Here is a 115,343-nt window from a genome sequence, read left to right on the forward strand (position 1 = left end):
TATGGCGAAATCGCACCAGCCGGACCGGCATCACCAGGAGAACTTCATAATCAAACCATGACTATAACTATCCTTTCTGAGCAGTAAATTATGGAAGAAAGTAAGTTACATAAAACACTGGCACGCCAAATTCACCGGCATTTGACAGAAGAGAGTTTGCAGGACAAGAACTTACAACAGTTTATACAGGCAGTCAATGAGTCTTACCAGAGTTTTGATCGTGACAAAGAATTGCTGGAACATTCAGCTTTAGTGAACGATCGGGAGTACACAGAAATAAATCAGAAGCTTAAGGAAGAAGTTAGTCAGCGACGTCAATCTGTCGAAAAACTGATCGGCGCAATTGAGTTAATTGAAGTGCCGGAAGGGGATGCCATTGCTGATTTTGACCCTAATAATCTAGTCGGTTTGGTTAATTTTCTGCAGCGTCAGATTGAGTACCGAAAAACAATTGAAGCCGAATTGCGGCAAGCTAAAGAAGTAGCTGAAAATGCTACGCAGGCTAAGTCGGATTTTCTGTCGATGATGAGCCACGAAATCCGAACACCGCTGAACGGAATTGTGGGTATGACGTACCTGATGTTGCAGGAAGAAGTGCCTCCGTCAATGACAGAAAATCTGAAAACGCTCCAGTTTTCAATCGAACATCTTCAGGCTTTAATCAACGATATTCTGGATTTTAGCAAGATAGAAGCCGGCAAAGTTGAATTGGAAGAGATTACGTTTGACTTCCGGCAACTTGTATCAAACATTAAACGGGCTCAGCAGGCAAAAGCACAGGAGAAAGGGAATCGGATTCGGTTAATGATTGACGATGACATACCGAATGCCCTAGTTGGTGACTCACTTCGAATTGGTCAGGTACTCACAAATCTGGTATCGAACGCCATTAAATTTACCCAGCAGGGAACCATTTCTATTGAACTGGCGCTTGAGCATCGAACAGACGATAAAGCTTCTATTTATGTGTCTGTACAGGATACAGGGATTGGTATTGCACCAGACAAACAGGAGGCTATCTTCACTATGTTTACGCAGGCCAATTCAGCAACGACCCGTAAGTTTGGTGGAACAGGACTAGGCCTTGTTATTACTAAAAAACTGCTGGAGCTGTATGGAAGCGCCATTCAGGTAGAAAGCCAGGAAGGTAAAGGAGCCACATTCTCGTTTACGCTGAATTTGCCAATTAGTACAACCGCGGCTCCAATTGTATCTGTAACGGATGCTGTTGATGATAAAACCCTGAAAGGATTACGGGTATTATTGGTAGAAGATTACCCCGTTAATGTGAAAGTGGCTTTAAAGTTTTTAAATAAGTGGGGGATTGAAGTGGATACCGCAGAAAATGGGCTTGTAGGGGTCAACAAATGCAGGGACACACAATTTGATTTGGTATTAATGGATTTGCAGATGCCCGTCATGGATGGGTATACAGCCGCGGCAGAGATCAGAAAAATGAATGCAACAATTCCAATTATTGCACTGACCGCATCCGCTACATTTAGTAACAGAGATCGAGCAGTTCTTGTGGGTATGGATGATTACGTTACAAAGCCGTTTAACCCAAAGGATTTATTTAATAAGATCGCTAAATACAGCCAACGCCAGGTTAATATTTAGTGACTTATATACGCTGGCTTAAACGATTCTGTGGATTTTGTAGCTGCTTTTGGGCCCTATAGAATCCACAGAATCGTTTAAGTCAGAAAAGTTGAAATTATTTAGTTCATAGTTAACCAGAGTAGTTGATTAGTATGGCAGATTCTGATTCGGTTGTTTCTCATGTTATTGATTACCAACGCCTTAATGAATTATACGATGGAGACACTGAGCAGATTGCCAGCCTATTTGAACTTTTTCTAGACGAAACGTTCCCGGATTTCCAGGATATTGACACTAAAATAGATCAACATAGTTGGCCTGAAGTTGCCAGCCAAGCTCACAAACTATTGCCCTGGGTGGGTATGGTTGGCTTAACTACATTAGAAACCAACCTAAGGAGTATAGAAGCACAAGTGGCAGATGGCGCTGGTAAAGAAGAGATTCTGGCTACCTGGAATCAATTTAAAACCGGTCTTAATCAGGCTATACCCCTAATTCGCCAGGAGTTAGTTAAATTGACTAGCTAATTCCCTGCCATGGCTGGCTATGACTGTTTAGCCACTTGACTTTCTATACTTGACTTATCTGGCGTTTCTGTGTGTGGTGTATGTAAGAATTTTTTGCCAGCCTGTTTAATTTTAAATAAACTGCGCATCATACTAAAGATCAGAGCAGGTAATACAAAGAAGTCGCGTATGGAAATTTTGCGCCACAAATAAAGAGGTATGGATACGGCTAAGCTAAATGACAGCAGACCAATCAGTCCCGCAGATACCCCTATAAATGTGGGATTGGCAACGACCAGGTTGATAAGGAACAGCAAAAATACCGAAACGAGCAGGAGGGTTCTGGGTAATAATAATGATTTAACCAGAGCATTAAAGGCATGTTTATTGCCAAGTGCCAACTGCCGCATGCCTACCCCAAAATATTCTTTAATAAAATAGACCTGAGCGGCTGTCCAGCGCGTACGCTGCCGCTCAAACACGGCAATATTCTGGACCTTTTCATCAAATATAAAGGCTTTGTGTAAATAGCCTATTTTGATGCCAGCGACCAGAAGAAGCATCTCCAATTCTTTATCGTAGCCACTAACGGTCTGTATCTGATTCATGGCTCGCTTCATAATCGCGGGCTCGAAACCCATGCCTGAGCCAATAAGGGTAGCCGATAGACCGAGTGCCCGCTGACCTGCCCGAAATAAGTTATTGTTTACCTCTTCATTCATGGCATCGAAAATAGCCACACTCGTGTTGGTATTTTTGGCCACCCTGTGGCCCTGTATGGCCCGCCAGCCTTCCGAAAAAGCCTGATTTATGCGCTGTAAAAAATCAGGCGCCATGTGATTATCCGCATCAGAAATAACAATGATATCATAAAGCCCTTCCGGAAGCGAATTTAGCGCATACGTAATAGATTTCTGGACCGTCGATTGCTCAAACTGCACGGGTATTACTTTAATTGGATAGGTAGCCAATTGCTCCAGGGTCTCAGGGCGAAAGGAATCCGCAATTACGATTAGATCATACCAATCTGTAGGGTAGGATTGTTTTAAATTGGCAACTACTGATCCTAAAATGACACTGTCTTCTTTGTAGGCTGGAATAAGTACAGCAATACGACGTAGTGGATTACCCTCGGTGACCATCGAGTCATCTGCATGGCCCAAACGGCCCGCAACTGCTGAAATGAAGATGTATAAAACGTTGAATAACAGATAACTAGTAATGATAAGTAAAATGAAATTAATCATAGTATATCTTTTTCCGCGTGTCTGGTAATTTTTTACTATTTAAAGACAATTTAAGATACAAAATTACAATAAACTAATCTTAGTTTATCTTTTTTTAGTTGAGTAAATAAAAAGTTACTCGAATGGACTTATGTAATAATGAAGTTAAGTTGTAAATTACGAGGATTTTACACAAGCAGTTGATTGAAAGGGCACTGACTGCAAATCAGCAGCTTAGGTTCGTTCTAGACGTTGTCTCCGGCAATAAAAGTGCCAGAAAATCAAGATGTAATTCATACCATCCAGTTCAACAAAACACCATAAAAATGAAAAAACTTCTATTTTTCATTAGCCTATTCTTTGTAACAGCAACCTTTACAGTTCTGTCCCGGTCGTCCGGGCGGATGTGGACCTTAGTTCCAAACAAACTAGCAGAGATGCTTGGGCTGGTTGAACGCGGTAACCAGTTTATTGTTAGTTCGTTACCGGGCCATGTGGAGGCAGAGAGTTACGACTCTATGCAGGGACTTCAACTTGAAACAACCTCGGATGTAGGCGGGGGGCAGAACATCAGTAGTATAGACGATGGCGATTGGCTGGATTACTCGGTTAGTGTCCCTCAGGATGGCGTTTACTCCTTTAAGTTTCGGGTAGCCAATGGCTGGGGCGATGGTGCCAAGCTCGAACTGCGTAAAGCAGATGGTACGGTACTTACGTTCCTTGACATTCCCCGCACAGGCGGTTTGCAAAGCTGGCAGACCTTTGGAGCAACGGCTCACCTGACGGCCGGTAGCCAGATGCTGCGGCTGTACGTGGTAAAAGGCAACTGGAACCTGAACTGGTTCGAGGTATCGGCAAGCCAGAGTTTACCTGGTAAAATCGAAGCTGAGTCGTTTGATGTGGCCAGTGATGTGCGGCCAGAAACCACCTCGGATGACGGGGGCGGGCAGAATCTGGGCTACATTGATGATGGCGACTGGATGGATTATAACGTCAGTGTGGCTTCGGCGGGAGAGTATGTTTTCCAGTTCCGGGTTGCCAACAGTTACGGCAATGGGGTCATTTATATAAAAGCCGAGGATGGTACCACATTGGGCAGCGTGAGTGTACCCCGCACCTATGGTTGGCAAAACTGGACTACCATCAGCACCACGGCGACCTTACCCGCGGGCAGCCAGGTGTTGCGTATCTACACCAATCCAGGTACCTGGAACTTCAACTGGTTCAGCGTTACGCAAAACGGGTCCGCGCTACCCGGTCATGTAGAAGCTGAGGATTACACCGCCATGCAAGGAATGCAGCAAGAAACCACGTCGGACGTAGGTGGTGGACAGAATATAAATAGCATTGACGATGGCGATTGGCTGGATTATAACGTAGCGGTAGCGTCGTCAGGCATTTATTCCTTTAAATTTCGTGTCGCCAATGGGTGGGGCGATGGTGCCAAGTTCGAGCTGCGCAAAACCGATGGTACAGTCTTAACATCTGTCGATGTGCCCCGTACGGGCGGTTTACAGAACTGGCAAACTCTTGGAGCCACGGCTCACCTAACGGCCGGGAGTCAGAAATTGCGGCTGTATGTGGTAAAAGGTAACTGGAATCTGAACTGGTTCGAGGCCGCAACTAGCCGGAGTTTACCGGGTAAAATTGAAGCCGAGTCGTTTGATATGGCCAGCGATGTTCGGCCAGAAACCACCTCCGATGACGGGGGCGGGCAGAATCTGGCCTATATCGATGATGGCGACTGGATGGATTATAACGTCAGTGTGGCATCGGCCGGGGTATATACCTTCCAGTTCCGGGTGGCCAATAGCTATGGCAATGGGATCATTTATATCAAATCAGAAGATGGCAACACGCTGGGTAGTGTAAGCGTACCTCGTACCTATGGCTGGCAGAACTGGACTACCGTTAGTACCACAGCTACCTTACCCGCAGGTGGTCAGGTTTTGCGCATCTACACCAATCCAGGGGCCTTTAATTTCAACTGGTTTACGGTTACGCAAGGGGGCGCTGTGCTAAGTCCTGCGGTTATAACGTTTGGAGCACTGCCCAATAAAACAGTTGGCGATGCGGATTTCAATCTGGTGGCAACAACGAACAACACCGAAGTGCCAGTCACCTTTACGTCGTCTAATCCATCTGTTATTGCCGTTTCCAATACTAGTGGTGCCTGGAAAGCCTCGGTTGTGGGTGCCGGATCGTCGGTCATTACAGCGTCGCAGGCGGCTTCGGCCTCCTATCTGGCGGCTACCAATGTTGCCCAAACGCAAACGGTTACCTCTTCAACCGTAACTTCTTCTACGGTTGTAACAGCTAACCAGAAAATTCCGATTGATGCCAAACGTTGGTATCAGCTCAATAACGTCAGCAACGGGTTGGATGGCTTGTTCGATGGGATTACGGACGTGAACGTTGAAACCGGTTGGGGAAAGGTATTACCCAGGTACGATGCGTATTACCCCTTGCTGGAGGGCGAGTCGATGACGATTGCCAGTCTTAAATTCTACGACTTTACAGGCGACTTTACGAGTAACCCAATGACCTTGTCGATCATTACCGATCAATGGGAGCGGATTCAGATTGCCACCTTCACCGGCGATCAGTATGGCGGCTGGGTTGGCCCTTATCCGGATCGGTCAACAAGTGGAGACGCCAGGTTTAAACTGGATCAACCCATTACGAATGCGCGTTATCTGGTTATCAATACCTACGGGGCTTTCCCAACAGAAATGGAATTGTATGGTTCCTACACCCCTTCTGGGCAAACCTTTACACCAGCTTTGGCAAAATCGGTGAAGCTAAAGGATATGTTAGGGGTCAATGCCTACGAGTGGAACTTTGAGGATGGCAATACGCCCTGGCAGATCAATGAATCGAAAATGAATGTTGTGAAAAGCTTCTCGGGCATCAGGCATTATATGGATTGGAACAAGCTGGAAGCCAACGAAGGCGACTATTCCTACAATCCAACCCTAAGCGGTGGCTGGAATTTTGATGCCATTTACGAACGCTGTAAGGCCGAAGGTATCGAAGTCTTGGCCTGTCTGAAAACGATTCCGGACTGGATGGCGAATACCTATCCGCAGGATCAGCGGGATGGCGAAAATGTTCCGTTGCGCTATGGGAAGGATTTTTCCGATCCTTTGTCCTATCTGGAACAGGCCAAGGCGGGCTTTCAGTACATGGCTAGGTATGGCAGTAATACCAACGTAAACCCGGCTCTGGTGAGTGTGAACACAACACCACGCTGGACGGGTGATAACCCCAATACCGTTAAAATAGGGCTGGGCCTGATCAAGTACATCGAATGCGATAATGAACGCGATAAGTGGTGGAAGGGTAGAAAGGCGTATCAGACCGCCCGTGAATATGCCGCTAACCTGTCTGCTTTTTACGATGGTCATAAAAACACAATGGGACCTGGTGTGGGTGTGAAAAATGCCGACCCGAGTGTGAAAGTGGTCATTGGCGGATTGGCGTCAGCATCCAGCGGCTCTGACTATGTGAAGGGAATGATCGACTGGTGCAAACAGTATCGGGGCTATAAGCCAGATGGCACCGTTAACTTATGCTGGGATATCATTAACTACCACATGTATTCCGATAATACATCGTCGTCACAGAGCGGAACATCGACTCGGGGAGCTGCACCCGAGGTGACACCGATTGATCGCATAGCCGATGACTTCCGGCAAACGGCCCATCGGCAATCGTACGATATGCCCGTCTGGATTACGGAGGCTGGTTATGATGTCAACCAGGGAAGCCCAATACGTGCTATTCCAATTGGTGCTAAATCCGCTCTCGAAACCCAGGGCGACTGGATTCTACGGACGGCTTTACTCTACGCCAGGAAGGGAATCGAGAAGTTATTCTTCTATCAACTCTACGATGACAACGGAACGGGTGGCATGTTTGGAACCTCCGGCCTGGCCAATGGGGATGATGTAAGCCGCCGGCCAGCCGCCGATTATCTGTATCAAACCAAGAAACTTTTCGGCGAATACAGCTACAAAGAAACTACCCACAGCAATCCAATTGTCGACCGGTACGAGAAGGATGGCAAATCGGCCTATGTGCTGGTCGTTCCGGATGAAATTGGCCGTACAGCCCTGTATACACTGGATTTGGGTACTGCTACACAGGCACAAATTTACAGGCCTAAAGTAGGTAGCAATGACATGGAGCTGCAAACGGTCAGTACAGATCAGGGTAAACTACTCCTTACAGTGACTGAAACGCCGATGTTTGTTGTGGCCGGAACGGTAGCACCGAATGCCAGAATTGCGGCTACAACACCAACCGAGGGGAAAAGCCTGGCTGAGTCCGTTCGGGTCTTCCCGAACCCAACGGCCAGTTATGTGAGCATTCAGGCCGAACGGGTAAGTGATACGCCTTTGGAAGTTACCCTGTTCGATGCGGGCCTGGGGCGCTTACATCAGACAACCAAAATTTCTAAAACCGGAAATGCCTTCTCTGAAAAGATCGATTTGTCGCAACTGGCGGGTGGCGTCTATATCCTGGAAATTAAACAAGACGGCGAGCGGGTATTACAGAAAGTGCTGAAGGTTAATTGACGTAACAGGGTAAAAATTTTAACCACAGAGGCACAGAGAACACAGAGTTTAAGAGATAAAAAGCAATCTTTTAAAACTCTGTGTTCTCTGTGCCTCTGTGGTTAAAAAAATAAAACTCACTTCGCTTTGTTCGAGTCGAGCCGCATGAAGTGAATATCGTAATTGAATTTCAAATGGCGGTATAGGTAACGATAGGTTGCTATAAACGGATTTTTACTAAAGGTCCATCGCTTTCGATGGATGGTGCTGGGCTCTTCCTGACTATTTTTCTGGTGAAATAGTTGCTTGAAGTTGTTGTAAAATAACCCTTTCCCTTTTTTCTGAATAAAGGAAATACTCATTCGGTATTCGGTCTGGTCAGGATGGATATCTTCCACATACCGGCCGAATTTGGCAAAGAAAGAGCTTCTGCGCAGGTGCGGGTGGTCGCTGTAAAAGTAGAGTTTCTTGTAATTGATTGCCCAGGGCGGAATGAACATCTCCGAAAACGAAGCGTCATACTGTTTCATATATGGGTAGCGCATGTAGGCGTAAAACCGGATAATATCAAAGCCAGGTTGTTGGGTCATAATGGCCAGTGCGTCGACCAGCTTGTCCGGGAATTCGGGCATAGGCTCAAAATCTTCCTGGATATACAGCGTGTACGGGGTCTTAACGGCGTCTTGCCCTTTGTTTATGTTATTGCCTAATCCTCGGTTTACGGGCGTTGTAATGAGTTGAAAACCAAAGGTTTTTTGAAGCTGGGTTAGGTGCGTTACGTGCGGTTCTTTACTACCATCATCCGACACAACGATATCGCCAAAGCAACAGTTGAGCCTTTTGAAAGAAGTTAATAGGTTTTCCAATGAGTGGCTACGATTGTAATGGGTAATCAGCAGCGTGACATTGGGGAAGTCGTAGGTCTGTGTCATTGGTAAGTTAGGTAGGCCGCTATCTGAAATAGATATCGTAATTGTACTTGACCTGTCGATAAATGTGCCGAACAAAAACGAGTAGTGAGTTTTTACTAACGGACCACTGTTCCTGCTTGTACGTACTGGGCTCTGACTGGCTATTTTTCTGGTGAAATAGTTGTTTGAAGTCGTTATAAAATAGCCCCTTCCCTTTTTTCTGAACAAAGGAAATACACGTCCAGTATTCTGTCTTATCGGGCCGAAGCCCTTCTGCATAGCGGCCAAATTTCTCTAAAAATGAACTGTGTCGCAGATGAGGATGATCACTGTAGGCGTATATTTTGGTGTACCTGGTTGCCCAGGGAGGGATAACCATCTCCGAAAAACCTTGGTTGTAAGGCTTTAAATATGGATAGCGCACATAGGCATAAAAGCGAATAATGTCGAACTCGGGATGCTCTTTAATAATAGTCAGCGACTCCACCAGCCGATCAGGAAATTCGGCGGTAGGTTCAAAATCCTCCTGAACATAGAGGGTATACGGCGTTTTTACGGCATCCTGGCCTTTGTTGATGTTATTACCTAAACCCCGATTTTTGGGTGTAGTAATGAGCTGGAAGCCAAAATCATGCTGCAATTGAGTCAAGTGCGCTAAATGGACTTCTTTACTGCCATCGTCCGACACCACTATACTACCAAAATGACAGTTCAGTCGCTGAAAAGTTAGTAGCGAATTTTCCAGCGAATGGCTTCGATTATAATGGGTGATCAACAGTGTGACGTCCGGAAAGTGATAACTCTGTAGCATAGCCGTTGAAAAGAAAGACGTGCGGATCGTTTTGATGGTAAGGGCTGGAACAATATTGATGGGATAGGTCTATCGATTCTACCCTAATTCTGCCTCATTGCTTAAAGGCGATTCTAGCTGTTGCAGATGTTGCTGTAAGCCTTTTTGACAACCGGTTAGTTTTTGGTGGAGTGTATGCATGGCTCGGGCTCGATTTATATCTTCCTGACCACGTGAGGCCGTTGGGTGGTATAGATGATACTGAATAGCACCAAGCCGGATAAAACGTAGGTTAATTCCCCGATTGATCAACCGCAGGGCGAGTTCGGTATCTTCCCAACCCCAGCCTAAAAATTGTTCGTCATAGCCATTTACCCGAACCAGATCCTGTCGCCAGAATCCCATATTACAGCCCAGCACGTATTTATAGTGCGTGCCCCAATGATAAAATCGGGCTATGAATTTTTGGAGTGTCAATACGCGTAGACTACTCCAATGCCAATGAGATTGACGTAACAAAGCGTTAAGGGATAAGGATGGTTCTGTTAATAGTTGTTGGGTACTATCGGCAGATAACTTGAACTGATTTCCTGAAAAGAAGTAACTGGGTTGAGCATGATACAGGTGATCCTGCACAAAAAGAGGATGTAAGATCACATCACCATCCAGTTGAATAATATAAGCGCCTTTAGCCATCGCAAAGCCCAGATTACGGATCCGGGCAAGCCGAAACCCCTCATCGGGCTGCCATACATGCAGCAGGGGAACAGGACTTAACTGCTTCAGTCGTTCAATGAGTTGTCCCGTCTGTATGGAAGACCCATCGTCGCAGACAATGATTTCAGTTGGTAACTGACGCTGCTCAAACAGGCTCACTAAACACAGTTCCAGTGCAGCTGGGCGATTATAGGTAGCTACTAATACACTACAGGAAATGGCATTCATGGCAACCGTGTTTAGAAATTTGGGATATAAGCAGACAACTACACCTACTTAACGAACCAGCATAACCCGACCACTTCGGGTGAAATACCGCTCCTGATTTACTAAATTTAGAATACTATACTGAATGGTCCAGGCATAAATGCCTGAGATACAGGCTTGGTTATGAAATGTTCCATCCCAGGAGTAATCAGCATCTCTACTCACAAAAATCAAACTTCCCCATCGGTCATAGACCCGAAACAGATAGGAAGTAAACCGGCCTGCGTGCCGAACAACTAACTGATCGTTTAGTAAATCGCCGTTTGGTGAAAAGGCATCCGGAATATAAATATCTTCCAGGTGGCAGTTCTGGGCCGTCACCGAAACCGTATCCCGATAGGTACAACCCGCCAGATTCGTTTCGAGCCAGTAAGCTCCAGTTGAATTGACCGTTACTTGCCGGTTAGTGCTTTGGTTTGACCAGACAAAGGTGGTACCGTTGGGTAAGGCATCCGGAATCGTTAACGTCAGCGAAGTTCCCTCACAAAGGGTCAAATCATCTCCCAGATTAAATGGCGCATCCGGCCTCCCATCAACAATCAATACGTTTGATTCCGCCGAACACTGCGCCCGCCCCACAGCCGACTCATTGATCTGCTGCGTGTTACGAAGCCGATAATAGGTTCGCCCCGCCAGAACCGGATTAATGGTATAGGTAGTCTGACCAGAACCCGGCGCGGCTGTCCAGTTGCTATTATCCCGACTTTGCTGCCATAAATAAACTGGATTCGGGTAACCGGTAGCCGTACCTACAGTTAAGGTTAGGCGTGTATCAGCGCATACGGTGGTTTGAGTAGCCGTTGTCGTTGGAAGTTGAATTGTCAGGTCTGGATGAACCGGGCGAAATCCAATATCGTCAATTGCCAGATCATTGCCACATCCGCCGAGACCATTGTTGATCAGTTTGACAACAATAGCATCCGTATTTGTCTGAATCGCGAATTGCATAGTTAGTTGAACCCAGGTAGCTGTTGTTGTGCGAGGAACAGCTGGCTGGGTAACTTCTTTAATAAGTGTTCCGTCTGTCTGTTCAATCCGCATAACAATAATTGGATTACGAAGACTGTATCCATCACAGTCGCCTGCTTCCATAATCTTATTCAAATTCAAGGCCCAAAGTGAAAACTCGTATGTAACGCCCGGACAAAGACCCGCCACCTGCTGGCTATAAAATGCGCTGGGCTGATAGGACGCATTGACGACAAACATATTACCCCGAACATCATTTGCTGTGTGATCTTCTCTCACCTGATGCCAGGCATCACCATGGCAACCGCCAGATACCGTGTCCATTAGGTTGTATTCGCCATCGCCTGGGCACGTAATCGGTCTATACGTAAAGTTTGTTTGTCCTGCTGGTAAGGCACCGCGTACACCCGTGCCAAACGTTTCGCAAATAATCGACCCAACACTGCATTGTGCCTGACATACTGCGCTGCTGGTTAGCAGAATCAATACGAAGGAAATCCAGTAAAGAGCTGATTCATGCCCGGACATAATCTGTGTTGGTGTTAGCTATTTATTGACTAACCGACTATCAATGACAATACCTGACAACGAATCACTATGAATGGCCATATATGACAATTTAGTAAACCTACGGATTCGTTGATGTCTTGGTATCGTGGGGGCGCTGCGAGACGAACAGGCTGCCGAAACGCCGTAATTCGATCCCGATTTTCAGCCAAACCGTTCGTGAAAAACTGCCATCTTTTTCAAGGGTTCGGGTGCCTGTCCACACACGGGATTTATCCGATTTTACCTGTTTGATACTGCCATACTTCATCAGATCGAAGCACATACGGCCGTCTTCGCCCCGAATTTTATGCATCACATACCCTATTTTCAGGGCAGGTTCGCGTAAATACCCCAGGCTCATTCCATAGGCATTCAAATGGGGACGCTTTAAATGCCGAATTTCCGCAATGCCATCTTTCATTGTTTCCAGAAGTGAGAGTTTCCAGCGTGGAAATCCAGGAGATGGAATAAATGAATAACGGCCATACACGCAAACAACCCCAGGCTGCTGCAAGACGGCCATGATCTCATCGACCCAGTCGGGTGGGTACAGGCAGTCCGAGTCGGCAGTGAGTATATACTTACCCTTGGCGTGCTCCAGACCCATTTGCCGGGCTGGTCCCCAACCCTGAATGGGCTGAAAGACGGTGCGAACCCGAAGACGGTCCAGCGTTTTCTGCGTCTGATCGGTCGAGTTGTTGTTAACTACCAGAATTTCAAGGGGTATCGTTGTCTTTAATTTTGCCAGAGACGCAATACTCTTGAGAACATTCACTTCCTCATTCCAGGATGGAATGACAATGCTAACGAGTGGATCTGGATGCTGAAGCGTTTCCAGATCACGGTTTATTTTGTCAAATACCGAATCCGGAATTGCATCGTACGAGGCATAGGGGAAATTAAATTGACTTATCCAGGCGGGTATACTTACGATATTCATAGAGGAAGTTAGTTATGAGTTGTATTAAAAAGCCGTTGCTTCGGCGGCTGACTTTACCGATCGTTTGGATGAAGGCGTCTGGAGGATTAGTTCAACATGCCGGTAGGTAAAGACCGACAGCAGATGAACACAGGCCAGACAAACAAGGATATACACTGATTCGCCAATGGCTGTTGCAGGCAGCTTAATTATCTTGAAGAGGAGCAGATCCATGACATTCAGTACGATCAGGTGATTGAGGTAATAGGAGTACGAGAGTTTACCCAAAAACTCAAAGCGATCCTGAGCCAGTACCTTCGCAATGGCTCCGGTTTCCCGGGAAAAAACCAGGATAACCAGCGCAAACAAAAAAGGCATTAGCCAACTCTGCGAATGGGTAAACTCATTCACAAAGTACATGGTCAGCCCAAGTAACAGCGCTTCTGATACAGTAGCGGGCCAATAGTTACCCACAGAAGGCAACCGCCGACTCAGTCGGTACGTGAGCATACCAATGAGAAAACTGTACAAGCATCGAACAAGACCATAGTCGTAGTTGTAGATGATGTTGCCGTGGTGGCTTACAATAAACCAGGCAATCAAACCGAAGCTGAGGCTACAAATAATTAGTAAATTCTTGCGGAAAATCACCAGGCAGCATGCCCAGACCAGATAGGTGTAAAATTCAACACTAATGCTCCAGCTAGGTCCGTTCCAGGTAATACGGTCAAACAAATTCAGCGACTGGGTTAGGGTAAGATTAGCCAGGAATGAAGCGAACGTCTTGTCCGCATAAAAAATCGGATTCGAGAGCTTAACTACATAGCGATCAACCCCATAGCGAAAAAGTTCAAAGGCAAGAACTAACAGCAGCGTAAACAGATGGAGCGGATACAAACGCTTGAATCGTTTGATGGCAAACGGTTTGATACTGGCCATATCCGTAATCTTATCGTAATTACTATAGGTGATTACGAAACCCGATAACACGAAAAAGAAATCGACAAAGATGTCGCTTTTCATAATGAAAGCGATGCCCGATAAGACTGTCAGGTGCTGCAAATGGAACAGGATAACCATAATGGCAGCCAGTCCTCTAAATGTATCAACCGCTCGGAATCTCATATCATAACGCGTTTTCGGGTTCCAGTTCAGGCTAAAGACCTATATACGTCCAGTGTTTTATCGATCGACTTTTTCAATGGAAAGCTTTTCAGTCGCTGCGAACCTAGCTCAACTAGCTTTGCACGTAAGGCACTATCTGCCAATGTGCTGGAAAGCTTGCTGGTCAGATCGTTCAGGTCTGTCGATTTAAAATAAACGGCGGCATCAGCGGCTACTTCACGGAAACAGTCCGTATCGCTTAGCAGGATAGGGCACTTTGCTTTAAAGGCTTCCAGGATTGGTAAACCAAAGCCTTCGTACAGCGATGGATAGACAAACAGTTGCGTATTCTGATACAGATAATTGAGTTGTTCGTCGGTGGCGTTGATGTGCCGTACCCGATCCGTAAGGCCGAGCCGCATCAGGAATTCCTGATCTGCTACTTCTACTTTCCCTCCGCCAGTCAGTACTACATTCAAATCGGGCATATCCAGCATCAGCGGCTGGATGGCGTTCATAAATAAATAAAAGTTCTTGTAGCCGCTTCGGTCGCCAACAAACAACACATAGCGTTCAGGCAGATGAGGTACCGGCTGGAATTGAAGAGGTGTATCCAGCTCAATACCGTGATAGATTGTAAATACTTTGGCTGGATCGACATTAAAAAAATGGAGCAGATCTTTCCGGGTTGTGTTTGAGATGGCGATGATGGCATCTGCCCGCTCAATATTGAGTCGCTTTTGCTGGGTGAGTGGGTCCTGCGCCCAGAAATACTCAGGCAAGCGCTCATAGGTCAGGTCATGAATGGTAATGACCAGCGGTTTTTTCAGTAGGTTGAGGAAGTATGGGTCATAATAGGTGGGATGAAACACATCGAACTCATTTTTTTTAAGGATTCGCTCGCAGTAAAACTTGTTGGCCAGAATGTCTAATTTCTCGTGTTTATTCATGATCTGGTCGCTAAGTGCACCTTTCATGGCCAATGGTTCATTCTGGAGATAATGATTTTTGGCGTGCAGAACCCCTAGCTGATACGTGATGTCCTCAGTGTGCTTGATACCTTCAATGATGTTGGCAAAGTAGCGGCTGATACCGCCGTACTTTTGGGTGCTAAATTTCTGGTGATCGATGAATACCTTCGTCATAGTCGTGTGGTTGTAAAACAGTCGGCTTGATTAGAGCGATAACCAGGTTGCGGGTAGCAAATCTTTCGTATCCCAGTCGGGTTTGTCTTTATACCAGTTGCTGGGCGTGATCACCAGTTTATCGGGGTTAGGATTTAGCCAGGCCCCCCACCAGCTGAATGAGCTATTGGCAATAATGTGGTGCTTACAGTGGCTCATTAACACCAGATCGGCCACATCGCCGGTTGGGCCGGTGTTCTGAACAAATGTGCTATCACCCGGTAAAGGCAAATTCTCCCGAACCCATTCTTTATCGTCGCTGAAGACGAAAAAGTGAGGATTTTTAATTTCCTTCGTGATGTGCCGAATGGCCTTCTTGTAATAGTCGAGCCCAATAAAGCCGAACGTTTTACTGAACTCAGGGTGGTTTACGTAATCACCCCGACGAACGTGAATGGAAACCGGAGCTGGGGTAGCCCGAATCTGCTGCAGGTACTGATCAAATTCAGGGCTGGGGGTGGTGCTCAACTGTAAATCGCGCCGAATGATATCGGCACTGCCTTTAAAATAGGCTTCTGATTGCCAGAATCCTTCCAGAATAAGACAACCCGCATGAGACCGGAGTACCTGTTCGTCGAAGTGGAATTGTTTCTCCTTCAGAAATAAAAAAAAAGGTTTCAGGCTGCGGTTTGGCAAGAGTTTTGTAGCCTTAGACATATACTCGACCGGCGACTCCTGGAGGATTCGGTAGGGGGCCGAAAAGTTGCCAAGCTTAAACGAACGCGAGGTGTCATCACTGTACTGATGTAAATAATAACTTAAGTCTGCGTATAAAGGAGTCTTGTTTTTCAGGGAGAGGTGACGACCCACCGCATACTGAAAAAGTTGATTCCCCAAGCCACTTGTTATCCTGCTGATAATCATTGCAATTGTTAGTTTATGGATGCTCTGTACGGGTGGGTGGTCTCAGAAATGGGTACTTAAAAAAGTAAAAATCTCCTCCCGTTTTCGGGCATGCAGAATCGTTGCCCCCGACAGTTTCGGGAAAAGTGTTTCGTATTCATTGAACGCGTGTTCGAACCCCCAATTCGGGTCTGACAGGATGATGTTTGTTCCCCCAAAACAACTGGCCAACGCTGCCGTACCGCCATGCATGGAAATGAAATGGTTGCAGTTGGCGTAGACCATCAGTTGCAGATGATTGTAATTCCTGACTACGGAGGGATGATACTTTGCGTACAAATCGTCCATCAGAATTACCTCCGGGTACGTTTCCCGAAGCCAGCTGTGTTCATGGAGAGACATCGTTTCACTGTTGTCCTCTACAATTTGGCTGGGCAATGGTCGGTTATAAATGAGTTGATAGCGCGAGCCGTAGGTGCGAATAATACGTTCAAGTGAAGGGATATCCAGGAAGTTAATGGGCGGCTGATCCCACTCGATGTTGTACTTATTGGCAATAACCAGCAGGGGCTTATCAAACACAAAAACATCATTCTGGTAATGGGCCTTGTACGGAACCTGCGCCCAGTTTCGGAAACTATAGGTGTAGCTGTGGGTCATATTCGGCACATCATAGTGCGTATACGACTCGGTCCAGATTCGTTTCTGGAATCGCTCTTCGTGCTCCGGGCTGAAAAAATAAAAGTCTGCTGTACCCTTGGCCGAAATAGTCTTTTTTAGCGTACCATTTAAATAATGCCAGTAAGCAAATGGTAATACATACCGGACTTCCTGATCAAATTCTCCCTGATAACTGATGACTTTATATTTTTCTTTCAGGACGTAATCGCGCAACAGGAAACGGCCCTGAACCAGCTTGCAGTAGTAATTGTCCCGGATGAAATACCGCAAATCCTTACGGATCTTTGGATACTTCAGGAGAGCGACTACGTAAAGTGATTTTAAAATAAGCCGTTGCATAGATTAGTTAGAAGTTTGTAGTTCGCGGTTTGACGTTTATACTTGCGTAAGTATCTGATTTTTAGTAATTTATTTTGATGTTGAGCATGGCTGTATCGTTTTCCTGAGATAGTCTATTACCTCAATGAGTAACTAACTTCAAACCACGAACTCCAAACTTCAAACTGTACTCATACCGTTTTTCCCAATGCTTTCAGGTCTGCCAGCGGGAATTTATACCGGAGTGTCAGGCCAATGTAGATCACTCCTCCCAGCACAATCTGCACAATCGTATGCACTACGCTGACCGAATTCGTGAACGATTTGTAGATGGCAATGGCACCGACCATGAGCAGACAGAACAGGACGGGCTTAGCAATGGATTGTGCGAATTCGCTGAGGAACGAGCCAATCAGCGTATGTACAATTCGGAAATTCAGGATCAGATTGGCTAGTGTTGCCAGCATAAACGCCACCGCGATGCCGACCACACCCCCGTACTGCGCAAGCACATAAACAAGCGGTATTTTAATGAACAGTGTAACAACATTGAGCATAAACAGCAGTTTGGGTTTGCCCTTTGAAAAAGCCAGGGTAAACAACGGATTGCTGAGGAACGTAAAAATGCTTACGAACACAAAAATTCGGATGAGCTGAATCGTAGGCTCCCAACCTGGGCCATAAAACAGCGGTACTACGCTATCGGCAGTGATAAATAAACCAGCCAGTAAAGGCAGGTTGACGTAGCTAAGTAAATCCAGAATAGACAGATACGATTTTTTGAGTTCGTCGGTATCGCCTTTCAGGCGGGCCAGAATCGGGTAGGCTACTTGTAGTACAATCGGGCTGAGTTTGGAAATTGGGAAGACTGCCAACTGCGAAGCCAGGGTGTAATAGCCTAACTGTTTCACACCCAGCATGCCACCAACCAGAATATTATCGGAGTTCGCTTGAATAAACCCAACAATTCCATCGCCTACATTGTAGAGACCGAATCGTAAATGATCTTTAATAAGTGCCAGATCGAATTTTAAAACGGGCGAAAATAAATGCCCACCATAGATAAGTTGAAGGCCCGATTTCAGTGTCTGTTGCGCCAATTGGCCATAAATCAGAGCCAATTCGGCGAAACCCAGATAAGCCAGCAGGATAGTTGTAAAGGTACCCACGAGCGTACCCGCCATGTCGATGGTGGCTACTGCCCTGAACTGTAGCTCTTTCTGTAACAGAAACAGGTAGATCTGTCCGACGTAAACAATGACGAAATACAGGGACGATAATTTAATGACTGGCTCCAGGCGGGGTTCTTTATAATAGGCAACAACAAGTGGCCAGCTAAAGAAAACCAGCACGCCCACCACTAAACCCAGTGCCAGGTTCAGTAAGTAAATAGTGGAGAGAACCTGTTGGTCCTCTTCCTGTTTGTAAATGATGGAATTGGAAAAGCCCAGGTTCGCGAAAATACTGAAGAAGGCAATCAGAAGTGTGCTTACGCTAACAATACCAAACACCGACGGCTCAAGCAGGCGGGCCAGTACCGCTACCTGCCCAAACTGCAACAGGGTAGATAGAGCCGTTGATAGGCTCATCCACTTGCCACCACTAATTGCCTGTTGCTTTTGACTCATGTCAACTATCAATTAAGTACTTATTCTTGTCTGGTCAGAGAGTGTCATTGGGTTGTCTTTAATAGTCATTGGGTTGTCATTAATTGACGAAAAACCAGTTACCTTTTAATGACTACTAATGACAACCCAATGACTATCAAATGACAACCTATTTTAGGGCTTTCTCTTTTTTGGTGGTACGGGATGCTGCAGTTGGGGCATTGTACGGCTGGGTACGGGTAAGGCCCTGTTCCATATCGTTGAGGCTTGGCGCGTCGGCGTTACTCTCTTCAACCTTATTCAGCGTAACCAGCACCGGCTGTTTGGCCGCCTTCAGGTATTGTGCATACAGTTGTTTATCCCGACGCCCCCACAGGGTATGCATCGACAGAATCAGTAACGAAACCGCACTGCGGCTAACCAGATGCAGTGGGATAGGGCTACTAACGAGCGGGGGCAGCTCCAGAATAATTTTATTGAACACCGTGGCAGGCAACTGATCTTCGGCCGAAAGCAAATCTTCCGGCTCTCGCACGTTCATAAAACCAGGGTTTACCTCATAGGGGTAGAAATAAATGCCCTCCTGCTCAAAGTGCTTATCGGAAGCCTCCAGGCGAGGGTAATAATACGCAACCTGTTCCCCCGATTCTGCATATAATCGGGCGAGGCCGTGTGCCAGCCAGGTTTTCCCCTGTTTACCCCGTGTGCTAAACAGCGTGATAACGGGCGGATACGATGGCGTACTTCGTTGCCCTACTGTAATGTTGATCGAGTTGGCTAACTGCTCGAACATACTGGTAGCCGCCCGACTGGCCTTCACATTAACCGCAAACTTCTTGACGGTTGGGAAAGAAGCTGAAACGGGGTTGCCCAGCCGTTGTTCAGCCTGTTCCAGGGTATTGATGCGCTTGTCGGCCAGGGTTCGGATAGCCGCTAGAATCAAAGCAATGACTAACCCCGCACCCGCACCGATAGCCATAAAGAGCCAGCGTTTGGCACCCTGGGGCGTCATGGGAAAAACGGGTGGGTCAAGAACTGATAATGTACCATCAATGGAAATATCCTGCCGGTGGGTAGTGGCCTGATTCAGTGATTGAACCAGCGCCATGTACTCTTTCTCGGCAACGTCCATGTCGCGGGTTAACTGCCGTTGTTCCGATTCCAATGGAGGAAAAGCGGACGATTCGGCCTGGTAGTCATCCATGCGTTTCTTCACAATATCCATTCGGGCCGACGATTCTTCATAGGCAAGTACCTTATCCAGCCAGCCATTGATTAAGGTTAGTTTCGGAATCGATTCGGCAGAGTTGTCGGCAGCAAAATAATTCTGGGCAATCTGTTTCAGTTCTGAGGATACCTGATTGATTTTGGCCTGGTGCTGGTCGAGAACCGACTGGGGCTGGTTATTGGCCCGGGCATTGATCAACTGCGATTCGGCAGCGGTCAATTCGGCTTGTTTGTCGGTTAACTGTGTATTGATTTTGAGCAAGGTGCCGCCCTGCGTCATGCGTTGGCCCAGAGCATCCCGTGCCGCTTTAGCCGCTTTGTTCCGCATCACTTCCTCATTGTATTCAGCTACCAGTGCATCGCGCGTAGTGGAACGGGTTTTTAATTCATCTTCAAAGTTGAGTACATTGTGCTGCACGTTGAACGCCTTCAGTTTGGCTTCTGCCTGATCCAGACGCTTCTTGGCTTCCTTGGCATTATTTTCATAATAGGTAACAACGGGGTTCGTTTCGGCCCGTTTCAGGGAGGAATACCGCTCGTTGAGCTCGATAATGGCCAAATTCAGGGTTTGCTGGGCAATGGCCGGGTCTTCGGCTTCGTAATCCAGATCCAGCATATCACTGCCCCCGCGTCGGGATGATTTCAGCTTTTTGCCAATGACGTCTGCCGAATAATCCGAACCTGATCCGAAGAGCAAGTGCCGGATGGGGTTATCGGTCTGACTTTGGGCCAGGCGGTTAATCTGACTACGGGTAGAGTCGGGGATACCCGAGCTAATCAGGGTCTGTTTTAAGCTGGCCGGAATAGCCTGCTGAAGTTTCTGGAAGCTGGCTGCCGAGAGCTGGCGATCCGTTGGCTTGGTCAGGTACAGATGCTCAGTCAACAATCGAACCCCAACCTCATACAAGGTTTGGTTGGAGTTGAGGGTGGTCAGTACGTTATCAAACGCATTACTAACCCCAGAATAATCGACATGGAAGTTCTCCTCCGCCGAGCGCAATGAGTAACCTGAGGTAAACCCAGTGTAGAGGGTTGCTTTGGTCTTGTACGTTCTGGCCTCATTGCGCATGAAGTAATAAATGGCCCCAGCACCCAGGCAAGGGAACAAAATAAACCAGATGAGATGCCGCTTCAGGAGCCGACCAAATTCATGGAAAGTCATATGGCTATTGGCGTTTCAGTTGACGGATGGGCACTCCAACCGCAAGTTCGAGTGCATAAATATTTTTGATGAACTGGGTCTTGGCCTGTTCAACCGTGGTTCGGCTTTCAGCGTATCGACTGCTATTGTTCGCAGCCGCTTCGGGCGTGATTTTCCCCTTCTGCATCTCGACCTCGGCAATCCGGTAAGCCGCCAGCGAGGATTGATCATCGCGCAAACGTATCTGCAGCACCCGCTGCGACAAGAGTAAGTCCTGGTAGAGGTTGAAGAGGTCGCGCTTGAGTTGAATTTCAGCGGTTCGACTGCGCTCCTTATTGGCTTCGTAGGTAGCCTTTGCCAGGCGAATCTCTTGAGGACGGGCAATTATGTTGTGAATGCTAAAGGATAAATTCACCCCATATCGGTAGCCGTTGGAAATTTGTCCCAGCTGATCTGAGGTATTAGTGCCGGTTGATAGAATGGCTTGATTACCAGATGAATAATTGGCAAATCCGCCAATATTTTGGAAGAGTTGCAGTTTGGAAAGCTGGTAAGCTGCCTGTTGGGCCGTTGCCAGCGCACTCTCAAATCTAACGGCTGGCGAATAAGCCAGGGCTATTTTGAACATCTCATCAAACGGGATGAGCTGGACAGAAATATCCTGATTGAAATCAAAGGTCAGGGAGTCGACGGGGCTTGCGGCTACTGAAGTGGCAAGTGGCTGGGTAGTAGCTGGTTTTGGCGGCACAGCTCCCTGTCCATAACTAACGCCATAGCCTACTGCCCATAAAGTCAGTACCCACGCGAACGGTAGGATAAGGTGACTAAATCGATTGGCTATGGTCGTCTTCATGCTGTCTGGATGCCTTAGTACTTTCATGGTTGATTGGATAAAAACGCACTTGGTTAGTAAGCTGGCTGCTCCTGTCGCCAGGCTTTAGGAACCTGCTTTATAACCGCTTCAAACTCATGGGCGCGTTCGGTCCAGGAGTTGCGGTGGGCCATATCGACCCGCTGTTGAACACGCTTAGGGTCCTTGTCAGCTAACGCGCGTCGGAGAGCCTGAGCGAACTTTTCCGGCGTATCGGCCAGTTCAATAACGCCATCAAAATCGTCCAGGATTGAGAATGGAGTCGATACAACAGCGAGCCCGGCTGCCAGATACTCGTTGATTTTCAGCGGGTAAATTGTATAGGTATGCTTATTACACACAAACGGAATGACACCCACACTCCACTTGGCCAGCAGCGGTGGTAACTCAGCGGGTTGATGAGGGGGGATAAATGTTACATTCGGGAAATTGCTTAACCGCTGCGGTAACAGGGGTTCGTGCACCTCGCCGATGAACTGAAAGTCAACATCCGGCATGGTTCGGGCGCAGTGCTCCATCAGATCAATATTGACCCGATTATCCGCTGAGCCGAGATAGCCTACAATGGGTTTTTCGGGCGGATGCTCCTGGGCGAGTTGACGTGTCTTGTTAAAGAGGTCAAAATTTGCACCGTTCTTTACGCAGTAGGTCTGCGGCTGTACTGCGGATTTGTCATGCCGTAACGTTTCAGAGGTTGTTACAACTGCATCGACCCGCCGGAGATAGGCATCTTCGTACCGTTGTCCATGCCGACTCATCCAGTCACCCGCCGTGGTAATCTCATCGAAGCAGTAGTAGAGGGTAGCGCATTCATTCAGTTTCCCGAGCATAGGCAATCCAACCACCGGATTAAACGCATTGATCACCAGCGGACGGTGCATATTCAGCCGCTTCATGACTGAGCGCAGCCGACCTAACAGCCGATTGGTATTTAACTGAAGCAACTGATCATGTGGTTTGGCTGATAACCAGTTGATAGGTAGCATGAGGGGAGGAGCCCAAACATAGAGATCTTCGCCACCCCCGTTGTCTATTTTGGTCAACGGGTTTCCAAACAGGATTTCCCCCGCTGGCATATCGTTTCGGCTCGTCACAAAATCTTTTACCGTGTACAGGTAATCGACAAAGAGCACCCGGTGCCGGGCGGATAGCTCGGTCATAAGTTGTACGACTGCCTTCTGGAAATCGCCGTTCCAGGACGTTTGAGCTATGCAGATGATGCTGTCGAATTGTTTCATAGTTCAGCAACGGGATGTGAATAGAGGGTTACGTCTGAAGACTCCGTTTTTGGTTGACTATCCCATCGATAGCAGGTAACAATCAGCATTGTACTGATGAAAATGATCGTATCAGTTGGGAATTGTCCTAATACGGGATTGGAATAACCCATGAGCGCAATGCCGACAAACTCCGCCAGAAACGCATACATCACTTTAATCATCCAGGGGTCTTTTAATCGCCAGACCTGATAAACACCCAGGCCTGCCAGCCCCAGAAGCATAAGAATATAGAGCGTAACCCCAACCCGGCCCGTTTCAATCCAGAGTTCCACATACCAGCTATCGGGTGGTGTTTGTGCGGCCCAGTGCCAGGGTGAGAAGCGAGCGCCCATATCCGTTGATGTACCAATACCGGCTCCAAATGGATAGTGTTCCAGATAACCCTTCAGTTTCTGCTGATTTTGCAGTCGCAGCAGGAAGGAGGGATCGTTCATAGGGGTTAATGCCGAACGCATTCGCTGCACCTGGTAGTTGGAGCTTCCTGCATTGGTGTACATAAGAATTAATACCAGTGGAACGGCCATAACCACACCGATCACGAGCTTAAGGAAATCGCGTTTAAGCAGGAGGTAGAATGGAAATCCGGCCAGCATGACAAACAGGGCACTGCGCGTTCCAGAAACGGCGTAGCCCCAGAAGAAAACCAGCGCCAGCGCCATATAGGCTACTTTATAAAGCATCTTTTTCTCTTCAAAAACGCGGATGACGGCTACTACCGTAACGCCCGCCATTTCGGCCCCGAACTGCGCGGCATCGGAGTAAAATGAAAAGCTCCGCAATTGACCGAACAGAATGTGGGTTACACCATTGTTTCCTTCGCTCAACCATTGTACTTCGGCGGGGGCGAGTCCAATGTACTGTTGCTTAAATGCCCAGAGCGCCCCCAGAAACGACCACCCCAGCCAGGAAACGACCAGAATGCCAATATCTTTTCGGGTAATAGGGATAACCAGCACCAGGATAGCGACAATGAACCAGTGCATCGAAAAAGGCCGTACGTGGAAAAACCAGGCGGGTCGGTAAGGGGCTTCTGGATTCAGTAATTCAATGAGGGTATAAGCAAACCAGATGGCAACCAGCGCAAAAGCGGGGCTTTTCAGCCGACGCCATTCCATGCGCTGCCCGTTCAAAAAGGTACTTAACAGGGTTATCGCCAATACGCCATCGACCAGGAGGCCAAGCGGAATAGGTAGTGAAATAAACCGGGAGAAGCCAATCAGGAAACTCAAGTGTACATACAGGAACAGGCCAAAGCGAGGCTCCATCAGCAAGGCAATCAGAATACCTATAACGATCGGTAACACAATCGCTATCCCGGCCCCGGCTGGCCCCATTGTACTGACCAGATAGCCCGCACCAATCGTGTATAAGCCTCCAAGGAGACTATACAGCCAAAATTGGCCTGAGGAACCTGTCAATGAAAAGGCTGATTGTGCCATAACGATTGAGTAACAACAACGTTAATTACGTAAGAGAATTGACCGCATTGGCCCGGCGGACTTTTTCCCATGTGCCTGATTGGTTACCCCGCAAATAGCGAACCAAACCTGCGAGCGCACACACATTCATGAACGTAAAATAAAATGGGACGAAAACGGCCTTCCAGCGGAGCTGTCGTTTTTCCAGCACATACCCCAGCCAGGATGCCCCGTAGAATAGGATCTGAGCCAATAAAAGCAAGCCCCAGGCTGAGTTCCAGCCATCGCGGAAAACCAGACCGGCATTAAGCAGCAAAATCAGCGGTAAGCAGATGGGCGTTACCGCCCAGCGCATGACCCGATGCGATACGTATTCGAAGGTGAGTACGCCATAGCGAAATGGATTCAGTAGGTGTTTAAGCCAGACGATCGATTGAAAGCCACCCGCTGCAATCCGGATTTTCCGCTTCTGCTCATCGATAATGGAAAAAGAAGGACGTTCCAGCGCATATGCATCGGGCTCATACGCAACCCGGTACCCATGACCGGCTATCAGTAGCGAAATCATGAAATCGTCCAGGATGGTGTTCGGCGACACCGGCTCGTAGAGTTCGGTGCGAACGGCAAACAGCTCGCCTGCTGCGCCTACAATCGTGTGCAGTTCGGCATCCCAGCGCTTTAGTTGCGATTCATATTTCCAGTAAAGACCTTCCCCAGAGCCCGCAGCTGATTCACTATCGGCCGTTTGAATTCGTTTTTCACCAGCAACTGCACCCACTTCCGGGTCTCGAAAGTGTTTGACAATGTTCCGAACCGCTTCCAGATTCAACTGGGTATTTGCATCGGTAAAGATGACGATTGGGGTCTTGATCTGCTGCATCGCCATATTCATGGCTGCTACTTTACCTCGCCGTTCGGTGCCGCCCAGAATCTCGATTGAATCGCCGTAGCTCGTCCGTAGCCAGGTGTCAGAACCATCCGTTGAGCCTTCGGTAACGAACAGAAACCGAATCCGATCACGCGGGTATACTTGTCCAAGTGAGTTGGCCACTTTAGCCGGTAAACAATCGAGTTCGTTGTAGGCAGGTACAATTAACGTTACCTCGGGCGTATAATCTGCCGACAGATCCGGCACCGCAGGTCGTTTGGGACGCAGCTTAATTAATGCCCATACAACCACACCGTAGCCGAGGTAGGTATAGACCACAAGTCCTATACAAATCAGGAGCAATACTTCCATTTGTTTCGTGTTAGTTACCCGCTACGGCTACTGGCATAGGTACGGATGCCAATGGCTTGGTGGTATGTGTCAAATTCCAGGCAATAGCATCTTTTACCGCTTTGAGGTAAGTGGGTTGCCAGGGTAAGCTGTACTGAATCAGGGCTTTAGGGAGGGCTAGGAAGAAATAATACAGGTAAAAAATCAGTAGTGGCAGGCCCGAAACATTCCGGCGCATGAACCACAAACGGTTGCGGGTGTGGTAATATACCTTCATGGCATTCGCCTTCCCCACACTCATGGATTCACGATGATAAATGAGTGCATCGGGCTGATAATAAATCTGAAAGCCAGCTCGCCGGATCCGCGCCGACCAGTCCAGTTCTTCGTAATACAAAAAAAAGCTATCGTCAAGTGACCCAGCCCGTTTCAGTACCTCCCGGCTTACCAGCATGGCAGCCCCGTGGGCAAACCAGGTTGGTCCGGGTTGATTGTATTGGCCCTTATCGGGCTCCATTAGGCCAATAGCCCAGGTTCGTCCGGTGTACTGACTCAGCGGATGATAGCCTGCATATTGAATAATAGTGGGTTCATCGTGAAAGCGAATTTTTGGACAGACAACGCCTACGTCTGGGTATTTCGAAAATGGAATGAGTAGTTGTTCGAGCAAATTCGGAGTGACAATAGTATCGTTGTTAAGCAGGAAAAAATAGTCGCCGTTGGCATGCTGGATCCCCAGGTTATTCCCCCCTGAAAATCCCAAATTCTCGGTACTCTCAACCAGCGTGACATGGGGGTAGTTACCTTGCTGAATCCGTTCGGCAAGATCATCGTTCGATCCATTGTTGACGACGATAATTTCGAAACGGGGATACGTCAGGGATCGGGTCGATTCCAGCATATCGCAGGTTACCACCGCCTGTTTGTAGTTGATGGTAATCAATGAAATCAGGGGCGTCGTATCTATACGTTTTCCTTCTGCCATACTGCTTTTACGGTTCTCAAAAGAATTAGCATATCCGTACGCAAGGAGAACCGTTTGGCATACAGTACATCAAGATGAATGCGCTCCTGATCGGATACCTTCGTTTTTCCTCGCTTCGTTACCTGCCAGAGTCCAGTCAGTCCGGCTGGGGCCGCAAATCGGCGGGCGTAGCCGATGTTTGTCAGCTTTTCTGCTTCATACAACGGCAATGGCCGATTGCCTACAAAGGACATATCGCCCCGTAGAATATTGAAAAGCTGAGGCAATTCATCGATGCTGGTATTCCGCAGGATTTTTCCCAGACGAGTTACCCGGGGATCTTCTTTAAACTTGCTGAACATCGCTTTCGCCTTTTGTTCACGCTGATAAATGATTTCGCAAACCTGTTTTTGATCCAGATAGAGTGGTCGCTGGCAGGGTATGTTGGCTAACTTACACTCATCGCACTGCTCTTCTTCCTCGGTTTTTTCTGCAACCTTATTGTACATATTCTGCGAGGCCATGGTTGCCAATAGCTTATCGGCTCCGGTACTCATGGTGCGGAATTTGTACATATCGAATATCTTAAACCCCATGCCAACCCGCTTGGAGCTATAAAAAACCGGCCCCTTCGAATCGAGTTTGACAAGAATCGCAACCACTAACAGGAGGGGCGATATCATCAGAAGGATCATGAACGAAAGGCCAATATCGAAGACCCGTTTCCCAACAGGAATGCGGACCGTTACCGGCTTATGCAGTGTATGCCCATCTCGTTGGTAATCACGTTTCTGAATCAGGTAATTCAACCGAATCTGAAACGCAGTTTCCGAATAATTGAAGGGGAACGCATCAATAACATAGCCATGATAGGGGTCCGCTGTTAAATCAACCCGCTCCTTATCCGTTAACAGAATAATGGGTATTTTGGTCCGGCTTTGTTTTGCCTTAAAGGCATTCATAAAGCCGCGGGTATTTAGGTTGTCATTAAACAGAATCAGATCAACGGGCTCATTAGTATCCAGATACGAAATAGCAGACCAGCTATCTGGTACGTTAATTACAGCGACCTGTGAATAAAATGCACGCTCAAATGATTTGATTCGTCGCTCATCGTTATCAACGAAGAGTACCCGAAAGGGTTGATTCGTCTCGCTCACTGCCGTCATGATTAATTGGATAGTCGAGGTCTAGGTCAATCAGGGTTAGTTTGGCCAACATTGCTTGTTTCAGTCCGACGTAATACCGTTGCAATCTTGGTTTTTACCTCCATCGGGTTGAACGGCTTGATGATGTAATCATCGGCACCCATGTTTAGGCAGGCAATCCGCGTATCGCTGTCGGCAAAGGTCGATAACATGATAATGGGTAACTTTTTGAAAACCGGACTGGCCCGTAGCATAGCAATCAGGTTTTTACCATCCATATGGGGCATTTGAATGTCCGATAGAACAATATCGACAGGGTTTCCCTCTTCTAACCAGGCCATACCTTCCATGCCATTTTCTTTGGTGGTTACCTCAAAATCATCCTTTAGGGTCTGGCGGAGAACTTTACGGATAAATGAATCATCTTCAATCACCAGAACATTATACAGTTTTTTCATATAGGGAGTGAGTTTGCTTAGTAAAAGTAACAAATAATCATTTGTTACTTTTTGAAAATTAACTTTATGGTTATGTTATTTTAATAAGGTAAACAAATTTCAGGAACTGGTCTCTGTTTTCTCTCAGAAGCTATCATAAATTAATTAAACGGCAGATAATTGCTGTAAACAACGCAGAAAGTGGCAAAGTAGAAAAATAAACCTACTTATATGTACCTATTGCTTACTTGCTCCAGTCAAAATAAAAGGTGCTTCCTTGGCCAGGGGTTGAGTTGACCCATACACGGCCACCTTGTTCTTCAACCAGTAATTTCAGTATGGATAACCCAACGCCGGTACTACTTTCAACGGTTGTGGTGTTCGCTGTTTTTTGGAATAAATTAAAAATGACGTCTTGCTCATCTACAGCAATTCCCGCGCCATTATCACGTACATAGAACTCAATATGCTTCGTAAAGTCGGTATAGCCTATTTCAATAAGCCCCTGGGGTTTGTCATTGTATTTAATAGCATTGCTAATCAGATTCTGTAATACCTGCTGGAGTTTTAATTTCTTCGTACGCATGAGGGGCAATGGCCCATGAATCTGAATCGTAATATGTTTGGGTGGAAACAGCAGTTTGGCAATCTGCTCAACCAGTTCCTGGACATCCACGTCTTCAATGGTCTGCTGATCAATGCTTTTGCGTGAATAATCCAGTAGCGAATTGATCATGTTTGCCATGTAGTAAGAGGCTTGCTTTGAGTGGGAAATATAGTCCAGAAGCTCATCCTGAATACCTGCCGGGTTCTCGGAAGCCATCTCCAGCAATGACATGGCGCCAATAATACCTGTTAAGGGCGACTTCAGGTCATGTGCTACCACATAGACAAATTTTTCAAGTTGCTTATTGATCCGTTCAATTTGCTGCACACTCTGTTTTAGTTCCTGCTGATAGCGGTACAAGCGTTCAAAGACATTTACTTTTGCTTTGGTCACATTGATATCCAGTGGCTTTTGTAAATAATCGACGGCTCCTTCGCCGAAACCTTTCAATACATACTGTTCATCTTTACTGATGGCGGTAACGAAAATAATGGCGATGTCCTTTGTTCGGGGGTTTGATTTAAGCAGTTGAGCTACTTCAAAACCATCCATTTCCGGCATTTGAACATCGAGCATAATCAAGCCGATCGACTCATTTTTCAGCACTTTTCGTAAGGCATCGCTACCAGATGTGGCCTTTATAAAGATTCGGTTATCCGTGGCAAGCATATCTTCCAGGGCCAGCAGATTTTCTTCCCGGTCATCGACCAGTAAAATCGTAAAGTCGTTAGGAGGATGAGTAGGTAGCATTCGGTCTATACAGGTTGAATTAAGGTTTGCAGATATGTCTTTAGTTGCTCCGGGCTGAGAATGAGTACGCCAGGATTTTGTTCGCCAGCTGCCAGAGGCATGGCTGGATAATCGGCGGTAGTGGGATCCTGAATGATACCGATGCCTCCAAATGAACGGATACGGCCAATGCCATCTGCCCCATCGCGGTTAGCGCCACTGAGTAAAATGGCCGTGGCTCGATTTGTAAACACGCGGGCTACACTCTCAAACGTAACATCAATAGAAGGCCGACTGTAATGAACGGGTTCTGAATAATCCAGGCTAAACGTTTCGTCGGTTTCGATCAGGAGGTGGTAGTTCTGGGGGGCTAAATAAACATAGCCTGGTCGAATGGGGTCTTTGTCATTGGGTTCGCATACAACATTGTTAACAGGATCACCGAGGAATAGTTTATGCAATTCACTGGGCGTATTTTTTAATCGGTGTACCACAAGAATGACCGTACTTCTGAACGGTTTTGGCAGCGCCTGCAATAGATCGGAGATAATCGGAATGCTGCCAGCCGAGCCGCCAATCACTACGATATCGATGGGGTCAGCAGTTATCATGTTTTACGTCGATAAATTCGGTTAGGCAAACTGATGGTTTCAAACTGCGTGCGTACATCCGCCATTTGAATTGATTCCTTCGTGCCGATAGCCAGATACCCCAGCGGGGACAAACTGTCGTGAAACAGTTGGAAAACGCGGTTTTGTAATTTCCGATCAAAGTAGATCAGGACATTCCGGCAGCAGATCAGCTGAAATTCATTAAATACCTGATCAACAGCCAGGTTGTGCTGCGCCAGTACGATATTCGTCCGGAATTCTTTTCGGATAATGGCATGCTCGTAGCGGGCAGTGTAGTAGGACGAAAATGCGTTTTTACCTCCCGATTGCATGTAATTTTCGGTGTAGGCCTTCATCTGCTGGAGTGGAATAATTCCTTGACGTGCCTGTTCCAGATTAGCCGGATTCAAATCGGTCGCATACAAGCGGGAGCGGTCCAGTAAGCCAGCTTCGGCCAGCAAAATAGCCATCGAGAACACTTCTTCGCCGGTGGCACAGCCCGCGTGCCAGATTTTAATGACTGGATAGGAGGCCAGTTTGGGAAGTACTTTTTCGCGGAGATCCCGATAAAATAGCGGATCGCGAAACATCTCCGTTACGTTGACCGTCAGCGCCTGGAGGAACCAGTCAAAAAATGAGTTGTCATTTGTTAGGCTATAGGTTAGTTCATAAGCTGTTTTCAGGCCAGCCTGTTGCATACAACGAACCACCCGACGCTCCAGCGAGGTGCGTGCATAATTGCTGAAATCATACCCATATTGCCGGTGAATAAGGTGTACGATTTGTGTCAGCTCATCTGCCGTTAGGATGGAGTGATGGCTCATTGGGTTATTTGGACAACCAGACGTGCATTAAGGAGAACAACTGGCTTTTATCTACGGGTTTAGCAATGTAATCGGATGCTCCTGCCTCAATAACTTTTTCACGGTCGCCGGGCATGGCCTTGGCTGTCAGGGCAATAATTGGTAACTGACTTAGGCGCAGGTCGTCACGAATCCGTCGGGTGGCTTCGTAACCGTCCATCTCGGGCATCATGATGTCCATTAAAACGATGTCTGTGTCGGTATGCTGTTGGAGCATCTCCAGTGCTTCCCGGCCGTTATCAGCCGTTATGACGTGCATATGGTATTGCTCCAGCAGCGTACTCAGGGCGAAAATGTTGCGGATATCATCGTCTACCAATAACACTTTCCGTCCCTCCAGTTTGTGGTTCGTCAATTCCACATTGGGTTGGGGGAGCAATTTCTTTTTATCCTCCTGAACTTTGTAGAGGAACAGCTCCAGTTCATCCATAAGCCGGTCAATCGACTGCGATGATTCGCGGATCACGACATCCGACAGTTTTTTGAGTTTCAGTTCGTTAGCAGGGCTTAGGTCATCATCAATGTAAATAATCACCGGCATTGTAGTGGGCATCAGCACTGACCGTAGCTGACGGAGTTCTTTGATACCGTGTTTCAAATCATGTCCCATATCAACGATTAGGCAGTCGTAGGTCTGCTCAGCAGCTTTTTGGACAACTTCATCGTTTGTCAGTACGTACTCACAGTCCAGCTCGAGATGACGCTGTTCGATCACATGTCGGAGAGCATCATCTTTCAGGAAATTACCTGATTGAACAAGTACTTTTTTAACCTTTCCGCTCAATTGCGTCCCAATCAGCGTGAAAATCTGCTCTAAATCAGTGGCGCTAACTGGTTTCTGGATATAGGTAAGGGCACCATCGCTCGGAAGACGAAGATCATCCATGCCCGATATAATGTGTACCGGAATCTGCTTCAGGGCTTCATCGCTTTTCAACTCCGTCAAAATCGACCAGCCGTTAACCACCGGGAGCTGCATATCCAGAATAATGGCTGCCGGTTTGTATGTGCGGGCAAGTTTCAGCCCTTCGTCACCCCGGGTGGCTAGAATTGTTTTGTACTGGCGACTCCGGGCAAAATCACGGACAATCCGGGCGAAGATTGGGTCATCTTCAATAATGAGCATTACCTGATCATCTTTCTGAAGTATATGCCGGTCGTCTTGTTCCTGAATACTAACGGGCTTTTCTGCCGAACGAGCTGGCTGGGTTGCGATAGCAGCAGCCTGATTACTGGGCTGTGATATTGAGATTGGTAAGTCGGTTTCGGAAAGCGGCAGAATAAGCGTAAATGTGCTACCTTTTCCGGGCTCGCTCTGGAGCTGAACTTCGCCGTTTAAGAGCCGGATCAGTTCTCGGGTTATGGAAAGCCCCAGGCCTGTGCCGCCATATTTTCGGCTGGTTGAGCCATCGGCTTGCTGAAACGCGTCGAAAATCAGCTGTTGCCGATCGGTAGGAATACCAATGCCGGTGTCGGCCACGGAAATAACCAGTACCTGCGCGGCCTGGGCCAATGAGGAGTTGGTTAGTTTTAGGGGCGGTTTTTCGATTCGGAAGGAGAGGGTTACTGATCCTTTTGGTGGGGTAAACTTGAAGGCATTTGACAGTAAGTTTCGAATGGTCTGCTCCAGCCGTTGTTTATCCGTTCGGATTGTTGCTGGAACGGCTTCGTCTATCTGCGTATGTAACGAAACGCTTTTTTGTTCCGCAACTACGCTAAAGAGTTGCTGTAAATCATTGACAATACTGCTAACGGCCACCTGCTCAAGCTGTATGTCAACCTTGCCGGCTTCAATCTTTGATAAGTCCAGAATATCATTGATCAGTTGGAGCAGATCGGAGCCTGACTTATGAATCACATTGGCATACTCTATTTGCTTATCGGTTAAATTGTTCGGCTTATTTTCGGCCATCAACGACGCCAGAATCAACACGCTGTTGAGCGGAGTCCGTAACTCATGCGACATATTGGCCAGAAATTCTGACTTGTACCGACTGGCTTCTTCCAGTTCACGAGCCTGGCTAATTAAGGTTTGCCGGGTAATTTCAATGGCCTCGTTTCGTTCTTCCAGCTCGGTATTGGTCTGGCGCAGTTCTTCTTCCTGAACCCGTAGTTCTTCTTCCGAAGCCTGTAAGCTTTCGGCCTGAAGGGTTAATTCCTCATTTGTCTGTCGTAACTCTTCCTGTTGATTCTCCAGAATGGCCTTCTGTTGTTGTACCTGCTGGAGTAATTGACTCATCCGTTGCCGGGCCTGAACGGTACTCAGGGCAATGGCAATATCGCTGGCTACATCGATTAAGAGCGTTAAATGGTTATTGGTACTGGGTTGAAAAAAAGCCAGTTCCATGACTCCCTTTAATTCATTACCATACCATAACGGTACGCAAACTACCTGTCCTGCAACTGCCTCTCCAGTACCCGATTGGATAGGCCAATACGAAATTGGGACATCGTTGATCACGGAGATTTCGCGCCTGGTAGCTGCCTGACCTACCAGATTTTCGCCGAGCGCATACGATTTGGGCGCAGTAGCTGGTAGTGCTACAGATGCACTTAGTTTCAATCTTGGCTCATCGTCCTGTTCGTAGCATAAATAAAAACCCGCAGCGGGGACACTTAGGTATTGACTGATGGTCTTAATTGACTGTTTTGCTACAGCATCAGGGTCCTGAAGATTTTGGAGGGCTTCGTTGAGGGTTGTTGTGCCCATGAGTACCCAGTTCCGGTTATCGCTGGCCAGATTGAGCTGCTCCAGTTCGTTGACGTTGGCATGGAGCTGATCGGCCATTTCCCGGTGGCGTTTAAACTCCTGGGCGTAGAAATAGGTAAGGGTTAAGGCTACTATAAAAAGTATTACTGTTGCTCCAACAGCTCCTTCGGTAAGCATCTTGATTTGAGCCCTCATCTTCTCCTCCCGCTGCGCTAACGCCTGCTGAGTATCGCGGAGTAACTGATCGAGTTGGTGCCGACTCATGTTTAATTGTCTGGCTTCCAGCTCCGTCAGCTGTCCGGAACGAGTTGCTTGCTCTGGACTACTACTGTTATGTTGATTACTCCAAAGTTGAATTAGGCCCTGCATGGTTGCTTCGAGCCGGCGTAATTGCTGAATTTGACGAGGAGATTCGTCAGCTTCTGATTTGAGTTTAGAAAAAATATCGATGACTTGCTCCTGCATCGTTGAAAAATCTAGCATGGAGACCTGATTATGCGTAGACAGGAATGTCCGATGCTCTAATTCGGCATCATCGAGCAATTTTTCCAGGAGTATAATTTGCTGGATTTGCTGGTTTTTGCCCTGTGCCCAACGGGATTCTTGTCGCTGGTCCTGAATAGTATGGAAAAATAAGATGCCAATCAGGGAGCCTGCCAGAATAAGAAAAATACTACCCAGATGTAGCTTATTAATAAACGAAATAGTCATGAACCGGTAAAGTCAATAGATATAGATCGCTGTGGATTACCGGCTTACCTGTTGGGTAAGGATAAGCCGAACACAGCGGTGATCGCAGGGGTATACTAGTGGATAATCCTTGTGGTTAATTTGCTATATATCAGCTGATTGTTCTGAATTATCTAGTGTTGACTTTAATGGACAGACTGAGTATAAGTATATTTATGGGTTGTTGTTGTGTAAAGATATTCAATGATTGGTAATATTATATTGATTATTATTAAAAATAAGTAACTTTTGCATAGTCTCCTACCGCTAAGTATATAGTAGGTAATTATCCCTATACATACACCACCGCATACTTCTTGCCGGGCAGTGAACGTACGAATCCCCGGAACTCCAGATTAAGCAGGAGCGAGGCCAGCCTCCCCATCGGTATCTGACTTTTCCAGCTTAGCTCATCAATATGAATATCGTCTGATTGCCGTAGCAGGGCCACCACCTGGCTTTCCTCTTCGGTAATATCCACGGGTAGGGGAGGCATCGATTTTTTTCTCGGATTAGATTCTGTAGTTGGACTGGATGGTAGGTCCCAGTTCAGCGTTTCGATAATGTCTTTAGGGCTGGTATAAATCTGCGCTTTGTTTTCCCGAATGAGTTTATTGCAACCCGCCGAAAAAGCCTGATTCAACTGACCGGGTACGGCAAACACTTCGCGGTGGTAATTATTGGCATATTCGGCCGTAATGAGGGCCCCACCTTTGGCGGCTGCTTCTACCACAACGACTACATCGCTCAACCCCGCAATGATTCGGTTACGGGCCGGAAATAAATGTGCATCAGGTTTGGTGCCCGGCTGACTTTCGGTAAGCAGGCCACCAAGCAATTGCATTTCCTGCGCTGTTTTCTGGTGCACGTTCGGGTAAACAATGTCTAATCCGCTGGCCATGACTCCTATAGTGGGTAAGCCATTGGCGAGACTGGCACGGTGGGCGGCAATGTCGATCCCATAAGCCAGACCGCTAATTACATTGACGCCTAAGGGCGATATGGCTTCGATAATCTCGTTGGTAATCCGTCGGCCATAGTCGGTAGCCTGCCGAGTACCGACTATGCCAATTGTACGCAGATTATTCAGATTACCAGAGCCCTGAAAATAAAGGAGCGCGGGTGCATCATAAAGGGATTTAAGCCGGGTTGGGTAGGCTTTATCTGTATAAAAAAGGGCCGTTGCACCCATTTTCCCAAGGCGATTAACGACCCGTTCGGCTTCTGTCAGTACATCTGATTTCAGAATGGCCCGGGCGGTAACTTCCCCAATTCCGGGTACTTTCATGAGCCGGGCCAGCGGTGAACGGAGTACATCCGTTGCTGAGCCACAGTAACTAATCAATTGCCGAATGAGAATGCTGCCTACGCCGGGAATGAGCGTCAGGGCAATTTGGTGCTGGGTAGAGGTAGACACAACTGGGTAAATCGAATTTGTAAACAAATAGGTAAGCAATGTTGACTTTGCAAGCTTACTGATTTCTGATGGGAAAAGCCAGTTTTAGCATGATTCGGTCAAGAGAAGGGGCCTGGTTTACTCGTGTTGTTTTTATGTTTTTAATCCTTCTTTAATGTTATTGATCTGGTAACATTCACTTCATATTCAGGTAAATCTAGAGCGGTTCCTTTGTCATTTAAAATTTGCCATCAACCCTCTGCTTATGATTACGAAAAGAATTCTACTGTCTTCAGCGTCCCTTTTTGCTTTGGTTGCTTTATCTGGCTGCAATGATCATCGTGCACCAGACAGCCCTGCCATTACAGTGCAGAATCGTTCTGTTACGCCCGTATTGGCTAAGTTACTGGTGAGTTCAGCAGGTGGACGAGTTAGTGCCGATGGCCTAAAGATGTATTCACTGCTCAGTAGTGATGATCAGCTGGAACAGTCGCCGAACTATGTCTTTGGTGGCTCCGCAGACGGGGCGGGGATTTTCCAGAACCCGGATGGAAACTATACCATTCTGGTCAATAATGAAGACAATTTCGCTGTATCCCGAATTACACTCGATAAGTCGTTCAAACCTGTTAAAGGCGAATACGTACTTAACTCAGACGGAGGTACATGGCGTTTGTGTTCGGCTACATTAGCTACACCGCTTGAACATGGTTTTGGTCCGGTTTTTCTAACCTGTGGCGAAAGTGGTGTGGAGTCACGCACACACGCACTGCGAGTTGATGCCGATGTTCAACAGGCGGCTATATCTCGTGAAGTGGCAGGGTTAGGTCGGTGGAGTGCAGAAAATGCCTTGCCCTTACCTAAAACAGCGTATGCTGGTAAAACCGTCATTGTTATAGGAGATGATGATTCGGATGCTAATGGTGGCCAACTGGCAATGTATATGTCAACTACGGTTGGCGATTTGGAAAATGGCTCGCTATACATGCTGCGACGGCCCGATGGTAACCAACGGGAAATGGATATGAATCCAGGTACAATCTATGACGTTAATTTTACGAAAATAGACAATCATAAAACGCTGACAGGCGCTCAGATTAATGCCCAGGTAAATGATCTGAAAGGGATAAAATTTGGTCGGGTTGAAGACGTAGATTACCGGAAAGGGGGTGGTGCTAATGGCCGGGAAGTATTCTTTGCTGTAACGGGTCAGGCTACTACTGGCGTTAATGCCGATTATTCACGCTCGAAGTACGGTCGTATTTATCGCCTTACGCTGGATGCCAATGATCCAACCAAGGGTAAACTGGAGGTTATCCTGAATGGCGATGATCGCACGGGTATTGCTAAAACATTCCAGGACCCCGATAACGTATGCGTAACCACCAACTACGTGTACATCATGGAAGATCCCAATGAATATGGCGATGAAACACATGATTCGTATGTTTATCAGTACAACATCAATACAAAACAACTGACGCCAATTATTGAACTGGACCATCGCCGGACCGAAGCTGATGCCGCCAAGTATAATGTGGGTGGGACATCAAAATTCGGCTCCTGGGAGAGTAGCGGTATGATTGATGTTTCGGATGTAACGGGTCGACCAAATACCTTTATGCTGGGTATACAGGCGCACACATGGCGGGGCGATAAGTATAAAGCCGTTGATGGAGGAACCAAACGTAGAGACGAAAATCAGGCCAGTCAACTCATTCTGATTGAAGGGTTGCCCCGGTAAGTAGCCATACAGCGGACGCCTGGCCAACCTAGTTTATGGCCGGGCGTTCGTGGTATAGTCAGCTGTCTTTCTCTACATAGTATCTCTATGCTTTCCAGCCAACACCCCCCTCTGTCATCAATTAATTACACTCGCTTCAACCCCAAATGGCTTTTTTTGCTGATTGGGGTAGGCTCATTAGTGGGGACTATAGCCTTTGAATTACTGAGTAATCCCAAACGGACGTCCGCTCAAATGGTGAAGCAGGCATTTATGCAGGACATTAACGATCTGGACAGTGCAGTTAGTCATTTACAGTGGGACATCAAGGCCCATCGGTCAGCGTTGATTATCCAAACGTCTTTTCGCCGGGCACGTCTAGCGTATAAACGGACTGAATTCCTGTCAGCCTATTATAGTCCCGAAACAACTCGTGCGCTCAATGGTCCGAATATTCCTGAGGTAGATGACGACCTTCGGGTAAATGCGCCCGAAGGATTTCAGGTATTGGAAGAACAGTTATTTCCAGTAGTCGATGAGGTTAATTTGGCAGAAGCGCTCATACAGGCGGCTATGTTACGCTCCAATGTAAACCGACTGCGTAAAATTTCAGAGAATAATGAGTTGACAGATAGCCATGTTTTTGATGCGATGAGGCTCGAAGTGTTTCGGGTTATTACCCTGGGTATTACCGGTTTCGACTCACCCGTTGCGTTTAACTCCATGCCTGAAGCAGCCAGTGCGCTCGAACGCTTACAACAGCAACTGGCAAATTATGAGCTTGCTAAACGGGATGCGTCTCTTGCCGAGCGACTCAATCAGGTTTTTGATAAGGCCATCTATACCGTCCGGTCTGCACGCGATTTCAATACGTTTGACCGGCTCGGGTTCATAAACCAACACGCAAACGTACTAAGTGGCCTGTTGCTGGATGCACAAAAGGCGCTGGCTATTCCTGTTTTTACGGAGAGCCGATTACTGGAGCCGTTTGCCCGTACGCTTACCGACTCAGGGGTTTTTAATCCTACGTATTTTATAAACTTCAATGAGCAGCAGCCAACTCCCGACCGGGTGGTCTTGGGAAAACGTTTATTTGTTAATCCAGTCCTATCGGGGCATCGGAATCGTACCTGTGCCAGTTGCCACCAGCCAGATAAGGCGTTTACAGATGGCGAGTCAACAAGCCTGGCGCTGAGTACTGATAATCGGGATTTACGGACTCATCGAATCCCTCGAAATGCGCCTACACTCCTGAATACAGCTTTACAGGCAGTACAATTTGCAGATTCACGCGTTGTTTTTCTGGAAGATCAGGCGAGTGATGTCATTCAGAATCAGCAGGAAATGCACGGATCGTTACCCGAAGCCGTGAGGGCGTTAAAGCAGGACTCTGTTTACAGGGCGTTGTTTGCCAAATCGTATAAAGAGGGCGTTACAGAACAGACGCTTAAAAATGCCATTGCTAGCTATATTCGCTCACTCACCAGCCTAAACTCGCGTTTGGATGCTTACTTTCGCGGCCAGACAATGGCATTGACCGTAGAGGAAAAACACGGATTTAATTTATTTATGGGAAAGGCTAAGTGTGCTACCTGTCACTTCTTTCCGCTATTCAATGGCACTGTTCCGCCCGGCTATCAGGAAACTGAAAGTGAAGTGATTGGTACACCCGCCACCATAGACGGCAGACAGATAGACCCGGATGTTGGCAAATTCATGATGACCAAACGTGAGCCTCATCGCTACGCTTTCAAGACACCCACTCTTCGTCATGTTGCCCAAACTGCACCGTACATGCATAATGGTGTGTATCGCACCCTCAACGAAGTTATTGATTTCTATGACAAAGGTGGAGGTAATGGCCTGGGATTCAATCTTCCCAATCAAACGCTTCCGTTCGACAAACTGAATCTGACAGGGTCTGAAAAAAAAGCATTGGTCGCATTCATGAAGGTTTTGTAGGTTTTATCAGTCGCCGAATTGTCCTTACAATAGTCCTCCTCTAGAGCTTATCCTGGCTGCTACAAGTAAACCACTTAATGAGCGTTTCAACAAACTAAACTTGAGCGTTTCAACAAAGCGGACCGGAACGATACTGCCGAATTTTGTCAAAAAAATAAAGTCGAAGAACATGACTAAAGTTTGGTTTATTACCGGTAGTTCCAGAGGGTTAGGCCGTAGCCTGACAGAAGCCGTACTGGCAAAAGGTGATCAGGTAGTGGCAACGGCCCGAAATCCGGAAGCTCTGCATGAGTTGGTTTCCAGCTATCCTGATCAGATTTATCCAGTCCAGTTGGACGTTACCAATAAAGAGCAGATTCGCTCAGCGGTTGCCCATGCTATGGCGCAGTTTGGACGCATTGATGTGTTGGTGAACAATGCTGGTTTTGGGATCATTGGTGCTGCTGAAGCGTTTACGGATGAGCAGGTGCGCAGCCAGTTGGAAACGAATCTGTATGCTCCAATCGACCTAACTCGTGCTGTATTGCCCCATATGCGGAATCAGCGTTCCGGGCATATTTTGCAGATTAGTTCAATAGGGGGCCGGGTAGGTAATGCAGGGTTAACCATGTATCAGGCTGCCAAATTTGGCCTGGGAGGTTTCAGTGAAGCGCTGGCTAAAGAAGTAGCCCCCCTTGGTATCCGTGTTACCTGTGTAGAACCCGGTGGTTTCCGTACCGATTGGGCAGGTGCCTCCATGAGCTTTGCCCCACAAGTGGAAGGGTATGAAACAACGGTTGATCAGCGGGCCGATTTCATTAAAGGTGGCTTTTTTGTACCAATGGGCGATCCCGATAAGGCTGCGAAGGTGATGGTCAAACTGGTCGATAATCCCGAGCCACCCGTTCATTTAGTATTGGGTAGTGAAGCCATCGGTCTTTTAAAACAGGCTGATGTGGCCAGGCAGGCGGAGATGGAGAAGTGGATGCCTGTTAGTCTCTCCACAGATCACGACGAAGCCACCAATTTCCTGGAGACAACCCTGGGTCAATCCTTCACAAAAGCGTAGCTATTGTTGTTTGACCGGATCAACAAGATTTACAGGATGTATAGTAAAAGAAAATCCTGTAAATCTTGTTAATCCTGTCAAAAACTGCTAAAATCTATAGCGTTATGCGCACGTTAGGAGACGATAAACAAGTACCCAAAATAGTCTATTCCTGCTACTTCACCCGGAGCCGGGAGGGCGAACAATTCGTGCCGGAGCATGTTTTCAGCTATCAGATAGCCGGAACGCTCTTCATGAACGACGGCCATAAAGACTACACCTTTAAGGAAGGGGAGTTTAGAATTAACCGGAGAAACCAACTGATTAAATTTGTTAAACAACCACCCCCGGATGGCGAATTTAAAACCCTGTCCATCTATCTGGATCAGGAAACGTTGCGCAAGTTTAGTCTGGAATATGGCTATACGGGGGAGCCGCACCAGGAGGGCGATCCCATTCTTGAACTAAAGCCGAATGCGCTTTACAAAAGCTTTATGGACTCGTTACTGCCGTATCTGCAACAAAACCAGACCATTAATGGAAACCTGCAAGCCATAAAACTGAAAGAAGCGATTTTGATTCTGCTACAGGTAAATCCCGAATTGAAAGATATCTTATTCGATTTTTCGGAGCCTGGGAAGATTGACCTGGAAGCGTATATGAACAAGAACTTTCACTTCAATGTGGAGCTTCAACGCTTCGCCTATTTAACCGGAAGGAGCCTGGCTACCTTTAAGCGTGACTTTGAAAAAGTATTTCATAGTTCGCCCAGCCGCTGGTTACAGCAGCGAAGGTTGCAGGAAGCCCATTATTTGATTAAAGAAAAAGGGAAAACTCCTTCAGAAGTGTATCTGGAGCTAGGCTTTGAAGATTTATCTCACTTTTCGTTTGCCTTCAAAAAAACATACGGCGTAGCACCGTCAAAAATTTGATATCCGTATACAGTGATGTCAGATTCTTATAATCAGTATTGTCCGAAATGTTTTTTCTTGTCGATTTGTTTTAAGTCTAAAAACCAATGAACACCGCCAAATTACCCGTAAAAACGCTGTTAGGCTATTTGCCGGATGAGGTGCTGGAAACATTAGCCCTAGACTATCAAGTCGATAAACACGTCAAAAAACTCCGCGGAGCCCTGGTTTTTAAGTTATTGCTCTATGGCGTTCTGACCACCAATGAGTTGAGTCTGAATGTACTTATGGCCCTGCTGGAAAAAGTGGGCATTCGCCACTTAATCGGCGTGGATGCTCACTTTACCACCAAACGAAACTCCTTAGCCGACCGGCTGGCTCAACTCGATTGTGGCTACCTGAAGGCTATTTTTAAGCAAGTTCTCAAGTTGGTCAACCAGCACTGGCCCACACCCACCGTCCAGGGCTATCAACTCCATCTGGTTGATTCAACCCTAGTGGCTTGTTCAGCCAAACTCTTGGGCCTGGGTATTCAACTGGGCCGTAAAGCCAACGATGAAACCCATCGTTATAAGCATATCAAATTTAGTATCGGCTATGATGGCTTAAAGCCCGAAACGATTCGATTTTATGATCAACAAACCCATGCCAGCGATGAAACACCCCTCAAAGAAACCATTGAATCGCTGGCTTTCTCGGCCAAAGATGTAGCCGTTTTTGACGCTGGGCTGCAAAATCGACTCACCTTTGAGCAGTTCAATAAGCCCCCTGAGGAGAAACGTTTTTTTGTTACCCGCATCAAAGCCAACAGTCGTTACCAGCTTCTGGCTGAGCAGCGTATAGATAGCTCGACCGACACACTTGTCTTAGAGAAGGAGTCGTTGATCAAGCTCTATACGAGTTCGAATCGACTCCTTACGGACTCATTTCGCCTGATTAGTGCTCACCTACAAGACAAACCTGAGCAATCTTTGCTGTTTTTGACCAGCCTGCCCGATTCGCTCAGCGCATTGGAGGTGAGTCAGATTTATCGACAGCGTTGGCAGATCGAGAAATTCTTTCGGTTCATCAAGCAGCAGATGAATTTTTCTCATTTTCTGTCCCGATCCTTTAACGGGATCAAAATCATGGCGTATGTGATGCTCATTGGCGCTATGTTGATTGGGTTATATGGTCGGTTTAATGATCGGCCTGGGTTCAAGATCAACAAATTGCTGTTTGTCTATGAACTCGAAGCTGATCTGGTCAAAACACTTATTGTAGCATGCCACGGGGAGCCAACCTTACTGGACGATGCCTTGAAAAAACATTTCGGACAATAATGATTCTTATAATCTGACATCACCGCGAGAAAACCCTAAAGGGTGTCACTGCTGCTCTCTTTCTTGACTGTCTGTGGCTTATCCAGTCCATCACGCAGTCGTTCCATAAATGATTTGATCCGCTGTAGTTTATGAATGTAGCGAGCGTTTTCCTTACGTCGTTCATCACGGGCTTTCAGGAACTCGCGGGCACCGGGGAGGGTGTATTTCTGTCGGTCAATCAGGTCCAGAATTTCGGTCAGATGGTCAATGTCGGCCTGGGTGTAAATACGGTCGCCGGAACGGTTTTTCTTGGGCTGGAGGGTCGAGAATTCTTTTTCATAATACCGAAGTTTCGAGGCATTGATCCCGAACATCTCGGCTACTTCCTTTATCCCGTAATACAGCTTGCTCCCGTTTTCCATACCGCAAACTTGGAAACCTAACTGAATAAACGCAAGTTTTGGCGTAATTTTGCTGAATTAACTCAGTTTGAGGTTTGTAGTTCGAGGATTGAAGTTGGCTGGTGCATTGGTGATTCTCGCGTTAGCCAACTCCAAACCTCGAACTACAAACTTCAAATTTCAAACGGCCTACAACCGCCATAAAGATGACCTCCCACGAAATACGTCGACATTTTCTCGACTTCTTCCGCTCTAAACAACACCTGATTGTTGCTTCGGCTCCGCTTGTTGCCAAAAATGATCCCACGCTGATGTTCAATAACTCGGGCATGGCGCAGTTCAAAGATTTTTTCCTCGGTAATGGTACGCCCCCATCTAAGCGCGTGGCCGATACCCAGAAGTGTTTGCGGGTATCGGGCAAACATAACGACCTGGAAGATGTGGGTTTCGATACTTACCACCACACCATGTTCGAGATGCTCGGCAACTGGTCGTTTGGGGATTATTTCAAAAAGGAAGCCATTACCTGGGCGTGGGAGTTGCTGACGGAAGTGTACAAACTACCGAAAGATCGGCTGTATGTATCGGTTTTTCAGGGCGATGAGAAAGATAATGTGCCTTTTGATCAGGAAGCGTTCGACCTCTGGAAACCCATCGTCGGCGAAGACCGCATCATCTACGGGAATAAGAAAGACAACTTCTGGGAAATGGGCGATACGGGTCCATGCGGTCCCTGCTCTGAGATTCACGTCGATTTGCGCTCGCCCGAAGAGGTAGCTGAGAAACCCGGTAAGGACCTCGTCAACGCCGATCACCCGCAGGTTGTCGAAATCTGGAACCTGGTGTTCATGCAGTTCAACCGCAAGGCGGATGGCTCACTAGAGCCGCTGCCTGCCCGCCACGTCGATACAGGTATGGGCTTCGAACGCCTGTGCATGGCCATTCAGCAAAAACGCTCCAACTACGATACGGACGTTTTTTCCGGCACCATTCACGTGATCGAAGAACTATCGGGCCGGAAATACGAAGCCGGCACCAGTATGGCCGACGTAGCTATGCGCGTTATTGCCGACCATATCCGGGCTGTATCCTTCGCCATTGCCGATGGACTGGTTCCCTCGAATGCCAAGGCAGGTTACGTCATCCGGCGAATTCTGCGCCGGGCCATTCGCTACGGCTATTCGTACCTGAACCTGACAGAACCCTTCATGACCAAACTCGTGCCTACCCTGGCTATGCAGTTTGCGGATGTATTCCCCGAACTGAACGCCCAACGTGATTTCGTGGCAACGGTAATTCGGGAAGAGGAAATTTCGTTCCTGCGGACGTTGGGAACGGGCTTGGGTCGTCTGGACCAGATCATCAGTGACCTTGACGGTAAGGGAACAAAAGAAATTCCAGGCGAAACGGTCTTTGAATTAAACGACACCTTCGGCTTCCCTGCTGATTTAACGGCGTTGATCGCTCGCGAAAAAGGCCTGACGATTGACGAAGCTGGTTTCCAGAAAGCGCTTCAGGAGCAGAAGACCCGGTCGAGGAAAGATGCTACATCATCGGCAGGCGACTGGATCGAACTAGCCGAAACCGACCGGGTGGAATTTGTTGGCTACGACCAGCCGGAAGCCTATGCGCATATTGTGAAGTATCGCAGGATTCAGAACAAGCAGGGTACGCAAGTACAGGTCGTGCTCGACAAAACGCCATTTTATGCTGAATCGGGCGGTCAAATTGGCGATACCGGCGTTCTTGAACTCTTCAAAGGCTCGGACCAGATTGGCACATTGACTGTACTGGATACCCGGAAAGAAAATGACCTGAGCATTCACATTGTTCAGGATACAACGGGCATTGACGACTTGATGACAGAAGCCGATACGGTCTATGCTGTTATTAACACCGCCCGTCGCGGCCTGATTGCCAGTAACCACTCCGCTACGCACTTACTCCACTCGGCTTTGCGTGACGTTTTAGGGACGCATGTAGCGCAGAAAGGTTCATACGTTGGCCCCGATGCCCTCCGCTTTGACTTCTCACACTTTGCCAAAGTGACCGACGAACAACTGGCTGAAGTGGAACGAATCGTCAACGAGAAAATCCGGGAAGATATCAAACTGGACGAGAAACGAAACGTACCTATCGAAGAAGCCAGGCAGTTAGGTGCAACCGCCCTGTTCGGTGAAAAATACGGTGATTTCGTGCGTGTCATCACCTTCGATCCCAACTACTCGGTCGAACTCTGTGGCGGGACGCACGTACCGGCAACTGGCCACATCGGTCTGTTTAAGTTCACGGGTGAAGGCTCGGTGTCGACAGGTATTCGTCGGATTGAGGCCAAAACCTCGGCAGGTGCCGAAGCCCTGGTGAATGAGCAGATGGCGGTAGTTTCTGAATTGAAAGATCTACTGAAAGCGCCCAAAGATATCGTTAAAGCGGTGCAGGCTTTACTCGACGAACGGACTGCTTTGCAAAAGCAGGTCGAAGCCCTTCAAAATGAGAAGGTGCAACAGTTGAAAAACCAGCTTTTGGATAGGGTGGAAGTTGTCAATGGTCACTCCCGCCTTGTAGAACGGGTGGACGTTCCCTCTGCCGATGCGCTGAAACAACTGGCGTATGATTTGAAAGCAAAAGTCGATAATCTGGCCGTTGTCCTCGGAGCTGATATAAATGGCAAACCCCAACTGGCTGTTATGCTTCCCGACTCATTGATTCAGGGCAAAAACCTAAATGCGGGTCAGGTGGTAAAAGAGCTGGCTAAAAACATCAAAGGCGGTGGCGGTGGACAACCTTTCTTCGCCACAGCGGGCGGTACGGATTTGTCAGGACTGGATGCTGCGCTGGCGCAGGGGAAAGAATTGCTAGGGTAAACGTTAGAGGCTATTATGTAGTTTTCAACTTCCCGAAAGTTGAAAACTTTCGTCTTATGCTTATTTCACTTTCCTGGATTTAATTAAAACTGAATCGATTTTTTGTCATTCCGACGCCAGGAGGAATCTCAAGCTTAACCATTGCGAAACTTGAGATTCCTCCTGGCGTCGGAATGACAAAAACGGTTTTACCGTCTTCCCGAAAGGCTTTAACGGATTACTATTCATCAACTCCCTATGCGAACCCTGCTTCTTACGGCTATTTTTTCGCTTGGCTTAACAGCCACATTGATTGCCCAAAAGCAAAATGTGGATGTACTGATCAAATCAGGCAATTTGATTGATGTGCGTACCGGCAACATGCTGACGAAGAAAATCATCGCTACTCGTGGGAAAACGATTGTTGGCGTCTTCGATGAATCGCAACTCAAGAATTTCCAGGCGAAAACAATTGTCGACGCGACGGGTAAATTCATCATTCCTGGTCTCTGGGATATGCACGTTCACTTCGGTGGTGGCGATACGCTCATTGAGGAGAACAAAAATCTATTCCCGCTCTACATTGCTCACGGTATTACAGGCATTCGCGATGCTGCTGCCGACCTAAGTACCAGCGTACTGAAATGGCGTGATCAGATCTCGAGGGGCGAATTAGCTGGGCCAACGCTGTTTACGTCTGGGCCTAAACTGGAAGGCTACAAGTCGACCTGGATCGGCGATATAGAAGTCAGTACACCCGCCGAAGTCGACAAAATGCTCGATTCGCTACAGGGGTTGAAGGTTGATTTTGTGAAGATTACAGATAATGCTATTAAACCCGATATCTACCTCTACATTTTGCAGGAGGCCAAAAAACGGGGTATGAAAACCTCGGGCCACGTGCCCTTTGCACTCACGATGGATGAGGTTTCGTCGGCGGGTTTGGGATCGGTAGAGCACATGAGCTATGTGTTCAAAGCGGGGTCAACGCGAGACAAAGAAGTGGCCAACAAAGTAAGAACGGGGCAATTGACAACACGTGTGGCATCGCCAATGATTGCCCAGAGTTTTGATGAAGCAACCGCTCTGGCCGTTTATCAGCGGATGGCTAAAAACGGTACGTTCGTGGTGCCCACGCTCAACATCAGCCGTACCGTTGCTTACCTGGATCAGGATAATCACCAGAACGACACCTACCTACAATACATCGGTCAGGGCTTGAAAAATACCTACGCCTGGCGGGTGAATCGGGTGGCGAAAGATGGCCCCGAAGCCATTGCCGAACGGCATGCAGTGTATGAAAAATCAGCTTCATTGCTTCCCCTTTTACATAAAGCGGGCGTAACGATTATGGCCGGAACCGATGCCGGTTTCCTGAATTCCTATGTATATCCGGGCTTAGGGCTGCACCACGAACTTGGTTACTTCGTAAAAGCTGGATTGACGCCCTTGCAGGCATTGCAATCGGCCATTATTCCAGGGCCTCTCTTTCTTGGCAAGACGGCTTTATTCGGCGATATTGCTCCGGGCAAAAGTGCTGATATTGTACTACTCGACCGAAATCCCATTCAGGACATTACTGCCACCCAGGCTATTCATACGGTCATTTTACGCGGAACTGTGTACAATCGGAAGGCGTTGGATGGGTTACTGGCCGAAGCCAAAAAGAAAGCCCGCAAGTAAAAATTCCTGTAACAGAATTTCTATCCATGATCATACACGTCTCTCTGATAATCGATAAAAACTATATGAAAAATGAATCTATTTCGATATCCAAGAAAAGGTTTCATATTGAAGTAGCGAAACGCTAATAAAAACTCAATGTCACCAGTGACAGAGTTCGGTAGTCCAGCTTTGATAGAATCTATAGCTATTTTCGCACTACCCAATTTATGCCTATTACTTAATTGTAAGTCATTCCAACTCATTTTTCCTCTTTTGTAAATAGCATCCAGAAGGGCTGATTTTTCCTCTTGTGATAGCCTCTCAATTGAATAGTCAGGGTGAATGTGTTTAAAACAAAATACCGGATAGTCTAAATCCGGCATTTGTATAACTTTTTCATCAAGGTGAAATTTACTCCCTACTTTTTTGATCTCATTTATCGGAGACTTGAATTTCTTTTTATTCATCGACCGTATTCAAGAGAGTTTTAAAGTAGTCAACCATTTTATCATGTGTAATTTCGGAATTCTGTGCTGTGGTTCTCCAGGGTGACTCCTCGTGGGTCATTTCCATAAGTTTTAGAGCAGAAAACTGACCAAAAAGCTCGTAGACATCATTCATCAGTTCTTCTTGTTCGTCATTAAATACAGACGTATTGATTTCATCTGGAACATCAATCCCTTTGGCACCAAAATGTTTATATTGTGAATACACTTCAGCCACAACCGGGCCATAATTCCATGCAAATATTTGCTCAGAAAATAATGGTTTCCCGTACATAGCTAGATGCAAGCCTTGGCAATAGTAAAGAAGTTTCTGAAGTTTTAAATTAGAAATAGTGTCCCCTACTTCGGGGCGACTTAAACCCAATAAATATTCTGCTACTTGACTTGCTGATAGCATAATATGTGGCTGATTTATAGGTGATTACTTGTTTTGTGAACTGTAAATTAACGTCAAAAAGTTCATATTTTGTTAGTATTGAAAGAGAAAAATTTCTTATGAACCAACCCATTGGCGTATTTGACTCAGGTTATGGTGGCCTGACTGTCCTGCGTGAAATTGTTCAGAAATTACCCCAGTACGACTTCGTTTACCTCGGCGATAACGCCCGAACGCCCTACGGTACCCGCTCTTTCGATACCGTTTACCACTATACCCTCGAATGCGTTCAGCATTTATTTGATCAGGGTTGTCGATTGGTGATACTAGCTTGTAACACAGCTTCGGCCAAAGCGCTGCGGAATATTCAGCAACTCGATTTACCAACATTGGCACCGGATAGGCGCGTGTTGGGTGTTATTCGTCCCACAACCGAAGTTATTGGCACGTATTCTAAAACGGGCAACGTCGGGATTCTGGCGACGCGTGGAACCGTAACGTCAGAGTCGTATCTAGTTGAAATTGAGAAGTTCTTTCCCGACTTGCAGGTGTTTCAGGAAGCTTGCCCCATGTGGGTGCCGTTGGTCGAAAATGGCGAATATGCCAGTCCTGGCGCTGACTACTTCGTAAAGCAACACCTAGATCGCTTACTGGCTCAGTCGCCGGAGATTGATACAATCTTACTGGCCTGTACGCATTATCCCTTATTGCTCAATAAGATTCGGCAATTTGCCCCGCAAGGCGCAACGATTCTAAGTCAGGGTGGTATTGTGGCCGACAGCCTTGCCGACTATTTACAACGCCACCCCGAACTGGAAGCCCAGTGCAGTAAACATGGCCAGCGAACCTTCCTGACCACCGACTCTACCGAAGACTTCGACCGACAGGCAACGGTCTTTTACGGACAACCCGTGCAGTCATCGCATTTAGCGCTGTAACCAAGAACATTTTAGTAACCACAGAGGCACCGAGAACACAGAGATGAAAATAGTAGCTCTCAGCGTTCTTTGTGCCTCTGTGGTTACTGAAATAGCTAAAACACAACCCGGTAGCTTAACACCGGTATCAAACCCGTAGCGTAGTAGGATTTAACGGTGCCACTCGCCGGATCGAAATAGTGGTTATAGACGTTTTGTCGGTTGATGGCGTTTTGCAAATCGAGGGAGAGCGTGCGGGTTGAGTGGGACCGGTTTATCTTCCAGCTCAGTCGCACATCGGGCCGGAAATAGGCCGGGAGTTGTTCGGTAAATGATTGATTGTCCAGGTAAACGGTCTCGCCTAACCGTTTCGACTCAGCTACATCAATGGGTGTGTCGCGGTATCCACCATAGTAACTCAATTTCAGATTCAGGCCAAATACGCTTGATCCTGATACCCACTCTTGCCCTACCAGCAGACTTTCGGCATAGCGACCATTCCATCGCGTATTCCGCCAAACCCCATCCGATCCCTGATACTCCGAATTATACAGCGAGGACGATACCAGAAAGTAAAGACTATTACCCGATGCGGACCGATTCAGGAACTGCTCCAGGGTTAGCTCCAGGCCGTAATTTCGACCATGACCGCTATTGACCAATGCTCTATCTGTGAATCCATCGAAGCGGTTGATGATGGCAAAGGCGTCTCGCTGACTGGCGCTCACCGGAATGTTAAACAGATGCTGGTAATACGTTTCAACTTTCAGACGGAGGGGAGCGCCATCGCTATGACTGTTGAGTCGCTGGTCGTAAGCGAGCACGTAATGATGAGAACGCGTAAAGCCCAGGTTTCGGTTGGCAGACACGGTAGTACCGGTTTGATCGACGGGAAGCACAAAATAGGTGGCCGGGTTCTGTAGCTGGCTGTGTAGCCCGTAGCCAAAACTAACCGACTTGTTTGAGGAGAACGCCCAACGAACGGAACCGCGTGGTTCCAGTGCTGAGGTACCATTGAGGGCCAGGTGCAGGTAATGCAGACCGGCGTTGACCGTCAATTGCTCCGACAGCCGGTAGTTCCACTGGCCAAACGCCTGTAGGGTACTGGTCTGGTCACTCACCCGAACCCGCATGAGTACCTGTTGCTGTTCCGGCTCCCACGATTGTTGGGTCAGATCATACAGCAACTGTGTGCCAATCAGACCCGCACGAACTGTATGCCTGGGGTTGATCTTGTACGTTAGTGTCGAAGATAAAATGCGCTTTTGCGTCAGGAAGGCATAATTTTCCCGTTCCGAAGCTGCGTATTCCTTAGCGGGGTCCAGTAGTTCGGTGCGATCCCGGTTTTCATAGCCGGAAGCCAGCAACACTGTTTTGAGTAAGGCTTTTCGGCCAATGGGCAGGGTGTGCGTTACGCCAACGGCACCTGTATTGGACTTGAAATCATCGTTGTATTGGTCGTAATTGGTTGTCCATTTACTGGAATCGGCCGTGGCATTGACCTTGCTGTTACTGAGTCCACCAAACCCAAAGAGGGTGAACGTGCCAATCTTCCGGGTGGGAAGATACACGTTGAACGACAAGTCCTGGAACACATTCTCCCCGGTTCCGATATTGACGCCTACTTTTGAGAGCAGGCCAAGCGTCGAGTAGCGGTAGTTAATCAGAAACGACCCAGTATAGTTTTTAGCAATTGGGCCTTCGGCGGAAACGTCTAATCCCAATACGCCAGCCTGTACAGTGTATTCCCGTTTGGCATTGTTGCCCCGTCGTAGCCGAAGGTCGAATACGCCCGATAAGGCGTTGCCATATTCGGCCGGAAAAGCACCGGTCAGGAAATCAGAGTTGGCTAGTAATTGAGCGCTCAGGATTGAAATGCCACCCCCCGCCGTGCCCAGATTGGAGAAGTGATTCGGATTCGGGATTTCGACGCCTTCCATTCGCCAAAGCAGTCCATTGGGCGCGTTGCCTCGAATGACTATGTAGTTACCCCCATCATCGCCCCCAACAACACCCGCGTAGGCAGTGGCCATTCGGGCTGGATCATTAACGGCTGCGGCAAATTTCTGGGTTTCTTCCACCGAAAACGTCCGGGCGGAAACAGCTGCCATTTCATTCAGAGGTTTGTCTTTTTCAAGGGTGGGCTTCACTGTTATTTCCGATAACTGGCTAACTGCTTCTTCGAGTGAAACCGTTAGCACCAGTTCTTTGCCCGCATCGACCGTGATATGTTGCAACGTAGTGGTTTTGTAGCCGACGACACTGATTTGCAGCGTTTGCCGACCTACGGGAATCTGTTGGAGCCGGAACTGCCCGCTGGCATCCGTGCTGGTTCCTTTGATGGGGCTGCTAGTCAGTACCACAATCGTAGCGCCAGGTAAGGGTGTTTGTAAACGTTGATCAATCACCGTACCCCGGATGGTCTGGGTTAAGGGTTGCGCGTGGACCAGGGATGAGATTAAAAAAAGAGCGAGAGTGACGAACCGTTGACTGAGGGACATGATAAGAGGGATTGTGATGGTTTGCCTTCCTGACAGCCCATTTGCCAATCACCCCCATGTGAATTATTTATTTTGAAGGGCCATAGGGGTAAACCGTTTACTAGGTGTCATAGGGCTGATCAAGTGTGTGTAGCGAAAAATGATAGCTTTGCAGCCTCCTATCATCCATAAGTCCAGAGTAGTGCCACCGATTGAGCAGGACATACTTTCGGCCATCCGAGACGGCAATGAGCGAGCATTTGAGTCGGTGTTTCGCCAGTACTATGCACCCTTGTGCCGGTATGCCCGTCAATTTCTGCCCGACTCCGATGAAGCCGAAGAAGAAGTTCAGGCTATGTTTCTGGCCGTTTGGGAAAAACGGGATGATTTGTACATTTCCGTTTCCCTAAAGTCGTATCTGTATCGGGCGGTACATAACCGATGCCTGAATCGAATTAAACACGCGTCCGTTCGAGAGGAGCATCGGGAGCATACGCGTTATCTGGGTGAGGCAACCGCAGAATCGCCCATGCACATGCTTCTTGGCGACGAACTGGCTGTTCTGGTACAGCGGGCGATAAAGAAGTTACCTGAACAGTGTCGACTGGCGTTTACCCTGAGCCGGTTTGAGGAGTTGACTTATGGTGAAATTGCCGACCAGTTGGGTATTTCCAGTAAAACGGTTGAAAACCAGATTGGGAAAGCCCTTCGTATCTTACGAACAGAACTGAGCGACTATTTACCAATTGTATTGGTGGTAATGTATACTGTACAATGGATAATGAATAATGTACCCTGGCTAATGGATAACGTACCCTGGTTTGGCCGTCAGGGATTGCTTCAAATGATAGTAATTACTCATTTGGCATTGTCCATTATCCATTATTCATTATCTATTCATCTATAAGTCATGGCCGATCAACAACCCATAGACGACGCCCTGCTGGGCAAGTTTCTGGCGGGCGAAACCGATCCAGCCGAATCGGCACGGGTGAGAGCCTGGCTTTCTAATCGTAATGGCAATAAGTCAGAACCGAGTCAGGATGACTTTGCCCGCTTTGAACGCATCTGGGAAGCCGCTGAACCGGACGACCAACCGGCCGTTGATACCGATGCTGCCTGGCGGGCTGTTCGGCAGAAGATGCGAACGACGGACCGGAATGCCATACCTCGCGCTGAGCCAATTATCAAACCGTTGCCTACACCGAGAAATGAAGGACAGACTGGCTGGAACCAGCCAATTTATCGGCTGGCGGCTGTACTGGCGCTGGTATTGAGCTTTGGCTGGATCGTATACAAGTTCCGCTTTATGGGTGAAGAGCATCATGCCATGAATCGGATGACATTAGTGACCAACGATAACAAAATCAGCAAAACATTGCCTGATGGGACCCGTGTTTTCCTGAATCGACACTCGACCTTAACCTACCCACTTGCCTTTACTGGTGACCGACGTGAGGTTACCTTAACCGGTGAAGCCTTCTTTGACGTAACCCCCGATGCCAGTCACCCGTTTCGTATTTCGGTTCGTAACAGTGTTGTGCAAGTCCTGGGAACATCCTTTAGTGTGCAAGCCTATGATGCCAATGTAAGCGTGGCTGTCCGGACGGGGAAAGTGAAATTTTCGCACGGACGAACTAACGTGTTGCTCACGAAAGATCAGCAGGCAACCCTTGAGTCTTCGGCTGATACGATTCGTCGGATGCCACAAGTAACACCCAATGCTTTTGCCTATAAAACAGGGCAACTCGTATTCGACAATGAGCCATTACGCGATGTGGTTCAGACCATTAATCAATTTTACAATGCTGATGTTCGACTGGCGAATGCGCAACTGGGCAACTGCCGGTTAACCACCCGATTCGATAAAACATCGTTAGATGATGCACTGGCGGTGACGGCTGAAACACTCAGTTTACGGATACGGCACGAAGGAAAACAGGTTATTTTAGAGGGTATTGGTTGCCAATGAATAGGGGGAGACGACCAGATGACTGTCCTGGTTTAAAACCATCAGAAATCAGTTCAATGCGCCATTTCATTTTTCTACTTTATTTGTTCGTATCCGTACGGCTGTTTGCCCAATCGGTACCACCCCTCGACCGGGTTATTTCGGTCGATATTCGAAATGAAAAAATTGAAAGTGCCCTTCGCCAGATTAGTCGCGCCGGCCACTTTGAATTTTCGTACAACCCAACCCGAATCGACGGCAATGCGGTTGTAACGCTGCGATTGGTGAATACACCCGTTCGGGAGGTGCTCAATCGGGTATTCCAGAATCAGGTAAGCTACAAAGCGCGGGGCAATCACGTTATTCTCGTTCGGGCTGACCTACCCGAAGCTACGCCGAAAAACTTCCTGCTCGATGGCTACATTCTGGACGAAAAAACAGGCGAACGCATCGCACAAGCCAGTATATTCGAGAAAACAACCCTGGCGTCAACCGTCAGTAATCCATTCGGTTATTACCGGCTTCGGCTTTCGACAGATCTGCCAACGGTTCGTCTGGATGTTCGGAAGCAGGCATATATTGGCGAAACGGTCCTGATTCGGTCACGAAGTACACACTCGGTCAGTATCCGGATGACGCCCATACCCGCTCGTTTGGCCGTGGAAACATTGCCCATACGCGTAACCGAAGATACGATCAGACCGGCGGAAACACTGGCTTCTGTACCCGTTGAATTGCCAGCGGTCGCGCCCGATTCAACCTCACAGCAACAATCTGTATCCGTACTTGATCAGGGACGGCAGCGTATCACTCGGCTTTTTGTATCATCCCAACAAGCTATTCACGATGTTAATCTCAACCGCGATACCCTATACCGAGACTGGCAGGTGTCGTTTCTGCCCTTTATAGGAACCAATCATCGCCTGAGCGGACGAATCAGCAATCGTATTTCCGTGAATATCCTGATGGGCTACTCGTTTGGTGTTCGTGCTTTTGAGGTTGGCGGGTTGATGAATTTGGTACGAACCGATGTTCAGGGCTTTCAGGCGGGTGGACTGGCTAACATAGTAGGCGGGAAGGTTACGGGTGTACAACTGGGCGGGCTGGCTAATTACACGAATCGGGAGGTCGTTGGTGTACAGGCCGGGGGCTTGCTTAACACGGGTGGAAAGACAGTCACTGGCGCTCAGGTAGCGGGCCTGGTGAACTTTGCCAATCAGGAGGTACAGGGCGGGCAAATCGGTGGATTACTCAACATCGCTGGTCGGTCCGTTGAGGGGATTCAACTGGCGGGGTTAGTAAATTATGCGCAGGCTGATGTACAGGGTTGGCAGATAGGGGGGATTTTAAACCGTGCCCGTCGTGTCACTAAAGGCCTTCAGATTGGGCTGATTAACATAGCGGATTCGGTAGGTAGCGTTCCCATTGGTTTGCTAAGTTTCGTACGAAAGGATGGCTATCAGCGTATTGAAGTAGCGGCTACTGAAGTTAACGTACTGAATGTAACGTTGAGGACAGGTACTAAACGGCTATACAACATCCTGACGGCAGGTCATAGTTTCGATCGGTTGGGTAGTCCTCGCCTGAGTGCAGGATATGGACTTGGTACTGCCTTTACGCTTTCGCGGGCAACCTTACTAAATCTGGAGGGTACTTATCACCATCTATTTTATTTCGACAGAGTCTATCAGGCAACGAATGGCTGGAACAATCAGATTCGCCTGAGTACATTAATCGAAGCGAAACTTAGCCGCCATGTGTCGCTGGCATTTGGGCCATCGGTCAACTGGTATTTTAGTACCGATGGTACAACTCAGCCTTTACTACAACCTGAGGTTTCTCTTTTCGCTGACCGAACAGATGCCTACAGTAATGCCCATCACTGGGGCTGGATTGGCTTCCAGGTCGGACTGCGTTTTGGTAATTCGTAAGCTGCAACGGGTGACGGGCCATATTGCGTGATGTCGGTTATAAATAACCGACATCACGCAATACAATAAAAAAGCTCTCTCCCATAGGGGTATTCATCTTTCCAGTTGTCATGATCCAAAAAACAACTGAATCGACATGAACATCACCAACAGCCTGAAGCAGAAACACCACCAGGTATGCTCCATTTACTTACTTTTCTTTCTGCTAACCTTATCGGGTTGCTCCTTACTACGGGAGGACGTAGGTCCCTATCAACCAGATCAGCAAACCTATGCGCTTACCAATTTTGACCGGCTTGATATGGGGAGTGCCTTTATCATTACTGTACAGCAAGGGCCTACATTCAGCATTACCGTTGAAGGGGATCGCCGAAATCTGGATGACCTGGACGTGTATACGCGTAATGGAACGCTCAAGGCCCAGTACCGGATTGCCCGCAGCCGCAACTACCCAACCACGTTCCGGATTACGATGCCGATTCTGCGTGGTGTTGATTTCTCGGGAGCCAGCCGTTCTACACTTACCGGATTTACGAACCTGACTGATCTGGATATTAGTTTATCCGGTGCATCGGAGTGTCAGTTTGTTGGACAGGCTAGCCGGACAACCGTTGACTTGTCAGGTGCTTCTTCGTTGCAATTGAGTGGACAGGGAACATGGCTATCGGCGGAGTTGTCCGGTGCATCCAGTTTACAGGCGTTTGGGTTCCCTGTTGATAATGCAGGCGTAGGTGCATCCGGAGCAAGTAAAGCAAACGTCAGTGTAAATGCCTCGTTGGTGGTTGAGGCCAGTGGGGCGAGTACGATCCGATACAGAGGAACGCCTGCGGTGTCAAAGCGAGTGAGTGGGGCTAGTACAGTGCAAGCTGAATAGATGAAATGAAAATACCCCTTTCCTGTAGTGAACAAACTCCACAACAGGAAAGGGGATTTGGTGATAAAATACTGTATGATAGGCGATTACGGCTTTGCTGTTGCTGCGCTATCAGCCTTTTGTTTGGCAGCTTCTTTCGCTTGTTTTTTGAAAAATCCACGCAAGAGAAAATTGCTCTGGGCGGCCTTCAGGTCTTCATTAAGCAACACACTACTCTTACTTAAATTACGGATCGTTGTGCGCAGGTTTCCCGCCGTTTCCTGATCGGTGAGCAGAACACCCAGCGGACTATTGGTATTATTCAGTTTTTCAGAAGCCTTGTTCAGGTTTTCGGACGTTTGCCGAAGCGTACTCACGCTCTGATCAGCAGCCGTAACGGCGGATTCGAAGCGGGAGGCCGATCGGCTTAAACGCCTGAATACGGTAGTGTCGGTAACTAACTCATTGGCCAACGTCCCTTTCGTGTTGAGCTTAGCCGCAAATTGGGATACTGAGCCGGTTACTTTTACCGTGTTATCCGATGCACGTTCCAGGTTTTTCATCGCCTTCTTGAAGTTTTCGGCAACCAGCGAATCGGTCAGAACGGCCCCTACAGTGCCTTTGCCCTTCCGAAGATTGCCCACCAGCTCTTTAAAGTCGTTGGTAACCTTCAGCAGATTATTATTGTTTTCCTGTAAGGTGCTCATAATCTGATCCGAGCTTAAGGCTTCCGAGGTTTTGAGCCGGGCCCCGTCTTCTACTTCGGGATGGCTCGTTGTACCACCCGCAATAACGACGATTTTGTTGCCAATCAGCCCATCGCTGCTAATGCTGGCCGTGGCATCCTGCCGAATGTACTGCTGTGAGCTTTCTTCAATATTCATATCGACCTCTACCTGGGCTGTCCCATAGAAGCTGATGCGTTTAACTGTGCCAATCTTTACGCCCGAAAACCAGACGTTATTACCCGCTTTTAGCCCGCCTACATCCTTGAAAATAGCAATAACCTTGATGCTACTGGTAAAGCGTTTCTGTTGCCCGCCCAGTACAAACACGCCAGCGACAAAAATCAAGATACCCAGTAGGACAAAAATGCCGACAATGACGGAGCGCTTTGTTGATTCGGTACTCATTCGTTTAGTGGTTCAATCGTATAGTGAGTGCAGTAGGCGTTGGGAAGTAAGGGTAGTGGGTATAGTTCGTGAAGTAGGTGCAGTTGGTGTAATGGGTGAAGTGGGTAAAATGTTTAGAAATCCATCTATAACCACGCCACTTAGTTACCTTACTTCACCAAATCGACCACTTCACGTATTCCACTTAATTTACCTACTTCACTAGTCTACTACTTCACGAAATTATAATTATAAAACTGTTGGATGCGTTCGTCAGGGTCGGCGAAGACTTCATCGAATGTGCCGACTCGTTCAAATTTCCCATCCAGGAGCATGGCCACGCGGTCGCCGGTACTTTTGGCACAGGTTAGATCGTGGGTAATGATAATCGACGTAGCACCCAATTGTTTGCGCACATCGTTGATTAGGTTATTGATTTCAATACTTGTAATTGGGTCCAGACCGGCCGTTGGCTCATCGTACAGCATAATTTCTGGTTTCAGAATCAGCGTTCGAGCAATACCCACCCGTTTCCGCTGACCACCCGATAGTTCCGACGGCATCTGGTTGATGGTTTGAGCAAGGCCAACATCCGCTAGTGCTTTTTCAACCCGCTCATCAATTTCGGCCCGGCTCAAATCCCGAACATTCCGAACCAGCGGAAATTCCAGATTTTCCCGGATACTCATACTGTCATAGAGGGCACTGCTTTGAAACGAAAAGCCAACTTTCTGTCGGAATGCATCTAACTCTTTTCCTTTCAGCTGTTCCACGTCCTCGCCAAGTACCATCACGCTTCCGGCATCGGGTTTAAGCAGACCGACCATGATTTTAATCAAAACGGATTTACCTGTACCCGAACGACCCAGTACAACCACATTTTCACCCTGTTGAACATCTAAATTAATACCACGTAATACGTGTAGATCGCCAAATGACTTACGTAGGCCATGGATTGAAATAATAGGTTCAGTGGGTTTATTGGTCTTACTCATAGATTATTCGATAACTTTCTGCTTACCGAAAAGCCGATATAATTTGAAGCGATAGCAACTCTTCAATGAAAACTAAAAACATGGCTGTCACAACGGATGAATTGGCCGCTTTACCGACGCCCTCAGTACCTTTCGACGAGTGGTAGCCTTTGTAACAACCCACCATCCCGATCGTAAAACCAAACACGATTGACTTGGTTACGGAGGCAAAAATGTCGACGTACGATATAGCACCAAATACCTCCTGGATAAACGAGATAAAACTTGTCTGTTCATTCAGGTTAACATTAATGTATGCCCCCATCAGGGCTACAAAAATGGTGTACATGGTCAGAATTGGAATAGTAATCGACGTGGCCAGTACGCGGCTCACAACCAGGAACTTGAATGGATTGGTGCCCGATACTTCCATCGCATCGATTTGCTCGGTTACATTCATGGAACCCAGCTCAGCCCCAATACTCGAACCAACTTTACCGGCGGCTATCAAGGCCGTAACAAGCGGACCTAAGGCCCTTACAATGGCAATAGCAATTAATGAGGGTAACCAGGATGTAGCACCAAATTCAGACAGCGAAGGCCTCGACTGGTTGGTAAATACGATACCCGTAATGAAGCCAGTTGTTGAAATCAGCAACAACGACCGATAGCCCACTTCGTAGCATTGTCGGACAATTTCTTTGAATTCGTATGGAGGTAGGCCCACTTCCCGAAAGAAACGGCCCACAAAAGCCGCTACATCGGCCAGGTTAAGAAAGAATTTATCGAACCGTTGGGTGATAACAGCACGGTTCGATGTCGATTTGCTCGGTTTAGTTGTGTCAGACTGCATTCAAACGCTGGATGGAGAAAGAGCCGACAAGATACGCACCCAGTGGCTGTATCCTATAAACTGATTTACGAACCAGTGGTTTTAATTTGATAAAAAGTAGCCTACCCTCAGCAATATTGTTGAGGGTAGGCTATGCTTTTTCAGGGCTAATTCTTTAGATTTCTTTGATCCTGAGATTACTAATGTCCTGACTGTCAGAACTGAGAAATAGGATTCTAGTAGCGAAAATAAATTTCTTTTCAGGCACTAGAATCAACAGGATCTTTTGGGCCAATAGAATCCATAGACTATTTAGGCAGCCTGTTGAAATCCGGTAGGCCGCCAGGGACGGAACACCGTTTGCATGGCAGGGGCTGGCGACAGAAATGACGAATAATCGTTTGGGCGTGACATCACTTCTTTATATAGCAATACCCGGTAAAGGTAATAGCGGGTTTCGCGGGGCAGACTCATCCGGTAATAATCCCGGTGATCATGCCGTTTGAGTTGATTTTTAAGCAAACCCGGTCCAGCATTATACGCAGCCGCTACCAATGACCACGACCCCAGTTGCGTATACAACGTCCGTAAATACCGACAGGCCGCATCCGTGGCTTTTTGAACATTGAACCGTTCGTCGATCCGTTTGCCAACTTTTAGGCCAAGGTCCCGGGCCGTACCCGGCATGAGCTGCCAGTAACCGGCCGCACCCGCCCGCGAAATAGCTCTGGGCCGAAGGGCACTCTCCGCCAGCGGCACGTACCGAAAATCGTCGGGAATGCCGTATTTCTCTAAAATTGGATTGATGATTGGGAAGAATGTTTCGGCCCGCTGACGGAGATCGCCAAGGTCGCTGGCGTGGGGACGAAACAACGTAAAAACATGTTTCCAGCGATCAACTACGTCAAGTTGATCGAGGGGTAAGCACTCTCCACAGAAATCAACATCGAGCAGCGGTAGTTCAGGGGCTGTGGTGATGACTGGTCTGAGCATTGATGATGAAGCTGACCGGTCATTACCGGAGGAGGTGGCATCCGATTTGGCGACTATGCTGGTTTTAGAGAGATTGAGGAGCGAGGCCGGGCTTACTTGCAGGGGAATAAACTTTGCGGCAATGGCAACAGCCGGGCGTAATGCGGCTATCAAAACTGAAAATCCAATACGTTTAAACAAAACTCAATTCAGGATGGTACTGGGTGTATAACGTTCATTGAGTGAGTATTAGTGTGCTGATAATCAATCGTATACTTGAATTGCCTTTTTGTCGGAATGAACTAATCCAGGTCTGTTGACCTGAACCAACTGAGGGTCAATAGCTTCTCCAGCCAAAGTTGTTAACGTATACGGCCAAACCGTTTCTTCAACTTTGGCAACGGTGGCCCGCTTAAAAATTCCTAACTTTCGGCTGTGCTCTCGCCCCTGGTACACGGGTGGCGATCGTGTTTAGTACTTATGATTGAGATCGGACGAATCAATACCTTAACGGCTCTTCGCGAAACCAGCGTTGGGTTCTTCCTCGGTGACCTGTCAGACAGGAAAACCCAGGATTTCAGTAACGACATATTATTACCCAATAAATATGTTCCCGACACGCTGGCTATCGACGATGACATTGACGTGTTTGTCTATACAGACTCGGAAGACCGCCCCATTGCTACAACCCTAACGCCCGCTATACAGCGCGACGAATTTGCTGCTTTACAGGTGGTAGCCGTTTCGAAGGCAGGGGCCTTTCTGGACTGGGGGTTAGAAAAAGACTTGCTGGTGCCTCATCGGGAACAGGCCCGCCCTATGGAAGTTGGCCAGTGGTACGTGGTGTTTATGTACCTGGATAGGAGCACGAATCGCTTAGTAGCGTCGAGCAAAGTAAACCGATTTCTGGACCCCGACGTGCGCGATTTACAGGTAGGAGATGAGGTACAATTGCTTGCCTTCGAAACGACTGATCTGGGAGTAAATGTCATCATCAACAACCGCTACAAAGGTCTGATCTACGCCAACGAGATTTTTCGAACCGTTCGGCCGGGAGACCCGCTCATTGGGTATATTAAAACGGTTCGTGATGATAACCTCGTAGATGTAAGCCTGCAAAAAGCTGGTTTTGAGAATGTAGAGCCCAATGCCCGCCGTATTCTGGCTACGCTCAAAGCCGAAAATGGATTTCTGCCACTCACCGACAGTAGCCCGCCCGATGCTATTTACAGCGCGCTGGAAATGAGTAAGAAGACGTTCAAAAAGGCAATCGGAACGCTATACCGCGAGCGAAAAATTGTGCTGGAAGAGGGGGGAATTCGACTGCTTTGATCGTATATGCCTATGAAACCTACGATCACGCTGGAATACTGCCCCAAATGTGGCTGGCTACTTCGGTCAGCCTGGATGGCGCAGGAATTACTGACTACGTTCACGGATGATATTCACGGCGTGTTGCTACACCCTTCTGAATGTAGTGGGCGTTTTTCTGTCCGGGTCGATGAGCAGACAATCTTTGATCGAAAAGTAGCGGGTCGGTTCCCGGAGATAAAAGAACTGAAACAACTTGTTCGGGATGTAGTGAATCCTGAAAAAGACCTCGGCCATTCGGATCGAAAATAAGGGTCTGTGTTGAACAGAAAACAGTTGATTTTACTGAGGAGGGAAGCATAAGCCAGCAGAGAAAAGAGGATTTGGTAAACCTGAACCGCTTAGGGATAGAAAAGCCGGGTGAAACCGCACAGGAAGGAGGAGTAGCTCTGAACACGGCAGATGCTTTAGTAATGGAAGCTGTTCCTGCAAAAACTAAATGAGCCAATTCTGTTCGTTTAACCGTTTAAGACCTATACAATGCCTATAAAGTACGTACTGCTGGCTGGATTTTTGTGTTTGATGAGCCAGTTTAACTTCGCACAAAGTCCTGATTACTACCTCTATGTGGGTACCTACACCCGTAAAACCAGCGAGGGTATTTATGTATTCCGATTCAATACTCAAACGGGCGATTTCACGCCGGTGGGCATTGCCAAAGGGGTTACAAACCCTTGTTTCCTGGCAATTTCTACTGACCACCGCTTTTTGTATGCGAATGGGGGTAACACCGGTGATTCTGTTCGTGCCTTCTCCATTGATAAAGAATCACACAAACTAACCCTGCTCAACTCTGAGGCTTCGGACGGAAAAGGAGGAGCGCATATAGCCGTTGACAAAACGGGCAAGTGGGTAATTGTGGGCAACTACACGAGCGGTAGCGTTAGTGTATTACCTACTAAAGCGGATGGTTCTCTCGGTAAAGTGAGCCAGGTTATTCAGCACGAAGGCAAAAGTATCGACCCCGAACGACAGACGAAACCCTATGTGCATTCCATCAATATTGCCCCCAATAACAAAGACGTCTTTGTACCTGATTTGGGAACCGATAAAATAATGACCTACGCACTGGATGCAAAAACGGGACAACTCGCAGCGGGTAATCCACCATTCACGGCCGTCACCCCAGGCTCTGGTCCGCGCCATTTTACGTTTCATCCGACTGGGAAGTTTGCCTATGTTATTCAGGAAATGGGTGCCACCATTACGGGTTTCACCTATAAAAGTGGGGCCTTAGAAACCATCCAGACAATAAAGCTGCTTCCCGAAGAGTACACTGGTCGCAAATGGGCTGCCGATCTTCATATATCACCTGATGGGAGGTTCCTGTACGGCTCTAATCGTGCCCACGAGAGTCTGACGATTTTTAGTATCGATCCCAAAACCGGGCAACTCACCCTCGTGGATCATCAGCCGGTGAATGGTAAAACGCCCCGCAATTTCGCAATTGACCCGACTGGCAACTTTGTGCTGGTGGCCAATCAGGATTCGGATAACATCACCATTTTTAAACGGGATAAACAAACCGGCAAATTGACGCCCACGGGGAAAGAGATTGCGGTGTCAATGCCCGTTTGCCTGAAATTTATTCCTTAAGAGAGAATGATGAAGCCCACCATCTATCTATTCGTTTGGGCAATTTGCCTGCCTCTGGTCTGTCAGGCGCAGAAATGGGGAGAGAAAATCAATACGTTAAGGGCACAACTAACCCCACACGTCACACATGCCGTTTATGATTCACTCCATTTTATTATAACTGAGCACTATCTGCAAGTAACTGCCGAAGAACGGAGTAAGATTAGAGATAGCCTTAAAAAACACGCTCACTGGTCAACGGAGAAACTCTGTACAGATACTGAAAAAGGCGAAAAAATCATCATCAGCGGACGCGTAGTCGATGAGCAGAACAAACCAATTCCTACTGTTCAACTGGCTATTTTTCAAGCCGATAATAACGGTTACTACGCACCGTCGGATTCGGTTTCGAAAAAGATGAGCGAAAACGACCCCCGCCTTTTTGGGTTTATAACGACCGATAAATCAGGGAATTATTTGTTTCAAACGATTCGGCCCGCCAGCTACCCTATCCAATACAATGGACGTACGATTCCGCAACATATTCATATCAATACGAACGCAGTGGGCTATAACGCACGTGCCATACAGATGGTATTTGAACGCGACCCAGCCATGAACGAGTCGTATTGGCAAGATTGGGCCAGGAAACAAAACTATCCAGTTGTCAGGTTGACAATTGGAAAAGATAAGCGTTTGTTCGGGGCGTATGACCTGGTTTTGACTCGGGTAGGCCAAGGAAAATAGACGAGTTGGGACTGCTACCTACCCGTTAACATACTCTACTCCAGCAGTAGTAGCCAGCTATATCGGCTGGTAACACAGGCTTAGTTGGCCCCATTGACTAATCGCAGGATAAAAGCCTTACCAAAAGTATAATGGGTGCAAAGGCGACTTTACTAACCACGAATCATTGCTTACAAAAAAATGCCATTACGCTCCCGAGATTGGTTTGGCCGCACCGGAAAAGACGGCTTTATTTATCGTGCCTGGATGAAAAATCAGGGTTTCCCGCATCATGAGTTCGAGGGGAAACCGGTTATTGGTATCTGTAACACCTGGTCGGAATTAACGCCCTGCAACGCGCACTTCCGTGAGCTGGCCGAAGCCATTAAACGAGGTGTCTGGGAAGCCGGTGGTTTTCCGCTGGAGTTTCCGGTAATGTCGCTGGGCGAATGTCAGATAAAGCCGACCGCCATGCTGTTCCGTAATCTGGCCAGTATGGACGTTGAAGAAAGTATTCGGGGTAATTCTATTGATGGTGTTATCCTGATGTGTGGTTGCGACAAAACCACGCCTTCGCTTGTCATGGGTGCCTGTAGTGTCGATATTCCAACAATGGTGGTATCGGGTGGGCCAATGCTGGCTGGTCGGTTTAGGGGTAAGAAAATTGGTACCAGCGATGTATGGCGTTTTGCCGAAGCCTACAAAATGGGGGAAATGAGCCAGGCCGATTTTGTGGCTTCCGAAGCCAGTATGGCCCGTAGCCAGGGACACTGTGCCGTAATGGGTACAGCGAGTACAATGGCGGCCATGGTCGAGTCGCTGGGGTTGGCCCTTCCTGACAATGCCACCATTCCCGCAGCCGATTCGCGCCGGAAAGTACTGGCGCATATGACGGGTGTACGGATGGTTGAGCTGGTGAAAGAAAACGTAAAACCTTCACAGATTTTAACCCGGCAGGCATTTGAGAATGCCATTATGATTAATGCGGCTCTGGGCGGTTCTACCAATTTCATCCTGCATTTAACGGCCATTGCCGGACGAGTTGGCGTTGACTTGTCGCTGGATGATTTCGATACCTTATCGGCTAAAATTCCGTTACTGGCTAACCTGCAACCGTCTGGTGAGCATTTTGTAGAAGATCTGTTTTATGCCGGTGGGTTGCCCGCTATTATTCGTGAACTGCGCAATGTACTTAATAACGATGCGTTGACGGTGAATGGCCGGACAATCGGCGAAAACTGCGCCGAAGCCCAATGCTACGACCCTGCCGTAATAGCATCGGTTGAGCAGCCATTTAAACCTGAGTCGGGGATAGCGGTGTTGCGGGGTAATCTCTGTTTGAATGGAGCCGTAATAAAACCGTCGGCTGCGTCGCCCGCGTTGATGCAGCATACGGGTCGGGCGGTTGTATTCGAGGATATCGACGACTACAAAGCCCGTATCGACGATCCGAATCTGGATGTTGATCCAACCTGTGTTTTGGTTCTGAAAAATGTAGGGCCAAAAGGCTATCCGGGCATGCCGGAAGTCGGCAATATGCAGCTACCCGCCAAAATTCTGGCACAGGGTGTTCACGACATGGTTCGCATTTCGGACGGTCGCATGAGTGGTACTGGTTTCGGAACGGTTGTGTTGCACGTATCGCCCGAATCGGCGGTTGGCGGGAACCTGGCCCTGGTGCAGAATGGCGATTTGATTACGCTCGACGTTGACAATCGGAGTCTACATCTGCATGTGTCCGATGAAGAACTGGCGGGACGATTGGTTCATTTTAAGCCCCTCGAGTTAGGCTACGATCGTGGTTATGTCAACCTGTATATCCGCCACGTAACACAGGCCCACGAAGGCGCAGATTTTGATTTTCTCCGCGGTGGCTCTGGAAGTGAAGTAAAGCGGGATTCGCATTAACCGTTAAAGGTTTTCAGTTTATGGTTTTCGGTTGGGTGACGCGTCAGCCAACCGAAAACCTTTAATGGGAAACAAGATTGAACTTTGGGAGCCAAATAATGCCGAATATAAAAAACTCTGCATGGGTAAGACTACCTATTAACCGTTAACTGGTTTACAAATCAGTGGGACTATAATAGCCCTAATCGTAATTGCTGACCGCTCAAAAAGGTTAGTTGCCCACCTGGTTCATACGTAATCTGTCTGGCTAAGCTGGTTAAACCAGTTCCTATAGTCACAGCATGACGTACAACTGCCTGATCGCTTATGATTGGCACATGCCCGCACGACCAGATGGCGGAATCATGCCAGTCGCCATTTTTAGTAGTCTGACAGGTTTCACCCCTATAGATTATTTTAAAGAGTTTGGCTTCATTGTAACTCAGGTAATACAAATTTCCATCTGTACCCACGGTTAAACTCACGAGTAAGCCCGTTAGGTAATCGGCAAACGGTGATTTAACGGATGCTGGGCCTGATACATCCAGCACTCTGATCCATTTGATGCAATAGTCCAGAAAAAAATACTTGCCAACGAATGAAGACGGGTAGGCGGGTATGGGTGGATTGTAAAATGTACCCCCCGTAATGGCACAGCCAATATCAGGGCCGCTATGCGGATACACATAGTATGGGTTCGAAAAAGCAGGATTAGCGCTAATTCCTTCTGCGATTGGCCAGCCAAAATTCTGCCCTCCAGTGGTGGCATCATTGATTTCCTCCCAGTTCTCCTGACCAACATCGTTGACGAAAAAGCGACCTGTTCCTGGCTGAAAGGTTAGTGTATACGGATTTCGTAAGCCATACGCCCAGATACGTTTTCTGGCTTCTGAACCGCTTGAGAACGGGTTCCCGGATGGCACACTGCCATCTGGATTAATCCGTAATACTTTGCCTAAGTAATTATCTAAATTCTGGGAATTAGGCGGATTTGCATTATCCCCTACACCTACATACAGCTTTTGATCGGGACCAAACGCCAGCGAACCCCCGTTGTGATTGGTTGCACTAAGTGGATCTAAGTCTAAAAGAATGAGCTCACTGCCAATACTTGCCACATCACTATTAGCTGTAAATCGACTGATCCTATTATGCGCAGCAACTGTTCCACTAGTGGGTACAGTATAGTAGAGGTAGATGTATTGATTGGTAGTAAAAGAAGGATCGAACGCTATACCTAGCAACCCACGCTCCACATTTGAATCAACGGTGAGTTGTAAAAATGGATCGGCTAATAGGGCTCCATTCTTGATAACGCGCAGATTGCCGTTCTGCTGGGCAACAAAAAGTCGGCCATCAGGTGCCGCCTGAACAACTGTGGGCTTAGTTAATCCGGAGGCTACAGCTACCTGTGTAAAGCTGTTGGGGAAAGTTTGAGCAATTGCTGTTTCAATGGCGAGGCAGAGAAGGGAAATGAGATAGACACTACTTCTACCCATCGACTTACTTTTTAGCGGGTGGGAGTCGTGTAACTTTAAGGTAGTTGGCACGATTTATTCACTGATTGTTCGTGACTATGTAGCAGCAAAAAGTACGCCGGATTGGTTAATGACCTGAACCTGGCTGAACAATCGAGTTGACGAAGCAGCCGTTTTAAATGGCTTACAAAGAAGAATACCTTCTACTAAATAATCATAAACATCACGCTTATGGCCTTATCGTCCGGCATTGAACTTGTGGGCATTTCAACAAACTGTCCAACTGTATACCTGGATCATGCGTCTTTTTTTGATCATTCTGGTTAGCTCAAAATTAATTGCCCAGACACCTAAGCTACGGTTATCCTTGGAAGCCACTGGCTTATATCGGCCCACTGATGTTGTCGTTCTAAGTCCAACGGAATTCCTGGTGTCACAAACAGATGGAAGGATACGGTTAATTCGCAATGGAGTGATTCAGACTAACTCGTTTCTGAATATCAATACAAAAATTAACGATGCAACCTGGGAGGGTATTTTTGGGATAACGTTGCATCCAAATTATGCCACGAACGGCTATATCTATGTTCACTATTGTCGGACTGGCGACAGAGCTTCTGTATTTGCCCGCTATACCCGAAAAAGCACAAATCCCGATCAGGCTGATCCGGCTTCAGAATTAATTCTTTTTACGGTTCCTTACACCAATCCGCTGGGTGGACACCGATCGGGTCGGCTTGGTTTCGGCCCTGATGGCTATCTCTACATAACAACAGGCGATTCGTCGCCCGGTCTGGTGGGATCAATCGGCGATCCGAACAAACTAGCGCAGAGCCTTCAAAACCTGTATGGGAAATTGCTTCGTATTGATGTGGATCATGGAAATCCGTATACGATTCCCCCCACAAATCCGTATGCCAGCCCGACAGATGGCGTACCCGATGAGATTTATGCGCTAGGCCTTCGTAATCCATGGCGCTGGAGCTTTGATCGCCAAACCGGCGATTTCTGGCTGGGTGATGTGGGGCAGGATGACTGGGAAGAACTGAACTTTACGGCGGCTAACGCTCCGGCTCCGCAGAATTATGGCTGGCCTTGTTTTGAAGGCAGCCATCCCTATAATTCAACTTGTTCTACCAATGCAACTTACCATATGCCATTGTTAGACTATGCGGGTCATAATTCAGGGCAAATTGCATCCATTACGGGTGGATTTGTTTACCGGGGAAGCGCCTATCCGAATTTGCAGGGTTGGTATGTGTATGGAGATTATGCACGGGGCACCTTCTGGACCCTGAAACGGGAGAGTAATGGCACGTATCAGAATATTCGCCAACCGATAACCACACTAACAAGTCCCGTATCATTTGGCGAAGGGCCAAATGGCGAGTTGTACGTACTCTCTATGTCGGATGGTGTACTTTATCATCTTACCGATGAACCAATTGCCAGCAAGCAGAGTGGAAGCTGGACCAGCTTAACAACCTGGAACTGCAATTGCCTGCCAGCGATGGAGGATGAGGTTATTATCTTGCCAGAGCACACCGTTTCCGTAAATCAGGCAACTCAGATTAAGTCGCTGACAATAAGAGGGAAGTTGTTCTTGAGTAGTGGAGGGCGTGTATCGTTTTAAGAGAAGCACTGCTGAGTATGCATCTTTAGGATGAAATTTCGCCTAAATTTCGCATCGATCCATCCTTAACCCTGATTTTTGTTGCATGACTGATTTTGCCCGACAGACTGCTCTGATTACCGGAGCCGGAACCGGTATTGGTTTCGCTATTGCCAAAGCCTTAACCCTACAGGGAGCCAATGTATTGCTCAACGATTATGATGACACACTAGCTCATACAGCGGCTAAAACGATTCGGGCAGCTATTCCACCCAATGGATCGGGCCAGTGCGAAGCGTATCCCGGCGATGCCTCCGATGTGCAGTTTATTCAGCAGATGGTCGAAACGGCGGTCAGTCGGTTCGGATCTGTCGATATCGCGATTGCCAACGCGGGGATTACCATCTTCGGCGACATATTCACAACGACGCCGGAGGCCTTTCAGAAAATTGTGGATTTGAATCTGAGAGGTAGCTTTTTTCTGGCACAGGCCGCAGCCAGACAAATGCGCGAACAGGGGAGAGGAGGGAGTGTGTTGTTTATGTCTTCCGTAGTGGGGCACCAGGCGCATCCGGGTTTACCGGTTTATAGCATGACGAAAGCTGGGCTTGAAATGTTGGCCAAGCAATTAGTCATTGATTTTTCGCCCCTCGGTATTACCGTAAATGCGATTGCCCCCGGTGCCACACTGACCGAGCGTACATTAGACGACCCGTCGTACATACCCATCTGGTCGAGAATTACACCCATGGGGCGACCCGCCACTGTAGACGACATAACAAACGCGGCCCTGTTTCTAATCGCACCTGCCTCCCGACACATTACCGGCCAAAGCCTAGTTGTTGATGGCGGCTGGACAAGTGTAAGCCCGCCACCGGTTTAGTGGAGTAGGTGGGGTGAGTGAAGTAAGTGGTGTAAGTGAAGTGAGTGGAATAGGTGGAGTGAGTTAATGCGGGCTAGCCACTTACTCCACCTATTCCACTCACTTCACTACTTCCTCCCCAGTGTAATCAACACAACCCCCACCAGAGCAACGATAGCGCCGATAAACGACTGGCTTGAAAAGATTTCTCCCGCAAATAAGGTGCCCAGAAGCATAGCCACAACGGGGTTCACAAAGGCATAGGTTGATAGTAATTGGGGAGTGGCATTCCGTGCCAGCCAGGCGTAGGAGGAGAAGCCGATGATACTGCCAAAAATGATTAAATAGACCATTGAGCCAATTGCTTTTGCTGGTGCATCCAGAATACTTAAGGGGGTAACCGGTTCCAGTAGCAGGCTGAGAATCAAGGTAGCAACCCCGCCTACAATCATTTGAATACCACTCGAAATCGTGCCGGATGGCAACGAAAGTCGCGGAGCCATCAGTGTACCAATGGCCCACGCAAAGTTGCCGGCTGCCACCAGCCCTACGCCAATCAGTTTCGAGTCCATACCACCTGCACCCTGTAAGTTATCCGGCTTAATTAGCAGATAAATCCCGATCAGGCCAATGACCAGGCCAGCCAGCGCCATATTACTTGGGCGTTGGCGCCCAAATGCGAACCAGTTTAGGGTAAGCAGGTAAACAGGCAATAAGCCACCTAGCAGAGCCGCCATACCGCTCGGAATATATTGAAGTCCTACCGAAAGACAGCCATTGGCAATCGTAAGCAGCAGTACGCCAATAATACCTGCCGATCGCCATTCCTGCCGGGTAGGAGCAGGCGTACCCGTTAGTCGGGCATAGCTATACAGAATTGACCCGGCAATCAGATAACGAACAGAGACCATGTATAAAGGAGGCATCTGCTCGGTCATGAAATGAATGAACAGATAGGTCGACCCCCAGAGGATATACACAGAGACTAGATTCCCCCAAAGAGTAAGGCGGGTTGGGGTACTTGTAACAGGAGAGGAAACGGCTTGCATATAACACGAGGTACTTCTGCTGAGATAACACCAAAACCGGGCATTTTTCTCCGCTACACGGTTTTATTTCGCTATTTCTAAGATTGGTTATGAAAAATCTAAGCAGAATATTATTTGGTAGGTAGGACGGGCCCGGTTGTTGGCTTCTGGTTGTTTAGCTGGCTAAACTGGCTGTTTTAACAAGTAGGTTCTAAATTCTTACATCCATGAATCGCAAAATTTTGATCGTCACCGGGGATGGTGGCGAAAGTTATGAAACCCTCTACGCCGTTCACCGCTTTCAGGAAGAAGGCGACACGGCCGTGATTGCCGCACCCAGCAAACGCCGACTCAACCTGGTGATGCACGATTTTGAACCCGGCTGGGATACCTATATAGAGCGCCCCGGCTATTGTCTGGCCTCAGATCTGGCTATAGAGGACGTGATCGTAGACGACTACGACGCCATTCTGCTATTGGGCGGTCGCGCCCCCGAATACCTGCGTAACCATGCCGTGCTACTGGAGGTCGTGCGCGAGTTTGACCGGCAGGGCAAATGGGTCTTTGCTATCTGCCACGGTATCCAGATCCTGGTCACAGCCGGTTTAGCCAGCAACCGAAATCTAACCGCCTACGAACATGTACGCACCGAAATCGAGATGGGTGGTGGCACGTATTCGACCCAGCAGGCCATCCGCGACCGAAATATAGTAACGGGCCAGACCTGGCAATCACACCCCGAGTTCTACCGCGAAGTCTTTGCCTGCCTCAAACATGCAGAACTTGTAGCGGAGTAGTCAATTTAAAAGCTGTTGCCGTATTGACGAATCCGACCGTTTCTGCCTTCTTTACACCCTTTCAAAGAAGACAGAAACGGTCGGATTTTGTCGTTGAATTGCCCGTAAAAGACACGTAATTTCCCCATTGTAAGGAATAGACTGTCACTTTACCTTTAGGCCGTATCAGTTGCCTTGGATTGTTGACGTAGTTGATAGGTAGTGCATGTCATTGGAAAGGGTTCACAATTTGTTCGGGGAGATAGTCTAAACGGTAGCAATAGATTACTCTTGCATTGTCCATCTCAACAACTAATCTAAATTTCAGCGGAATTAAACGTGATTGATAATCAGTGCATTGTAGTTCTTCGGTTTGTCGTCCATTAATATGTTGGGTGGCGGGTCTTTAAAGTTCTCGTGTACCAGCGTCTCGGCGACAGGCAGTACGTCCTAGCGGTCGGATCTTTGTTCCTTAGGCGGGTTACGTCTGACACAAAAAACGTCCTGCATTTCGGGCTTGGGCAAGTTGGGCAACTCGTGTGCGACACGAGAAACGCCCCGGTATTTGCAGCCTAATATCAGCGGATGAAGTGCGTTGTTGAGCTTCAGGCTTTAATGTAAAAATTGGTCGACATGAAGTATTTAAGTATTAGGAAGCCACAGAAAAGGGGGCGTACAAATGAACCACGGAAGAGTTAAATTATTTTCTAAGCAATATTATGGGCATTTTCGACTGGGGCAAAACAGAACAAATTAAATACCTTGACGATGAAAGGTCTAAAACTTGGGATCGACTGGTAAAACTTGAATCGTTTGTAAAAGAACTTCAAAATGAAATAAGAAAAAAAGCTTCTGACTCGGAAAAAGAAGCCGCAAACAGTTCAAAGAAAGCGGCAGAATATAAAAATAAAAGCGAATTAAGACTAGAAGAGGCTAAAGATATTGTCAATAAAATAAATTCTGAGTATTCATCATCCGTTCAGACGAAAGACAATATACTAGATATAAAAATAAGCATAGATAACTTGAGAGATGAAATAACAGCTACATTTAACTCTTTGGTTGAGATAGCTTCTGAATATAAGGAGAAGATTAATTTAGTCGACTCAAAATTGTCTGAATTCGAAAATTTTTATTCAAAATATCCAGATATTGATGAAAATCTTGAAGAAATTTCGGATTTCATAAAAAAAGTTGAAGAAAACGTTGAAAAATCAAACGTAAGTTTAATAGCGCTAAATAAAAGAAAGAAAGAGATAGATGATATATACAGAGAAATATTTGGCTATCAGCAAACCGATGAAGATAACGAAACAACTAAAGTGGAAGGGCTTAAAGATGAGCTAGAAAAATCCTATCAAAAGATCTCATTAGATATCAAGGAAACGTTTGATAAAATAAATCAAATTAATTCTAGTTATGAGTCCAAGTATACTGATTTTGAAAACGGACATAAATCTAAGTATGAAAAAATAAATAAAGAAATAGACAGCTTATTACCAAGAGCATTGACAGCGGGGTTAAGTGCAGCTTTTTCCAGTAAAAGACAAGATGAAATACAAGAATCACAAAATTTGCAAGATAATTTCACAAAAGGGATCTATATATTAATAGGAGTTAGCTTATTGCCAGTTGCAGTAAGTATTTGGTCGCTATTTAAAGGAATCTCGCTTGAGGAAGTGATACTTAGACTACCAAGATTAGTTTTAGCTATTGTACCCATGTATGTTCCGGCACTATGGTTTACTTACTCCGCCAGCAAAAAACTGAATTTATCAAAGAGGTTAATAGAGGAATATACCCATAAAGAAGTTTTAAGCAAGACTTATGAGGGTTTGTCTAATCAAATTGCAAGTATTGTCGACAAAGAGCAGTCCGAAGAATTAAAATTCAGACTTCTATCTAGTTTCTTACAGATTTCATCCGAAAATCCCGGTAAATTAATTTCAAATTATAATTCCTCAGATCATCCTATCATGGAAGCTTTGGAACAAAGCTATAAGTTTCAGATAGCTATAGATAAATTAGAAGGTATCCCAGGAATGGGTAAAATTGCAGCAATGTTTGAGAGCCAGTCTAAGAAGAATATAGATGCTAAAGCTGCGAAAATTGAAGACGGATTTGAGAGTAAAAAGAAGGAAGAAGAAACGAGCATTGATGGTGAAGATACTTGATAGTGGTAGCTTAACTATCAAATAAGTAATAAATTGTGAACAGCAAAATAATAAGTCAAATTGGCAATTCTGCCCTTATTTTATTCATTTGCTCCGTATCAATGTGGGTAACTGCCGTGTGACAAGATGCACGTCACGCAGGAGGGTTTGCAGCCCAACCTCCGCTAAGTTCGCAGGCGAACACATACACAAAAACGCATGAGAAAAATAAGGGCTGACCTGTTTTACCTTTAGAGACTTATCAGTAGCCCTTTATAGGAAGATCGTCTCTTTTGTTGGTGCTAAACAACCCGGCCAACCTCCCGATTTGACTTTCTGTTTTCCGGTTCAGATTAGAAGCGGATGCCCTGAACATGCCACTGGTGGAACGGTCATAGCCGTTACCCCGTACATCCTACTTTTGTTTATAGTTGATAGTCCGCTGATAGCTTTTTTGTTTACAGTTAACCCCTCTTAAGCATGAAAAAGCAGGATACCTATCTGGCTATGCCAGTCGTTCACCAGCGGGTAGCTGGTATCGATGTGGGTTCGCAATTCCACGTGGTGGCCGTTGGCGACGATCCTAAACAGCACGTTAAGTAGTTCGGCGTGTCCACCAAAGAACTCTTCCGACTGGCTGACTGGCTACGCCAACACTAGGTTAAGCACATAGCTCTGGAAGCCACAGGTGGCTACGAAAAACCACCTCTTGGTTGGTTAGACATTGTTGATGGCAGTGTCCTAAAGCAAAAAGGCTAATTTTGTCAAATGGCAAACCCACGCACATTTGATATTGAAATCGATAAGCTTACTCGCTCGATTGAAAATGCCATTTCTGGCGATAGTTTTAAAACCCAAATCCTTGAGTTGACTGCCGACGATTTGAAACGGCTCAAGAAATCCGACTGGCTGTTTAATTGGAAATACGAAGCTAAACAAGCGGACAAAACTACTTACAAACTTGTTATAGAGGGAAATGAGCGTATTATTCAGGGGCTTATAAGTATTCAAGATAGAGGTGACCATATTTTCATGGCTCTTGTCGAGAGCAGTAAATTCAACCGTGGTGCTGACAAGCTTTATTTAGGTGTACCCGGGAACCTTGTTGCTTTCGCTTGTAAACTTTCTTTTGATAAAGGCTATGCTGGTTACGTCTCTTTTGAAAGCAAGACCAAATTGAAAGAGCACTACCAGAAATCCTTGGGAGCACACGTATTGTTCGGTAACGTAATGGCGATTGATACGAAAGCCGCTCACAAACTTGTCAATCAATATTTTCCAGAAAACTCGTAATTTACTGCTATGATAAAAGAACCGAAGAGTATTGATTTCCATACGTCAGGCCGACAATTGTCGAACGAGGATTTCGCTTTGATTAGTCAATGGATTGTCACAGACAAGAAAAAGCAATCAGACAAGAATAGAAAGGGCTTGAAAAAACGTCAAAAAAATCTCGCTCAGACTGAGAGTATTGAGCATGACTAAGATTGGGCAGATTTAGGTTTTTATGAGTCTGACCTCCGTTGACAGGATGCATGTCCCCAGGTCAAGATTTGGCCGCCCAACCGCCACCGTGTTCTGGCGAACAAACCCCCGAAAAGCTGTATGTTTTTGCTTGTTGACTATCAGTTCGTTAAAAACATACAGCACATCCAAACAGGGGTGTAAAGTTGGTAGTTGTTCGAGTCCAGAGACGTTGCTCACTCACCATCAGCCCTCATGAGTGTTGGGTGCCCCGCTAAAGCATAAAGTGAGTGAATGTCGCCGTTCGTATGACAAATCGTACGTTTCGAAAAGGCTAACTAGTACGTTTGGACAAGACAAGCATAAAAAACGGGTTTGTTGATCACTTGACACTAGGAGAACGTTCGTCGCTCCGTCACTACTAGCGAGCCATTATCCTGCTGATAATCCGCAAGCCCTGGAGGTGATTTGAGGCCATAGATTTGACCGCCAGCTCGTAAAAAAAAACGGGTACTGTCTTATGTAGTTTACCAGGTAAACACAAGACAATGGCAGCAGAAAAAAATAAGGCAATCTTAAAAAAGGGCAACGCGGCAATCGCTGCCGGTGATAACGAAGGGTTCCTGTCGTTCTGCACTGACGATACAGAATGGACGTTTGTAGGTGATAAGATCCTCAAAGGGAAAGAAGCCGTTCGTCAATGGATGGCAGCAGAATATGTGGAGCCGCCTACGAATACGGTTGTTACCTTAATCGCTGAAAATGATTTCCTTACGGCGCTTGGCTACCTAACCATGAAGGATAAAGACGGACAGGAGGCTCATTACGAATACTGTGATATCTGGCGTTTTCGTGACGACAAGATTGTCGAATTAAAAGCTTTCGTCGTCAAAATAGAAACGAAGTGATACACTTGACTCCCAAGCAAGTTACTGGATGAGCCGGTTTTGCCGCACGTTCGACTATAGTCACCTCTTTGTTACGAAACAGCAAGCGATGCATGATCAGTTTGCCACGCTTAAAAACCATTTAAAGAATACGGGTGGGTTTTCGAGTACGGGTAGTTTAGGAAATTAGCGGGCGATGCCGATTAGTTTAGTTCGACCGTTACAACCGTTTGCGTTAGATTACACTCTATAGGGTTGTAATCAATTCATTTCCCCGAGCTTTATGAAACGAGTTCTAGCTTTTTGGTTGGTGGTCCTGATCGGAACGGCTTGTCAGCGGAAAGAGGTGGCACCTGATGGGTACATTAAACCACTATTTCTTCTGGCAGAACCCAGGTCGAATGGCCTATCGTTAAACTGGGGACCACAATATTTTTTTGAGGAAGGCATGTACCCAGGCCCGGCACCTGTGACGCCATCCCAGTACGAGATTTACGTATCGGAAATCAATGGGAATTCGCTGCAAAAAGTAGCAACCGTTGATGGTACCGTGCAGAATTACGTACTAACGAATCAGCCGGAGGGAAAAACCCTTTATGCACAAATAAAAGCAATACACCCTACGCTGACAGGCAGCCAATCGCCTATCGTTACCACTACTGTCGGGACGTTGGGTACTACGGATTTACTGTTCCCCACGGGCACACCAACAATTACATTTGGTAGTTGGGGCGGTTCAACGCTGCTTTATTCCAATTGGACTGATAACTGGGTAATTCAGTCTCCCGATGGCACAACCCGCACACTAAAACAGGAAGGCTACAATGCGCTTCTCTCACCCGATGGGCGGTCTATTGCTTACCTGTCCAACGTTAACCCAAACACAGGGTATTCAACGCAACTAGTTGTTAAAAACCTGGAATCAGGTGCTACCCGGTCATTGGAAACCAAACAAGCGATTTACTCCCTGGAATGGGCTAACGATAGCCAGTCAATCGCTTTCATAGCCTTCGATTTGGGAAGCGGTACGGGCGTTTGGTTACGTAAAATGGCCGATGCTTCCAGCACACAACTCTACACCCCACCCGCTGGCCCCAACCAGTTGCGAACCGATCAACTGGACTGGTTGCCCGATGGCCAGTCTGTCGTTGTTTCGCTGGAAGTGCCCCAACAAGGAAAAGTGGGAACCGAACTGCTGAGAATCCCGACGGGCGGGGGGAGTCTGCAAACCATCCTGAAATCGGACTGGCAGGACAGACAACTCGCCTTCTCGCCCGATGGCACCCGGCTGGCATTCATCAGTAACCGGTCGGGGTACAACGCCATTTGGCTGTATGAACGTCAAACCGAAAAACTCCGGCAGTTAACAGGGGCAACGGAAAATTTTTACTTCGTTAATCGGCTCGACTGGAAAAATAACCGCCAGTTGACTTACACCGCTTCACTGCCAACTTCTAGCAATACATCCCTGAAACTAGTTACACTACCTAACTGATGTATGGCCGTTTTACGATGGGTGGTTACTATGACTACCTGCTTAATACGTCACCTGTGTATTGTTGGCTTCCAGTTGCTTGATTTGGGAGGCATAGGGGCTGGTCATGGCTTCCCGGCCCCAGAGCGGATTGCTACCCATATACACCCGCTTGAGATTTTTGATCGATAGTAAAACAGACGGGAACTCCTGAAGGCTGTTGTTATTCAGCGAAAGCTCCTCTAATTCGGGTAGGGCTCCCAGTACATTCGGTGCGACGATTAACTCGTTGTAGCCGAGGTCGAGTACGTGGAGGTGTTGAAGCCGTTGGAATTTTGTGGGTAATTGGCTGATATGATTATGATGGGCGAACAACACCTGCAGCCGACGTAATTTTGCCAAAGATGCGGGTATTTCCTTCAGGTTGTTATGCGCAATGGCCAACTGCTCAAGCCGCTTCATACGGCCCAGCTGACGAGGTAACTCAGTGAATTTGTTATAGTACAAATCCATCACCTTCACATGCTTTAACCGCCCGATATCCTTAGGTAGTTGGCTTAACCCCACATTGTATAAGTTTACATCATTGAGCCGATGCAGCGAGCGTAAGGGTTTGATCGTCAGGTTGGCTAAGTCGTTGTTGCCCAACCACAGACTCTCCAGCCGACGATTTTGGCGAACGGAAGCGGGTACGTCTGTTAAGGAATTTCGTTGTAGGTTTATGGATTTTACGACCTTATTTCGAGTGAAAAACACACTATCTTCCTGAAGTCGGTTCGACATCAGATTAAGGCGTTTCAACTTAGGAAGAGCCGTTAAGCGGGCGGGCAATGCCGTTAAGTAATTGTGCCCCAGGTTAATTTCTTCCACATTCGTAAACCGGTAAATAACCTCCGGTACTTGTTCGAGTTCAAGCCCGGAAAAGGCAATTGTTTTCACGGTATCGGGGCGTGTTGTCTGACTGGCCGCAGCAAGCGTGCCAATAACACCCGGTCCTTTCGGGGTTGTTCGGGAGGCAGGACCGAGAATAAACAAGCCGCTACCCAACCGAAATGGCGACCAGACAAGCGTTGATGAAACCGGCAACGGATGCTGGTTCAGGTACTCCGTCAGCAGAGCGATCAACGTTTCCTCCTTCTCGGGTGCTAACCGTTTATTATTCCGCTGGTATTGATAAAGCAGCCAATCGGCATGGCCATCGGCTTTGAAAAATACTTCCGTATTCCAGATAATGGAGCTATCAGGTCGAAAGTTTCTCTTTTTTAGGAATCGCCGAAAATCGCTCCAGTAATCCTCTGTAAGTTTCTGGAAGGTCAGATCGCGTAGAGTTGCCTGTTCGCGGGGGCCAACCGCAGGGGGGTAGTTTTTGCGGAGCGTTTTGTAATTGACCAAACTGTCGGTCATTGGACGAATCGTTACCTGCGCCACTCCCGATAGCGCCATCAACCCAAATACGAACAACAATAGAGACCTTTTCATAGCACAACGTTATTTTTAGGTGAATAACGATATTTATAGTTAAACTACCAAAAAAAGAACCGGGATTTATGTGATTTTACTGACTATCCTTGATTCTATGATTTTGCTTTCAACGAAAGCCGAAGGCTAAAATCAAGGTCAGTCAATAAAATCATATAAATCCCGGTTACGATTAGTTTTTCGCTCCGCCACTCACCGTCGAAGCGGGTTGCTTATCGGCGGCTTTCTTGGCGGCTTTGGCAAAATCACCGGCGCGAATGATTGAAATTTTGGCCGGATCGATGTGCTTTTTCATGGCCGCATTGATTTGCTCAGGCGTTACGCTTTCCAGTTTCTTCTCGAAATCGGCATCCCAGTTCATCGTGCGGTTCAGGTACAGGTAGTTATTGAGTGTTGTTGCTAAACCGGGGTCCTGCGCCCGACCTACCATCCGCGATTGTAACAGACCCGAGCGGGCAGCTTTAAGCTCGTCGGCGGTAAATCCTTCTTTCACCACTTTCTCCATTTCCTCCCGGAAGGCTTTTTCCAGGCGTTCCGCGTTTTCGGGATTGTAGATAGCGTAGGTCATGAACATCCCCGTTTTATCCCAGGGGTTAGCCTGTAATTGCGAACCAACACCGTAGCTGATACCCTCTTTCTGACGGATACGAACGGCCAGACGTGAATTCAGGAAGCCACCACCGAGCATATAGTTACCCAATACCAAAGCCGGATAATCAGGATCATCGTCGCGCAGGGGGATGTTTACACCCGCAACCATAAAGGCGTTGGCCTTGTCGGGTGCTTCGAGGGATTGAGGTGTCGCCTTGATATCGTTGTAGGCTGATACTAACCGGCTGAACGGTTTCTTGGCTTTCCAGGTGCCAAACTCATCGGTAATGACTTTCCGAACGGGCGTTTCCTCAAAATCACCGACAATAGACATGGTTGCGTTCTGAGCACCATAAAAATCCTTATGGAACTGCTTTAGATCGTCGAGTTTGAGGGCTTTAACATCCGCAACATCTTCATCGGGTGTTGAGGTATACCGCACATCTTCTTTCGGATAGGGATTCATCTGGCGTTGGAAAGCCGTGAACGCAAGGCTTTGGGGCTCCGACCGTTGCGACTCAATCTGCGCCAGTTGTTCCTGCTTCAGTTTTTCGAACTCATTGGCATCAAACGCCGGATGTTTGAGCATGTCGCCCACAACGCGCAATACAGCTGGCAGGTTTTCCTTGTTCGTTTTGATGGTCACGTTCACTTGATTGCCACCACCAAATACACCAACCTGTGCCTTGAGTTTATCGAACTCGTCTTTAATTTGCTGACGACTGCGGGTTGTCGTTCCCCGGTCGAGCATCGAAGCCGTAAATACCGAGATAGCGCTCTTATTCATCAGGCTCTTCTGGTCACCGTAACGAATGGTCAGGCGAGCGTTTACTTCGTTGCCGCGGGTTGTTTTGGGTAACAAAGCCAACTCAATGCTATTAGGCTGCTCAATCCGGCGGGTACGGCCATCAATATTGGCAGGCGATGGGTCGAAGGCTTCACCACTGGCAATCACAGCGCGACCTTTATAGTTTTTCACCAGAGATTCCATGCTGGGGGCTTCCGGCGTTTCAACGCGGTCGGGTGCGGCTTCAGGAATGAATTCGCCAATGGTGCGGTTCGATGGTTTGAAATAGTATTTGGCTACCCGTTGCACATCAGCAGGGGTTACTTTTTCAAGGGCATCGCGGTAGAGAAAACCAAGCCGCCAGTCGCCGGTAGCAATGTACTCACTGAGGGTACGGCCTAAGCGTTCAACATCTTTAAAGCTCAGTTCAACATCTTTCAGCAGTTTTGCTTTGGCACGTTCAACCTCATCTTTGGTCGGTGGTTTCACCGTTACTGAGTCAAGGGTGCCGAGCAAAGTAGCTTTAGCATCGTCCAGCGATTTTTCTTTTAATAACTCAGCTGCGAAATAAACATAGCCGGGATCTTTCGTCATGAACGAATAACCGTACTCCTGTGAGGCTTTTTTGGTTTCGATCAGCGATTTGTAAAGGCGTCCGCTTGGTTCATCGGTCAACAAATCGGTTAACACGTCCATTGCCGGGTAATCGGGGTGCGAGCTTGGCATGATATGATACAGTGCCGAAACAACTTTCGTGTCGCCCACGCGCCGGAGCGTTACATTCCGTTCGCCATCCTGGATTGGCTCAACACTATAGGTTGGCTGTAACACCCGCGTTGGCCGTGGAATGCCAGCGAAGTATTCATTGATCAGGGACAGTACTTTCGATTCATCGATTTTTCCGGCAACGACCAACACTGCATTGTCGGGCTGGTAGTATTTTTTGTAAAACTCCTGAAGGTTCTGGATGGGGACTTTTTCCAGATCGGAGCGGTTGCCAATGGTCGATTTGCCGTAGTTATGCCACAAATACGCCGACGAGACAACACGTTCATTCAGGACATTTTGTGGGGAATTTTCGCGCATTTCGAACTCGTTCCGAACGACCGAAAACTCGGTTTCCAGGTCGCTTTTCTTGATGAAGCTATTGACCATCCGGTCGGCTTCCAGGTCGAGCGCCCACTTCAGGTTTTCATCCGTAGCGGCAAAGGTCTCGAAGTAGTTGGTACGGTCGAGCCAGGTTGATCCGTTAGGGCGTGCTCCGTGCGAGGTTAATTCCTGGGGAATGTTGGTGTGTTTGGTGGAGCCTTTAAACACCATGTGCTCCAGTAAGTGAGCCATACCCGTTTCACCCAGTCCTTCGTGTCTTGAACCCACCAGATAGGTGATATTGACGGTTACGGTTGGTTTCGATTGGTCCGGGAAGAGCAATACTTTAAGGCCGTTCTTGAGATTGTACTCCGTAATGCCTTCGACAGACGCGCCCTTGGTAATCCCTTCGGGTATAGTAACGGTTGCCGCCTTGTCCTGCGCAGGGGAGAACGTTAGACTCCCGACCAGCAACGTAGCGGCTAGTGCGCTCGCTCGGGCAAAGCCAGGTCGGAACCCTCCAGTCGGGGACCATCCAGTCCGGGTAAGTTTATTTTGCATAAGAAACAGTTAGTTGGGGTACTGAAAAAACTAATCTTGTATAGATAAGAATAAAAAAAAATGCAATCAAGAGGTTTTATAGGGATTTGCCAAAAAACAGGATGAGCGGTCGTATGAATAACCGCTCATCAACTTTAGTTTTTGGTGCCACTGCTTTTAAGCTGGTACTCCGTGATACCTTCGACGGATGCGACTTTGGTGATGCGTTCGGGTAAGGCAACCCCTGTTGGAGTCCTTTGTGCGGAACTAAGGGAGCTGTTACCAACGAGCAACAGAGCGGCCAGCGCAACCATGCGGTGCCAACTGGCCTGAATCCCTGTGATAGGGAAAAGGGGCATGTGCATAACTATACGGTTAGATAGGGTAAGGTGAACTAGGCGTATAGTTACTGACAAATCAGAGTAATGTCAACGTTTCCATGGGATAGATTAACAAAAATTAAGATATGCACTAGTACCCAGTTCGTTCACCCCTCAATCCAGTGCCGGAAAGCACCCGATTTCTCCTTACTGACGACTAGTTCAAGCTTGTCGTTCGGATTTTTAAGGACGACAATGAGTTTCTGACTTTCATGCGGTCTGTATCCCGATACGGCATCGAGACTGACTAAACACTGGCGATTGGCTCGAAAGAAACGGGCTGGATCAACCAATTCCTCTAATTCATCGAGCGTTTTGTAATCGGTGATTAGCTTTTTGCCTTCGTTTGTAAGCAGGTAAATCAGCTCGTTTCGCAGGAAGTAGGCTACCTGTTCCTGGGGCACCGAAATGATTTGACGGAGGTGATGTCCTGAAAATCGGCGTTTGTAGTGGTTGACAGGCGATTGTTCGGTAAGCTGACTCAGGAAATGCCTGAACTGATCATCAAAGCCAACAATCCCATTTGCCGACCAGCGATGGAATTTGGTTAGAGCTGCTTTAAGTTCTTCTGGATCAATGGGCTTAAGCAGGTAATCGAGGCTGTTGAGCTTGAACGCCCGAATAGCATATTCGTCGTAGGCCGTAGTGAAAATGATGGGAATATTCAGATTGATCTGCCGAAAAGCCTCAAAGCTTACACCATCCGAAAGCTGAATATCCGAAATGACGAGGTCGGGAAAGGGCTTACCTGATGAACGAATAGTAGTGAAATAATCACAAATCCCCTGTACGCTAGCCAGCGGGCCCTCGATAGTAGCGCCTGGTTCCAACTGCCGAACTAACTTCAGGAGTTGCCGGGCAATAAGCGGTTCATCTTCAATGAGGAGAATGGTCATACAGGTTTACGGTTTACAGTATTTGGTTTACGGTATTCGGTTTACGGTGGGCTGGCGCGTCAGCCTTTTGTTGCGTCAGCCCACCGTAAACCGAATACTGTAAACCTATTTATTGTACAGACAGTAAGGGGATTCGTACCCCAAAAATGCCTTCCTTTTCATCAACCTCAACCGGGTTTGGCCCCAGATAACTGTACAAGAGTTTCAGATTTTCCAGCCCCTGTCCATTAGACGTACCTACCTGCCGTTTTTGCTGAATCGGGTTCGATACCTCAATATAGCCATCGTGCGTGCTGATTGTAACCGTTAACGGGCGGGCCTCATTCACGACGTTATGCTTTATGGCATTCTCGATTAAAATTTGTAGTGTAACTGGTACAATTTGCTGACCCAGAGCGGCTTCCTCCATGTTGCAATTGACAATAAACGCACCATCGAAACGGGTGTGCAGCAGGGAAATGTAATTTTTGATGAACGCCAGTTCAGTTTCGAGCGGCACTAACGCCTTGTCTTTATGTTGCAGTACATACCGAAAGACTTTCGATAGTTGCTGCAAAAATTGACGTGCCAGTACCGGGTTATCATCGATCAGGCTATCCAGCGACGACAGGCTATTAAACAGAAAATGCGGGCTGATCTGGTTTTTCAGGCTGTCCAGTTGTACCTGCACTTTTTCCTTTTCCAGTTGCGCTGTCCGTACCGCATTTTCCTGCCAGCGTTTCAGCAAATGGTTGGCCATAAACCCTAAACAGATAACTGTATTGACCAGAAAGATCATCATCCCGACAATGATAAATGTAAACTTATTCATCTGGGATAAAACTGGCGGGAAGAAGCGAGTCGAAATAAAATAGCCAGCTATTACAGAGATCGTCTTCACAATCGTCCAGCCACCTAACACCTGAACCACAATGCGCCAGCGGGTATTGGTCTCAAAGGGTAAGCGCTTATTTAGCCACTCATTGAACAGAAAATGAAAGGACCAAACCAGGTTTAGCATGATAAACGACACCACAAACAGTACTGCCTGAAGCTGCCAGGTAATAGTCGGAACTAGCCATTGCCGAACAACAAGGCCTCCTAAGGCAACCCATAGGAGCAGGGCTTCGACGTATTTGTTAAACTTTATTTTCATGGCTGGAAATAATCATGCCGTCCGACATTTCGATAACGCGGTCGGTACCGGCGGCAAAATCGGGGTCGTGGGTAACGGCAATAATGGTTTGGCCTTTTCCGGCAAGATCACGAAAAATTTCGAAGACGTTCTCGGTATTGGCCCGATCTAAATTTCCCGTTGGTTCATCGCCCATGATGATGGTTGGATCGTTGATGAGGGCGCGGGCAATGGCCACCCGTTGCTGTTGCCCTCCCGATAATTTACTGGCGGGTTTTCGGGCAAAATCGGCCATGCCGATGATCCGAAGTTTTTCCATCGCCCGTTCTTCCACTTCTTTTTCGGGATACTTCCCAAGTTTCAAACCTGGTAGCATCACATTCTGCAAGGCTGAGAATTCGGGTAGTAAAAAGTGAAATTGAAACACAAAACCCAGATGCTCATTTCGAAAGCGCGCCAGATAATCCTGACTGCGACCGGTTAGTTTCGTGCCCGCCATCTCAATCTGCCCTTCATACTCGGTATCCATCGTCGACAGCAAGTACAGCAACGTGGATTTTCCGCAACCCGACTTGCCGACGATAGACAGAAATTCGCCTTTCTGCACATCGAACGTAATATCCGTCAACACCTGAAATTTCTCTGGGTCGTAGAAGTACTTGTTAAGGTGCTGGGAGGAAAGGACAGGGTTCATAAATGTATGATGTATAATGTAGGATGTATAATGTGGAGTCGATGAGGTAGCGTTATACCGCAATACATCATATATCCTATATCATACATCAGTATTTATCCTCTCAAAATAGCCACTGGATCTACCTGGGCAGCTTTTCGGGAGGGGAAAAAGCCTGCCAGAATGGTGGTGATTACACCAAACAGAAGGCCCATAATGTAATACTTGGCGGCAAAAATGACCGGGAAGGTTTTAAGGCTCAGAAAGTCGCCCGCGTCGAATGGGGTGATGGACAGCAGGTAACTCAAACCGAAGCCTATACCTAAGCCCAATAACCCGCCTGTGAAACCGATAAATACGGCTTGCAGCAGGAAGATCGCAATGATGTCGCGGGCATCGAAACCTGTTGCTTTCAAGATGGCGATGTCCTTGATTTTGTTGATCACGGTCATATTCATGATGTTGTAAATCCCGAATCCGGCTACCACCAGCAGGGTAATCGACACCACATAGGTGAGCATATTTCGGATTTTTTCGCCCGCCAGAATAGCCGTATTGGCCGTGGCCCAGTCTTCGGTATAATAGCCGTACATCGCCCGGAGCTTCTTCCCGAACGGAATGGCCTGCAACGGGTCAACCATTTTGATATGGATATCCGTAATGTAACTCGGGTCTTTCTGAAGCATTTCCTGAACGGTCGAGAGGTTGCCGTAGCTCTTAGTATTATCCACCGTTCCAACCCCAAATCCGAACGTGCCCACGACCCGAAGCACCCGAATGCCACCTTTGGGCGTAGTTACCGTCACTTTATCGCCCACCCGAACGTTGAGCTTTCGGGCGAGAACGTTGCCCATAATCAGGCCGTCGGGGTTGGTTTTTAACGTACTCAGACTGCCCGATTTTAGGCGGGTGTTTAGTTTGTAAAGTCGGTTTTCCCGGTCAATATCCACCCCCGAAATCGTTCCCGACAGCTGAATAGGGCCGTTGTTGTAGAATGCCTGCGTAGCTACTTGTGGCGATACGCCGAGTACGCCCGGCTCCCGCTCAATTCGTTCGGCAATGGCCATTCCGTTTTTGATCCGCGCCTGTTCGTCTTTGGGTTTCTGATGATAGATGACATTGAAGTTGCCGGGGTTGAGTTGCTCGATCAGGCCCGGTCGCTGCGTGTTCACTTCATTGTATAGCCGAATGTGTGGACTGGCATCCAGGGCCGAATCTTCCAGAAACTGATTCACGCCCTGCATAAACGAGATCATGGTAATGAACATGGCAATCCCAAACGTTACGCCAAGCATGGCAACGAGCGTCTGGCGTTTCTTGGCCAGCAAGTGCGTCTGGGCAATCTGGGAAGCGATATGAAGGTTCATAAATTTTCTTAAACACAGAGATAACGGAGGTTCACGGAGACAACGGAGATAGAAAAGAGCTTCTGTGTGCTCTGTATTTTCCTCCGTTTTCTCTGTGTTTAAACCTTACTCTACACTCACAACAATTGACTTTTCATTCAGCCCGCCTTTCACCTCGACCAGGTCGAAGTTTTCGGCACCTTTCTGGAATTTGATTTTCTGTTTTTTACCATCCTGTTCCACCCATACGCTATCGGTACCGATGACGTAGGATTTGGGGATGGTGAGCACGTGTTTGTTCTGGCTGATAATGATGTTGGCTTCCACGGTCAGGCCATAGTACGAGGCAGGGCGTTCGCCCACAAATTCAGCATCTACCCGAAACGATTGATCCGTTCGGTTCAGCTTCGGGTAAATTTTACTGACGCGGGCTTTGAACACCTTGTCGGGATACACGTCGGCTTTCAGAACAACTTCCTGCCCAATACGCATCCGCCCGAAATCGCTTTCATCGACAGCTAATTGCGCATAGAGTTGACTGCCACTGCCCACCAGCGCTAGTTGCTCACCTACTTTGATCACCTCGCCGGGATCTTTATATACCTCATAGACTTTGCCATCCACAAAACTCCGGATTCGGGTGTTACGACCGGCTACCTCCGAGCTAACCAGTTGACTCCGGTTGTTGGCAACATCGAGCTGAATTTGGTTGCGGTTGCGTTGCAGCGTGTTCAACTGAGCACGGAAGTTATTACGCGACAGGGTATAGTTCAGCTCAGCCCGTTCCAGTTCGGCCCGCGAGGTGGCATTTTGTCCGTAGAGTTCACGGAATCGATTGTAATTGATCGAATCATTACTGAGTCGGGTACGGGCGTTCCGTACCTGCGCTTCGAGTTCGGCCAGTACGGGCGAGTTGGCACCCAGATTGGCTCGCGCCTGCCGGTAGGCGTTAGCGGCAGCTTGTTGGCGAGCATCTTCCGTGGCGCTTTCCAGCACAAACAGCAATTGATTGCGGTGGATGGAGTCGCCTTCGTTCACCAAACGCTGCTGCAGCACGCCAGTAGCATCGGCCGTAACGGTATATTCATTGCGGGGATATACGTTGCCCGAGGCATAAACGGCTTCGGTCAACTCCTTGTACGCCGGTGTGGTGCCATCATTACCGCGTTGGCAGGCCGTAAAAAGGAGTAAACCCAAAATAATGGAACAAGTAGATTTCATAGGGTTGCCTGTAGGTTGGGTATTCGGTTTGAAGTCTGAGGTTGGAAGTCTGAAGTTGACTGGCACCAGCCCATTCCCGCGCCAGCCAACCTCGAACTTCCAACCTCGAACTTCCAACTTTTTTCATTGCCCGTTTCGGATTTGTAAGATCGTTTGATTGATAAACACATTCGACAGGTTGTTGAGGAACCGATTTTGGGCCGTCAGCACTTCGTTGAATACGTTCAGGTACTGGTCATACGCAAACAGACCCGACCGATATTTGATGAGAGCAATCTGCACATTCTGACTGCTGAGTTCGTAATTCTGCCGGTTCAGATCCAGCGACCGTATGGCCTGATTGTAGGTATTTCGAACGTCTTCGGTGTCGGTACTCTGTTTGTTGCGTTCGTAAGCCAGTTCCGACTCCGCCACTTTCAACTGAAGCCGGGCACGGGTCAGGTTGCTGGTTCGCAATCCACCGGAGTAAATCGGCCAGTTGAATTGTAGACCCGCCACCCCGATCTGAAACCAGGGCTCATTTGTATTCAGGAAGTTGATCTGACTGCGCTGGGCCTGCTCCGTAAATCGACCATAGGCCGAGAGGGTTGGCCAGCGCATGAGCCGTTCCCGCTCTAGTTGCAGCCTGGCCAACTCAATCCGCGACTGCCGGAGCGTTAGTTGGGGGCGTTCCAGATTGTAGGTTGCCGTGGCCGAAACAGGCTGGCCAGCGGGTCGGGTTGCCAACTCCTCGGAGAGCACCAGACTATCGGAAAGGGTTAAGCCAAACATCAGTTTCAACTGGTTCAGGTTGCGGATGTAGGCCAGTTCATTCTGGTAGAGAACATCCGCTGTAGTGAGTTGGATGGCCCGAATCCGATTGTATTCCAGAGGTTCGATCAGCCCTTTATCGAGCCGTTGTTGCGCGATCTGGGTGAGTGTATCGGCAGATGCTAAATTGCGTCGGGTAATCGCAATGGCCGATCGGGTTAGCAGGGCCGCATGATAAACACGGGCGGTTTGGGTTGAAATCTCATCCTGCAACACCAGATTCTGATTATCGGTAATGCGTAAGTTCTGGTCCACAATCCCTAAGTCGGCACGGGCGGGTCGATTGATAACAGGAACGGTTACTTCGGCACCCGCTGCCAGCACGTAGGGAAGGCCAAACTGAATGGAACGGTATTCGCCGGGTGCTCCCCCAAAAAGTGCAGTCGGGATCAACTGCACGGGAAGCGAATAGTTGTAATCGAAATTGGTGAAGAAGCGAGCCTGGGGCAGTAAAACCGACCGGGTAGCCGTTTGCTGCTGGGCTTGCACCTGCCGATTCTGGCGGGCATTGACCAGATCCGGGTTGTGGCTTCGGGCCAGCGTTAGCGCTTCCTGCACCGTCGATACGACCGTTTGACCCTCAACTGGAATGGAGTAGGCTACTAAGAAAATAAGAACAAACCGATTCATGAGTAAGGCGAATGGATGCTCAAAGGAACAGATTTTATGAAAAGCGGGCTGGGCTGTTTGTATGAACCTGATAAAAATCAGGTTTAACCTGCTGATTTTTCGCGCGAAGAAGCCTCTTTACTACCCTTGACCTGATTATTATCTTATTCGATGTGAGGTAACATAGGGGCTTTTTTGTCAGTAGAAAAGGCATTAACTCGTTTTTAAGATAGAGATTAACCAAGTTTACTCGTCATTAACATGACCTCACGTCGATCGTTTTTGAAAAATGCAGGCGGCTCCATGGCCCTTGCCAGTATAAGTCCGGTAATGGCAACGGCCAATGCCGCGGAAGCTCAGGTTGCTGCCAGCGATGATCTATTCAAATTAGGTATGGCTGGTTTCAGTTTTGTTAATTTCAAGCTGGACGAGTCGCTGGCGATGATGCGCAAAACGGATGTACACTATTTGTGTATCAAGGATTTTCATCTTCCCTACGCCAGCACCGCCGATGAAATTGCCGCTTTTCATGAAAAGCTGAAGCAATCGGGCGTAACGGGCTATGCGGTGGGGCCTATCTACATGAAAACCAAGCAGGAAATCGATAATGGATTCGACTATGCCAAGCGTGTGGGCGTAAACATGATCATTGGCATTCCGAACCCCGAAGATCTGCCGTATATCGATAAAAAAGTGAAGGAGTTTAATTTTCGCTATGCGATCCATAACCACGGCCCCGATATTCAATTGTTCCCAAATGCCAAATCGGTCTATGATGCGGTGAAAGATCTGGACCCACGCATGGGACTTTGTTTCGATATGGGCCACGATAAACGCTATGGCGATGACCCGATTGCCGATCTGGAGAAATATGCTAAACGCATTTTCGATATTCACCTGAAAAACGTTACAGCGGCCTCGAAAGCCGGTTCTACCTGCGAGCTGGGGCGTGGTGTGATTGACATACCGGCGTTCGTGAGTATGCTGCGTAAAGTGAAATACGATGGCTGTTGCAGCCTGGAATATGAAAAAGACATGAAAGACCCGCTCGCTGGCATCGCCGAATCCGTCGGGTACTTCAAAGGCGTTTGCGATGCAACGAAATCAGGAAAACGGAAAGCGTAAAATAAGTTTGAGGTTGATTGTGGTGGAAGATTCTTAAATCTTCCACGATAGGTTTCTCAAAACCTATCGGTACAAACAGTAGGTTTTGAGAAACCTATCGTGTCGGTTATAAGTAACCGACACCACAGCAATGAATCTCGCGCTACAAACCTTAAACCAAAAACAGACAACCTGCAATCAATGGAAAATTCACGAAGAGAGTTTATTAAAACAGCCGCCCTGGGTACCGCGGGCGTTACCATTGGCGGATTGGCCAATGGGATGTCGGCCAAGAGTTACGCCAAAATAATTGGGGCCAATGAACGACTAAACGTCGCTATTGCCGGGCTTGGTCGGCGGTTAGAAGCGTATTACGACCCGATTTCGAGAAAGGACAGCAACGTTGAGTTGGTCTATATGTGCGATGTAATGAAAAAGCAGCGGGAAGCCGCGGTTCAAAAGTTTTCGAAGTACATCACCTACACGCCGAAGCTGGAAAACGACATTCGGAAAGTCATTGCCGATAAGAATGTCGATGTGCTGATCAATGCCACTCCCGATCACTGGCACGCACCCGGTACCTGGCTGGCTGTGCAGGGTGGCAAGCACGTGTACGTTGAAAAACCCTGTAGCCATAATCCCCGCGAAGGCGAAATTCTGGTTGAAATCCAAAAAAAATCGGGTAAGATAATCCAGATGGGTAACCAGCAACGTTCGGCACCGGAGTCAATCGACATCATCGGGCAGATTCACAACGGCGTAATTGGTCATGCCTACAAAGCCGTTGCCTTTTATGCCAATGCCCGTGGAGAAGTGCCTGTTGCGAAGAAAGCACCCGTCCCCGACGGACTGGATTGGGAGTTATTTCAGGGCCCCGCCCCGCGCACGGCTTATACCGACAATACCTGGGATTATAACTGGCACTGGTACAACTGGAATTATGGAACTGCCGAAGCGGGGAACAATGCTACCCACGAACTGGATGTTGCCCGGTGGGCACTTCAGGTTGAATTTCCGGAGTATGTGACCGTAGAAGCCGCCAAACGCCATTTTCCGGAAGATGGCTGGAATGTGTATGACACCATGGATGCAACCTACCGCTTTCCGGGCGACAAGATCATCAAATGGGATGGCAAAAGCCGGAACGGTCATAAAACCTATGGCAGCGATCGTGGAACCATCATTTACGGTACCAATGGATCGGTTTATGTCGACCGAAACGGGTACACATTGTTCAGCCGGGATGGAAAAGTTATTAAAGACAGTAAGTCGAAAACCTCGGAAGCGGGAACGGCTTTAGGCGGTGGAGGAGATATGACCACCCGCCACATGATGAACTTCTTCGAAGCGATTCGCGGGAAAGCCAAACAGAATTCAACCATAGAGCAGGGAGCCCGAAGCACCCTATTGTGCCACCTGGCGAACATCGCCTATCGGACCAATAAATCGTTTGCGGTCGACTCAAAAAACGGACATATCAAGGATGCCGAAGCGATGAAGTTCTGGAGCCGACAGTATGAAAAGGGCTGGGAACCAAGTGTGTAGAGAATAAAAGTGAGCAGTGGTGCCAGTTTCTCAAAACTGGCACCACTGCTCAGAAATAGTGCAATGACCATATAACAAAGCCGGAGCTGGTGGGCTCCGGCTATATATTTCTCCAGATAATGATCAATGTTAATGGTTTGAAAGAAAATCTCCGCTCGTCCCTGATCTGTATAAATGGCCTTATTTTTTGGATGATGATTCATGCATCCGCAAAGTACGGTAATTAACTAAAATTATAAAATAAGGCACAAAAAAGCCGAAGCTTGTGGGCTCCGGCTTTTTTTATGAATTGCCAATCGGATTATAAATCGGCGATTGCTTTATTAATTTCGTCTTTTGTTTTTCCAGTTTTCTGCTGGATTTTACCCCACATTTCATCTTCCTGACCTTCCTGATAGGTTAGGTCGTCGTCGGTTAGGTCGCCGTAGGCTTGTTTGATTTTGCCTTTTAATTCGTTCCAGCCACCTTTAAGGGTTGTCTCGTTCATGATCGTAGTGTTTATAACGTTGACTAATTGCAGTAATCATTGTGATTACACTAATAGAACTATGCCGGGATCGAATTGTTTTCGGCAATGTGTGCCACAATACGCGCCGAGTCTTTATTGAGGAGATTGAGGACGCCAGTTACGGGGACGGAAAAGCCGAGGAAATACAGCCCACGCAAGTCCGCATCATCGAACCAGAGTTTTTTCGGATAACCCCGTTCATTCAGAATTTGGTTGGATAAACCATTACCCAGAAAAGAAGCCAGTCCTGTTCGGTAGCCCGTTGCCAGAACAATGGCATCGAATGGTAATTCCCGACCATCCGTAAAGGTTACGGTTTTGGCATTGATACGGTCAATACTGGGAACCACTGTAATGGTACCTGCCTTAATCTGGTCGATGGTGCCAATGTCAATAACGGGTGTTTTCCCTCGTCGGTTGTCATAGGTTGGCGGATGCTTCGGCTTGCCGAGCCCATAGGCGGATACATCGCCCACGCTGATTAGCTGGGTTAACTTGGCTAGTCGATCACAGAGCCAGTTGGGGAGTTTGCTTAATACAATAGCTATGGGCTGAGCAGGTCGACCGAGCACTTCGCGCCGAATAATATTGATCGGGCTCCGCACCGAAATAAAGGGCTTTGCGCCATTCTCCAGTAAATCCAGTGCAAGTTCCGCTCCTGTGTTGCCCATCCCGACGACCAGTACGTTCTCGTTTCGAAACGGTGCTCCATTGCGGTATTCGTGACTGTGCCAGATGACCCCTCTGAAGTTTCGCTGACCAGGCAATTCAGGCATATTTGGAACGCGATTATAGCCCGTTGCCACAATGACCCGCTCTACCATAAACAAATCGGTTTCGGTCTGAACCTGCCAGCGACCATCCTGGCTACGGTGAATAGAAATCACCTTCTGATTAAACTGGGGCTTTATGTTGAACTGCTCGGCGTAGCGTTCCAGATACTCAACAAATTTCAGGCGGGGCACATAAGTCGGATAATCGGCCGGAAAGGGAAGGTGCGGGAGAGCCGAATACTCTTTAACCGTGTGTAGGTGCAACCGATCATAGTGATTCCGCCAACTGAATCCCAGGTAGTCGCTGGCTTCCAGAACCGTAAACGGCAGACCCAGCTTGGCTAATCTGCCTGCCATCGCCAACCCCGCCGGACCAGCACCGATGATGAGGGTAGGAATTGTCATCTGCTTTGCGTCATTCATGGTCAGGAATAGTCAAACATTGTCAAGAATCGCAAGTAGTGAATATAAAAACAATTCCTGACTATGAATGACTATTCCTGACCATGAATGACTATTTTATCCTCGTCCAGGTTTGGGTTTTACCCAGGAGAGAAATGCCTACGTATCCACGAACGAGGAGCGTATTTGGGTCTTTGAGTGTCATTTTACAATTATACTCCTTCCCATCTTCGGGGTTGTAAATCTTGCCATCACTCCAGACCTCACCACCGTCGTATTTGAAATTATACATCAGGACCATGTTCATAAGCGGTCGTGATCGCTTTGATAGATCAGTATTTTTCTCATCGGTGCGGGGTTTTCCAGTGGCGGGGTCGGTGGGTTGGCCAAGCCAGACGAGCTTACCGAAATACGTACCGCCCTGTTTATAAATCTGGACGTGTCCTTTTTTTGTACCATTTAGCCAGGTGCCAACAACAGCATCAGAATCGTCGGTAGGGGCAAAGGCCGTTAGACCGATAAACAGTGCGATAATGGGCAATAGATAATGCATACCTTTCATATGTGCTTAGGAATTGAAATAAAACGGCAAATTTGTTGAACTAACGTAAATATTGCACAAAATAGTCTGAACCGGGATTCATCTGATTGAAATGATTCCTTTGATTTTAGCTATAATTGATTGTTAGAAATTCCATAGCCGAAGATAGGTGCCAATTATAATCAGAGGAATCAATTCAATCATACGAATCCTAGTTCAGATTTATGTTTAAACGTGACCCTACTCGTAATTACCCAACCGAAACCGAATCGAGGGTAATTATCCGCTTTCAGGACTGCGATCCATTGCAGCACCTCAACAACGCCAAGTATTTCGATTACTATTTCAATGCCCGGGAAGACCAGGTTGCAAAACTGTATGACTTCAACCCCGGCCAATTGTTTAAGGAGTTAAAAACAAGCTGGGTCGTTTACCAGCATCAGATTGCCTATGTCCGGCCTGCGCAGGTAAGCGAGTGGGTACGCATTATGTCGCGACTGATCTATGTGAATGAAGACACCACCGTGACTGAATACATCATGACCGATGATGCGAAAACGCACCTTAAAAATGTACTCTGGGTAACCTCAAAGTACGTGAGCGTGCTCACTGGCAAACGTATTCCCCACGATGAGGCCGTGATGGGATTACTGGAAGCCATTCTGGTGCCAAACGTGGATTTCCTGAGCCTCAAATTCAACGATCGTATCCACGAAATCAAACAGCAGGTAGTACAGACGCATGCTTTGTAAGGTAAAATGAATAATGGATAATGGACAATGGTTAATTAAAAATGTCCCAGCGGATCATTAGTACATAGTCCCCTACATCCAATTATTCATAGTGCATTCTCCATTATTCAATTCCCATTTTTAAATGAAACTCCTCAATAACCTCACCGTTCGCGTACTACTTGCCATTACACTGGGTATTCTGACGGGCTACTTCTTCCCGGAAACAGCCGCGAAACTGAAACCCCTCGGAGACCTCTTTATCAATCTGATCAAGATGGTCATTGCGCCCATAATTTTCCTGACCATCGTGCTGGGAATCAGCAATATGGGCGACCTGAAAAAAGTGGGCCGGGTAGGAGGCAAAGCCCTACTCTATTTCGAGATTGTGACGACTGGCGCACTAGCCATCGGGCTCATCCTGGCGAATGTAATTCGGCCGGGCGATGGTGTTCAAACGGCCGCTGTGAAAGGGGGAGACATTAGCAAATACACGGAGCAGGGGGCGGGTATGGACTGGACCGAGTTCTTTCTGCACATTGTTCCAAGTAACGCCATTAAAGCATTTGCGGAGGGAGATATCCTGCAGGTCCTGGTCTTTTCGATGCTGTTCGGCGTTGGTCTGACGCGCATGGGTGAAAAAGGTAAACCACTGATTCAGACCTTTGAGCGACTATCGAAAGTGTTTTTTAATATCCTCGGTGTGGTGATGGTTCTGGCTCCTCTGGGCGCGTTTGGCGGCATGGCCTTTACGATTGGTAAATACGGCCTGAGTACATTATTGCCTTTGGCTAAATTGATGGGTACGGTTTACGCGACCATGATTCTGTTCATTTTCGTTATCCTGAACCTGATTCTACGCTATTATAAAATCAGTTTGTGGGCAGTACTCAAGTTTATTAAAGAAGAGTTGCTGATTGTGCTGGGAACCTCGTCGTCGGAGTCGGCTTTACCTCAAATTATGGACAAGCTCGAAACGCTGGGTTGCTCCCGGTCGGTTGTGGGGTTGGTTGTTCCGGCGGGCTACTCGTTTAATCTCGACGGGACAACGATTTACTTAGTGATGGCAACCATTTTTCTGGCGCAGGTATTTGGGGTTGACCTTACAGTAGGGCAGGAGCTAACCATTATCGGGATTCTGATGGTAACGTCGAAAGGCGCAGCGGGCGTTACTGGCAGCGGGTTTATCGTGCTGGCCAGTACCCTGACAGCCATCAAGGTGATTCCGGTTGAAGGGCTGGCGTTGCTGCTTGGTGTCGATCGATTTATGTCTGAAGCCCGCTCCATCACCAACATCATTGGGAATACGGTTGCCACAATTTTCATCGCTAACAATGAGGGAGAATTCGACCGTACGAAGTATGAACGCGTGCTGAAACAGGAAGATGCAAACGAATTGACGGAGTATAAGTACTAATTTATGGTATTCAGTTTACGGTTTGAGGTTTATGGTGGCTGGCGCAAGCACGTTCTCGCGCCAGCCACCATAAACCTCAAACCGTAAACTGAATACCATAAACCTTTTTATACTTTTTAGGGGAATTAATTAAACCATTTCATGCTTGGTTGTTCAAAGGGACAAATACAACCTGAAAACAATACACGACCATGAAAAAAGTCCTGCTGACTGGCGCTACGCTGGTCGTTCTTCTCTCGACCAGCGTAATTGCCCAACGTTACGGCTACCCACAGTCTTCTCCCAATAATTACCCCCAACAGCCGGGCTATAACCAGCCGGGATACAATCAGCCCGGTTATAACCAACCTGGGTATGGGCAGCCGAATTACAACTACGATTACGACGACAACCAGTTCGACCGCCACCTGGAGTGGTGGGATCGGGAGTTAAACCTAAGCCGTCGGCAGGAGCGCGAGATTCGCCGGATTCGCGATCGATTCAACCAGCAAACGCAGAACATCGATTTTCGGGACCCTCGTCAACGCGATTTCTTCCGTCAGGCTCGCCAGCGGCAGTTCATCGACATGATGGCAGTTCTTGGGCCACAACAGCGCGATCAGGTAATTGCCCACATGCGTCCTTATGAGTTATCGCCTGGATCGCGTTCAGCACAACGAGGCCGTGGATATGGAAATGGGCCGGGCTATGGTCGTTACTAATATTGAGTAAAATAGAGGAAGGGAGTGTAGAAAAGGTCGGCCAGCTTGGTCGACTTTTTTTGTTCTTTCCACTCACACCTATTGGCAACCACCTGTGCAACATCGCGTTGTTAAAATTGTCTTTATTTCGTATTTTTCCGGGAAACTCATTTTGCAAATCGCTATGTTTACTCATCAACGAATCAAACAAACGGGCGTATTGCTGGCCGTTGTCGCGTCGACAACCTTCGCTCAGCCATCGCCCCCTCAACCTAAGATGTCGCAAAATCCATTCCTGGTACCGTATTCAACACCCCACCAAACGGCCCCATTTGACAAAATTTCCAATGCCGATTACCTGCCCGCTATTAAAGAGGGGATGACTCAGGGTCGTAGTGATGTGGCTGCCATTGTCAATAACCCAGCGAAGCCGACGTTCGAAAATACCATTGTTGCACTTGAACACTCGGGGGCCTTACTGGACAAAGTAACGTCGGTATTATTTAACCTGAACAGTTCAGAAACTACTCCCGAACTTCAGAAGATCGTTAAGGAAGCATCGCCCATGCTGAGCGAATACCGGAACGATATTGGCCTGAACGAGAAACTGTTTGCCCGTGTGAAAGCTGTTTACGATCAGCGGGCAAGTTTTAAGCTCAGCCCGGAAAGTGCGATGCTGCTTGAAAAAAGCTATAAGCGGTTTGCCCGCAATGGCGCGAATTTGGACGAAAAAGGGAAGGAACGTCTCCGGGCCATTGATAAAGAACTGTCGCAGCTGTCGCTACAGTTTGGCGAGAATGTGCTGAACGAAACCAACGAGTACATGATGCCCGTGACCGATGAGAAAGACCTCGCCGGTTTGCCCGATTACGTTCGAGAAGCAGCAAAGGCGACGGCCAAACAAAAGGGAAAAGAAGGTTGGGTATTTACGTTACAAGCGCCAAGCTACGGGCCATTCATGCAGTATGCCGATAATCGGGAGTTGCGTAAAAAACTGTACATGGCTTATAATGGACGCAGCTTCCACGGCGATAAGAACGATAACTCAGCCATCATTCAGAAAATCGTAAACCTGCGCTACGAGCGGGCAACCTTACTTGGCTACAAAACCCACGCTGATTTTGTACTCGAAGAAAGCATGGCAGGTTCTAAGGATAAAGTACAGAGTTTCCTTGATGAACTGGTAACCTACGCCCGTCCGGCTGCCGAACGCCAACTCGCCGAACTGACGACCTATGCGAAAGCGCATGGTTTTACTGACGATAAACTACAGGTTTGGGACAATAACTATTATGCGGAGAAACTGAAAAAAGAGAAATACGACCTTGACGATGAAACGCTGAAGCCGTATTTTAAACTCGAAAACGTTCTGAACGGTGCCTTTACGGTAGCCAACAAATTGTATGGTATCACCTTCAAAGAGCGCAAGGACATTCCGGTTTATAACCCCGAAGTAAAAACGTTCGACGTATTCGATAAGGATGGTAAGTTTCTGGCGGTGTTCTACGGAGACTATTTCCCTCGTCCCGGTAAACGTAGCGGTGCCTGGATGAATGATGTGCAGGGACAAAAAGTAGAAAACGGCGAAAATATCCGCCCTCATATAGTCAACGTCTGCAACTTCACTCGTCCTACGGATACCAAGCCTTCCTTACTGACTTTTTACGAAGTGACTACATTGTTTCACGAGTTTGGTCACGGGTTGCACGGCATGTTGGCTAATGGAACCTACGAGAGCCTAAGCGGTACGAGCGTTCCCCGCGATTTTGTGGAGTTGCCCTCACAGGTAATGGAAAACTGGTGCTACGATCCCGAGGCACTCAAACTCTTCGCCAAACATTACCAAACGGGTGAAGTAATTCCGAATGAGTTGATCGAAAAAATTCGTGCCAGCCAGAACTTCATGGCCGGTATGGCGAATCTGCGCCAGGTGCGGTTAGGCCTGGTAGATATGTACTACCACAGCCAGAAACCAACGGGCGAAACAATTTCTCAGGTGGAAAATCGGGTGGATTCCGTTGCGAACCTGTTCCCACATGTAGAAGGAGTGGCCATTAGTCCAGCTTTCTCGCACATTTTTGCGGGTGGTTACTCGGCGGGTTACTACAGCTACAAATGGAGTGAAGTTTTAGACGCCGACGCTTTTGAATTCTTCAAGGAAAAAGGTGGTCTGGATAATAAAGCAGCCGCCGATAGTTTCCGTAAGAATGTACTCGAAAAAGGGGGAAGCGAGAAGCCAATGGAACTCTATAAGAAATTCCGGGGTCGTGAGCCATCGCCCAAAGCAATGCTCCGACGAAGTGGATTGATCTTGTAACTAATGAAACGGGGCAACTAATTTTAGTTGCCCCGTTTCATTAGCCAATCATTAGTTAAACGTTGCTCCTACAGGTAACCCCTCTATAAGCCAATCTGAAACGACAGCTTAACGGCAAAGGGAGTTACGTTTGGATTTTGTCGATAAGTGAGCCGGTGCATAGCTTCGATTCGAATTGATTTTAAGACGTTTTCGAAACCATATCCTACTTCAACATAAGGGATTTGATGTAGCGAGTGAACGCGTGGGAGAAGCTTTCCTGTGGCATCCTGTGTAGCTATCAGCTCACGATTTGCTTTGCTCAACTGTCCCCACAACATAGTTCCGGTTACAAACGAACGCCATCCCCACCGCCGGATCAGGGGTAGTCGATTAGTAAATAGACCTTCAAATTTGTGCTCGACCGCTACCGACACATACCGATCACTCACAAACTCAGCATAGTTCATCAGGTTGAAGGCATTGCGGTTATAAAACGGTGTCTGATTTCCTAGATGCACCTGAAGTAACGGATAGGGGATCGTTGACGGACTGTATCCGGCCTTAACGGTATACTGTGTACGGCCAACCAGGCCCCAGCGTAGGGTATGATCCCATTGTAACTGCCATTTATGATAGCCTTTAAAGGCCCGGCCCTGGTATGAAGCGGTTCCTAAGGTGTACCGGAAAGTTACTATGGGCGCTGTTTCAGAAGGCCGACGCCGAATTCGACGGCTCGTTACGCGCCGGGCCGGTAGTCGACCTGGCGCGTAACGAGTTTCCAGAAAGTATTCTTTACTCAGTAAATCTGTTATAAGAGTACTAGGTTGTTGTGTATCAATGTCTTGATTGATTGAAAAAGGAAATAGTAGATGCATGCTACGGTAACGTACGCCGACAGTCTGAGTGAAATTAGGGCCTAAATCACGCTGGGCTGTCAAGGCCGTTTCGCGTTGATAAAATGCCCGCGGATAGGGCCCGAACCGACTATTGACCCGAAAAAATGAGTTGTCGGCCAGGTCTTCTGTACGAAAGCCCAACTGCTCCAGATCGTAGCTATGCTTTAACGTAACCAACGTTAACGGGTTCCGTGTTGGGATAAAATTGACCTCGAAGCCGGTTTTCCAGACTCGATCACGTGTGCCGTAAGCGCCATACGCAGCTAGTTGCCAGGTACGGCTAAATGCATTGTTGGTCTGCACACCTAGCCGGAGCCGATGACCTTCAACTGGATTATAGGCCCACATAGAAAATAACGAGCCAATGTCAAGACCTCGGGCAAGCGGTAGGTAGCCGCCATTAAGTACAAACTGGGCTATCTTCGTGTAGGTTTGGACAATGGGTAGATGCCGGACCGTATCCAGTAAGGCGCGGGTTTGATCGAAATTCTGAGACTGACCGGCTTGCTGACGCTGATTCTTCCAGTACTCGGATGAGAATTCTGCACGGTCGTTGGCGAGAGCAATATCGGTGTCAAAAAAATTGACGGGCTTCGGTATGCCGACCACTGGCTGACGAATCGTTGTCGTATAATCGACCGATGCGCCAAACGTATTTTTTACAACCTCTCCAACACTGACCGTTAAATGCGTCGTTTCGGGTAACCAGGCATGGTCAATATCGGGAACAAGTTCATAGGTCTGGTCGATGTCTATCTGATTGATAAAGTTGATATTTGCCGCATCACCAACACGGGCTTCAATCCGAACAAGCGCGTAGGTCTGGGTGTCGATCCACATCCGTCCCCGAAAAACCAGATCGCGTTCATTTTTCGGGTCAAAATCAATTCCATAGCAGCTGTGTTGACCAATTTGCGCGGTATCGGCCAGGAAATACGTATACGCCATACGCCCTCCTTCGGCCAGGGGCGACATGAATTCTTTCTTAAAAAGACTTACCTGATTCTGATAGAAATTTAAGGTGTTGAAACCCGCTCCCGTAAACAGTGCCACGAAACTATCATCGGTTATTCCAAGACTCGTAATGTTCGTCTTCTGAACCTGCTCTTTAGTCAGTTGCGGATGCCGTCGGGCGTACAAATGTGAAACGGTTTCGGATAGAAAAACAGGCAATTCAGGGGCAGATCTGCCTTGTTTCTGTTCCAACGCGTGCAGGATTGCCTGAATGGGTTTTCGCTGTTTGAATTGATCAGACAAGTGATTAATAGTAATAGCTAGTTGACTATACGCTTCATAGTCATAGCTGTCCAACTGCCGAAAATCGTTTTGTTTTCTATGCGCATGCAGTTCTCGTAGAATATGAAATGCCGGGTTTTCGCCCGCGTGCACAACTACTTCATTCAGCACAGAAGCCGCTGGGGTTAACGATATATCAAGCGCTGAAGATACAACGGCGATCTGCATCGTTTGATAGCCTAGTGCTGATACCAACAAGGTGTCGGCGGGTTGCCGCAGATGCAGTTCGTATCGGCCATCGGCATCGGCCTGTGCGCCCGTCGTCTTACCCTTTACTGCTATGGAGGCAAACGGAATCCCCTGTCCTGAATTCAGTTCAGTGATTTTTCCTGAAATAAGCAACGGATTTGATCGTGTTTGCCCAAAAGCAGAACCCCAGCCAACAAAAATGAATAGTAGTAGAAATCGGGAGATTGAAAGTAAAGCGTTCATGATGTTGTTTACTGCACTTTATTACAGTTATGACCCCTGAGACGCAATTTCCCCCTATGTGAACATTGCAATCCTGTGAAAACAGATACTCAAGAATCTGGCTATAAACTGGTTATTGTGTTATCATACGTTAATTGTAACACACCAAAGCTCCGGCAACCCATCCGATTCGGAAAGGTGATTCTTTTGAACTGTATATAACAGCCTCTCAATAGATGGAATAACCTGCTGAACTGTTTAAGGCTTTACGCACAAGGTGTACGGCCAGTGTAAGGATGAGGTAGACAAAGGATAGGATGATCAGTAACGCCAGCATCAATGCAGGTAGTAGAAGCAAGCTGCACAAAAGGTTTATCGGGTAGGCTGGTTAATTTATGCACAACTAGTATATTCAACGGTTGGCTTGAGCTAGTTTCCTTCTTTCTGTATTTCTCCAAACTTTCCCTCTTAAATTACTATTATGCTTAAATTAAAATCTGTATTTTCTGTAATAGCGGTATTTCTATTGGTAACGATTGCCTATGCTCAAAAAGAAAAAGTAGCAGTTATTAGTCAGTTAGATAAGCAATATCCCCATTATGCTTCGTTGGCGCAACGCATCTGGAAACTGGCTGAACCAGGGTATATGGAAACTGAAACCAGTAAGCTATTACAAAAGGAACTTCAGGACCAGGGGTTTAGTATTACAACCGGCGTTGCAGAGATGCCAACTGCATTTGTGGCCAGCTATGGTAAAGGCGCCCCAGTGATCAGCATTTTAGCCGAAATGGATGCTCTGCCAGGTTTGTCTCAGGACTCTGTTCCTGTTCGTAAACCATTGGTTCCTAATGCATACGGACATGCCTGCGGCCATAATTTATTTGGTGTAGGTTCCGTAGCAGCGGCTATCGCGGCAAAAAACTATTTGCAACAATCGGGCAAATCCGGCACGATCCAGTTGATTGGTACCCCAGCTGAAGAAGGAGCCGGTGGCGGTAAAACATACCTGGTCAAGGCGGGACTTTTCAGTAACGTTGATGCTGTGCTGCATTGGCATCCAGGTGATGGCAACAGCGCAAGTCCATCGTCATCCCTTGCCTATCGGGTTGCTAATTTTCAGTTCAATGGACTCGCTGCCCATGCGGCTGCTGCACCCGAAAAAGGCCGCTCGGCACTGGACGCTGTGGAAGCAATGAATTATATGGTCAATATGATGCGTGAACACGTGACGTCAACTACCCGGATTCACTACGTAATTAAAAAGGGTGGCCTTACCTCCAATATCGTTCCTGACTATGCGGAAGTGGAATATACCATTCGACACCCGACGGCAAAGGGGCTGGAAGAAGTGTGGGCCCGACTGATGAAAACTGCTCAGGCTGCTGCGCTGGGTACCGAAACGACGATGACCTACGAGGTTCTGGCGGGCCTGTATAATCTATTACCTAACGAAACGCTGGCTAAGTTGATGCAAAAAAATCTGGAACAAGTAGGCGGTAACCGCTATACACCTGAAGAAACGGAATTTGCCGATAAAATCCGGAAGACAGTGAATTCTGAAAGCCTACCACCATTAAGTCGTGCTTCCGAGATTCAACCGTATGCATTGAATGGCGTAGGCTCGGCATCCACCGATGTTGGGGATGTAAGCTGGGTTCTCCCTACGGCAGGGTTATCCACCTCAACCTGGGTGCCCGGTGTTCCAGCGCATAGCTGGCAGGCCGTTGCCTGTGATGGGATGTCCATTGGATTTAAAGGCATGCTGATCGCAGCGAAAACGATCTCATTAACCGCTATCGACCTGTTTCAACAACCAGCAACCGTACAGCAAGCCAAAACAGAGCTGTACAAAGCACGTGGTGGTGAGGCCTTTACCTATAAATCGTTGGCTGGAGATCGAAAACCACCACTGGATTATCGGAAGTAGTTATTTAGCCTTTTAGGGAGTCAAGTGGTTTTGTAAATCAGGTGACTAACCAGAAGTAGGATTAGAGCATTGTAGCTACAGTAGATATACTTTCTTTTTAGAAAAGGGTCTAATGAGCATCTAAACGCTATATATTGCAACTGAAAAACAGTTGCTTGCGTTTCATGAGTGAAAAAGAGAAGTTACTTGAACGTTTTCAAGCGAAACCGACTGATTTTAGCTGGAATGAGTTGGTCAGTTTACTAGCCTATTTTGGCTATGAGGAAGTTAGCAAAGGGAAAACGGAAGGTAGCCGACGAGCCTTCGTTAATCCGGAAACAAAGAAGATTATTCGATTACATAAACCTCATCCTGGTAGTATATTAAAGCAATATCAGCTCAAAGAAATTCAGGACATACTCAACTTAAGCAATTGATACATGGAAAATGTACTTCGTTATCAGGATTTTGTCGGTTCCGTTCAATACAATTCCGACGATAAAGTTTTTCATGGAAAACTTGCCTTCATAACCGACTTGGTAACATTTGAAGGAACCAGTGTCAATGAACTCGAATCCGCTTTTGTAGAAGCTGTCGAAGATTACCTGGAACTGTGTAAAGCGGTTGGAAAGAAGCCAGAGAAGAGTTTTGCCGGTTCATTTAATATCCGTATGCAACCCGAATTGCATCGAAAGGCGGCAGTTGTTTCTCTCGAAAAAGGAATATCTCTGAACCAGTTAGTGGTTGAGGCTGTCAGCAAATATGTAGGTCAATAAACCAGCAGAAAGCCGGACAATATGCCCGGCTTTCTGCTGGTTTTACGTTTATTTCCCTGCGGGAATGGCTACGGTTTCGGACTGGTATTTGTACCAATACTCGATCAGATCGGCCACTAAACCCGTCCAGCCGGTTTGGTGACTGGCCCCTAAGCCCATGCCATTATCCCCATTGAAATATTCATAGAAGAGATAGAGGCCTTGAAAATGGGGATCATTCTGCATTTTTTTATCCTGACCATAAGCAGGTATCTGCCCGTTTTCGTCACGCCGAAAAATATTGATAATCCGCTCGGTGACATGCATAGCGGCTTCCTTAAGACTCATCACCTGACCAGAATTAGTTGGGTACTCTACTTCGAAATCATCACCATAGTATTGGTAGAATTTCAATAGCGAATCAACCAGCGGAAAGTTGAGTGGGAACCAGATAGGCCCGCGCCAGTTGGAGTTACCTCCAAACATGCTCATTTCAGACTCGGCTGCTACGTAGCGCACCTGGAATATTTCACTGTTCAACTCAAATTGATAGGGTGTCTTTTCATGATATTTGGACAGCGCCCGGATACCGTAATCAGACAGGAACTCGGTTTCGTCGAACATCCGTTTCAGAATCATCTTCATCCGGTGACCACGAAGCAGACTCAACAGGTGCGTTTCGCCCTTACCCGGCTCGTGCCAGCGCGAAACGAGCGAAGCCAGATCAGGACGGTTTGTAAGTACCCACTCCACCCGACGTTTGAAATCAGGAAGTTTTGAGAGTAAAGCTTCGTCCAGAATTTCAACGGCAAAGAGCGGAATCAAACCCACCATGGAGCGGATTTTGAGCAACCGGGCGTTGTTATCAGGCATGTGCAGTACATCGTAGTAGAACTGGTCTACCTCATCCCACAGGCTGATATTCTGGCGGCCCAAGTTGTTCATGGCCGATGCGATATGTAGAAAATGCTCGAAAAACTTGCTGGCCATGTCCTGATAGCTAGGCCGGGTAAGCGAAATCTCACAGGCAATTCGAAGCATATTGAGGGTATACATAGCCATCCAGCCTGTACCATCGGCCTGTTCAATACGACCACCCATGGGCAGGGGTTGACTACGGTCGAAAACCCCGATGTTATCTAAACCAAGGAAGCCCCCCCCGAAAATATTATTGCCTGAGACGTCCTTGCGGTTTACCCACCACGTGAAATTGAGCAGCAGTTTATGAAATACCCGTTCCAGGAAATTCACATCCCCAATCCCGTTCAGGTCGCGGTCAATTTCGTAAACTTTCCAGGTGGCCCAGGCATGAACAGGCGGGTTTACATCACCAAAATTCCATTCGTAAGCGGGTATCTGTCCGTTGGGGTGCATGTAGTACTCCCGAAGGATAACGGCTAGCTGGCGCTTAGCGAAATGCGGGTCAAGTCGGGCCAGCGTCAGGGTATGGAAAGCCAGATCCCAGGCCGCAAACCAGGGGTACTCCCATTTATCGGGCATGGAGAGAATATTGGCCGTGTACATATGCCGCCAGGATTCATTGCGGGCATACACACGTCCCTGAAACGGCACGGGCATTTTAGGGTCTCCCTTAAGCCATTCATTTACGTTGTAATAGTAAAACTGCTTGTTCCAGAGCATACCAGCATAAGCCTGTCGCTGAATGGCCATCAGTTCAGGGTCCGTGACGTTTTTTTGCAGGTTGGCAAAAAAGTCATTGGCTTCTACAACGCGTTTGTTCCAGATCTCGTCAAAGTCGCCGAATGGTTGTGCCAGATGCGTCTGGTCGCTGAAGCGAAGCCGGATACTAACGCTTTGACCAGCCGGCACTTTCTTTACATATTGGGCAGACGCTTTTGTGCCAATCTGATTCGGATTGATGAAGCCTTTTTTACCCCCCGATACAATGAAATTATTGATGCCATCTTTCGGGTACTTCGCTACGTTTGGTCGCCCGTACAGGTGTTCCGTATTCGTATCGTTGTCGCAGAATAGAAGTGTATCGGCATCCTCACAGTAAAGCTTATACTTGCCTAACTGCTTGTGATTCACCTCTATCTGATTATTGGCAATGCCATGGAGCATGGGCCGGGTATTATATTGCTCATAGCCCCAGGACCAGGTATTTCGGAACCAGATAGTTGGAAGTAATGTAAGAGGAGCCTCTTTGTCTGAGCGGTTATGCGCCGTTATGGTAACAAGCCAGTCGTTCTGATCGGCTTTAGCGTATTCGATAAAAATATCGAAGTATTCGTCCTTCTCAAAAATGCCCGTATCCGTCAATTCAAACTCGGGTGCCTGACGATCCCGGCGCATGGTTTCAATAACCAGTCGATTGTAGGGGAATTCCTGTTGAGGATACTTGTAGAGCATCTTCATGTAGGAGTGAGTTGGGGTACTGTCTAAATAATAGTACAGTTCCTTAACGTCTTCGCCATGATTGCCTTCTGGTCCCGAAAGACCAAACAGGCGTTCCTTTATAATGTTATCCTTATGATTCCAGAACGCCAGTGCAAAACAGATGTGGCCTTTGTTGTCAGAAATTCCGCCGATACCTTCTTCGCCCCAGCGGTAGGCACGGGAGCGAGCCATGTCGTGCGTAACGAAATTCCAGGCATCACCATACGGGCTATAATCTTCCCGAACCGTGCCCCAGGCACGTTCTGATAAGTAAGGCCCCCATTTTTTCCAGCCTTTATTATCGGCTCGTTCGTAAATGCGTTCGCGTTCAGCTATCGGCATGGTATTGAGTATTTTTTTACCCTTACGGTGGTCAGGAATGGTTAATTTAGTTAACTACAAGCATCAAATATAGTATGCGTGCTGAGTATTTTTGTAAAATTTCATTTGCACTTACCTGTATTTTGCCTGTGATTACTTTGTTAATCAACAATTTTGCAGTTAAATACAGCCTCAAAAAATGGTAGTAGAACCCCGTAAATCGATGCGTAATTTTGCTGATCAGCTTTTTTAGACGAATGCTCCTTCCAATTTGTCACAGAATTTATAAAGATATTATTTACTGAAATTGAATTGTGGTAACTATTTTCGTTTATTAACCACTCTCGGCCTTAGGCTAGTAATCCAACTCCAGGGTATTTTGCTCCAGTTGGCTACTAGTAACCGGATAGTAAAAGCATATCGAAATCTATTTGTTTTTTGTATTTATTTTTAGGCCACACCAAATCAGTTGCTCCTGCCTTTAAATCTTATGTTTGCTGACTATACCGTATTTTCACCGTTGTTTGTAGTATGAATACACAGGCCAATAACCCCCTGCATGGGAAAACCCTTGAGGCTATTCTGACGGAGTTAGTAGCTCACTATGGCTGGGATCGGCTTGGTCAGAAGATTAGAATTAATTGCTTCACCAGTAATCCGAGTATTAAGTCGAGCCTGACGTTTTTGCGTAAAACGGACTGGGCGCGGAAGCAGGTCGAAGAGCTATATCTACAGCTGATAGATCACTGATAGCAAAAAGAATTAACCACAGCTTCAGAGAACCCAAAGTAAAGAAACTATAAAGGATAGTAATTCATCATTTTGTGTTCTCTATAATTCTTCTTTACTCGCCAAGAAGCTTAATAATATCCTGTAAAATGGCGTCGGTCATGCTGGGGCGTTTGGCATCGGCATCGGCTACCTGTCCATTTTTATTGATCAATATGTAGCGGGGTATACTTTGAATGCCGAAATACTTTACCGTTTTGGATTTCCAGCCGCCTTTCGATAAACCCTGTTCACCCTGCAACTGAAGTGTAGCCAGTGCTTTTTTCCAGACTTCCTCCGTGTCGTCGATGGATAGGTAAAGAAAAACCACCTGCTCTTTCTGTTTTTTACTCAGGCGTTCCTGGAGTTGTTTGGAGTAAGGAAATTCAGCCCGACAAGGCCCGCACCAACTGGCCCAGACGTCGAGGTAAACAACTTTCCCTTTGTATTCGTCAAGGGTAACCGGCTCGCCGTTTTGATTCGCAAATGAGAATGCTTTGGGGTCTATCGTTTTCTTTTGGGCATCTGCGGCCACAACAGGTTCATCCTTTTTGGCCATAACCTCCCCACACCGGGCTTTGACGACGCTAACATAACCAACTGCGTTTGGGGTTGCACTAAGAATAGCAAACACAGCCCGAACCGACGAAGGTGGGGTTTTGTCGCAGTTTTCGACTAACAGTCGCGCCAGTGTGTATTGATAAGGTTTCCCCGTTAGGTGTTGACGGGCAAAAGTAGCCTTGTCAGTTAGGCTGTTCTGGATATCGGTGGAGGTATACTTGGCAAAATTGCGGGCCTTCGAGTTAAAGTAGGTGACGTAAAAAAATAGGAAATCCTGGTAAGGCTCAGCCGAAAGAGCTGATTCGTCATTCACTTTTAGGGCTGCCAGGTCCTCAACCATAACGGATGGAAGCGACATCAGACTTGACTGGGCCGTCTGGGCATTCCCCCGGAGAATAGGATAAGCCAGCAGCAGGTGCCAATAATTCCAGCGGATACAGGCCTCGACATACTGTTTGAACCCTTCCGACAGTTCGCTGGCTTTCGGGTATGATTTATAATAGGCCGACTGAGTTTTGCGAGCGTCAAAAAGACTCATTTCCCAGGCATCCAGGCCCGAAGTCCGAAGCTTTGCATACTGACTGGTTGTATCAAAATCAGCCTTGAACTTTGTTCTGAAGTCGGCCAGAAATGCTTTGTCAGATGCTGTTGTAAATAGCGCTTCGGGTTGTGGACCCTGATAAATGGACTGGGCGAATGTCTGCCCCAGGTTAATTAGGCAGAGTAGTAGCGTAAATTTGAACACATTCATGCGTATAGATTCAGGTTAAGTATCATAGCGTTACATTGGGGCAAACATCATTCCAATTACTCTTTAACCGCTGCCAATACGCGCTTAATCAGTTCGTTTGGGTTTCCGTTGTGCCATCGCCACACAATCACGATGTCATGCTCCGGGTCTACCCAGATCGTATTTGAACCCGCGCCGATGGCCGCGTAACTCGTAGTTGGGGCATCGGGCCAGGCTTTTTTGCCGGTTGAACTTGTACCCGTATTGAGCCACCACAAATACCCATAATCAGGGCCGAACGGACTGGGTTGGGTTGCTTTTTTTACCCAGTCGGCCGAAACGATCTGTTGGTTGCCCCAGCGACCCTGCCTTAGAAACAGGTAACCAAACCGGGCTTCATCCCGGGTACTAATCCGCAGGCCACCACCCCAGCGGGTGCCGCCACTCACCGATGGCATTTGCTTCCCACCAACGTCTGCAACGGCGTTTGGGTACGGAATGTATTGCCAGGAATCCGAAGCGCCAATTGGATTCATGATTTCATCGCGGACAACCTCAGGGATAGGTTTCTTCCATAAGCGTAACAAGGAAAGCGCCATCCGATTGATTCGCACATCATTGTATTCGTAATACGTGCCGGGTTTCTGGAGCGTGCGGGGTTTACGCTCGCCTTTCCCAAACGCTTCTTTTCCAACAAAATCGCTGTTTTTTCCCCATAAGGCTCCTTCCCATTCGCTGGTTTGAGTCAGGTGATTCTCCCAGGTTATCGCTCGGTTCTGCTCCGAATCGTAGCCGCCGTCATGAATGAGTTTTGCTACTGGATCGTGAATGTCGGGAATCATGCCTCGTTCGGTAGTGATGCCCACTACGGTTGATAACACACTTTTAGCTACGCTGTAGGTTGGGTCGGGACGCTGGGTATCTCCCCATTCGGCTACGATGTAGCCATGCCGTAACACAAGCCCATTTGTGGCTGCCCGGCTGGTGGGCATAGGTCCAAGAAGTTTACCGAAGATTTCCTCCTGCGTCGAAAAATTAGGAGTCATCTGAGTAGTTTCCTGTGTTTTCGCAAATGCGATGGCCTGATCGAGCAAAGCTGCGTCCATGCCCGCTTTTTCGGGGGCCAGGTGTACCCAGTTATCGCCTTTAGGTGGAAAATAGGTTGCTGGTTGGGTAGGTGGTCGATGGCAGGCGAGCAGTGTTGCCAACGCCATCGTAAACAGGGTGAATTTGCGCAGGAGAGAGGATGTCATGGGTTGTTGATGTAGTTCGTTCTGGAGGTTTTTAATAAACAGGCGTATTCGATGTCGAAGTTAGGACATTCTATCCAGGTTTTTTTTCTGACAGGATTTACACGATGAAGAGGATGATTTTGTCGTGAGAAAAATCATCCTCTTCATCGTGTAAATCCTGTCAGAAAAAATATTTTTAACCGAACATTAACCCCCGGTTTAGCCTTTCTTTAGCCCCCAAAGCGTTGTTTGTATAGTCAGTGAGGCAGGTAGAAATGACTAAAGTTTGCTTCAGATTTTTGCCGAAATCAGGCCTGCCATCTGACCTTGAATTCACTAACCGTAATCGTTAATTAAGGCGTTAGTTGCCTTACCAAACCTATGAAAACGTTCATCCATTTCATCCCAACGAAAGCCCTGCTGCTAACTCTTGGGCTGTTGTCGGCAGGATGGCAATCAACCATAGCCCAAACCAGAGATCAGGACCAGCAAACGGCTCCGATCAATGACCAGACTCTTGTCTCGGCCATTGCACCTTATCGCGATGATGTGCGTCGGTCGATCTTGCTGGCCAGTGTACAACCACAGGTTTTAACGGCGCTGGCACAGCAACGGGCCAACAGCGAACAGGCGTTTGCCAATCTGATTCAGTCCTATGGACAGACCAAGCAAGGCTGGTTTTATGATCTGTCCCGGTATCCCGATATTTTGCATGCGCTGGCAACCTTACCCACTGGCTCAGACGAGCAGACGGTAAATAACCTGACTAAACCAATGCCCGCTACTATACAGGTGTCGGCCTGGAAATTGTACCGCCATCACAATGCTGATCTGGTACAGGTCGATAATATCAACCAGCAGGCACAACAGGCTTTCGAGAACGTGATTAGCACCTTGGATGGCCTAACACAAAGCGCGTTTCGTCAATTGATTGAAATGCCCGATGTGATGACCCAGCTCACCGATCAGATTGATAAAACAGCGCGTTTAGGAGAAGCCTATCAGGCCAACCCCGATCAGGTTACGAAAGACTTGACCGCGCTACACGACAGCCTACAAGTTCAGAATCAGCAAGAACTGGCTGATTATCAAAATCAATTGAACAACGATCCACAGGCCAGACAGGAGTTGCAGCAGGCTGGGCAAGCGTACGCACAGGCCAATGGGTATAACATGGGTATCAATCCAAACCCTGCCTGGGTGAATACGTCCTATTATTATCAAAACCCCTATTCGTTCTGGTTTGGCTATCCATACTGGTACGCATCCCCACTATGGTATCCATCGGCCTGGTGGTATGGAACCGGTTTCTATTATGGCATGGGTGGCAACATGGTTATGTTTGGTTTACCTTCGCTGGGTTTCTCAAACTGGTTTTTTGGATCAGGGCGGTATGTGTATCCACATTTGTATAACCGATTCAATACCTACTATACCCACAATTTGGGGCAACAACGCATCCTGACACCAGGCAATGCAGGCTTCATGTCGGCGGCCCGACGGACGTTCGGGTCAAGTGCCGGACGGGGTAACTGGCTGAACAATGCGGGTCAATATAACCGTTCCGGAGCTGTAGGTAGCGCAGGCAGTTCCGCCAGGATTGCCGCCCCTGGTCGGTATCAGGGAGTTAACCCCGGTGTAAACCGCTCGCAATCCTGGGGTGGCGGTGGTATGCGATCATTTGGAGGAGGCTTCAGTGGCGGTGGATTTCACGGCGGTGGCCGTCGATAGATTAGTGGTTTGTGTTAACGTTGAGTAGTTTAGTTGTTCATGACAAAGCCTCGATTCGTCTGGATTGGGGCTTTGTTGTAGTAACATAATGAGTATGTTAACGTCTATAGCACGCTGATTTTTATGATGAGTAAGATGAGTTATGATTTTCTTTGTTTCTAACAAAATCTGTGTAAATCATACCTATCATAAAAATCAGCGTGCTATTGTAACATGATACGCGGGTGCTGAAGTTTTTCTAATTTCGCCCCAACGTTTACCACTATGCATATACTCATCGTTGAAGATGAACCCTCAATTGCCGGATTTCTCCGGAAAGGATTAGAAGCGAATGGCTTTCATGTGCAGATTGCATCGGATGGACTTATGGGGCAGAGAATGGCGCTTGATTACCCCTATGATTTAATTATTGCGGATGTTAACCTGCCGCGTCAGAATGGACAGGATATGGTAGCCGCACTCCGAAAAGAAGAAATTGAAACCCCAATTCTGATGTTGAGTGCGCTCGGGGCAACCCATGATATCGTTACGGGCCTGGATGTTGGTGCAGACGACTATTTAGTTAAACCTGTTCAGTTTGATATCCTGATGGCTCGGGTACGGGCCTTAACCCGGCGACACATTGGAAACCTGCATTCAGAATCTACGCTAACCGTAAGTGATCTGGTACTGAACCTGGACGAGCGAACCGCTAAGCGTGGAGATCGGTCAATCAATCTAACCGCCAAAGAATATCAATTGCTGGAATACCTGATGCGCAATCAGGGGCGGGTCATCTCCAGAGTCACTATTGCCGAGCAGGTCTGGGATATGCAGTATGCCATGAGCAGCAACTCGATTGAAGTCTATGTGGGCTTGCTTCGGAAGAAAATTGATCAGGGCGGAGCGCCAAAACTCATTCATACTGTGATTGGCGAGGGCTATGTTTTAAGGGCACCTTAGATAATAGTCATTAGTGGTCATTACTAGTCATTGTAGTCATTCGTTGTTGAATCTCCTACCGCTCAATTGTTCCCAATTAATGACTACTAATGACCACCAATGACTATGAATAGTTACCGTTCCAATTTGAACCCTTCGTCCACACGCACCCGGCTAGGCCGATTGGCAACATCCCAACCGGTTAGGTAAATCCATCGGGCAATCCGTGTCACTTTGGCTGTATTGATCCGGTCGGGCTCGTCTTTTGGTGTGTGGTAGTCGGGGTGGAGTAGGGTTGTGAAGGCAATGGCTGGTACACCGGCACGGGCGTAGGGCAGGTGGTCAGAACGGAAATACCAGCCTTCGGGATGTTCCGGTTTGTCCCAGAGCATATCCAGTTTAAAATGCGCTTCCGACTGGTTGACCGCTAAGGCGGCATTCACCAGATCGGTTGAGTTACGGTGGGGTGGTTGCTGGCCCAGAATGGCGGCACTATCCGGGTCGTTTCGCCCAATCATCTCGGCGTTTAAAACGGCAACAATAGATTCTTTCGGTACAGTTGGATGCTCTACGTAGTAACGGGATCCCAACAATCCACGCTCCTCGGCACCATGAAAAACAATAAGCGCAGAACGTTTCCCTGGCTTCTGTACAAAAGCTCGTCCGATAGCCATGGTAGCGACACAGCCACTGGCGTTATCATCGGCTCCGTTCCAGATTGAATCACCGGCAACCGCCTTCCGAACCCCATCGTGATCCTGGTGCGTACTGAAAAGCACATACTCATCTTTCAGCTTGGGATCAGTACCGGGTACTTTGGCCACGATATTGACTGATGGATAATTGAAACTCTCAACGTTGACTACATTGGTAAACTGCTGATTTGGCTGTTTGACCCACTCCAGCGCATTCGCAGGGAGCCAAACGGTTGGTGCCTGAGAAAACACGCGCGTATTCGCTCCACCCGGTAAATCGTACCGACCCCGTTCGAGCCCTGTTGTCCATCGGTCGAAATAAAATTGAGCCTGTGCATCAGAAACCCAAATAACGGCCAGTGCTCCCGCTTTGACCAGTTCGGCCGCCCGGCGATTCATGGTTCCGAATAAATACCGACGATAGCTGAGTTCGGCAGGACCAGTTCCCGAGAACTCCAGTGCTACCGCTTTCCCTTTAATATCAACTTTCGCTAGGTCTTCGGGGGTGCCTTTGCCAATGAACACAAGTGGCGCATCGACCGATGCAATGGCGGGGGCAAGAATAAATGCATCCTGACCGTGGGTGAGCTGGTGACTGCCAATGATCAATCGGCTGGTTTCCGTAATGCGGGTGCGTTGAATATGAAAAAACTGAAAGAACGTACCATCGTCGCCAGCGGGTTGCAGGCCCATTGCCCGAAGCTGATCGGCAATCCAGACCGATGCTTTCAGTTCGTCGAGTGAACCGCCTTCGCGTCCCCGGAAATGATCGCCTGCCAGCGCAAATAGGTCGCGCTTAATGTCACTTTCTTTGATCGCCGATAGGCCATTAGCCGCTTTAGCTGCGCTTGTTTTCGACTGACCGTAGCTACTACTCGTGAAGAAAAGTAGCGGCAAGGCGAAAGCAATTAACAGCCAGGACCGGATTTTTTGTTTGTTGACGTAATTCATGGTTGTATTGGTAAGAGATGATACAAGCAAATATACGTACAGACGGGCTCGTCGGTGCGACCGCTGCAACTGAAAAATGCTATCTTAGGGCATCAAACA

General features: G+C 47.7%; 93 protein-coding genes (1 of these 93 only partly in view). 42 read left to right on the forward strand and 51 right to left on the reverse strand.

Annotated features, from left to right (window positions below; all coding sequences use genetic code 11):
- From EXU85_RS14320 to EXU85_RS14330, 3 genes are all read left to right on the forward strand, one after another.
- Positions 1-87, forward strand: the final stretch of a protein-coding gene (locus EXU85_RS14320) for an FIST signal transduction protein (RefSeq protein ID WP_142772741.1). It extends 1,053 nt beyond the left edge of the window; the window shows 87 of its 1,140 coding nt (coding positions 1,054-1,140); its start codon lies off the left edge, out of view; it ends in the stop codon at positions 85-87.
- Between the two features lie 3 nt (positions 88-90).
- Positions 91-1,620, forward strand: coding sequence for an ATP-binding protein (locus EXU85_RS14325; protein ID WP_142772742.1), 1,530 nt, complete (start codon positions 91-93; stop codon positions 1,618-1,620).
- Between the two features lie 134 nt (positions 1,621-1,754).
- Positions 1,755-2,129: an Hpt domain-containing protein gene (locus EXU85_RS14330; RefSeq protein ID WP_142772743.1), complete on the forward strand. Its 375-nt coding sequence runs from the start codon at positions 1,755-1,757 to the stop codon at positions 2,127-2,129.
- Between the two features lie 17 nt (positions 2,130-2,146).
- Here the strand turns inward: EXU85_RS14330 and EXU85_RS14335 are convergent, their stop codons facing one another.
- Positions 2,147-3,355, reverse strand: coding sequence for a glycosyltransferase family 2 protein (locus tag EXU85_RS14335; RefSeq protein ID WP_142772744.1), 1,209 nt, complete (start codon positions 3,353-3,355; stop codon positions 2,147-2,149).
- A gap of 305 nt (positions 3,356-3,660) precedes the next feature.
- Between EXU85_RS14335 and EXU85_RS14340 the strand changes: the two genes are divergently transcribed.
- A complete protein-coding gene (locus EXU85_RS14340; RefSeq protein ID WP_142772745.1) occupies positions 3,661-7,914 on the forward strand; it encodes a carbohydrate-binding protein in 4,254 nt (1,417 codons plus the stop codon).
- Positions 7,915-8,030: 116 nt separating this feature from the next.
- Here EXU85_RS14340 and EXU85_RS14345 read toward each other — a convergent pair whose 3' ends face one another.
- The 23 genes from EXU85_RS14345 to dprA all read right to left on the reverse strand — a co-directional run bounded on the left by EXU85_RS14345 (position 8,031) and on the right by dprA (position 36,123).
- Positions 8,031-8,825 (reverse strand): glycosyltransferase, encoded by a 795-nt coding sequence (locus tag EXU85_RS14345; protein WP_142772746.1) that lies wholly within the window; start codon positions 8,823-8,825, stop codon positions 8,031-8,033.
- Between the two features lie 19 nt (positions 8,826-8,844).
- Positions 8,845-9,615 (reverse strand): glycosyltransferase family 2 protein, encoded by a 771-nt coding sequence (locus EXU85_RS14350; protein ID WP_142772747.1) that lies wholly within the window; start codon positions 9,613-9,615, stop codon positions 8,845-8,847.
- 78 nt (positions 9,616-9,693) lie between these two features.
- Entirely contained in the window at positions 9,694-10,539 is an 846-nt protein-coding gene (locus EXU85_RS14355; RefSeq protein WP_142772748.1) for a glycosyltransferase family 2 protein, read from the reverse strand.
- A 48-nt stretch (positions 10,540-10,587) separates the two neighbouring features.
- Positions 10,588-12,075, reverse strand: a complete 1,488-nt coding sequence (locus EXU85_RS14360; protein ID WP_142772749.1) for a gliding motility-associated C-terminal domain-containing protein — start codon at positions 12,073-12,075, stop codon at positions 10,588-10,590.
- A 100-nt stretch (positions 12,076-12,175) separates the two neighbouring features.
- Positions 12,176-13,036 carry a glycosyltransferase family 2 protein gene (locus tag EXU85_RS14365; protein ID WP_142772750.1) on the reverse strand — a complete coding sequence of 287 codons (861 nt, stop codon included), beginning with the start codon at positions 13,034-13,036 and terminating at the stop codon, positions 12,176-12,178.
- Positions 13,037-13,060: 24 nt separating this feature from the next.
- Entirely contained in the window at positions 13,061-14,140 is a 1,080-nt protein-coding gene (locus tag EXU85_RS14370) for an acyltransferase (protein WP_142772751.1), read from the reverse strand.
- A 26-nt stretch (positions 14,141-14,166) separates the two neighbouring features.
- Complete coding sequence (locus EXU85_RS14375; protein ID WP_142772752.1) at positions 14,167-15,264, reverse strand: glycosyltransferase family 1 protein; 1,098 nt, start codon at positions 15,262-15,264, stop codon at positions 14,167-14,169.
- Between the two features lie 30 nt (positions 15,265-15,294).
- Positions 15,295-16,167: an alpha-1,2-fucosyltransferase gene (locus tag EXU85_RS14380; protein WP_142772753.1), complete on the reverse strand. Its 873-nt coding sequence runs from the start codon at positions 16,165-16,167 to the stop codon at positions 15,295-15,297.
- A 42-nt stretch (positions 16,168-16,209) separates the two neighbouring features.
- The gene (locus EXU85_RS14385) at positions 16,210-17,166 is read right to left on the reverse strand and encodes a hypothetical protein (RefSeq protein WP_142772754.1); all 957 of its coding nucleotides are present in this window, start codon (positions 17,164-17,166) and stop codon (positions 16,210-16,212) included.
- A 170-nt stretch (positions 17,167-17,336) separates the two neighbouring features.
- Positions 17,337-18,773, reverse strand: coding sequence for an MOP flippase family protein (locus tag EXU85_RS14390; RefSeq protein WP_142772755.1), 1,437 nt, complete (start codon positions 18,771-18,773; stop codon positions 17,337-17,339).
- 148 nt (positions 18,774-18,921) lie between these two features.
- Entirely contained in the window at positions 18,922-21,141 is a 2,220-nt protein-coding gene (locus EXU85_RS14395; protein WP_142772756.1) for a hypothetical protein, read from the reverse strand.
- Positions 21,142-21,145: 4 nt separating this feature from the next.
- Entirely contained in the window at positions 21,146-22,000 is an 855-nt protein-coding gene (locus EXU85_RS14400) for a TolC family protein (protein ID WP_246859558.1), read from the reverse strand.
- Between the two features lie 26 nt (positions 22,001-22,026).
- Positions 22,027-23,229 carry a glycosyltransferase gene (locus EXU85_RS14405; RefSeq protein ID WP_142772757.1) on the reverse strand — a complete coding sequence of 401 codons (1,203 nt, stop codon included), beginning with the start codon at positions 23,227-23,229 and terminating at the stop codon, positions 22,027-22,029.
- Positions 23,226-24,710, reverse strand: coding sequence for an O-antigen ligase (locus EXU85_RS14410; RefSeq protein ID WP_142772758.1), 1,485 nt, complete (start codon positions 24,708-24,710; stop codon positions 23,226-23,228). Before EXU85_RS14410 ends, EXU85_RS14405 begins: the two co-directional genes overlap by 4 nt.
- Before the next feature lie 25 nt (positions 24,711-24,735).
- Positions 24,736-25,929 carry a glycosyltransferase family 2 protein gene (locus tag EXU85_RS14415; protein ID WP_142772759.1) on the reverse strand — a complete coding sequence of 398 codons (1,194 nt, stop codon included), beginning with the start codon at positions 25,927-25,929 and terminating at the stop codon, positions 24,736-24,738.
- A 10-nt stretch (positions 25,930-25,939) separates the two neighbouring features.
- Positions 25,940-26,893, reverse strand: a complete 954-nt coding sequence (locus EXU85_RS14420; RefSeq protein ID WP_142772760.1) for a glycosyltransferase family 2 protein — start codon at positions 26,891-26,893, stop codon at positions 25,940-25,942.
- Entirely contained in the window at positions 26,872-28,041 is a 1,170-nt protein-coding gene (locus tag EXU85_RS14425) for a sugar transferase (RefSeq protein ID WP_142772761.1), read from the reverse strand. Before EXU85_RS14425 ends, EXU85_RS14420 begins: the two co-directional genes overlap by 22 nt.
- A gap of 26 nt (positions 28,042-28,067) precedes the next feature.
- Complete coding sequence (locus EXU85_RS14430; RefSeq protein WP_142772762.1) at positions 28,068-28,478, reverse strand: response regulator transcription factor; 411 nt, start codon at positions 28,476-28,478, stop codon at positions 28,068-28,070.
- A gap of 223 nt (positions 28,479-28,701) precedes the next feature.
- Positions 28,702-29,814 (reverse strand): ATP-binding protein, encoded by a 1,113-nt coding sequence (locus tag EXU85_RS14435; protein ID WP_142772763.1) that lies wholly within the window; start codon positions 29,812-29,814, stop codon positions 28,702-28,704.
- Positions 29,815-29,819: 5 nt separating this feature from the next.
- The gene (locus EXU85_RS14440; RefSeq protein WP_142772764.1) at positions 29,820-30,404 is read right to left on the reverse strand and encodes a chemotaxis protein CheB; all 585 of its coding nucleotides are present in this window, start codon (positions 30,402-30,404) and stop codon (positions 29,820-29,822) included.
- The gene (locus tag EXU85_RS14445; protein WP_142772765.1) at positions 30,401-31,228 is read right to left on the reverse strand and encodes a protein-glutamate O-methyltransferase CheR; all 828 of its coding nucleotides are present in this window, start codon (positions 31,226-31,228) and stop codon (positions 30,401-30,403) included. Before EXU85_RS14445 ends, EXU85_RS14440 begins: the two co-directional genes overlap by 4 nt.
- Positions 31,229-31,232: 4 nt before the next feature.
- Positions 31,233-34,688 (reverse strand): response regulator, encoded by a 3,456-nt coding sequence (locus EXU85_RS14450; protein WP_142772766.1) that lies wholly within the window; start codon positions 34,686-34,688, stop codon positions 31,233-31,235.
- A 310-nt stretch (positions 34,689-34,998) separates the two neighbouring features.
- Entirely contained in the window at positions 34,999-36,123 is a 1,125-nt protein-coding gene (gene dprA / locus EXU85_RS14455) for a DNA-processing protein DprA (RefSeq protein WP_142772767.1), read from the reverse strand.
- 244 nt (positions 36,124-36,367) lie between these two features.
- Here dprA and EXU85_RS14460 point away from each other — a divergent pair, with 244 nt between their 5' ends.
- The 5 genes from EXU85_RS14460 (at position 36,368) to EXU85_RS14480 (ending at position 43,047) form a co-directional block, all read left to right on the forward strand.
- Positions 36,368-37,846 (forward strand): hypothetical protein, encoded by a 1,479-nt coding sequence (locus EXU85_RS14460; RefSeq protein WP_142772768.1) that lies wholly within the window; start codon positions 36,368-36,370, stop codon positions 37,844-37,846.
- Between the two features lie 87 nt (positions 37,847-37,933).
- A complete protein-coding gene (locus EXU85_RS14465) occupies positions 37,934-39,787 on the forward strand; it encodes a cytochrome-c peroxidase (protein ID WP_142772769.1) in 1,854 nt (617 codons plus the stop codon).
- Between the two features lie 169 nt (positions 39,788-39,956).
- Positions 39,957-40,835 (forward strand): oxidoreductase, encoded by an 879-nt coding sequence (locus tag EXU85_RS14470; RefSeq protein WP_142772770.1) that lies wholly within the window; start codon positions 39,957-39,959, stop codon positions 40,833-40,835.
- Between the two features lie 104 nt (positions 40,836-40,939).
- Complete coding sequence (locus tag EXU85_RS14475; protein WP_142772771.1) at positions 40,940-41,746, forward strand: AraC family transcriptional regulator; 807 nt, start codon at positions 40,940-40,942, stop codon at positions 41,744-41,746.
- 86 nt (positions 41,747-41,832) lie between these two features.
- Complete coding sequence (locus EXU85_RS14480) at positions 41,833-43,047, forward strand: IS4 family transposase (RefSeq protein ID WP_142772772.1); 1,215 nt, start codon at positions 41,833-41,835, stop codon at positions 43,045-43,047.
- 35 nt (positions 43,048-43,082) lie between these two features.
- Here EXU85_RS14480 and EXU85_RS14485 read toward each other — a convergent pair whose 3' ends face one another.
- Positions 43,083-43,451, reverse strand: a complete 369-nt coding sequence (locus tag EXU85_RS14485) for a MerR family transcriptional regulator (protein ID WP_142772773.1) — start codon at positions 43,449-43,451, stop codon at positions 43,083-43,085.
- Positions 43,452-43,636: 185 nt separating this feature from the next.
- On the opposite strand from EXU85_RS14485, the gene alaS reads away from it, so the two are divergent.
- Positions 43,637-46,294: an alanine--tRNA ligase gene (gene alaS / locus EXU85_RS14490; RefSeq protein ID WP_142772774.1), complete on the forward strand. Its 2,658-nt coding sequence runs from the start codon at positions 43,637-43,639 to the stop codon at positions 46,292-46,294.
- Positions 46,295-46,531: 237 nt separating this feature from the next.
- Positions 46,532-47,956, forward strand: coding sequence for an amidohydrolase family protein (locus tag EXU85_RS14495; RefSeq protein WP_142772775.1), 1,425 nt, complete (start codon positions 46,532-46,534; stop codon positions 47,954-47,956).
- Between the two features lie 20 nt (positions 47,957-47,976).
- Here the strand turns inward: EXU85_RS14495 and EXU85_RS14500 are convergent, their stop codons facing one another.
- Together EXU85_RS14500 and EXU85_RS14505 are read right to left on the reverse strand one after the other, a co-directional pair.
- Positions 47,977-48,405, reverse strand: a complete 429-nt coding sequence (locus tag EXU85_RS14500) for a hypothetical protein (RefSeq protein ID WP_142772776.1) — start codon at positions 48,403-48,405, stop codon at positions 47,977-47,979.
- Positions 48,398-48,841, reverse strand: coding sequence for a Panacea domain-containing protein (locus EXU85_RS14505; protein ID WP_142772777.1), 444 nt, complete (start codon positions 48,839-48,841; stop codon positions 48,398-48,400). Before EXU85_RS14505 ends, EXU85_RS14500 begins: the two co-directional genes overlap by 8 nt.
- A gap of 98 nt (positions 48,842-48,939) precedes the next feature.
- Between EXU85_RS14505 and murI the strand changes: the two genes are divergently transcribed.
- Positions 48,940-49,758: a glutamate racemase gene (gene murI / locus EXU85_RS14510; RefSeq protein WP_142772778.1), complete on the forward strand. Its 819-nt coding sequence runs from the start codon at positions 48,940-48,942 to the stop codon at positions 49,756-49,758.
- A 95-nt stretch (positions 49,759-49,853) separates the two neighbouring features.
- Here murI and EXU85_RS14515 read toward each other — a convergent pair whose 3' ends face one another.
- Positions 49,854-52,238, reverse strand: a complete 2,385-nt coding sequence (locus EXU85_RS14515; RefSeq protein WP_142772779.1) for a TonB-dependent receptor — start codon at positions 52,236-52,238, stop codon at positions 49,854-49,856.
- Between the two features lie 139 nt (positions 52,239-52,377).
- On the opposite strand from EXU85_RS14515, the gene EXU85_RS14520 reads away from it, so the two are divergent.
- From EXU85_RS14520 to EXU85_RS14535, 4 genes are all read left to right on the forward strand, one after another.
- The gene (locus EXU85_RS14520) at positions 52,378-53,124 is read left to right on the forward strand and encodes an RNA polymerase sigma-70 factor (protein ID WP_142772780.1); all 747 of its coding nucleotides are present in this window, start codon (positions 52,378-52,380) and stop codon (positions 53,122-53,124) included.
- Positions 53,125-53,127: 3 nt separating this feature from the next.
- A complete protein-coding gene (locus tag EXU85_RS14525; protein ID WP_142772781.1) occupies positions 53,128-54,189 on the forward strand; it encodes a FecR family protein in 1,062 nt (353 codons plus the stop codon).
- Between the two features lie 56 nt (positions 54,190-54,245).
- On the forward strand, positions 54,246-56,099 hold the full coding sequence (locus EXU85_RS14530; RefSeq protein ID WP_142772782.1) for an STN and carboxypeptidase regulatory-like domain-containing protein: 1,854 nt from the start codon (positions 54,246-54,248) through the stop codon (positions 56,097-56,099).
- A 136-nt stretch (positions 56,100-56,235) separates the two neighbouring features.
- Positions 56,236-56,973, forward strand: a complete 738-nt coding sequence (locus EXU85_RS14535) for a head GIN domain-containing protein (RefSeq protein WP_142772783.1) — start codon at positions 56,236-56,238, stop codon at positions 56,971-56,973.
- An 86-nt stretch (positions 56,974-57,059) separates the two neighbouring features.
- Here EXU85_RS14535 and EXU85_RS14540 read toward each other — a convergent pair whose 3' ends face one another.
- The 4 genes from EXU85_RS14540 to EXU85_RS14555 all read right to left on the reverse strand — a co-directional run bounded on the left by EXU85_RS14540 (position 57,060) and on the right by EXU85_RS14555 (position 61,016).
- Positions 57,060-58,085 carry an MlaD family protein gene (locus EXU85_RS14540; RefSeq protein ID WP_142772784.1) on the reverse strand — a complete coding sequence of 342 codons (1,026 nt, stop codon included), beginning with the start codon at positions 58,083-58,085 and terminating at the stop codon, positions 57,060-57,062.
- Positions 58,086-58,294: 209 nt separating this feature from the next.
- Positions 58,295-59,059, reverse strand: coding sequence for an ABC transporter ATP-binding protein (locus EXU85_RS14545; RefSeq protein WP_142772785.1), 765 nt, complete (start codon positions 59,057-59,059; stop codon positions 58,295-58,297).
- A 22-nt stretch (positions 59,060-59,081) separates the two neighbouring features.
- Positions 59,082-59,891 carry an ABC transporter permease gene (locus tag EXU85_RS14550; protein ID WP_142772786.1) on the reverse strand — a complete coding sequence of 270 codons (810 nt, stop codon included), beginning with the start codon at positions 59,889-59,891 and terminating at the stop codon, positions 59,082-59,084.
- A 291-nt stretch (positions 59,892-60,182) separates the two neighbouring features.
- Positions 60,183-61,016: a lytic transglycosylase domain-containing protein gene (locus tag EXU85_RS14555; RefSeq protein ID WP_371732014.1), complete on the reverse strand. Its 834-nt coding sequence runs from the start codon at positions 61,014-61,016 to the stop codon at positions 60,183-60,185.
- Positions 61,017-61,322: 306 nt separating this feature from the next.
- On the opposite strand from EXU85_RS14555, the gene EXU85_RS14560 reads away from it, so the two are divergent.
- From EXU85_RS14560 to EXU85_RS14580, 5 genes are all read left to right on the forward strand, one after another.
- Positions 61,323-62,174 (forward strand): S1 RNA-binding domain-containing protein, encoded by an 852-nt coding sequence (locus EXU85_RS14560; RefSeq protein ID WP_142772787.1) that lies wholly within the window; start codon positions 61,323-61,325, stop codon positions 62,172-62,174.
- Between the two features lie 12 nt (positions 62,175-62,186).
- Entirely contained in the window at positions 62,187-62,465 is a 279-nt protein-coding gene (locus EXU85_RS14565; RefSeq protein WP_142772788.1) for a SelT/SelW/SelH family protein, read from the forward strand.
- Between the two features lie 228 nt (positions 62,466-62,693).
- Positions 62,694-63,809 carry a lactonase family protein gene (locus EXU85_RS14570; RefSeq protein WP_142772789.1) on the forward strand — a complete coding sequence of 372 codons (1,116 nt, stop codon included), beginning with the start codon at positions 62,694-62,696 and terminating at the stop codon, positions 63,807-63,809.
- 6 nt (positions 63,810-63,815) lie between these two features.
- Entirely contained in the window at positions 63,816-64,535 is a 720-nt protein-coding gene (locus EXU85_RS14575; protein ID WP_142772790.1) for a hypothetical protein, read from the forward strand.
- Positions 64,536-64,715: 180 nt separating this feature from the next.
- Complete coding sequence (locus EXU85_RS14580) at positions 64,716-66,422, forward strand: IlvD/Edd family dehydratase (protein ID WP_142772791.1); 1,707 nt, start codon at positions 64,716-64,718, stop codon at positions 66,420-66,422.
- A gap of 170 nt (positions 66,423-66,592) precedes the next feature.
- Here the strand turns inward: EXU85_RS14580 and EXU85_RS14585 are convergent, their stop codons facing one another.
- On the reverse strand, positions 66,593-67,951 hold the full coding sequence (locus EXU85_RS14585) for a sorbosone dehydrogenase family protein (protein WP_246859560.1): 1,359 nt from the start codon (positions 67,949-67,951) through the stop codon (positions 66,593-66,595).
- 226 nt (positions 67,952-68,177) lie between these two features.
- Here EXU85_RS14585 and EXU85_RS14590 point away from each other — a divergent pair, with 226 nt between their 5' ends.
- Positions 68,178-69,512 (forward strand): sorbosone dehydrogenase family protein, encoded by a 1,335-nt coding sequence (locus EXU85_RS14590; protein ID WP_142772792.1) that lies wholly within the window; start codon positions 68,178-68,180, stop codon positions 69,510-69,512.
- Between the two features lie 85 nt (positions 69,513-69,597).
- Entirely contained in the window at positions 69,598-70,374 is a 777-nt protein-coding gene (locus tag EXU85_RS14595) for an SDR family NAD(P)-dependent oxidoreductase (RefSeq protein WP_142772793.1), read from the forward strand.
- Positions 70,375-70,481: 107 nt separating this feature from the next.
- Here EXU85_RS14595 and EXU85_RS14600 read toward each other — a convergent pair whose 3' ends face one another.
- Positions 70,482-71,402, reverse strand: coding sequence for an EamA family transporter (locus tag EXU85_RS14600; RefSeq protein WP_142772794.1), 921 nt, complete (start codon positions 71,400-71,402; stop codon positions 70,482-70,484).
- A 206-nt stretch (positions 71,403-71,608) separates the two neighbouring features.
- Here EXU85_RS14600 and EXU85_RS14605 point away from each other — a divergent pair, with 206 nt between their 5' ends.
- The 7 genes from EXU85_RS14605 to EXU85_RS35645 all read left to right on the forward strand — a co-directional run bounded on the left by EXU85_RS14605 (position 71,609) and on the right by EXU85_RS35645 (position 78,156).
- On the forward strand, positions 71,609-72,178 hold the full coding sequence (locus EXU85_RS14605) for a DJ-1/PfpI family protein (RefSeq protein ID WP_142772795.1): 570 nt from the start codon (positions 71,609-71,611) through the stop codon (positions 72,176-72,178).
- A 698-nt stretch (positions 72,179-72,876) separates the two neighbouring features.
- A complete protein-coding gene (locus tag EXU85_RS14610; protein ID WP_142772796.1) occupies positions 72,877-74,331 on the forward strand; it encodes a hypothetical protein in 1,455 nt (484 codons plus the stop codon).
- A gap of 459 nt (positions 74,332-74,790) precedes the next feature.
- Positions 74,791-74,913 (forward strand): hypothetical protein, encoded by a 123-nt coding sequence (locus tag EXU85_RS35985; RefSeq protein ID WP_256366042.1) that lies wholly within the window; start codon positions 74,791-74,793, stop codon positions 74,911-74,913.
- A gap of 165 nt (positions 74,914-75,078) precedes the next feature.
- Entirely contained in the window at positions 75,079-75,603 is a 525-nt protein-coding gene (locus tag EXU85_RS14620) for a hypothetical protein (protein ID WP_142772797.1), read from the forward strand.
- Between the two features lie 719 nt (positions 75,604-76,322).
- Complete coding sequence (locus tag EXU85_RS14625) at positions 76,323-76,682, forward strand: nuclear transport factor 2 family protein (RefSeq protein ID WP_142772798.1); 360 nt, start codon at positions 76,323-76,325, stop codon at positions 76,680-76,682.
- Between the two features lie 28 nt (positions 76,683-76,710).
- Positions 76,711-76,851: a hypothetical protein gene (locus tag EXU85_RS35355; RefSeq protein WP_168207794.1), complete on the forward strand. Its 141-nt coding sequence runs from the start codon at positions 76,711-76,713 to the stop codon at positions 76,849-76,851.
- A gap of 93 nt (positions 76,852-76,944) precedes the next feature.
- Positions 76,945-78,156: a PD40 domain-containing protein gene (locus EXU85_RS35645; protein WP_142772799.1), complete on the forward strand. Its 1,212-nt coding sequence runs from the start codon at positions 76,945-76,947 to the stop codon at positions 78,154-78,156.
- 42 nt (positions 78,157-78,198) lie between these two features.
- Here EXU85_RS35645 and EXU85_RS14635 read toward each other — a convergent pair whose 3' ends face one another.
- From EXU85_RS14635 to EXU85_RS14675, 9 genes are all read right to left on the reverse strand, one after another.
- Positions 78,199-79,614: a leucine-rich repeat domain-containing protein gene (locus EXU85_RS14635; protein WP_142772800.1), complete on the reverse strand. Its 1,416-nt coding sequence runs from the start codon at positions 79,612-79,614 to the stop codon at positions 78,199-78,201.
- 172 nt (positions 79,615-79,786) lie between these two features.
- Complete coding sequence (locus tag EXU85_RS14640) at positions 79,787-82,642, reverse strand: pitrilysin family protein (RefSeq protein WP_142772801.1); 2,856 nt, start codon at positions 82,640-82,642, stop codon at positions 79,787-79,789.
- A 134-nt stretch (positions 82,643-82,776) separates the two neighbouring features.
- Positions 82,777-82,980 (reverse strand): hypothetical protein, encoded by a 204-nt coding sequence (locus tag EXU85_RS14645; RefSeq protein ID WP_168207795.1) that lies wholly within the window; start codon positions 82,978-82,980, stop codon positions 82,777-82,779.
- A 128-nt stretch (positions 82,981-83,108) separates the two neighbouring features.
- Positions 83,109-83,897 (reverse strand): LytTR family DNA-binding domain-containing protein, encoded by a 789-nt coding sequence (locus EXU85_RS14650; RefSeq protein WP_142772803.1) that lies wholly within the window; start codon positions 83,895-83,897, stop codon positions 83,109-83,111.
- Between the two features lie 109 nt (positions 83,898-84,006).
- A complete protein-coding gene (locus EXU85_RS14655; RefSeq protein WP_142772804.1) occupies positions 84,007-85,032 on the reverse strand; it encodes a sensor histidine kinase in 1,026 nt (341 codons plus the stop codon).
- Positions 85,016-85,705, reverse strand: coding sequence for an ABC transporter ATP-binding protein (locus tag EXU85_RS14660; protein ID WP_142772805.1), 690 nt, complete (start codon positions 85,703-85,705; stop codon positions 85,016-85,018). The genes EXU85_RS14655 and EXU85_RS14660 overlap by 17 nt, the downstream gene beginning before the upstream one ends.
- A 95-nt stretch (positions 85,706-85,800) precedes the next feature.
- Positions 85,801-87,051, reverse strand: a complete 1,251-nt coding sequence (locus EXU85_RS14665; RefSeq protein ID WP_142772806.1) for an FtsX-like permease family protein — start codon at positions 87,049-87,051, stop codon at positions 85,801-85,803.
- Between the two features lie 105 nt (positions 87,052-87,156).
- The gene (locus EXU85_RS14670; protein ID WP_142772807.1) at positions 87,157-88,251 is read right to left on the reverse strand and encodes an efflux RND transporter periplasmic adaptor subunit; all 1,095 of its coding nucleotides are present in this window, start codon (positions 88,249-88,251) and stop codon (positions 87,157-87,159) included.
- A gap of 123 nt (positions 88,252-88,374) precedes the next feature.
- Positions 88,375-89,691, reverse strand: coding sequence for a TolC family protein (locus EXU85_RS14675; protein ID WP_142772808.1), 1,317 nt, complete (start codon positions 89,689-89,691; stop codon positions 88,375-88,377).
- 240 nt (positions 89,692-89,931) lie between these two features.
- Here EXU85_RS14675 and EXU85_RS14680 point away from each other — a divergent pair, with 240 nt between their 5' ends.
- Together EXU85_RS14680 and EXU85_RS14685 are read left to right on the forward strand one after the other, a co-directional pair.
- Positions 89,932-90,795, forward strand: coding sequence for a sugar phosphate isomerase/epimerase (locus EXU85_RS14680; RefSeq protein ID WP_142772809.1), 864 nt, complete (start codon positions 89,932-89,934; stop codon positions 90,793-90,795).
- A gap of 180 nt (positions 90,796-90,975) precedes the next feature.
- Positions 90,976-92,319 carry a Gfo/Idh/MocA family protein gene (locus tag EXU85_RS14685; protein WP_142772810.1) on the forward strand — a complete coding sequence of 448 codons (1,344 nt, stop codon included), beginning with the start codon at positions 90,976-90,978 and terminating at the stop codon, positions 92,317-92,319.
- A gap of 301 nt (positions 92,320-92,620) precedes the next feature.
- Here EXU85_RS14685 and EXU85_RS14690 read toward each other — a convergent pair whose 3' ends face one another.
- The 3 genes from EXU85_RS14690 to EXU85_RS14700 form a co-directional block, all read right to left on the reverse strand.
- A complete protein-coding gene (locus EXU85_RS14690; protein ID WP_142772811.1) occupies positions 92,621-92,806 on the reverse strand; it encodes a CsbD family protein in 186 nt (61 codons plus the stop codon).
- 59 nt (positions 92,807-92,865) lie between these two features.
- Positions 92,866-94,023, reverse strand: a complete 1,158-nt coding sequence (locus EXU85_RS14695) for an NAD(P)/FAD-dependent oxidoreductase (protein WP_246859562.1) — start codon at positions 94,021-94,023, stop codon at positions 92,866-92,868.
- Positions 94,024-94,114: 91 nt separating this feature from the next.
- A complete protein-coding gene (locus tag EXU85_RS14700) occupies positions 94,115-94,555 on the reverse strand; it encodes a DUF2147 domain-containing protein (protein WP_371732015.1) in 441 nt (146 codons plus the stop codon).
- Between the two features lie 212 nt (positions 94,556-94,767).
- On the opposite strand from EXU85_RS14700, the gene EXU85_RS14705 reads away from it, so the two are divergent.
- From EXU85_RS14705 to EXU85_RS14720, 4 genes are all read left to right on the forward strand, one after another.
- Positions 94,768-95,295, forward strand: a complete 528-nt coding sequence (locus EXU85_RS14705; RefSeq protein ID WP_142772813.1) for a thioesterase family protein — start codon at positions 94,768-94,770, stop codon at positions 95,293-95,295.
- Positions 95,296-95,419: 124 nt separating this feature from the next.
- Positions 95,420-96,691: a dicarboxylate/amino acid:cation symporter gene (locus tag EXU85_RS14710; RefSeq protein ID WP_142772814.1), complete on the forward strand. Its 1,272-nt coding sequence runs from the start codon at positions 95,420-95,422 to the stop codon at positions 96,689-96,691.
- A gap of 191 nt (positions 96,692-96,882) precedes the next feature.
- A complete protein-coding gene (locus EXU85_RS14715; RefSeq protein ID WP_142772815.1) occupies positions 96,883-97,392 on the forward strand; it encodes a hypothetical protein in 510 nt (169 codons plus the stop codon).
- A 256-nt stretch (positions 97,393-97,648) separates the two neighbouring features.
- Positions 97,649-99,688: a M3 family metallopeptidase gene (locus tag EXU85_RS14720; RefSeq protein ID WP_168207933.1), complete on the forward strand. Its 2,040-nt coding sequence runs from the start codon at positions 97,649-97,651 to the stop codon at positions 99,686-99,688.
- A gap of 83 nt (positions 99,689-99,771) precedes the next feature.
- Here EXU85_RS14720 and EXU85_RS14725 read toward each other — a convergent pair whose 3' ends face one another.
- Positions 99,772-102,294 carry a DUF5686 and carboxypeptidase-like regulatory domain-containing protein gene (locus EXU85_RS14725; protein ID WP_142772817.1) on the reverse strand — a complete coding sequence of 841 codons (2,523 nt, stop codon included), beginning with the start codon at positions 102,292-102,294 and terminating at the stop codon, positions 99,772-99,774.
- Positions 102,295-102,754: 460 nt separating this feature from the next.
- Between EXU85_RS14725 and EXU85_RS14730 the strand changes: the two genes are divergently transcribed.
- The 3 genes from EXU85_RS14730 (at position 102,755) to EXU85_RS14740 (ending at position 104,955) form a co-directional block, all read left to right on the forward strand.
- Complete coding sequence (locus tag EXU85_RS14730) at positions 102,755-104,200, forward strand: amidohydrolase (protein WP_142772818.1); 1,446 nt, start codon at positions 102,755-102,757, stop codon at positions 104,198-104,200.
- Between the two features lie 164 nt (positions 104,201-104,364).
- Positions 104,365-104,616: a type II toxin-antitoxin system HicA family toxin gene (locus EXU85_RS14735; RefSeq protein WP_142772819.1), complete on the forward strand. Its 252-nt coding sequence runs from the start codon at positions 104,365-104,367 to the stop codon at positions 104,614-104,616.
- 3 nt (positions 104,617-104,619) lie between these two features.
- A complete protein-coding gene (locus EXU85_RS14740) occupies positions 104,620-104,955 on the forward strand; it encodes a type II toxin-antitoxin system HicB family antitoxin (protein ID WP_142772820.1) in 336 nt (111 codons plus the stop codon).
- A 48-nt stretch (positions 104,956-105,003) separates the two neighbouring features.
- On the opposite strand, the gene EXU85_RS14745 is transcribed toward EXU85_RS14740, so the two are convergent.
- Positions 105,004-107,676 carry a glucosidase gene (locus EXU85_RS14745; protein ID WP_142772821.1) on the reverse strand — a complete coding sequence of 891 codons (2,673 nt, stop codon included), beginning with the start codon at positions 107,674-107,676 and terminating at the stop codon, positions 105,004-105,006.
- 510 nt (positions 107,677-108,186) lie between these two features.
- Here EXU85_RS14745 and EXU85_RS14750 point away from each other — a divergent pair.
- Positions 108,187-108,405, forward strand: coding sequence for a VF530 family DNA-binding protein (locus tag EXU85_RS14750; protein ID WP_142772822.1), 219 nt, complete (start codon positions 108,187-108,189; stop codon positions 108,403-108,405).
- Between the two features lie 94 nt (positions 108,406-108,499).
- Here EXU85_RS14750 and EXU85_RS14755 read toward each other — a convergent pair whose 3' ends face one another.
- Together EXU85_RS14755 and EXU85_RS14760 are read right to left on the reverse strand one after the other, a co-directional pair.
- On the reverse strand, positions 108,500-109,735 hold the full coding sequence (locus tag EXU85_RS14755; RefSeq protein ID WP_142772823.1) for a TlpA disulfide reductase family protein: 1,236 nt from the start codon (positions 109,733-109,735) through the stop codon (positions 108,500-108,502).
- A gap of 56 nt (positions 109,736-109,791) precedes the next feature.
- Positions 109,792-110,967, reverse strand: coding sequence for a serine hydrolase (locus EXU85_RS14760; protein ID WP_142772824.1), 1,176 nt, complete (start codon positions 110,965-110,967; stop codon positions 109,792-109,794).
- Between the two features lie 360 nt (positions 110,968-111,327).
- On the opposite strand from EXU85_RS14760, the gene EXU85_RS14765 reads away from it, so the two are divergent.
- Together EXU85_RS14765 and EXU85_RS14770 are read left to right on the forward strand one after the other, a co-directional pair.
- Positions 111,328-112,677 (forward strand): DUF3300 domain-containing protein, encoded by a 1,350-nt coding sequence (locus EXU85_RS14765; protein WP_142772825.1) that lies wholly within the window; start codon positions 111,328-111,330, stop codon positions 112,675-112,677.
- A gap of 264 nt (positions 112,678-112,941) precedes the next feature.
- Positions 112,942-113,619, forward strand: a complete 678-nt coding sequence (locus EXU85_RS14770) for a response regulator transcription factor (protein ID WP_142772826.1) — start codon at positions 112,942-112,944, stop codon at positions 113,617-113,619.
- Positions 113,620-113,732: 113 nt separating this feature from the next.
- On the opposite strand, the gene EXU85_RS14775 is transcribed toward EXU85_RS14770, so the two are convergent.
- The gene (locus EXU85_RS14775) at positions 113,733-115,244 is read right to left on the reverse strand and encodes a M28 family peptidase (protein WP_142772827.1); all 1,512 of its coding nucleotides are present in this window, start codon (positions 115,242-115,244) and stop codon (positions 113,733-113,735) included.
- Between the last annotated feature and the right edge of the window lie 99 nt (positions 115,245-115,343).

The sequence above is a fragment of the Spirosoma sp. KCTC 42546 genome, from assembly GCF_006965485.1.
In the GTDB taxonomy this organism is placed as follows: Bacteria; Bacteroidota; Bacteroidia; order Cytophagales; family Spirosomataceae; genus Spirosoma.

Bases quoted from the DNA above. Each gene is read 5' to 3' on its own strand.
- EXU85_RS14325 (WP_142772742.1), top strand. From the start codon at position 91: ATGGAAGAAAGTAAGTTACATAAAACACTGGCACGCCAAATTCACCGG.
- EXU85_RS14330 (WP_142772743.1), top strand. From the start codon at position 1,755: ATGGCAGATTCTGATTCGGTTGTTTCTCATGTTATTGATTACCAACGC.
- EXU85_RS14335 (WP_142772744.1), bottom strand. From the start codon at position 3,355: ATGATTAATTTCATTTTACTTATCATTACTAGTTATCTGTTATTCAAC.
- EXU85_RS14340 (WP_142772745.1), top strand. From the start codon at position 3,661: ATGAAAAAACTTCTATTTTTCATTAGCCTATTCTTTGTAACAGCAACC.
- EXU85_RS14345 (WP_142772746.1), bottom strand. From the start codon at position 8,825: ATGACACAGACCTACGACTTCCCCAATGTCACGCTGCTGATTACCCAT.
- EXU85_RS14350 (WP_142772747.1), bottom strand. From the start codon at position 9,615: ATGCTACAGAGTTATCACTTTCCGGACGTCACACTGTTGATCACCCAT.
- EXU85_RS14355 (WP_142772748.1), bottom strand. From the start codon at position 10,539: ATGAATGCCATTTCCTGTAGTGTATTAGTAGCTACCTATAATCGCCCA.
- EXU85_RS14360 (WP_142772749.1), bottom strand. From the start codon at position 12,075: ATGTCCGGGCATGAATCAGCTCTTTACTGGATTTCCTTCGTATTGATT.
- EXU85_RS14365 (WP_142772750.1), bottom strand. From the start codon at position 13,036: ATGAATATCGTAAGTATACCCGCCTGGATAAGTCAATTTAATTTCCCC.
- EXU85_RS14370 (WP_142772751.1), bottom strand. From the start codon at position 14,140: ATGAGATTCCGAGCGGTTGATACATTTAGAGGACTGGCTGCCATTATG.
- EXU85_RS14375 (WP_142772752.1), bottom strand. From the start codon at position 15,264: ATGACGAAGGTATTCATCGATCACCAGAAATTTAGCACCCAAAAGTAC.
- EXU85_RS14380 (WP_142772753.1), bottom strand. From the start codon at position 16,167: ATGATTATCAGCAGGATAACAAGTGGCTTGGGGAATCAACTTTTTCAG.
- EXU85_RS14385 (WP_142772754.1), bottom strand. From the start codon at position 17,166: ATGCAACGGCTTATTTTAAAATCACTTTACGTAGTCGCTCTCCTGAAG.
- EXU85_RS14390 (WP_142772755.1), bottom strand. From the start codon at position 18,773: ATGAGTCAAAAGCAACAGGCAATTAGTGGTGGCAAGTGGATGAGCCTA.
- EXU85_RS14395 (WP_142772756.1), bottom strand. From the start codon at position 21,141: ATGACTTTCCATGAATTTGGTCGGCTCCTGAAGCGGCATCTCATCTGG.
- EXU85_RS14400 (WP_246859558.1), bottom strand. From the start codon at position 22,000: ATGAAAGTACTAAGGCATCCAGACAGCATGAAGACGACCATAGCCAAT.
- EXU85_RS14405 (WP_142772757.1), bottom strand. From the start codon at position 23,229: ATGAAACAATTCGACAGCATCATCTGCATAGCTCAAACGTCCTGGAAC.
- EXU85_RS14410 (WP_142772758.1), bottom strand. From the start codon at position 24,710: ATGGCACAATCAGCCTTTTCATTGACAGGTTCCTCAGGCCAATTTTGG.
- EXU85_RS14415 (WP_142772759.1), bottom strand. From the start codon at position 25,929: ATGGAAGTATTGCTCCTGATTTGTATAGGACTTGTGGTCTATACCTAC.
- EXU85_RS14420 (WP_142772760.1), bottom strand. From the start codon at position 26,893: ATGGCAGAAGGAAAACGTATAGATACGACGCCCCTGATTTCATTGATT.
- EXU85_RS14425 (WP_142772761.1), bottom strand. From the start codon at position 28,041: ATGACGGCAGTGAGCGAGACGAATCAACCCTTTCGGGTACTCTTCGTT.
- EXU85_RS14430 (WP_142772762.1), bottom strand. From the start codon at position 28,478: ATGAAAAAACTGTATAATGTTCTGGTGATTGAAGATGATTCATTTATC.
- EXU85_RS14435 (WP_142772763.1), bottom strand. From the start codon at position 29,814: ATGCTACCTACTCATCCTCCTAACGACTTTACGATTTTACTGGTCGAT.
- EXU85_RS14440 (WP_142772764.1), bottom strand. From the start codon at position 30,404: ATGATAACTGCTGACCCCATCGATATCGTAGTGATTGGCGGCTCGGCT.
- EXU85_RS14445 (WP_142772765.1), bottom strand. From the start codon at position 31,228: ATGAGCCATCACTCCATCCTAACGGCAGATGAGCTGACACAAATCGTA.
- EXU85_RS14450 (WP_142772766.1), bottom strand. From the start codon at position 34,688: ATGACTATTTCGTTTATTAATAAGCTACATCTGGGTAGTATTTTTCTT.
- EXU85_RS14460 (WP_142772768.1), top strand. From the start codon at position 36,368: ATGATTACGAAAAGAATTCTACTGTCTTCAGCGTCCCTTTTTGCTTTG.
- EXU85_RS14465 (WP_142772769.1), top strand. From the start codon at position 37,934: ATGCTTTCCAGCCAACACCCCCCTCTGTCATCAATTAATTACACTCGC.
- EXU85_RS14470 (WP_142772770.1), top strand. From the start codon at position 39,957: ATGACTAAAGTTTGGTTTATTACCGGTAGTTCCAGAGGGTTAGGCCGT.
- EXU85_RS14475 (WP_142772771.1), top strand. From the start codon at position 40,940: ATGCGCACGTTAGGAGACGATAAACAAGTACCCAAAATAGTCTATTCC.
- EXU85_RS14480 (WP_142772772.1), top strand. From the start codon at position 41,833: ATGAACACCGCCAAATTACCCGTAAAAACGCTGTTAGGCTATTTGCCG.
- EXU85_RS14485 (WP_142772773.1), bottom strand. From the start codon at position 43,451: ATGGAAAACGGGAGCAAGCTGTATTACGGGATAAAGGAAGTAGCCGAG.
- alaS (WP_142772774.1), top strand. From the start codon at position 43,637: ATGACCTCCCACGAAATACGTCGACATTTTCTCGACTTCTTCCGCTCT.
- EXU85_RS14495 (WP_142772775.1), top strand. From the start codon at position 46,532: ATGCGAACCCTGCTTCTTACGGCTATTTTTTCGCTTGGCTTAACAGCC.
- EXU85_RS14500 (WP_142772776.1), bottom strand. From the start codon at position 48,405: ATGAATAAAAAGAAATTCAAGTCTCCGATAAATGAGATCAAAAAAGTA.
- EXU85_RS14505 (WP_142772777.1), bottom strand. From the start codon at position 48,841: ATGCTATCAGCAAGTCAAGTAGCAGAATATTTATTGGGTTTAAGTCGC.
- murI (WP_142772778.1), top strand. From the start codon at position 48,940: ATGAACCAACCCATTGGCGTATTTGACTCAGGTTATGGTGGCCTGACT.
- EXU85_RS14515 (WP_142772779.1), bottom strand. From the start codon at position 52,238: ATGTCCCTCAGTCAACGGTTCGTCACTCTCGCTCTTTTTTTAATCTCA.
- EXU85_RS14520 (WP_142772780.1), top strand. From the start codon at position 52,378: ATGATAGCTTTGCAGCCTCCTATCATCCATAAGTCCAGAGTAGTGCCA.
- EXU85_RS14525 (WP_142772781.1), top strand. From the start codon at position 53,128: ATGGCCGATCAACAACCCATAGACGACGCCCTGCTGGGCAAGTTTCTG.
- EXU85_RS14530 (WP_142772782.1), top strand. From the start codon at position 54,246: ATGCGCCATTTCATTTTTCTACTTTATTTGTTCGTATCCGTACGGCTG.
- EXU85_RS14535 (WP_142772783.1), top strand. From the start codon at position 56,236: ATGAACATCACCAACAGCCTGAAGCAGAAACACCACCAGGTATGCTCC.
- EXU85_RS14540 (WP_142772784.1), bottom strand. From the start codon at position 58,085: ATGAGTACCGAATCAACAAAGCGCTCCGTCATTGTCGGCATTTTTGTC.
- EXU85_RS14545 (WP_142772785.1), bottom strand. From the start codon at position 59,059: ATGAGTAAGACCAATAAACCCACTGAACCTATTATTTCAATCCATGGC.
- EXU85_RS14550 (WP_142772786.1), bottom strand. From the start codon at position 59,891: ATGCAGTCTGACACAACTAAACCGAGCAAATCGACATCGAACCGTGCT.
- EXU85_RS14560 (WP_142772787.1), top strand. From the start codon at position 61,323: ATGATTGAGATCGGACGAATCAATACCTTAACGGCTCTTCGCGAAACC.
- EXU85_RS14565 (WP_142772788.1), top strand. From the start codon at position 62,187: ATGAAACCTACGATCACGCTGGAATACTGCCCCAAATGTGGCTGGCTA.
- EXU85_RS14570 (WP_142772789.1), top strand. From the start codon at position 62,694: ATGCCTATAAAGTACGTACTGCTGGCTGGATTTTTGTGTTTGATGAGC.
- EXU85_RS14575 (WP_142772790.1), top strand. From the start codon at position 63,816: ATGATGAAGCCCACCATCTATCTATTCGTTTGGGCAATTTGCCTGCCT.
- EXU85_RS14580 (WP_142772791.1), top strand. From the start codon at position 64,716: ATGCCATTACGCTCCCGAGATTGGTTTGGCCGCACCGGAAAAGACGGC.
- EXU85_RS14590 (WP_142772792.1), top strand. From the start codon at position 68,178: ATGCGTCTTTTTTTGATCATTCTGGTTAGCTCAAAATTAATTGCCCAG.
- EXU85_RS14595 (WP_142772793.1), top strand. From the start codon at position 69,598: ATGACTGATTTTGCCCGACAGACTGCTCTGATTACCGGAGCCGGAACC.
- EXU85_RS14600 (WP_142772794.1), bottom strand. From the start codon at position 71,402: ATGCAAGCCGTTTCCTCTCCTGTTACAAGTACCCCAACCCGCCTTACT.
- EXU85_RS14605 (WP_142772795.1), top strand. From the start codon at position 71,609: ATGAATCGCAAAATTTTGATCGTCACCGGGGATGGTGGCGAAAGTTAT.
- EXU85_RS14610 (WP_142772796.1), top strand. From the start codon at position 72,877: ATGGGCATTTTCGACTGGGGCAAAACAGAACAAATTAAATACCTTGAC.
- EXU85_RS35985 (WP_256366042.1), top strand. From the start codon at position 74,791: ATGAAAAAGCAGGATACCTATCTGGCTATGCCAGTCGTTCACCAGCGG.
- EXU85_RS14620 (WP_142772797.1), top strand. From the start codon at position 75,079: ATGGCAAACCCACGCACATTTGATATTGAAATCGATAAGCTTACTCGC.
- EXU85_RS14625 (WP_142772798.1), top strand. From the start codon at position 76,323: ATGGCAGCAGAAAAAAATAAGGCAATCTTAAAAAAGGGCAACGCGGCA.
- EXU85_RS35355 (WP_168207794.1), top strand. From the start codon at position 76,711: ATGAGCCGGTTTTGCCGCACGTTCGACTATAGTCACCTCTTTGTTACG.
- EXU85_RS35645 (WP_142772799.1), top strand. From the start codon at position 76,945: ATGAAACGAGTTCTAGCTTTTTGGTTGGTGGTCCTGATCGGAACGGCT.
- EXU85_RS14635 (WP_142772800.1), bottom strand. From the start codon at position 79,614: ATGAAAAGGTCTCTATTGTTGTTCGTATTTGGGTTGATGGCGCTATCG.
- EXU85_RS14640 (WP_142772801.1), bottom strand. From the start codon at position 82,642: ATGCAAAATAAACTTACCCGGACTGGATGGTCCCCGACTGGAGGGTTC.
- EXU85_RS14645 (WP_168207795.1), bottom strand. From the start codon at position 82,980: ATGCCCCTTTTCCCTATCACAGGGATTCAGGCCAGTTGGCACCGCATG.
- EXU85_RS14650 (WP_142772803.1), bottom strand. From the start codon at position 83,897: ATGACCATTCTCCTCATTGAAGATGAACCGCTTATTGCCCGGCAACTC.
- EXU85_RS14655 (WP_142772804.1), bottom strand. From the start codon at position 85,032: ATGAAAATAAAGTTTAACAAATACGTCGAAGCCCTGCTCCTATGGGTT.
- EXU85_RS14660 (WP_142772805.1), bottom strand. From the start codon at position 85,705: ATGAACCCTGTCCTTTCCTCCCAGCACCTTAACAAGTACTTCTACGAC.
- EXU85_RS14665 (WP_142772806.1), bottom strand. From the start codon at position 87,051: ATGAACCTTCATATCGCTTCCCAGATTGCCCAGACGCACTTGCTGGCC.
- EXU85_RS14670 (WP_142772807.1), bottom strand. From the start codon at position 88,251: ATGAAATCTACTTGTTCCATTATTTTGGGTTTACTCCTTTTTACGGCC.
- EXU85_RS14675 (WP_142772808.1), bottom strand. From the start codon at position 89,691: ATGAATCGGTTTGTTCTTATTTTCTTAGTAGCCTACTCCATTCCAGTT.
- EXU85_RS14680 (WP_142772809.1), top strand. From the start codon at position 89,932: ATGACCTCACGTCGATCGTTTTTGAAAAATGCAGGCGGCTCCATGGCC.
- EXU85_RS14685 (WP_142772810.1), top strand. From the start codon at position 90,976: ATGGAAAATTCACGAAGAGAGTTTATTAAAACAGCCGCCCTGGGTACC.
- EXU85_RS14690 (WP_142772811.1), bottom strand. From the start codon at position 92,806: ATGAACGAGACAACCCTTAAAGGTGGCTGGAACGAATTAAAAGGCAAA.
- EXU85_RS14695 (WP_246859562.1), bottom strand. From the start codon at position 94,023: ATGAATGACGCAAAGCAGATGACAATTCCTACCCTCATCATCGGTGCT.
- EXU85_RS14700 (WP_371732015.1), bottom strand. From the start codon at position 94,555: ATGCATTATCTATTGCCCATTATCGCACTGTTTATCGGTCTAACGGCC.
- EXU85_RS14705 (WP_142772813.1), top strand. From the start codon at position 94,768: ATGTTTAAACGTGACCCTACTCGTAATTACCCAACCGAAACCGAATCG.
- EXU85_RS14710 (WP_142772814.1), top strand. From the start codon at position 95,420: ATGAAACTCCTCAATAACCTCACCGTTCGCGTACTACTTGCCATTACA.
- EXU85_RS14715 (WP_142772815.1), top strand. From the start codon at position 96,883: ATGAAAAAAGTCCTGCTGACTGGCGCTACGCTGGTCGTTCTTCTCTCG.
- EXU85_RS14720 (WP_168207933.1), top strand. From the start codon at position 97,649: ATGTCGCAAAATCCATTCCTGGTACCGTATTCAACACCCCACCAAACG.
- EXU85_RS14725 (WP_142772817.1), bottom strand. From the start codon at position 102,294: ATGAACGCTTTACTTTCAATCTCCCGATTTCTACTACTATTCATTTTT.
- EXU85_RS14730 (WP_142772818.1), top strand. From the start codon at position 102,755: ATGCTTAAATTAAAATCTGTATTTTCTGTAATAGCGGTATTTCTATTG.
- EXU85_RS14735 (WP_142772819.1), top strand. From the start codon at position 104,365: ATGAGTGAAAAAGAGAAGTTACTTGAACGTTTTCAAGCGAAACCGACT.
- EXU85_RS14740 (WP_142772820.1), top strand. From the start codon at position 104,620: ATGGAAAATGTACTTCGTTATCAGGATTTTGTCGGTTCCGTTCAATAC.
- EXU85_RS14745 (WP_142772821.1), bottom strand. From the start codon at position 107,676: ATGCCGATAGCTGAACGCGAACGCATTTACGAACGAGCCGATAATAAA.
- EXU85_RS14750 (WP_142772822.1), top strand. From the start codon at position 108,187: ATGAATACACAGGCCAATAACCCCCTGCATGGGAAAACCCTTGAGGCT.
- EXU85_RS14755 (WP_142772823.1), bottom strand. From the start codon at position 109,735: ATGAATGTGTTCAAATTTACGCTACTACTCTGCCTAATTAACCTGGGG.
- EXU85_RS14760 (WP_142772824.1), bottom strand. From the start codon at position 110,967: ATGACATCCTCTCTCCTGCGCAAATTCACCCTGTTTACGATGGCGTTG.
- EXU85_RS14765 (WP_142772825.1), top strand. From the start codon at position 111,328: ATGAAAACGTTCATCCATTTCATCCCAACGAAAGCCCTGCTGCTAACT.
- EXU85_RS14770 (WP_142772826.1), top strand. From the start codon at position 112,942: ATGCATATACTCATCGTTGAAGATGAACCCTCAATTGCCGGATTTCTC.
- EXU85_RS14775 (WP_142772827.1), bottom strand. From the start codon at position 115,244: ATGAATTACGTCAACAAACAAAAAATCCGGTCCTGGCTGTTAATTGCT.